Source organism: Kitasatospora sp. NPDC085895 (genome assembly GCF_040702125.1).
In the GTDB taxonomy this organism is placed as follows: domain Bacteria; phylum Actinomycetota; class Actinomycetes; order Streptomycetales; family Streptomycetaceae; genus Kitasatospora; species Kitasatospora arboriphila.
This window is the reverse complement of the sequence record NZ_JBFBJY010000001.1, coordinates 151,296-263,842: the sequence shown is the minus strand read 5'-3', so window position 1 is coordinate 263,842 and position 112,547 is coordinate 151,296. Positions and strand designations below refer to the sequence as shown.

Annotated in this window: 104 protein-coding genes and 1 pseudogene (2 of these 105 cut by a window edge); 57 read left to right on the top strand and 48 right to left on the bottom strand. The window is 74.2% G+C overall.

Translation table 11 applies throughout. The annotated features are described in order from the left end of the window. Window positions 1–820, top strand: partial view of a family 2B encapsulin nanocompartment shell protein gene (locus tag AB0442_RS01245; protein WP_366159869.1) — the 3' portion only. 605 nt of this gene lie to the left of the window's left edge; 820 of the gene's 1,425 nt are visible here — the last part of the coding sequence; the start codon falls outside the window, past its left edge; it ends in the stop codon at window positions 818–820. 136 nt (window positions 821–956) lie between these two features. Continuing rightward, window positions 957–2,006 carry a family 2 encapsulin nanocompartment cargo protein polyprenyl transferase gene (locus AB0442_RS01240; protein ID WP_366159868.1) on the top strand — a complete coding sequence of 350 codons (1,050 nt, stop codon included), beginning with the start codon at window positions 957–959 and terminating at the stop codon, window positions 2,004–2,006. 37 nt (window positions 2,007–2,043) lie between these two features. Here AB0442_RS01240 and AB0442_RS01235 read toward each other — a convergent pair whose 3' ends face one another. Further along, the gene (locus AB0442_RS01235) at window positions 2,044–3,063 is read right to left on the bottom strand and encodes an NAD-dependent epimerase/dehydratase family protein (RefSeq protein WP_366159867.1); all 1,020 of its coding nucleotides are present in this window, start codon (window positions 3,061–3,063) and stop codon (window positions 2,044–2,046) included. Between the two features lie 140 nt (window positions 3,064–3,203). Between AB0442_RS01235 and AB0442_RS01230 the strand changes: the two genes are divergently transcribed. The 3 genes from AB0442_RS01230 to AB0442_RS01220 all read left to right on the top strand — a co-directional run bounded on the left by AB0442_RS01230 (window position 3,204) and on the right by AB0442_RS01220 (window position 6,160). After that, window positions 3,204–4,580 (top strand): DUF1254 domain-containing protein, encoded by a 1,377-nt coding sequence (locus tag AB0442_RS01230; protein ID WP_366159866.1) that lies wholly within the window; start codon window positions 3,204–3,206, stop codon window positions 4,578–4,580. 158 nt (window positions 4,581–4,738) lie between these two features. Further along, window positions 4,739–5,281: a SigE family RNA polymerase sigma factor gene (locus tag AB0442_RS01225; protein ID WP_344625274.1), complete on the top strand. Its 543-nt coding sequence runs from the start codon at window positions 4,739–4,741 to the stop codon at window positions 5,279–5,281. A 102-nt stretch (window positions 5,282–5,383) separates the two neighbouring features. Further along, the gene (locus AB0442_RS01220) at window positions 5,384–6,160 is read left to right on the top strand and encodes a hypothetical protein (RefSeq protein ID WP_366159865.1); all 777 of its coding nucleotides are present in this window, start codon (window positions 5,384–5,386) and stop codon (window positions 6,158–6,160) included. A gap of 65 nt (window positions 6,161–6,225) precedes the next feature. On the opposite strand, the gene AB0442_RS01215 is transcribed toward AB0442_RS01220, so the two are convergent. Next, window positions 6,226–8,379, bottom strand: coding sequence for a sigma-70 family RNA polymerase sigma factor (locus AB0442_RS01215; protein WP_366159864.1), 2,154 nt, complete (start codon window positions 8,377–8,379; stop codon window positions 6,226–6,228). A gap of 215 nt (window positions 8,380–8,594) precedes the next feature. Between AB0442_RS01215 and radA the strand changes: the two genes are divergently transcribed. Continuing rightward, window positions 8,595–10,127, top strand: coding sequence for a DNA repair protein RadA (gene radA, locus AB0442_RS01210; protein WP_363543410.1), 1,533 nt, complete (start codon window positions 8,595–8,597; stop codon window positions 10,125–10,127). Window positions 10,128–10,305: 178 nt separating this feature from the next. Continuing rightward, entirely contained in the window at window positions 10,306–11,364 is a 1,059-nt protein-coding gene (gene disA, locus AB0442_RS01205; protein WP_363543521.1) for a DNA integrity scanning diadenylate cyclase DisA, read from the top strand. Window positions 11,365–11,711: 347 nt separating this feature from the next. Here the strand turns inward: disA and AB0442_RS01200 are convergent, their stop codons facing one another. Next, a complete protein-coding gene (locus AB0442_RS01200; RefSeq protein ID WP_366159863.1) occupies window positions 11,712–12,563 on the bottom strand; it encodes a hypothetical protein in 852 nt (283 codons plus the stop codon). 158 nt (window positions 12,564–12,721) lie between these two features. Between AB0442_RS01200 and AB0442_RS01195 the strand changes: the two genes are divergently transcribed. Both AB0442_RS01195 and AB0442_RS01190 read left to right on the top strand, forming a co-directional pair. Further along, complete coding sequence (locus AB0442_RS01195) at window positions 12,722–13,474, top strand: rhomboid family intramembrane serine protease (RefSeq protein WP_366159862.1); 753 nt, start codon at window positions 12,722–12,724, stop codon at window positions 13,472–13,474. Window positions 13,475–13,561: 87 nt separating this feature from the next. Beyond that, on the top strand, window positions 13,562–14,452 hold the full coding sequence (locus AB0442_RS01190; RefSeq protein WP_366159861.1) for an A/G-specific adenine glycosylase: 891 nt from the start codon (window positions 13,562–13,564) through the stop codon (window positions 14,450–14,452). A gap of 61 nt (window positions 14,453–14,513) precedes the next feature. Here the strand turns inward: AB0442_RS01190 and AB0442_RS01185 are convergent, their stop codons facing one another. Further along, entirely contained in the window at window positions 14,514–16,103 is a 1,590-nt protein-coding gene (locus tag AB0442_RS01185) for an MDR family MFS transporter (protein WP_366159860.1), read from the bottom strand. A 218-nt stretch (window positions 16,104–16,321) separates the two neighbouring features. On the opposite strand from AB0442_RS01185, the gene AB0442_RS01180 reads away from it, so the two are divergent. Continuing rightward, window positions 16,322–16,966, top strand: a complete 645-nt coding sequence (locus AB0442_RS01180; protein ID WP_366159859.1) for a TetR family transcriptional regulator — start codon at window positions 16,322–16,324, stop codon at window positions 16,964–16,966. A gap of 39 nt (window positions 16,967–17,005) precedes the next feature. Here AB0442_RS01180 and AB0442_RS01175 read toward each other — a convergent pair whose 3' ends face one another. Next, entirely contained in the window at window positions 17,006–17,983 is a 978-nt protein-coding gene (locus tag AB0442_RS01175) for a M23 family metallopeptidase (RefSeq protein WP_366159858.1), read from the bottom strand. 443 nt (window positions 17,984–18,426) lie between these two features. Here AB0442_RS01175 and AB0442_RS01170 point away from each other — a divergent pair, with 443 nt between their 5' ends. Further along, on the top strand, window positions 18,427–19,536 hold the full coding sequence (locus tag AB0442_RS01170) for a beta-eliminating lyase-related protein (RefSeq protein ID WP_366159920.1): 1,110 nt from the start codon (window positions 18,427–18,429) through the stop codon (window positions 19,534–19,536). Window positions 19,537–19,627: 91 nt separating this feature from the next. On the opposite strand, the gene AB0442_RS01165 is transcribed toward AB0442_RS01170, so the two are convergent. The 15 genes and pseudogenes from AB0442_RS01165 to AB0442_RS01095 form a co-directional block, all read right to left on the bottom strand. Further along, complete coding sequence (locus tag AB0442_RS01165; RefSeq protein WP_366159857.1) at window positions 19,628–21,979, bottom strand: immune inhibitor A domain-containing protein; 2,352 nt, start codon at window positions 21,977–21,979, stop codon at window positions 19,628–19,630. A 342-nt stretch (window positions 21,980–22,321) separates the two neighbouring features. After that, a complete protein-coding gene (locus tag AB0442_RS01160) occupies window positions 22,322–24,841 on the bottom strand; it encodes an ATP-dependent Clp protease ATP-binding subunit (RefSeq protein WP_363543398.1) in 2,520 nt (839 codons plus the stop codon). Between the two features lie 656 nt (window positions 24,842–25,497). Then, on the bottom strand, window positions 25,498–25,854 hold the full coding sequence (locus AB0442_RS01155) for an Lsr2 family protein (RefSeq protein ID WP_344625297.1): 357 nt from the start codon (window positions 25,852–25,854) through the stop codon (window positions 25,498–25,500). 116 nt (window positions 25,855–25,970) lie between these two features. Next, a complete protein-coding gene (locus AB0442_RS01150; protein ID WP_344625296.1) occupies window positions 25,971–26,498 on the bottom strand; it encodes an amino-acid N-acetyltransferase in 528 nt (175 codons plus the stop codon). Between the two features lie 9 nt (window positions 26,499–26,507). Continuing rightward, window positions 26,508–26,936: a BlaI/MecI/CopY family transcriptional regulator gene (locus AB0442_RS01145; RefSeq protein WP_030267802.1), complete on the bottom strand. Its 429-nt coding sequence runs from the start codon at window positions 26,934–26,936 to the stop codon at window positions 26,508–26,510. A 124-nt stretch (window positions 26,937–27,060) separates the two neighbouring features. Then, entirely contained in the window at window positions 27,061–27,219 is a 159-nt protein-coding gene (locus AB0442_RS01140; protein ID WP_030267803.1) for a hypothetical protein, read from the bottom strand. 4 nt (window positions 27,220–27,223) lie between these two features. Further along, window positions 27,224–28,810, bottom strand: a pseudogene (gene lysX / locus AB0442_RS01135) (bifunctional lysylphosphatidylglycerol synthetase/lysine--tRNA ligase LysX); the annotation flags it as partial. A gap of 103 nt (window positions 28,811–28,913) precedes the next feature. Further along, window positions 28,914–30,611, bottom strand: a complete 1,698-nt coding sequence (locus tag AB0442_RS01130) for a hypothetical protein (protein ID WP_366159856.1) — start codon at window positions 30,609–30,611, stop codon at window positions 28,914–28,916. A gap of 223 nt (window positions 30,612–30,834) precedes the next feature. Then, window positions 30,835–31,509, bottom strand: a complete 675-nt coding sequence (locus tag AB0442_RS01125; RefSeq protein ID WP_366159855.1) for a hypothetical protein — start codon at window positions 31,507–31,509, stop codon at window positions 30,835–30,837. A gap of 175 nt (window positions 31,510–31,684) precedes the next feature. Then, window positions 31,685–32,470, bottom strand: coding sequence for a type III pantothenate kinase (locus tag AB0442_RS01120; protein ID WP_344625293.1), 786 nt, complete (start codon window positions 32,468–32,470; stop codon window positions 31,685–31,687). Between the two features lie 25 nt (window positions 32,471–32,495). Continuing rightward, window positions 32,496–33,455 (bottom strand): carboxylating nicotinate-nucleotide diphosphorylase, encoded by a 960-nt coding sequence (gene nadC, locus AB0442_RS01115; RefSeq protein WP_366159854.1) that lies wholly within the window; start codon window positions 33,453–33,455, stop codon window positions 32,496–32,498. A gap of 43 nt (window positions 33,456–33,498) precedes the next feature. Then, on the bottom strand, window positions 33,499–35,157 hold the full coding sequence (locus tag AB0442_RS01110; protein ID WP_366159853.1) for an L-aspartate oxidase: 1,659 nt from the start codon (window positions 35,155–35,157) through the stop codon (window positions 33,499–33,501). Between the two features lie 16 nt (window positions 35,158–35,173). Then, window positions 35,174–35,623, bottom strand: coding sequence for an aspartate 1-decarboxylase (gene panD / locus AB0442_RS01105; RefSeq protein WP_344625290.1), 450 nt, complete (start codon window positions 35,621–35,623; stop codon window positions 35,174–35,176). 100 nt (window positions 35,624–35,723) lie between these two features. Then, window positions 35,724–36,620 carry a pantoate--beta-alanine ligase gene (panC, locus tag AB0442_RS01100; protein WP_366159852.1) on the bottom strand — a complete coding sequence of 299 codons (897 nt, stop codon included), beginning with the start codon at window positions 36,618–36,620 and terminating at the stop codon, window positions 35,724–35,726. Continuing rightward, a complete protein-coding gene (locus AB0442_RS01095) occupies window positions 36,620–37,567 on the bottom strand; it encodes a DUF2520 domain-containing protein (protein ID WP_366159851.1) in 948 nt (315 codons plus the stop codon). Before AB0442_RS01095 ends, panC begins: the two co-directional genes overlap by 1 nt. 203 nt (window positions 37,568–37,770) lie before the next feature. Here AB0442_RS01095 and AB0442_RS01090 point away from each other — a divergent pair, with 203 nt between their 5' ends. From AB0442_RS01090 to AB0442_RS01080, 3 genes are read left to right on the top strand one after another with little or no spacing between them, the layout of a single operon-like run. After that, entirely contained in the window at window positions 37,771–40,014 is a 2,244-nt protein-coding gene (locus tag AB0442_RS01090; RefSeq protein WP_366159850.1) for an ATP-binding protein, read from the top strand. Next, a complete protein-coding gene (locus tag AB0442_RS01085; RefSeq protein WP_366159849.1) occupies window positions 40,011–40,454 on the top strand; it encodes a roadblock/LC7 domain-containing protein in 444 nt (147 codons plus the stop codon). The genes AB0442_RS01090 and AB0442_RS01085 overlap by 4 nt, the downstream gene beginning before the upstream one ends. Then, window positions 40,451–40,819: a DUF742 domain-containing protein gene (locus AB0442_RS01080; RefSeq protein ID WP_366159848.1), complete on the top strand. Its 369-nt coding sequence runs from the start codon at window positions 40,451–40,453 to the stop codon at window positions 40,817–40,819. The genes AB0442_RS01085 and AB0442_RS01080 overlap by 4 nt, the downstream gene beginning before the upstream one ends. Before the next feature lie 69 nt (window positions 40,820–40,888). On the opposite strand, the gene AB0442_RS01075 is transcribed toward AB0442_RS01080, so the two are convergent. Both AB0442_RS01075 and AB0442_RS01070 read right to left on the bottom strand, forming a co-directional pair. Further along, complete coding sequence (locus tag AB0442_RS01075) at window positions 40,889–41,578, bottom strand: response regulator transcription factor (RefSeq protein ID WP_344625284.1); 690 nt, start codon at window positions 41,576–41,578, stop codon at window positions 40,889–40,891. A gap of 49 nt (window positions 41,579–41,627) precedes the next feature. After that, the gene (locus tag AB0442_RS01070) at window positions 41,628–42,845 is read right to left on the bottom strand and encodes a sensor histidine kinase (protein WP_366159847.1); all 1,218 of its coding nucleotides are present in this window, start codon (window positions 42,843–42,845) and stop codon (window positions 41,628–41,630) included. Between the two features lie 130 nt (window positions 42,846–42,975). Here AB0442_RS01070 and AB0442_RS01065 point away from each other — a divergent pair, with 130 nt between their 5' ends. Both AB0442_RS01065 and AB0442_RS01060 read left to right on the top strand, forming a co-directional pair. Then, complete coding sequence (locus AB0442_RS01065; protein WP_366159919.1) at window positions 42,976–43,995, top strand: SAM-dependent methyltransferase; 1,020 nt, start codon at window positions 42,976–42,978, stop codon at window positions 43,993–43,995. Window positions 43,996–43,997: 2 nt separating this feature from the next. After that, complete coding sequence (locus AB0442_RS01060; RefSeq protein WP_366159846.1) at window positions 43,998–45,161, top strand: NADH-quinone oxidoreductase subunit D; 1,164 nt, start codon at window positions 43,998–44,000, stop codon at window positions 45,159–45,161. A 250-nt stretch (window positions 45,162–45,411) separates the two neighbouring features. Here the strand turns inward: AB0442_RS01060 and AB0442_RS01055 are convergent, their stop codons facing one another. After that, window positions 45,412–46,197 carry a hypothetical protein gene (locus AB0442_RS01055; protein ID WP_363540578.1) on the bottom strand — a complete coding sequence of 262 codons (786 nt, stop codon included), beginning with the start codon at window positions 46,195–46,197 and terminating at the stop codon, window positions 45,412–45,414. A gap of 321 nt (window positions 46,198–46,518) precedes the next feature. On the opposite strand from AB0442_RS01055, the gene AB0442_RS01050 reads away from it, so the two are divergent. From AB0442_RS01050 to AB0442_RS01015, 8 genes are all read left to right on the top strand, one after another. Further along, window positions 46,519–46,863: a hypothetical protein gene (locus AB0442_RS01050; protein WP_366159845.1), complete on the top strand. Its 345-nt coding sequence runs from the start codon at window positions 46,519–46,521 to the stop codon at window positions 46,861–46,863. Window positions 46,864–46,903: 40 nt separating this feature from the next. Next, a complete protein-coding gene (locus tag AB0442_RS01045; protein ID WP_366159844.1) occupies window positions 46,904–50,053 on the top strand; it encodes a toxin glutamine deamidase domain-containing protein in 3,150 nt (1,049 codons plus the stop codon). Next, window positions 50,050–51,333, top strand: coding sequence for an SUKH-4 family immunity protein (locus AB0442_RS01040; RefSeq protein WP_366159843.1), 1,284 nt, complete (start codon window positions 50,050–50,052; stop codon window positions 51,331–51,333). Before AB0442_RS01045 ends, AB0442_RS01040 begins: the two co-directional genes overlap by 4 nt. 113 nt (window positions 51,334–51,446) lie before the next feature. Then, entirely contained in the window at window positions 51,447–52,403 is a 957-nt protein-coding gene (locus AB0442_RS01035) for a Ppx/GppA phosphatase family protein (RefSeq protein WP_344628531.1), read from the top strand. A 465-nt stretch (window positions 52,404–52,868) separates the two neighbouring features. Beyond that, on the top strand, window positions 52,869–53,678 hold the full coding sequence (locus AB0442_RS01030) for a sugar phosphate isomerase/epimerase (protein ID WP_366159918.1): 810 nt from the start codon (window positions 52,869–52,871) through the stop codon (window positions 53,676–53,678). Between the two features lie 28 nt (window positions 53,679–53,706). After that, entirely contained in the window at window positions 53,707–54,474 is a 768-nt protein-coding gene (locus AB0442_RS01025) for a methyltransferase domain-containing protein (RefSeq protein WP_366159842.1), read from the top strand. 135 nt (window positions 54,475–54,609) lie between these two features. Next, the gene (ilvD, locus tag AB0442_RS01020; RefSeq protein WP_363540566.1) at window positions 54,610–56,454 is read left to right on the top strand and encodes a dihydroxy-acid dehydratase; all 1,845 of its coding nucleotides are present in this window, start codon (window positions 54,610–54,612) and stop codon (window positions 56,452–56,454) included. Between the two features lie 106 nt (window positions 56,455–56,560). Then, entirely contained in the window at window positions 56,561–57,019 is a 459-nt protein-coding gene (locus tag AB0442_RS01015) for an EamA/RhaT family transporter (RefSeq protein WP_366159841.1), read from the top strand. Window positions 57,020–57,200: 181 nt separating this feature from the next. Here AB0442_RS01015 and AB0442_RS01010 read toward each other — a convergent pair whose 3' ends face one another. Beyond that, a complete protein-coding gene (locus AB0442_RS01010; protein WP_366159840.1) occupies window positions 57,201–58,361 on the bottom strand; it encodes an aminotransferase class I/II-fold pyridoxal phosphate-dependent enzyme in 1,161 nt (386 codons plus the stop codon). A gap of 138 nt (window positions 58,362–58,499) precedes the next feature. Between AB0442_RS01010 and AB0442_RS01005 the strand changes: the two genes are divergently transcribed. After that, window positions 58,500–58,982 (top strand): Lrp/AsnC family transcriptional regulator, encoded by a 483-nt coding sequence (locus AB0442_RS01005; protein WP_344621341.1) that lies wholly within the window; start codon window positions 58,500–58,502, stop codon window positions 58,980–58,982. A 14-nt stretch (window positions 58,983–58,996) separates the two neighbouring features. Here AB0442_RS01005 and AB0442_RS01000 read toward each other — a convergent pair whose 3' ends face one another. Then, window positions 58,997–60,205, bottom strand: a complete 1,209-nt coding sequence (locus AB0442_RS01000; RefSeq protein ID WP_366159839.1) for a hypothetical protein — start codon at window positions 60,203–60,205, stop codon at window positions 58,997–58,999. A 154-nt stretch (window positions 60,206–60,359) separates the two neighbouring features. Beyond that, window positions 60,360–60,809 carry a hypothetical protein gene (locus AB0442_RS00995; RefSeq protein ID WP_366159838.1) on the bottom strand — a complete coding sequence of 150 codons (450 nt, stop codon included), beginning with the start codon at window positions 60,807–60,809 and terminating at the stop codon, window positions 60,360–60,362. Between the two features lie 237 nt (window positions 60,810–61,046). Between AB0442_RS00995 and AB0442_RS00990 the strand changes: the two genes are divergently transcribed. Next, window positions 61,047–61,934, top strand: a complete 888-nt coding sequence (locus tag AB0442_RS00990; RefSeq protein WP_366159837.1) for a prohibitin family protein — start codon at window positions 61,047–61,049, stop codon at window positions 61,932–61,934. A gap of 54 nt (window positions 61,935–61,988) precedes the next feature. On the opposite strand, the gene AB0442_RS00985 is transcribed toward AB0442_RS00990, so the two are convergent. Next, entirely contained in the window at window positions 61,989–63,569 is a 1,581-nt protein-coding gene (locus tag AB0442_RS00985; RefSeq protein WP_366159836.1) for a PHB depolymerase family esterase, read from the bottom strand. A 227-nt stretch (window positions 63,570–63,796) separates the two neighbouring features. Here AB0442_RS00985 and proC point away from each other — a divergent pair, with 227 nt between their 5' ends. The 8 genes from proC to AB0442_RS00945 all read left to right on the top strand — a co-directional run bounded on the left by proC (window position 63,797) and on the right by AB0442_RS00945 (window position 70,851). Then, a complete protein-coding gene (proC, locus tag AB0442_RS00980) occupies window positions 63,797–64,621 on the top strand; it encodes a pyrroline-5-carboxylate reductase (protein ID WP_366159835.1) in 825 nt (274 codons plus the stop codon). A 53-nt stretch (window positions 64,622–64,674) separates the two neighbouring features. Beyond that, the gene (locus AB0442_RS00975) at window positions 64,675–65,334 is read left to right on the top strand and encodes an HAD family hydrolase (protein WP_366159834.1); all 660 of its coding nucleotides are present in this window, start codon (window positions 64,675–64,677) and stop codon (window positions 65,332–65,334) included. A gap of 103 nt (window positions 65,335–65,437) precedes the next feature. Continuing rightward, window positions 65,438–66,634 (top strand): MFS transporter, encoded by a 1,197-nt coding sequence (locus tag AB0442_RS00970; RefSeq protein WP_366159833.1) that lies wholly within the window; start codon window positions 65,438–65,440, stop codon window positions 66,632–66,634. Window positions 66,635–66,676: 42 nt separating this feature from the next. Next, complete coding sequence (locus AB0442_RS00965; protein ID WP_366159832.1) at window positions 66,677–67,876, top strand: acetoin utilization protein AcuC; 1,200 nt, start codon at window positions 66,677–66,679, stop codon at window positions 67,874–67,876. Window positions 67,877–68,145: 269 nt separating this feature from the next. Next, window positions 68,146–68,355, top strand: a complete 210-nt coding sequence (locus tag AB0442_RS00960) for a helix-turn-helix domain-containing protein (protein WP_052390398.1) — start codon at window positions 68,146–68,148, stop codon at window positions 68,353–68,355. 119 nt (window positions 68,356–68,474) lie between these two features. Then, entirely contained in the window at window positions 68,475–68,573 is a 99-nt protein-coding gene (locus AB0442_RS00955; RefSeq protein WP_003948845.1) for an AURKAIP1/COX24 domain-containing protein, read from the top strand. Between the two features lie 209 nt (window positions 68,574–68,782). Further along, window positions 68,783–69,841: an NAD-dependent epimerase/dehydratase family protein gene (locus tag AB0442_RS00950; RefSeq protein WP_366159831.1), complete on the top strand. Its 1,059-nt coding sequence runs from the start codon at window positions 68,783–68,785 to the stop codon at window positions 69,839–69,841. Continuing rightward, on the top strand, window positions 69,838–70,851 hold the full coding sequence (locus AB0442_RS00945; protein ID WP_363540555.1) for a lysophospholipid acyltransferase family protein: 1,014 nt from the start codon (window positions 69,838–69,840) through the stop codon (window positions 70,849–70,851). The genes AB0442_RS00950 and AB0442_RS00945 overlap by 4 nt, the downstream gene beginning before the upstream one ends. A gap of 69 nt (window positions 70,852–70,920) precedes the next feature. Here the strand turns inward: AB0442_RS00945 and AB0442_RS00940 are convergent, their stop codons facing one another. The 3 genes from AB0442_RS00940 to AB0442_RS00930 form a co-directional block, all read right to left on the bottom strand. Next, a complete protein-coding gene (locus tag AB0442_RS00940; protein WP_366159830.1) occupies window positions 70,921–72,126 on the bottom strand; it encodes a DUF5667 domain-containing protein in 1,206 nt (401 codons plus the stop codon). 255 nt (window positions 72,127–72,381) lie between these two features. Then, on the bottom strand, window positions 72,382–73,254 hold the full coding sequence (locus tag AB0442_RS00935) for an ECF subfamily RNA polymerase sigma factor, BldN family (protein ID WP_366159829.1): 873 nt from the start codon (window positions 73,252–73,254) through the stop codon (window positions 72,382–72,384). A 475-nt stretch (window positions 73,255–73,729) separates the two neighbouring features. Next, on the bottom strand, window positions 73,730–74,770 hold the full coding sequence (locus tag AB0442_RS00930; RefSeq protein WP_366159828.1) for an HAD-IB family hydrolase: 1,041 nt from the start codon (window positions 74,768–74,770) through the stop codon (window positions 73,730–73,732). A gap of 108 nt (window positions 74,771–74,878) precedes the next feature. On the opposite strand from AB0442_RS00930, the gene AB0442_RS00925 reads away from it, so the two are divergent. The 7 genes from AB0442_RS00925 (at window position 74,879) to hemB (ending at window position 82,165) form a co-directional block, all read left to right on the top strand. After that, the gene (locus AB0442_RS00925; RefSeq protein ID WP_366159827.1) at window positions 74,879–75,154 is read left to right on the top strand and encodes a glutaredoxin family protein; all 276 of its coding nucleotides are present in this window, start codon (window positions 74,879–74,881) and stop codon (window positions 75,152–75,154) included. Window positions 75,155–75,361: 207 nt separating this feature from the next. Next, complete coding sequence (locus AB0442_RS00920) at window positions 75,362–76,075, top strand: 3'-5' exonuclease (RefSeq protein ID WP_366159826.1); 714 nt, start codon at window positions 75,362–75,364, stop codon at window positions 76,073–76,075. 101 nt (window positions 76,076–76,176) lie between these two features. Next, window positions 76,177–77,094: a redox-sensing transcriptional repressor Rex gene (locus AB0442_RS00915; protein ID WP_366159825.1), complete on the top strand. Its 918-nt coding sequence runs from the start codon at window positions 76,177–76,179 to the stop codon at window positions 77,092–77,094. Continuing rightward, window positions 77,091–78,437, top strand: a complete 1,347-nt coding sequence (locus AB0442_RS00910) for a glutamyl-tRNA reductase (protein WP_366159824.1) — start codon at window positions 77,091–77,093, stop codon at window positions 78,435–78,437. Before AB0442_RS00915 ends, AB0442_RS00910 begins: the two co-directional genes overlap by 4 nt. Window positions 78,438–78,478: 41 nt before the next feature. Further along, on the top strand, window positions 78,479–79,477 hold the full coding sequence (gene hemC, locus AB0442_RS00905) for a hydroxymethylbilane synthase (RefSeq protein ID WP_363540575.1): 999 nt from the start codon (window positions 78,479–78,481) through the stop codon (window positions 79,475–79,477). Further along, window positions 79,474–81,120 (top strand): bifunctional uroporphyrinogen-III C-methyltransferase/uroporphyrinogen-III synthase, encoded by a 1,647-nt coding sequence (locus tag AB0442_RS00900; RefSeq protein WP_366159823.1) that lies wholly within the window; start codon window positions 79,474–79,476, stop codon window positions 81,118–81,120. The genes hemC and AB0442_RS00900 overlap by 4 nt, the downstream gene beginning before the upstream one ends. Before the next feature lie 46 nt (window positions 81,121–81,166). Then, window positions 81,167–82,165 (top strand): porphobilinogen synthase, encoded by a 999-nt coding sequence (gene hemB / locus AB0442_RS00895; RefSeq protein ID WP_359978109.1) that lies wholly within the window; start codon window positions 81,167–81,169, stop codon window positions 82,163–82,165. A gap of 90 nt (window positions 82,166–82,255) precedes the next feature. Here hemB and AB0442_RS00890 read toward each other — a convergent pair whose 3' ends face one another. The 3 genes from AB0442_RS00890 to AB0442_RS00880 all read right to left on the bottom strand — a co-directional run bounded on the left by AB0442_RS00890 (window position 82,256) and on the right by AB0442_RS00880 (window position 83,617). Continuing rightward, window positions 82,256–82,513 carry a hypothetical protein gene (locus AB0442_RS00890; RefSeq protein ID WP_344621361.1) on the bottom strand — a complete coding sequence of 86 codons (258 nt, stop codon included), beginning with the start codon at window positions 82,511–82,513 and terminating at the stop codon, window positions 82,256–82,258. 256 nt (window positions 82,514–82,769) lie between these two features. Continuing rightward, window positions 82,770–83,117 (bottom strand): hypothetical protein, encoded by a 348-nt coding sequence (locus AB0442_RS00885; protein ID WP_030267856.1) that lies wholly within the window; start codon window positions 83,115–83,117, stop codon window positions 82,770–82,772. A gap of 155 nt (window positions 83,118–83,272) precedes the next feature. Next, window positions 83,273–83,617: a rodlet layer protein gene (locus AB0442_RS00880; protein WP_263104826.1), complete on the bottom strand. Its 345-nt coding sequence runs from the start codon at window positions 83,615–83,617 to the stop codon at window positions 83,273–83,275. A gap of 309 nt (window positions 83,618–83,926) precedes the next feature. Here AB0442_RS00880 and AB0442_RS00875 point away from each other — a divergent pair, with 309 nt between their 5' ends. Further along, complete coding sequence (locus AB0442_RS00875; protein ID WP_366159822.1) at window positions 83,927–84,577, top strand: hypothetical protein; 651 nt, start codon at window positions 83,927–83,929, stop codon at window positions 84,575–84,577. 85 nt (window positions 84,578–84,662) lie between these two features. On the opposite strand, the gene AB0442_RS00870 is transcribed toward AB0442_RS00875, so the two are convergent. The 4 genes from AB0442_RS00870 to AB0442_RS00855 all read right to left on the bottom strand — a co-directional run bounded on the left by AB0442_RS00870 (window position 84,663) and on the right by AB0442_RS00855 (window position 86,316). After that, window positions 84,663–85,052, bottom strand: coding sequence for a hypothetical protein (locus AB0442_RS00870; protein WP_366159821.1), 390 nt, complete (start codon window positions 85,050–85,052; stop codon window positions 84,663–84,665). A 115-nt stretch (window positions 85,053–85,167) separates the two neighbouring features. Further along, entirely contained in the window at window positions 85,168–85,437 is a 270-nt protein-coding gene (locus AB0442_RS00865) for a chaplin (RefSeq protein WP_344621364.1), read from the bottom strand. 91 nt (window positions 85,438–85,528) lie between these two features. After that, on the bottom strand, window positions 85,529–85,771 hold the full coding sequence (locus tag AB0442_RS00860; RefSeq protein WP_366159820.1) for a chaplin: 243 nt from the start codon (window positions 85,769–85,771) through the stop codon (window positions 85,529–85,531). A gap of 302 nt (window positions 85,772–86,073) precedes the next feature. Then, complete coding sequence (locus AB0442_RS00855; protein WP_363540545.1) at window positions 86,074–86,316, bottom strand: chaplin; 243 nt, start codon at window positions 86,314–86,316, stop codon at window positions 86,074–86,076. A 343-nt stretch (window positions 86,317–86,659) separates the two neighbouring features. Here AB0442_RS00855 and AB0442_RS00850 point away from each other — a divergent pair, with 343 nt between their 5' ends. Next, window positions 86,660–86,899 (top strand): chaplin, encoded by a 240-nt coding sequence (locus tag AB0442_RS00850; protein WP_263108057.1) that lies wholly within the window; start codon window positions 86,660–86,662, stop codon window positions 86,897–86,899. A gap of 320 nt (window positions 86,900–87,219) precedes the next feature. Continuing rightward, the gene (locus tag AB0442_RS00845; protein ID WP_366159819.1) at window positions 87,220–88,875 is read left to right on the top strand and encodes an RICIN domain-containing protein; all 1,656 of its coding nucleotides are present in this window, start codon (window positions 87,220–87,222) and stop codon (window positions 88,873–88,875) included. A 50-nt stretch (window positions 88,876–88,925) separates the two neighbouring features. Here the strand turns inward: AB0442_RS00845 and AB0442_RS00840 are convergent, their stop codons facing one another. Continuing rightward, entirely contained in the window at window positions 88,926–89,438 is a 513-nt protein-coding gene (locus AB0442_RS00840) for a hypothetical protein (protein ID WP_366159818.1), read from the bottom strand. A 110-nt stretch (window positions 89,439–89,548) separates the two neighbouring features. Between AB0442_RS00840 and AB0442_RS00835 the strand changes: the two genes are divergently transcribed. From AB0442_RS00835 to AB0442_RS00825, 3 genes are all read left to right on the top strand, one after another. Next, on the top strand, window positions 89,549–90,781 hold the full coding sequence (locus tag AB0442_RS00835) for a serpin family protein (RefSeq protein WP_366159817.1): 1,233 nt from the start codon (window positions 89,549–89,551) through the stop codon (window positions 90,779–90,781). Continuing rightward, window positions 90,778–90,972, top strand: coding sequence for a hypothetical protein (locus AB0442_RS00830; protein ID WP_366159816.1), 195 nt, complete (start codon window positions 90,778–90,780; stop codon window positions 90,970–90,972). The genes AB0442_RS00835 and AB0442_RS00830 overlap by 4 nt, the downstream gene beginning before the upstream one ends. A gap of 71 nt (window positions 90,973–91,043) precedes the next feature. Beyond that, entirely contained in the window at window positions 91,044–91,790 is a 747-nt protein-coding gene (locus AB0442_RS00825; protein ID WP_366159815.1) for a Clp protease N-terminal domain-containing protein, read from the top strand. A gap of 175 nt (window positions 91,791–91,965) precedes the next feature. Here AB0442_RS00825 and AB0442_RS00820 read toward each other — a convergent pair whose 3' ends face one another. Continuing rightward, a complete protein-coding gene (locus AB0442_RS00820; protein WP_030267869.1) occupies window positions 91,966–92,454 on the bottom strand; it encodes a hypothetical protein in 489 nt (162 codons plus the stop codon). A 493-nt stretch (window positions 92,455–92,947) separates the two neighbouring features. Here AB0442_RS00820 and hemL point away from each other — a divergent pair, with 493 nt between their 5' ends. The 7 genes from hemL (at window position 92,948) to AB0442_RS00785 (ending at window position 99,973) form a co-directional block, all read left to right on the top strand. Next, window positions 92,948–94,324: a glutamate-1-semialdehyde 2,1-aminomutase gene (gene hemL, locus AB0442_RS00815; RefSeq protein ID WP_366159917.1), complete on the top strand. Its 1,377-nt coding sequence runs from the start codon at window positions 92,948–92,950 to the stop codon at window positions 94,322–94,324. A gap of 23 nt (window positions 94,325–94,347) precedes the next feature. Beyond that, a complete protein-coding gene (locus tag AB0442_RS00810; protein WP_344621516.1) occupies window positions 94,348–94,995 on the top strand; it encodes a histidine phosphatase family protein in 648 nt (215 codons plus the stop codon). 199 nt (window positions 94,996–95,194) lie between these two features. Then, window positions 95,195–95,791 (top strand): TlpA disulfide reductase family protein, encoded by a 597-nt coding sequence (locus AB0442_RS00805; RefSeq protein ID WP_366159814.1) that lies wholly within the window; start codon window positions 95,195–95,197, stop codon window positions 95,789–95,791. Beyond that, window positions 95,788–96,558 (top strand): cytochrome c biogenesis protein CcdA, encoded by a 771-nt coding sequence (locus AB0442_RS00800; protein WP_366159813.1) that lies wholly within the window; start codon window positions 95,788–95,790, stop codon window positions 96,556–96,558. Before AB0442_RS00805 ends, AB0442_RS00800 begins: the two co-directional genes overlap by 4 nt. A gap of 2 nt (window positions 96,559–96,560) precedes the next feature. After that, the gene (locus AB0442_RS00795) at window positions 96,561–98,300 is read left to right on the top strand and encodes a cytochrome c biogenesis protein ResB (RefSeq protein ID WP_366159812.1); all 1,740 of its coding nucleotides are present in this window, start codon (window positions 96,561–96,563) and stop codon (window positions 98,298–98,300) included. A 3-nt stretch (window positions 98,301–98,303) separates the two neighbouring features. Then, window positions 98,304–99,437, top strand: a complete 1,134-nt coding sequence (gene ccsB / locus AB0442_RS00790) for a c-type cytochrome biogenesis protein CcsB (RefSeq protein WP_363540537.1) — start codon at window positions 98,304–98,306, stop codon at window positions 99,435–99,437. Window positions 99,438–99,568: 131 nt separating this feature from the next. Continuing rightward, window positions 99,569–99,973, top strand: coding sequence for a hypothetical protein (locus tag AB0442_RS00785; protein ID WP_366159811.1), 405 nt, complete (start codon window positions 99,569–99,571; stop codon window positions 99,971–99,973). A gap of 56 nt (window positions 99,974–100,029) precedes the next feature. Here AB0442_RS00785 and AB0442_RS00780 read toward each other — a convergent pair whose 3' ends face one another. From AB0442_RS00780 to AB0442_RS00770, 3 genes are all read right to left on the bottom strand, one after another. Next, window positions 100,030–100,236 carry an acyl-CoA carboxylase epsilon subunit gene (locus AB0442_RS00780; RefSeq protein ID WP_363540536.1) on the bottom strand — a complete coding sequence of 69 codons (207 nt, stop codon included), beginning with the start codon at window positions 100,234–100,236 and terminating at the stop codon, window positions 100,030–100,032. 58 nt (window positions 100,237–100,294) lie between these two features. Next, window positions 100,295–101,896: an acyl-CoA carboxylase subunit beta gene (locus tag AB0442_RS00775; protein ID WP_366159810.1), complete on the bottom strand. Its 1,602-nt coding sequence runs from the start codon at window positions 101,894–101,896 to the stop codon at window positions 100,295–100,297. Between the two features lie 388 nt (window positions 101,897–102,284). After that, window positions 102,285–102,698 (bottom strand): PLD nuclease N-terminal domain-containing protein, encoded by a 414-nt coding sequence (locus AB0442_RS00770; RefSeq protein WP_344621379.1) that lies wholly within the window; start codon window positions 102,696–102,698, stop codon window positions 102,285–102,287. A 78-nt stretch (window positions 102,699–102,776) separates the two neighbouring features. On the opposite strand from AB0442_RS00770, the gene AB0442_RS00765 reads away from it, so the two are divergent. Next, window positions 102,777–104,234 carry a menaquinone biosynthesis decarboxylase gene (locus AB0442_RS00765; RefSeq protein WP_366159809.1) on the top strand — a complete coding sequence of 486 codons (1,458 nt, stop codon included), beginning with the start codon at window positions 102,777–102,779 and terminating at the stop codon, window positions 104,232–104,234. After that, complete coding sequence (mqnP, locus tag AB0442_RS00760) at window positions 104,231–105,130, top strand: menaquinone biosynthesis prenyltransferase MqnP (RefSeq protein ID WP_363540532.1); 900 nt, start codon at window positions 104,231–104,233, stop codon at window positions 105,128–105,130. Before AB0442_RS00765 ends, mqnP begins: the two co-directional genes overlap by 4 nt. Before the next feature lie 45 nt (window positions 105,131–105,175). On the opposite strand, the gene AB0442_RS00755 is transcribed toward mqnP, so the two are convergent. The 6 genes from AB0442_RS00755 to AB0442_RS00730 form a co-directional block, all read right to left on the bottom strand. Beyond that, window positions 105,176–107,857, bottom strand: coding sequence for a fumarate reductase/succinate dehydrogenase flavoprotein subunit (locus tag AB0442_RS00755; protein WP_366159808.1), 2,682 nt, complete (start codon window positions 107,855–107,857; stop codon window positions 105,176–105,178). A gap of 66 nt (window positions 107,858–107,923) precedes the next feature. Beyond that, window positions 107,924–108,649 carry an ABC transporter ATP-binding protein gene (locus AB0442_RS00750; RefSeq protein ID WP_366159807.1) on the bottom strand — a complete coding sequence of 242 codons (726 nt, stop codon included), beginning with the start codon at window positions 108,647–108,649 and terminating at the stop codon, window positions 107,924–107,926. Beyond that, window positions 108,646–109,497 (bottom strand): ABC transporter permease, encoded by an 852-nt coding sequence (locus AB0442_RS00745; protein WP_366159916.1) that lies wholly within the window; start codon window positions 109,495–109,497, stop codon window positions 108,646–108,648. Before AB0442_RS00745 ends, AB0442_RS00750 begins: the two co-directional genes overlap by 4 nt. Before the next feature lie 8 nt (window positions 109,498–109,505). After that, window positions 109,506–110,897 carry an ABC transporter substrate-binding protein gene (locus tag AB0442_RS00740; RefSeq protein ID WP_366159806.1) on the bottom strand — a complete coding sequence of 464 codons (1,392 nt, stop codon included), beginning with the start codon at window positions 110,895–110,897 and terminating at the stop codon, window positions 109,506–109,508. Between the two features lie 14 nt (window positions 110,898–110,911). Next, window positions 110,912–111,139, bottom strand: a complete 228-nt coding sequence (locus tag AB0442_RS00735; RefSeq protein ID WP_363540528.1) for a ferredoxin family protein — start codon at window positions 111,137–111,139, stop codon at window positions 110,912–110,914. 11 nt (window positions 111,140–111,150) lie between these two features. Next, window positions 111,151–111,903 (bottom strand): GntR family transcriptional regulator, encoded by a 753-nt coding sequence (locus AB0442_RS00730; protein ID WP_366159805.1) that lies wholly within the window; start codon window positions 111,901–111,903, stop codon window positions 111,151–111,153. Window positions 111,904–112,164: 261 nt separating this feature from the next. Here AB0442_RS00730 and AB0442_RS00725 point away from each other — a divergent pair, with 261 nt between their 5' ends. Then, a protein-coding gene (locus AB0442_RS00725; protein ID WP_366159804.1) for a VOC family protein crosses the window boundary here: on the top strand, window positions 112,165–112,547 show its 5' portion. It continues 1 nt past the right edge of the window; only the first 383 of its 384 coding nucleotides appear in the window; the start codon lies at window positions 112,165–112,167; only part of the stop codon is in view: it crosses the right edge, with 2 bases visible at window positions 112,546–112,547.

Here is a 112,547-nt window from a genome sequence, read left to right as displayed (position 1 = left end):
GCAGGTCGCGGCCACCGCACCGGAGCTGCGTGAGCGCGCCAGGGCCCTCGCCGAGGGCGACCGGCGCCCGCGGAACAAGTACGGCGAGGCCGCGATCGAGATGTCCGCCGGCCACACCGGCGAGCACCGGCTGCCCACGACCTTCGTCGACTACGAACTCGCCCCCCGCGAGTACGAGCTGAGCGTCGCCCAGACGGTGCTGCGGGTGCACACCCGGGTCGCCGACCTCTACAACGAGCCGATGGACCAGACCGAGCAGCAGCTGCGGCTCACCGTCGAGGCGCTGCGCGAGCGCCAGGAGCACGAGCTGGTCAACAACCCCGACTTCGGCCTGCTCGCCAACGCGGACCACAGCCAGCGCATCCAGACCCACTCCGGCCCGCCCACCCCCGACGACATGGACAACCTGCTCAGCCGCCGCCGTGGCACCAAGTTCTACCTGGCCCACCCGCGGGCGATCGCCGCCTTCGGCCGCGAGTGCAACCGCCGCGGCCTGTACCCCGCCCCGGTGGAGGTCCACGGCCGCCGGGTGCCGGCCTGGCGCGGGGTGCCGATCCTCAGCTGCAACAAGATCCCGATCACCGACGGCACCAGCCCGATCCTCGCCATGCGCACCGGCGAGGACAAGCAGGGGGCGATCGGCCTGCACCAGACCGGCATCCCGGACGAGTACGAGCCGAGCCTCTCGGTGCGGTTCGCCGGCATCGACGAGAAGGCGGTCATCTCCTACCTGGTCACCGCGTACTACTCCGCCGCGATCCTCGTCCCGGACGCGGTGGGCGTCCTGGAGAACGTCGTCCTGGACGGCCCGCGCGGCTGATCCGGGACACCCGCCGCGGCCGGGGCGGCACACCTGCACGACGGGCACGCGAGCACGACAGCAGCAGGAGACAGCACCACGGCACGGGCGGCGCCGCACGGCCGCCCGCGCCGCCACACCGAGGGGGAGGACCACCATGGGGATCTTCGCGCCGGAACGCGACCAGACCGACGGGAACGAGGCCGCCGACGTGCTGGCCCGTGCCCGCAGCGCCGTCGACCCGGGCCTGCGCGCCGCCGTCGACACCCTGCCGGGCTCGATGCGCCGCATCGCCGGCTACCACTTCGGCTGGTGGGAGGCGGACGGCACGCCCGGCACGACCGGCTCCGGCAAGGCGATCCGTCCGGCGCTGGTGCTCGCCGCCACCCAGGCGGCCGGCGGCCTCCCCGGCTCCGCCGTCCGGGCCGCCGCCGCGGTGGAGCTGGTGCACAACTTCACGCTCCTCCACGACGACGTCATCGACCGCGACCGCACCCGCCGCCACCGCCCCACCGCCTGGCGGGTGTTCGGCACCACCGAGGCGATCCTGGCCGGCGACGCCATGCACTCCCTGGCCCTGCGCGTCCTCGCCGAGGACACCCACCCCGCCGCCCCGGCGGCCGTCCGCCGGCTCGCGGACTGCGTGGTCGAACTCTGCGCCGGCCAGCAGGCCGACTGCTCCTTCGAGCAGCGCAGCGACGTCACCCTGGCGGAGTGCCTGGCCATGGCCGAGGGCAAGACGGGGGCCCTGCTCGGCTGCGCCTGCGCCGTGGGCGCGCTCTACGCCGGGGCGGGCGAGGCGGTCGCCGACGTGATGGACGCCTTCGGCCGGGAGATCGGCCTGGCCTTCCAGCTGATCGACGACCTCATCGGCATCTGGGGTGACCCGGCCGTCACCGGCAAGCCCGTCGGTGCCGACCTCGCCGCCCGGAAGAAGTCGCTGCCGGTGGTGTACGCGCTGAGCAGCGGCACCGCCGCCGCGACCGAGCTCGCCGCGCTCTACGCACTGGACCGTCCGCTCAACGTCGCCGAACTGCAGCGGGCCGCCGCCGCGGTCGACCGGGCCGGGGGCCGCAGCTGGGCCCAGGGCGAGTCCTGCGAACGGATGGCCTCGGCCATCGCCCACCTCGCCGAGGCCATCCCCGATCCCTCCGAGGCGGACGACCTGCTCGCCCTCGCCGAACTCGTCACCCGGCGCTCCCACTGACGAGCGGACCGTCGGCACCGGGCCGCGGCCGCGGCCGTCAGGCGCCCCCGGCCGCCCCCGCGGCGGCGAGGAGCTCCTTCTCCTTCTCCTCGGCGATGCCCAGCGGCGTCCCGCCCTGGGTGTAGGGGGCGTCGCGGGGGCCGCGCCGCCCGATCCAGGCCCAGGTGTCGCGGACGGTCTCCTCGACGGTCCGGTTGCGCAGGCCGGCCTCCCGGGCCCGGGAGGTGTCGGCCCGCCAGATGCCGGCCCAGTCGGGCTCGTCGGGCGTCCACAGTGGCAGCTCCGTCCAGGGTGCGACCCCGGCGGCGAGCAGCGCCCCGTCGGTGACGGGCACGAACTCGGCGTCGGCACCGGTGGCCTCGGCGCAGGCGCGCAGCATCGCGCCCATGGTGGTCCCGCCGGCCGGCCCGGTGGTGACGTACCGGCCGGTCCGGCCCTGCTCCAGCAGGCCGAGTCCGAAGGCGGCGAAGTCGCGGGCGTCGATCAGCTGCATGGCGCGCTCCGGATCGCCGGGGAGGATGACCTGCCCGCCGCGGGCGATCCGTTCCAGCCACCAGAGCAGTCGGCCGACGTTCTCGTGCGGACCGATCAGCAGACCGCAGTTGAGCAGCGTGGAGTCCTCGCCGAAGTGCTCCGTCACGGCCCGCTCGCAGCCGGCCTTCAGCGCGTTGGCGGGGGGCTGGTCCGGCGGGGTGTCGGCCGGGCAGTCGAAGGTGGCGGAGGTCTCGTCCACCGGCCGGGCGGGCCAGTCGGCGAAGGCGTGGATCGAGGAGACGAAGCTGTAGTGGCCGGCGCGGCCGCGCAGCAGCCGGGCGGCCTGCGCGACGGCGTGCGGCTGCTGGCCGGAGGTGTCGACGACGGCGTCCCAGCTGCGGCCGTCGACGAGCCGGGCGAGGTCCTCCGCTCTGGTGCGGTCGCCGTGGACGGCTTCGACGCCGGTCCGGTCGGGCCCGGTGACGCCGCGGTTGAAGGTGGTGACCCGGTGACCGCGGGCGAGGGCGTCGGAGACGTAGGCACGGCCGAGGAAGGACGAGCCGCCGAGGATGAGGATGTTCATACCGGTGACCCTCTCCGGCGCGGTCCGTCCGCACACGGGCGTTCACTCCTGGCGGACCGGGCGGCGGCGTCGGCCACCGGCCGGGCCGACGGGTCATTGGTCTCACTTCGTACCGATTCGTCCGAGGGGAGTGTGGCGGCATGGGTAATCCGGTCCTGGTGGATGAGGCCACGGTGCGGGGCACGGCGGCGGAGGCCTGGATCTGGGGGCTGCCGATGCTGGAGAACTACCGGACGCTCCACGCGCAGGCCGTCGACGAGGCGGACCCCCGCTACGTCGGCGGCTTCGGCGTCTTCCGCCACTACCCGCACCCCTTCACACCGGCCAACACCGACGTCGTCACCCCCAACAACGACACCCCGTACTCGCTGGCCCGGCTCGACCTGCGGGCCGAGCCGTGGGTGCTGGAGGTCCCGGCCACCGACCGCTACCACGTGCTGCCGCTGCACGACCTCGACACCTGCTACGTGGGCTTCGTCGGCTCCCGCACCACCGGCAACGGCGCCGGCCGCCACCTCGTCCTCGGCCCGGACCACCGCGACACTCCGGGCGAGGGCTTCGAGGGCGTCCTACACGCCGACACCCGGCTGGTCGGCATCGTCGGACGGACCCACCTGGCGGGGCCCGAGGACGTCCCCGCCCTGGAGCGGGTCCAGGCCGGCTACCGGCTGCGCCCGCTCAGCGCCCACCTGGGCACCGAACCGCCGCCGTCCGCGCCCGACCCGGTCTGGCCGGCCTGGCGCGAGGAGGTCCTCGACGGCCTGGAGTTCTTCTCCTTCCTGGACTTCCTGCTGGGCTTCTTCCCGGTGCTGCCGGCCGACGCCGACCTGCGCCGCCGCCTCGCCGAACTCGGCGTCGGAACCGGGGACTTCGAACCCGCCGCGCTGCCCCTGGAGATCCGCGGGGCGATGGTCCGGGGAATCGCCGACGCCCGGACCAGGCTGGGCGCGGCGGTGGCCGGGAGCCACGACTCCACCGCCCTGTTCGGGACGAGGGTCCAGCTCGGCACCGACCACCTCGGCCGGGCGATCGGTGTGCTGCGCGGCCTGTACGGACTGCCGGTCGAGGAGGCCTGGTACACCGCCTGGACCACCGAGGACGACCCGGACGGCCCGGACGGCCCGGACGGCCCGGGCAGCGCGGACGGCCCGGGCAGCGCGGGCGGCCGCCCGATAGACGGCTCGGTCCGCTCCTACCTCCTCCGCTTCCCTCCCGGGGGCCGCCCGCCCACCCGGTACTTCTGGTCCGTCACCGTCTACGGACTGCCCGACCAACTGCTCGTCGACCACCCCGTCGACCGGTACTCGATCGGCGACCGCACCCCCGGCCTCACCGCCGACGAGGACGGCGGCCTGACCCTCCGGCTCCGCCACGAACGCCCCGAGGACCCGCGGGAGCAGGCCAACTGGCTGGCCGTCCCGGCCGGGCCCTTCATGGCCGTGCTGCGGGTGTACGGCCCCGAGCCCACCGTCCTCGACGGCCGTTGGCAGCGGCCGCCGCTGCTCCCCGGCCCCTGAGCCCCGCCCCGGCCCTGCCCCGCACCCGCCCGCCCCGTCGCACCCGAACGGGCGTCCGGAGAATGGGCGGCCCGGGCTGTAACGCCGTGCCGTCCCCGGCGCGTCCTACAGGAGGAAGCGCACAGCAGGGAGCGCACAGCGGGGAGGTGGGGACGGGCATGGCCGGGGGAGGACCGGGACGCGGCGCCAGGGACGACGAGTTCCTGGAGTTCGCGGCGACCCGATCGAGCCATCTCTACCGTTCCGCCTGCCTGCTGACGGGCGGCGACACCCACCTCGCCGAGGACCTCGTCCAGGAGACGCTCGGCCGGATGTACGCGGTCTGGCGCACCGGCGGCTGGCGTCCCGGAACCAAGCGGATCGACAACCCCGCGGCCTACGCCCAGGGCGTGCTCTACCGCCTGTTCCTCTCGCACGTCCGGCGTCGCAGCAGCACCGAGCGCCCGGTCGGGGACCTGCCGGACCGGGCCGCCCCGGCCGGCGACTCCTCGCTGCGGGTCACCCTGATCGAGGCGCTCGCCCGGCTCTCGCCGCGGGACCGCGCCGTCCTGGTCCTCCGCTACTGGGAGGACGTCAGCGTCGAGGAGACCGCGGAACTGCTGGGGGCCAGTCCGGGCGCCGTCCGGACGCAGACCTCACGGGCGCTCACCCGGCTGCGGGCGCTGATCGGCGACGCCCTCCCCGACCTCGCCCTGCGCTGACCGTGCCCACCCGAGCGCCGCGCCGCCCGACCGTTCCCGTCCGACCACCCCGTCCGACCATCGAGAACCACCCGATCCGACCGCAGAGACGGTGAACCAGCCATGTCCGACGCACCCGAGCCACTCCCCGAGGAGGAGCTCGTCCAGCTCTTCCGGGAGGCCGGTGACGGCTTCCTGGCCGACCGTCCGCAGATCGTGCTCGGCGCCGTGGAGCGCGGCCGGGCCCTGCGCCGCCGCCGGGTCGCCTCCGTGATCGGCGGGACGGCCGCACTGGCCGTGATCGCGGGCGGCGGAGCCCTGCTGGCGACCGTCCCCGGCGGCCCCGGCCGGTCCTACCGGACGGCGGCGGACTCCGCCGCCGGCTCGGGGATGACCGACCAGGAGATGGTGGCGGCCCTCAGACCGCACCTGGACGGCTGGCGGATCGTCGACGTCCGCGGCACCGGGACGGCCGGCTCCGCCGAGGCCGGAACGGCGCCGCTGGTGGAGATCACCGTGGACGACGGCCACGGCCGGGCCGGCGTCCGGACGGCGGTCTGGCGCGACACCGTGCGGACGGTGCTGCAGTCCACCGCGTGCCCCGAACCGAAGCACCCCGAGGTGACCTGCAGCCGGGCGGAGCTGCCGGACGGCTCCGCCCTGATGACCTGGAAGTCCGGTTACGCCGACACCGGGGCCAAGTCCTGGTGGTGCCTGCTCGCCACCGCCTCCGGCAAGCGGGTCTCGGTCACCGAGTGGAACTCCTCCGAGGTCGGCGAGACCGCCAGCCGCACCGACCCTCCGCTGACCGTCGACCAGCTCCGGGTGATCGCCGTCGACCCGGTCTGGGACCGCGCGGTGGACGACACCGGACGGCGGACCGGGGCCGCGCAGCCCTGACCGGACGGCGGGCCGGGGCCGTCCGGGGCCGGGGCCGTCCGGTCAGGGCCGGGGCCGGGCTGGGATCAGGGGGTGGCGCCGCCGGAGGGCGGCGGAGAGGCGGCGTCCCGACCCGGTGCGGGATCGCTGCCGTGCGCCGGACCGGAGCCCTCGGCGGCCGGCGGAGAGGGGTCACCGGCAGGACCGGACGCACCGCCCGACCCACCCCCGGTCCCGCCCGACCCGCCTGTCCCACCACTGCCGCTCGTGCCGCCGTTACCGCCCGTGCCGCCGGGCTCGGGACTCCGGCTGCCGCCGGGCTCCGAGGAGCTGCCGCCCGAGCCGGTGCCGCCGGACGGGGTGCCCCCGGAGCCGGTGCCGCCCGAACCCGTGCCGGGTGTGCCGGTGGGTGTGGCGGGGGCGGGCGAGCCGCTGTCCGACGGGCCGTCGGGCTGCCCGCCGCGCTGGACGGGCCCACCCTCCAGGGTCACCACGGCCTCCGACGGCGGCAGCGCGATCCTCGCCGTCCAGTGCCCGACCGGGACGCGCTCCTCGTCCACCGTCACCGTCACGGTGATCCGCTGACCGGGCTCCAGGGTGCCTTCGTCCCGGCTGAGCCGCAGCCAGCCCACCTCGACCACGGCGTGCCAGTGGATGCCGGTACCGCCGGAGTTGGTGAGGGTGATCACCGTGCGGTTGCCCCACTCGCTGGCCTCCACGGAGAGCTGCCCCGGCCGGGCGGGCGGCGTCGGTGCCGCGGGAGCGACCTCGGCCGCGGCCAGCTTGCGGGAGCCGTGCGAGGGCACCGGGACGGCGGCACCCTCGACCACGGGCAGCAACGTTTCTGCAGTCGACGCCCCCGCCAGTCGCAGGCCCTCGCCCTGCTCCGCACCGTTCCCGTCGGCGACGGCGTCCGGCACGGTCGGCTGCTCCTCCCCGGACGCGTCCGGGGAGAGCCCCGGTGAGTCCACCCGGACGGAGGAGACCGGCGAGGCCGACCCGACACCCTCGCCGCCACCGCGGTACGCCGCCCACAGCGCCACCACCGGCGCCGTCAGGACGGCCGCCAGGACACCGGTGGTCACCACCCGCTGCCGGACCACCGCCAGCCTCGCGGAGGGGGCCCGGTGCCGGGGGAAGCCCCGCTGGTCGAAGCGGATCGCCGCGGGCCCCTGGCCGGGTGCGGCGGCCAGCCGCCGGCCGGCCGCGGCGCCCGCCAGGAAGGCCGCGCCCGCGGCCCCGCCCGGGACCTGGGCCGCGGTGGTCGCCACCCGCACCGTCACCGGCGCCGGCAGCAGCGGCAGCCCCGCCGTGTCCGCCAGGCCGGCCGGACCGGGCTGCGGTTCGGCCGCCACCCGCTCCGTGGTGCCGCGGCAGGTCGGGCAGTCCACCACGTGCTGCACCAGCTCGCGGCGGAGTGCCGGGCCGAGCACCCAGCCGCTGCGGCCCTCCGCGCCCGCCCCGCCGAGCTGGGCGAGCTCCGGGCAGCCGCCCGCGGCGAGCACCAGCAGGGCCGCGCGGGTGCGCCCGACCTCGGCGGCGGCCGTCTCCAGCAGCTCCTCGGCGGCCGGCAGCGGTACGGCCAGCACGGCCGCCACCTCCTCCGGCGCCAGCCCGTGACGGACCGCCAGCTCCAGCGCCTCGCGCTGCTCGGGGCCGGTGCCGGCCGCCTCGGGCCAGGCCAGCCGGGCCAGCTCCTCGCGGCGCTGGGCGAGCACGGCGGCCCCGGCCGCGCGGGCCGGGCCGATCCCGCCCGCGCCGGTCGTGCCCGTGCCGGTGGCGGTGCCGGTTCCCGTGGCCGTCGTGCGCGCGCCGCCCGCGGCGCGCGGGGCTTTCGCCGCGCCCGCGGTCCGTCCGCCCGCCCCGGCCCGTCCGGCGCGCACCTTCCCGGCAGGGACAGCGACAGGGGCGGGGGCGGGCGGACCGGACCGGGTGCCGGTCGGCGGCGCGGGCTCGCGCACGGGGGCGCCGGTGAAGGCGGCCTCGGCCCCGGACTCCAGGCGGCGCAGGCAGCAGTGCCGGGCCAGGGCGTACAGCCAGGCCCGGCGGAGCGCCGGCTCGGCGAGCCGGCCGCCGTGCCGCAGCGCCAGGTCGCGGACCTCGGCGACGGCGGCCACGGCGGCGTCGTGCTCGCACAGGACGGAGAGGCAGTAGGTGAACAGGCCGTCCACGTGCTGCCCGTAGGCGTGCAGGACCGGTGCCCCGGCGGAGGCCACCGGGCTCTCAAGCAAGCTCGTCACGGATCCGACGGTAGGGACGGGATTCGCCCGGTCCGGTGGTTTCCCGGCGCTTGTACTTCTTTCGGGTAACAGCACCGGCCCACCCGTGACCCCGCGCGCATCCGGCCCGCGCACGCCGTCCGGATGCCCCGTGCCCCCCCGCGCATCGGGGCCGGCCGGGCCGCCGCGGACCGGCCCGGCCCGCGTTGTCGGACCCACCGGCTACGGTTGGCCGCATGGCAGCCCGCACCAAGACCACCGCCAAGCCGCGCCCGGCGTACCGCTGCACCGAGTGCGGCAACCAGCTCCCCAAGTGGGTGGGCCGCTGCCCGGAGTGCAACTCCTGGGGCACCGTCGAGGAGTACGGCGCCGTCCCGCTGCGGACGACCGCGGCCGGCCCGGTCAGCTCCCCGGCGAAGCCGATCGGCCAGGTCGACGGCCAGGTGGCGACGGCCCGCACCACCGGCGTGCCGGAGCTGGACCGGGTGCTCGGCGGCGGCCTGGTGCCCGGTGCCGTGGTGCTGCTCGCGGGCGAGCCCGGCGTCGGCAAGTCCACCCTGCTGCTGGACGTGGCCGCCAAGGCCGCGAGCGACCGGCACCGCACGCTGTACGTCACCGGCGAGGAGTCGGCCGGCCAGGTCCGGCTGCGTGCCGACCGGATCAACGCGCTCTCCGAGCACCTCTACCTGGCCGCCGAGTCGGACCTCGGGGCGGTGCTCGGCCACATCGAGGCGGTGAACCCGGGGCTGCTGATCCTCGACTCGGTGCAGACCATCGCCTCCGCCGAGCTGGACGGCGCGCCCGGCGGCCCGGCCCAGGTCCGCGAGGTGGCGAACGCGCTGATCAGGGCCTCCAAGGAGCGCGGCATGGCGACCCTGCTGGTCGGCCACGTCACCAAGGACGGCCAGATCGCCGGCCCCCGCCTGCTGGAGCACCTGGTCGACGTGGTGCTGTCCTTCGAGGGCGACCGGCACGCCCGGCTACGGATCATCCGCGGGGTCAAGAACCGCTACGGGGCGACCGACGAGGTCGGCTGCTTCGAGCTGCACGACGAGGGGATCGCGGGCCTCGCCGATCCGTCCGGGCTGTTCCTGACCAGGCGTGACAAGCCGGTGCCGGGCACCTGCCTGACCGTCACCCTGGAGGGCCGGCGCCCGCTGGTCGCCGAGGTGCAGGCGCTGATGGTGGATTCGCAGATCCCCTCGCCGCGCCGGACGACCTCCGGCCTGGAGTCGCCGCGCATCGCGATGATCCTGGCGGTCGTCGAGCGCCACGGCGGGGTGAAGTTGGGCAAGCAGGACATCTACACCGCGACGGTCGGCGGCGTGAAGCTCACCGAGCCCTCCGCGGACCTCGCCATCGCCCTGGCGGTGGCCAGCTCCTCCTCCGACACCCCGCTGCCGAGCAACCTGGTCGCCATCGGCGAGGTCGGCCTGGCGGGCGAGGTGCGCCGGGTGACGGGCGTGCAGCGCCGGCTCGCCGAGGCGCACCGGCTGGGCTTCACCCACGCGCTCGTCCCGCCGGACCCGGGCAAGGTGCCGCCGGGGATGAAGGTGGTGGAGGTGTCGGACATCGGTGAGGCGCTGCGGGCGATCCCGGGCCGCCGCCGGCCCGCGCGGCCCCGCCAGGAGCCGTCCGCCCCGCCGGTCGCCGCCCCCCGCGGCGGTGCCGGCGACCCGGCCCGGGCGGCCCTGCAGGCCTACGTCCCGGCCCACCCGGAGGAGCTGATGGACGGCTGGGAGCCGGTCGGGGCGGACGAACTCGACTGACTCCGGCCCCGCTATTGCCGCACGCAGTTAGACTTTGCCCTGTCTAATGGGCAATCGGTAATCGGTGCAGTAATAAGCGAGAGACCGTCGGGTGCCGCGCCACGCGGTCCGGCTCGACCGGAGGAGTCACGTGGCAGCCAGCGACCGGGCGGACAGGTCCCCCCGCGAGGAGGCCCTGCTGCGGGCCTCCCTCAGTGCGATCGCGCCCGGCACGGCGCTGCGGGACGGCCTGGAGCGCGTGCTGCGGGCCAACACCGGCGGGCTCATCGTGCTCGGCTTCGACAAGAGCGTGGAGTCGCTCTGCACCGGCGGTTTCGTGCTGGACGTCGAGTTCACCGCCACCCGGCTGCGCGAGCTCTGCAAGCTCGACGGCGCGGTGATCCTGGACAAGGACATCACCAAGATCGTCCGGGCCGGCGTGCACCTGATGCCCGACTCCGCCATCCCGACCGACGAGACGGGCACCCGCCACCGCACCGCCGAGCGGGTGAACCGGCAGACCGGGTTCCCGGTGGTCGCCGTCTCGCACTCGATGCGGCTGATCGCGATGTACGTCAACGGCAGCCGCCGGGTGCTGGAGGACTCCACCACCGTCCTCTCCCGCGCCAACCAGGCGCTGGCCACCCTGGAGCGGTACAAGCTCCGGTTGGACGAGGTCGCCGGCACGCTCTCCGCGCTGGAGATCGAGGACCTGGTGACCGTCCGCGACGTGGCCGCGGTCGTCCAGCGGCTGGAGATGGTCCGGCTGATCGCCGCCGAGATCGCCGGCTACGTGCTGGAGCTCGGCACCGACGGCCGGCTGCTCTCGCTGCAACTGGACGAGCTGATCGCCGGCGTGGAGCCGGAGCGCGAGCTCGTCGCCCGGGACTACTTCCCCGAGCGGGCCGCGAAGAGGGGCCGGACGGTCACCGAGGTGCTCGCCGACCTGGAGGCGCTCACCCACGCCGAGCTGCTCGACCTGCAGACGGTGGTCAAGGCGCTCGGCTACTCGGGCTCGCTGGAGTCGCTGGACTCGGCGGTCTCGCCGCGCGGCTACCGGCTGCTCGCCAAGGTGCCCCGCCTGCCGAACACCGTGATCGAGCGGCTGGTCGAGCACTTCGGCGGGCTGCAGAAGCTGCTGGCGGCCAGCATCGACGACCTGCAGACGGTCGAGGGCGTCGGCGAGACCAGGGCCCGCTCGGTGCGCGAGGGGCTCTCCCGGCTGGCCGAGTCGTCGATCCTCGAACGCTACGTCTGACGCCCCCGGCCCCGCCGCGGGGCGGGAGCACCACCGGCCCGTCCGGTGGGGCGGACGGGCCGGCTGCTGCCACCACTCTGCCGTCCGGCAGGTCCGCGTCAAAGAGGCTTTCCCGACACCGCACAGGCTTCACACAGGCGTGCAGCATTCGGGCCTGCGAACCGGGACGTACCGGGGCGCACCGCCGCCGCCGACACCCGCCGGTGACGCCGCGTCGGACGGCCGACACACGCCCGTCACACCGCGCGGTGCCGGGCCGGCCGAAAACTGCCGCACCGGGTGCCCGCGACCGTGCGCAACGGCCCGCCCCCGAGGTGTCGGGGACGGGCCGTTGCGGTACCGGTGGTTCAGTCCTCCAGGCGGATGGAGGTCCGGGCCGAGACCGGGCCGCCGGCCGGGCCGGCCAGGGCCGCCTGGACGAGGTAGTTGCCGGCGCCGGCCGCGGTGCCGTCGGCGGAGGCGCACTGCGGCTTGCTGCGGTTGCGGCTCCAGGTGAAGTTCTCGGTCAGCCCCGCCCCGGCGGCCAGTTGCACCCAGGTGGCCTGCCGGTTCGCCGGGCAGTCGCCCGAGGACCAGACCCGCTCGCCGTTGCTGGCGGTGACGGTCAGCGTCGACGCCGTGCGGCCGAGGTCCACCCGGCAGCCGGTGTCCGAGGTGTTGCGGACGGTCAGCGAGAACCTCGGCTTGACCTGGACGGTGTACGAGTTGAGGCCGCTCGCCAGCTCCAGCGAGACCTGGGAGGCCGCGCAGGCCGGCAGGGCCATCACGTCGGGGGTGTTGGTCGGTGGCTGGCCGCCGCCCGTGCCGCTGCCGGTGCCGCCCGCCGCGGAGCCGTCCGTGCCGCCCGCGGTGCTGCCGGCGCCGTCCGAACTGCCGCCGCCCGTACCGCCGGTGGAGAGACTGACGTCTCCGCCGGAGGCGCCGGTGCCACCGGCCGCCGCGGCACCGCCGCCCGTACCACCGGTGCCGCCGGGGCGCGAGGTGATGGCCGAGCCGGAGGGGCTGGCGCCGGGCGTGATCGACTGGACCGGGGCGGCCTGCGAGGTCTTCTTCTGCCCCTGGCCGCCGCCGTCGCCCGATCCGGTGAGGAGCCAGATCACCAGCGCCGCGACGACGGCCAGCGCGACGAGCACGACAAGACGCCGTCGCCAGTAGATCGAGGCGGGCAACGGTCCCACGGGTTGACGCAGAGAGGGCACGCGCAAACTCTACGAGACTGTGTGCACCCGTTGATGCATCAACACTGTACGGGGATCACTTCCTTCACATGATCCGCCATTTGCTCCGGACGGGCGAGGGCCTTTCCGGCCGCTCCGGAGGCCTGTCCCGGCCCCTGGCCGCCCCCTATAGTCGCGTCATGGCGACCGTGCAGCGCACCGAATCCGACCCGGCCCGAACCGTCGCCGAGGCGCGGCGGGCGTTCTTCGTGATGTTCGCCTTCCTCTGCACGGTGTGGGCCCTGCAACTGGCCAACTGGCTCGGCGACTACGCGCTCACCCTCGACTTCGGCATCCGCTCGCACCGGCCCGAGCGGCTCCCGGACGTCCTCGCGGCCCCGCTGCTGCACGTGAACTGGCAGCACGTGGAGAGCAATTCGGGCCCGCTGTTCGTCTTCGGCTTCCTCGCCGCCTACCGCGGGGTGAAGAAGTTCCTCGGCCTGACCCTGCTGGTGGCGCTCACCAGCGGGGCCGCCGTCTGGCTCTTCGAGAGCGAGCAGATGGTGACGGTCGGGGCGAGCGGCCTGATCTACGGCTACTTCGGCTACGTGGTGCTGCGCGGCGTGATCGACCGGAACCTCATCGACAGCCTGGTCGGCCTGGTGATGGCGGCCTCGTTCGCCTACATCCTCACCACCGCGGTGCCGGGCACCCCGGGCGTGAGCTGGCTGGGGCACCTCGGCGGACTGGTCGGCGGCCTGCTCGGCGCCTGGCTGCTGCGCGACCGCGGCGCCCGGACGGTTCGCGCCGGTGCCACCGACGCCGGGCCTGCGGCGGACACCGGGCCGGGGTCCGCCGCCGCCGTGGCCGCCCGGGGCGCGGCCGCGCCCGGCACGCCGCCGGAGAGCCCGCGGGCCGCGCTGCTCAAGGAACTGGACGACCTCGGCCTCTGAGCCCGGGCGGCCCCGGCCCCGGCGGCCCCGGCGGCCCGGGCGATCCGGTCGGGCCGCCGCCGGCGGCGTGGGAGGATCGGCAGTGCCATGGTTGCCATCAATGCCACTCCCTCCCGGCTGCACTCCGCCGTCATCGGCTGGTACGAGGCCAACGCCCGCGACCTGCCCTGGCGGGACTCGACCGCCACGCCCTGGGCGGTGATGGTCAGCGAGTTCATGCTCCAGCAGACCCCGGTGAAGCGGGTGCTGCCCGCCTACGCGGCCTGGATGGAGCGCTGGCCCACCCCGGCCGAGCTGGCCGCCGACGCCCCCGGCGAGGCCGTCCGGATGTGGGGCCGGCTCGGCTACCCGCGGCGCGCGCTGCGGCTGCACGGCGCCGCGGTGGCCATCACCGAGCAGCACGGCGGGCGGGTGCCGGAGGACCACGCGGCGCTGCTGGCGCTGCCCGGCGTCGGCGAGTACACCGCGGCCGCCGTCGCCTCCTTCGCCTTCCGCCAGCGCCACGTGGTGCTGGACACCAACGTCCGCCGGGTGTTCGCCCGGGCGGTGACCGGCGTGGAGTACCCGGCGCAGGCGACCACCGCCGCCGAGCGCCGTACCGCCGCCGCGTACCTGCCCGAGGGCGACGACCGGGCGGCGACCTGGGCGGTCGCCGTGATGGAGCTCGGCGCGCTGGTCTGCACCGCGCGCGGACCCGCGTGCGCCGACTGCCCGCTGTTCGCCGACTGCGCCTGGCAGAAGGCCGGCCGCCCGCCCTACGAGGGCCCGGCCCGCCGTGGGCAGACCTACGAGGGCACCGACCGCCAGGTCCGCGGCAAGCTGCTGGCCGTGCTGCGCGAGGCGCACGGCGAGGTGCCGCAGGCCCGGCTGGACGCCGTCTGGCCGGACGCCGTGCAGCGGGCCCGGGCCCTGGACGGGCTGGTCGCCGACGGCCTGGTCGAGCCGGTGGCCCAGGGGGTCTACCGGCTGCCGGGCTGACCGGAGCAACGGACGGGGCCCGCCCGGCACGTGCCGGGCGGGCCCCGTCGTCGTAGGGGGATCAGACCGCTTCGAGCTGCGTCTCCGGCTTCTGCGCCGCGCCGCTGCGCAGCGGCACCTCGCGCAGGAAGACCGCCGCGGCGACCGCGACCAGGCTGATCACGGCACCCCAGAGGAAGACGGTGTGCATGCCGTTGGCGACGGCGTGGTGGTAGGCGTCCTGGACGGGCGCGGGCAGCTTGCGCAGCGCCTCGGGGCCCATCTGGCCGAGGTTGGCGCTCCTCGCGCCGCCGGCGCCGCCGAGCCGCTCCTTCATGGTCGCGGTGACCTGGTGGGTGAAGAGCGCGCCGAAGAGCGCCACACCGATCGAACCGCCGATGGTGCGGAACAGCGTGGCGGTGGAGGAGGCCACGCCCATGTCCTTGAGCTCGACGCTGTTCTGCGCGACCAGCATGGTCACCTGCATCAGGAAGCCCATGCCGGCGCCCAGCACGACCATCCAGCAGGCCGAGGTGAACCGGCTGGTCTCGGTGCCGAGGGTGGAGAGCAGCAGCGAGCCGCCCGCCATCACCGCGGTGCCGATGATCGGGTAGATCCGGTACTTGCCGGTCTTGGTGATGGCCTGACCGACCACCAGCGAGATCACCAGCATGCCGAACATCATCGGCATCAGCAGCAGGCCGGAGTTGGTCGCCGAGGCGCCCTGCACCGTCTGCTGGTAGAGCGGCAGGAAGGTCACCGCGCCGAACATCGCGAAACCGACGATGAAGCCGATCACCGAGACCAGGGCGAAGTTGCGGTTCTTGAAGAGCGTCAGCGGGAGCATCGGCTCCTCGACCCGCTGCTCGACGTAGCAGAAGCCGATCAGCGAGGCGACGCCGAGCGCGCCGAGGCCCAGGATCTGCTTGGAGCCCCAGGCGTACTCCGAGCCGCCCCAGGTGGTGACCAGGACGAGCGAGGTGATGCCGACGGTCAGCAGCAGCGCGCCCAGGTAGTCGATCCGCGCGGTGGAGCGGACGGTGGGCAGCTTCAGGGTGATCACGATGAAGGCCAACGCGAGCACGCCGAGCGGCAGGTTGATGTAGAACGTCCAGCGCCAGCTCAGGTGGTCGGTGATGAAGCCGCCGATCAGCGGGCCGCCGATGGTGGCGAGCGCCATCACCGCGGCGAACATGCCCTGGTACTTGCCGCGGTCGCGCGGCGGGACGAGCGCACCCATGATCGACATCACGCCGACCATCAGGCCACCGGCGCCGAGGCCCTGCACGGCGCGGAAGGCGATCAGCTGGCCCATCGAGCCGGACAGGCCGGACAGCGCCGAACCCGCGAGGAAGATCGCGATCGACAGGACGAAGGTGCCCTTGCGGCCGAACATGTCGCCGAGCTTGCCCCAGACGGGGGTCGAGGCCGCGGTCGCCAGCGTGTAGGCGGTGACCACCCACGACAGGTGCTCGGCGCCGCCGAGCTCACCGACGATGGTCGGCATCGCGGTGCCGACGATCAGGTTGTCGAGCATGGCGAGCAGCATCGCGACGACGAGGCCGATCATCACCAGCCGGATCTCGCGCGGCGAGCGGGGGAGGGCGTCGACCGCCCCCGCGGCGTCGGCTGCGGGACCGTCCGCAGCTTTTTCTACCTGCTGGTGTGACATCGAGAATCTCCCCGGGAGCGGCTCGGCCGCGTGGTCCGCGGCTTACTTACTTGTCGACCGGCTAGTTATCGGTCGGGTCGCACGGTAAGTTGTCCCCCAGCCGGACGTCAAGCCGGTTTCGGCGGACCGCCCCCGGGCAGGGAGAATGGACCCTGGAGGTGCGCCGGAGCCGGAGCGCCACCGCCACCCACCGCAGCCACGAGGCAGGCAACCCAGCGATGAGTACGACCCAGAGCCCCCGCAGCGACACCCGAGCGCGCATCATCGAGGTGGCCCTGGAACTCTTCGCCTCACAGGGGTACGAGAAGACCTCGCTGCGCGAGATCGCCGACCGCCTCGGCGTCACCAAGGCCGCGCTGTACTACCACTTCAAGACCAAGGACGACATCGTCCACGGCATCGTCGAATCCATGGCCGCGCCGATAGACGAGGCGATCGCCTGGGGCCGCGACCGGCCCTGGTCGCCGGAGGTCCGCGACGAGCTGGTCCGGCGCTTCGCCGCCGGCATGGCCGACCGCGCGCCGCTGCTCCGCTTCTTCCACGAGAACCAGCCCGCCCTGCGGGACTCCGCGGCCGGCTCCGAGTTCAAGGACCGGATGCTGGCGATGATCGGGCTCATCCAGGGCCCGGGCGCGACCTTCCGGGAGCGGCTGCGCGCCACCGTGGCGCTCTTCTCGATCAACTCGGCGTTCTTCCTGCTCAAGCAGGACCACGGCGAGCCCGGCGAGCACACCGGTGCCTGCGCCGAGGCCCCGCCGGCCACCCTCCCGGAGGCGATGGCGGCGGCCGTCGAACTCGCCCTGGAGATAGCGTCCGGCATCTCGGCCGGCGAAACGGCGGCCGCCGGGGCGGCCGCCTCCTGACGGCGGCCCCGGCGGCCGGTCCTCCCGCGAGGGGTGCGATCAGAAGTTCGTCGCGCCGTGCGCCGAGAGGTACTTGATCGGGTCGATCACCGCGCCGTACCGGTTCGCGGTGCGGATCTCGAAGTGCAGGTGCGGGCCGGTCGAGTTGCCGGTGTTGCCGGACAGGCCGACCCGGTCACCGGCGTGCACCTTCTGGCCCGCGTGCACGCCGAGCTTCGACATGTGCGCGTACTGGGCGAAGTGGCCGTCCGACAGCTTCAGCACGACCTGGTTGCCGTACGCGCCGGCCCAGCCGGCCGACACCACGGTGGCGTCACCCACCGAGACCAGCGGGGTGCCCGGGCGGACGGCGAAGTCCACACCGGTGTGGAAGCCGGCCGCGTAGCTGTGGTTGGTCTTGTGGTACGGGTTGCTGGTCGGCGCGCCGGGCGCGGGGGAGGACCAGGAGGGCTGCGCCGGGGCCGGCGCCGGGGCGGGCTGGGCAGGCTGCGCCTGCTGCTGCTGCTGCGGCTGCGCCTGCTGGGCGGGCTGCGCCTGCGCCTGCTCCGGCTGCGGCTGGGCGGCGGGCTGCGGCTGCTCGGCCGGCGGCTGGGCGAGGTTGTGCGCCACCGCGACGGAGTCCTGCGAGGAGACCGAGCGCGGCTGCTTGTAGGTGCTCGGCGCGGCCACCTGCACGGCCCGGTTCTCCTGCTGCGGCGCGGCGGACGCGGTGAACACCGAGCTGCCCGGCACCGTCGGGTGGACGGTCGTCTGCGCCGCGGCGTGGCCCGGCAGCAGCAGGGCGCCCAGCGCCAGCGCGGCGACGCCGCCCGAGGCCACCTTCGCCCGGTTCCCCAGCACCGGCGAGGCCGCCGCCCGGACACCCGAGAGCGAGCCCGCTGAGGTGCCCGGCAGCTTCCCGTTCAGCCCGCCGTTCAGGGCGCGGGCGGACAGCGAACGGGCGTTGAGCAGGGCCGCGGCGGTGCCGGCGGAGGCCGTGCGGACGATGCGACGGGTGGCGTCGGAGAACGAAGGCATGGTGGCTGGACCTCGCGGAAGGGGGCGGTGCGCAGCGGAGCCGCACGGCTCCCTGGCGGGGACCACTCCGGTGTAGTCGCATCTCCGGACGTACCCAAACGGTGTGACCTACGACGGCCCGTCGTGGTGGACACCGGGCCTTCGACGATCGGCCCGCCCCACCCGGCCGCACCGGCCCCGCCCGCTACTACCCGCGCTCGTACCGGGCCCCTGCCCTGTGACCACTGCCACCCGCGGTACCCCGCCCCGCGGCCGCCAATCGTGACGCCCCTCACGGCCCGCGCCGGCCGCGCGTCCGGGCGGTCACGCACGGTCCCGAGCGGTCGCGGGCGGTCGCGGGCGGTCGCGGGCGGTCGCGGGCGGAGCGGCACGGCACATTTCCGTCGTTCTCGTGCCGACCGGTCGCGCCGACCGGGACGGCGGGCACGGGTCCGGGCGAAGATCTGACCGTGAACGAGGAACTCCAGCAGCGGCGGTACGCCGCATTCCGGTCCTGCGGCCGGCTGCTCTCGGGCAGCCGACCGGTCAGCCTGCGCGAGCGGATGGCGTCGCTCGCCGCCGACGCGGAAGGGGTCCACGACCTCGACGAGCGGCCCGACGTGTACGGGGACGGGGTGGTCCGCGCCCTGGAGCGGCGGGTGGCGGCCCTGCTGGGCCGGGAGGCCGCCGTCTACTTCCCGACCGGCACCATGGCGCAGCAGGTGGCCCTGCGGTACTGGGCGGAGCGCACCGGCAGCCCGATGGTGGCGATGCACCCGCTCGCCCACCCGGAGCTGCACGAGCGGCGGGCCCTCACCCGGCTCACCGGTCTGCACACCGTCTGGCCGACCACCGCGCCGCGGCTGCCCACCCCGGCCGAACTCCACACCTGTGAGGAGCGGTTCGGCACCCTGATGGTGGAACTCCCGCTGCGCGACGCCGGGTTCGTGCTGCCCGCCTGGGAGCAGCTGGTGGAGACGGTCGCCGCCGCCCGCGAACTCGGCGCCCGGGTGCACCTCGACGGCGCCCGGCTCTGGGAGTCCACCGTCCACCTCGGGCGCCCGCTGCCGGAGATCGCCGCGCTGGCGGACTCGGTGTACGTCTCCTGCTACAAGTCGCTGGGCGGCCTCAGCGGCGCCCTGCTGGCCGGTGACGAGGCCTTCGCCCGGGAGGCCCGGGTGTGGCAGCACCGGTACGGCGGGAAGCTCTTCCAGCAGTGGCCCGCGGCGCTCTCCGCGCTCGTCGGGCTGGAGCGCGAACTCCCGCGCCTGCCGCGGTACGTGGCGCACGCCAGGACGGTCGCCGCGGCCCTGGCCGAGGTGCCCGGCGCCCGGATCGACCCGTCGCCGCCGCACACCCACCAGTTCCGGCTCTGGCTGCCGCACACCGCGGACGCCCTCACCGAGGCCACCCTGCGGCTCGCGGAGGAGCAGGGCATCGCGCTGTTCCACTACTGGGACGAGCCGGGGGCCCCCGGCCTCGCGATGACCGAGGTGACGGTGGGCGCCGCCGCCCTGGAGTGGACGTCCGAGGACGTGGGCAAGGCGATGGCGGCCCTGCTGGCACTGCTCTGACGCCACGGGCCGGAACGCACGTCGGCCCGGTTCCTCCCGCCGGAGGAACCGGGCCGACGCAGTGTCAACCGTCAGTACCCGAAGGTGCCGATCAGAAGGCCGGGCGGACCATCAGGATGGTCTCCAGCTTGTTGGAGCTGTTCCACAGCACGTCGATCGCGGTGTGGGTGTCCGGCACCTTCACGCTGGAGTACGGGGTCTTCTCGTCCCAGTACTTCTTGGTGTGGTCGTTGAAGGTGGTGACGCCGGCCGCGCTCGGGATCGTGGTGAGCACGTCGGCACGGTGCAGCTGCAGGCCGTCGGTGCGCTCGAACCCGAAGGGCGAGTCGTAACCCTGGATGCGCGGGCGCATCAGGGTGCCGTCGGCCCAGGAGATCGGGGTCGGGTGCGAGTCGACCGGCAGGATCAGGCCGGAGCCCGGGTGGTCGGTCACGTTGTTGTCGGACTGCGAGGTGTCCCACAGCCAGATCAGGATGCCGTTCTGGTTCTGGTAGTGGTCCACCCAGTCCGGGCGGGCCGCGGAACCGAACACGTACGGACCGGTCTTCAGCGTGGTGTCGTAGGACACGTACTGACGGTTCTCGACGATGTAGTGCTGGGCGTAATCCTTGGAGAACTTGCCCGTGATCCGCGAGAAGCCGGTGGCGGTCCAGCCGTTGTCACCCTGCTCCGCGTCGTCGCTGAACAGCGCGGCACCGTCGGCGTTGATCGCGATGTTGTCCAGCGCGAGGCCCTTCATGTGCAGGCCGCCGTCGGTGGTGTAGTGGAAGCGGACCTTGACGGCCTTGCCGGCGTAGGCGTTCAGCGAGTAGGACAGGTCGCCCCACTTGCCGCCCGAGTTGCCGGTGAGGCCCGGCGCGTCGGCGCCGTCCTTCTGCAGCGGGGTGCCGTTGAAGGTGCCGTCGACGGCCGTCCAGTGGGCGCCGCCGTCGGTGGAGACCTCGGCGTAGCCGTAGTCGTAGTCCTGCTCGATGTCGTACCAGGCCTTGGCGGTCAGCGTCGCCGAGGTCTTGCCGGTCAGGTCGACGTCACGCACCAGCGAGACGTTCAGGTCGTCCGCGCTGCCGCTCCACCACTCGTTCGCACCCGCGAACGGGGTGTTGATCTCGGTGGTGACCGTCTTGTTCGGAAGGTCGACCACGACGGCCTGCGGGCGCTTGCTGTTGTACTCCGCCGGACCGGTCCAGTGGAAGGACAGCTTGTTGGCGCTGGCCTTGTCGTAGTTCAGCCAGCCGAGCTGCAGCTTGCTCCAGGCGTCGAGGTCGCCCGGCTTGTCGCCGATCGACGACTTGCCGTCGCCCAGCCAGGAACCGGAGGACATCAGCGACCAGAAGCCGACCGAGTTGTCGTCCTTGCCCGTGGTGTCGTAGAGGTCCGGCAGACCGAGGTCGTGGCCGTACTCGTGGGCGAAGACACCGAGGCCGCCGTTCTCGGGCTGCATGGTGTAGTCGCCGACCCAGAGGCCGCTGGTGCCGACCGGGGTGCCACCGAGCTTGTTGTTGTCCGGGCCGGTCTTGCCGGCCTGGGCGCCGTAGACGTAGCTGCGGTGGGCCCAGAGCGCGTCGGTGCCCTGGACGCCGCCGCCGGCGGACTGGTCCTCACCGGCGTGCACGATCTGGAAGTGGTCGATGTAACCGTCGGGCTCGTTGAAGTTGCCGTCGTGGTCGTAGTCGTACCGGTCCCACTGGTCGTACTGCGCGATGGTGGCCTTGATCTGCTCGTCCGTCTGGCCCTTGGCCTTCTGGTCGGCGACCCAGGCGTTGATGCCGTCGCGGATCAGGTCCTGCGCGTTGTTGCAGACGTGTGCGCCGCAGTAGTCCGAGCCGTAACGGGCCTCGTTCCACGGCACCTTCACCCAGTCGGTGACCTGGCCGTCGACCGAGTAGCGGCCCGAGGACTGCTTCTCGTAGAAGGTCTTCAGCGAGTCGCCGGTCTTGGAGAAGTACATGTCCTGGTAGTGGGCCTGGTTGTAATCGGCCTGCCAGGCAGTGGAGTTGTCCTTGCTGCGGTCCGGCTGGGCGATCAGGTTGTGCGCCGGGCCGGGCTGGCCGCCGTACTTGACCTTGCCGTCCGGGGTGGTGGTGGTGTTGTCCACCTGGTCGCCGAAGTCGACGAGGATGGTGAAGATCTTGTCCGTGCGCTCACGGGCCAGCTCGACGTACTTGTCGCGGCCCAGCTTCACGGAGGTGCTGCTGCCGTGCTTCTCGATCTTGGCGGTGCCCGCCAGGAGCTGCTCGGTGGCGGCCTTCTGCTCGGCCTCGACCTTGGCGGTCAGCGGGCCCGGCAGGTCGTGGTCGACCTTGAGCGCCTGCGCATCGGCAGGGTCGTGCGAGACAGGGGCCGGCGTGGCGGCGGTGGCCGTCCCGGGCAGCAGGCCCGTGCCGAGCGCGGCCGTGACCGCGATGGCAGCAGTGGCCGCAGCGGCCCTCTTGGATATCTTCAACGTGGTGACGTCCTCCCCTTGCCGGCTCGGCTCTTGGCCCGCCGGCGAACCAATGAAAGACAGGTGGACGACATTTGATCCAAGCCCCGGTCAAAAAGAAAGACCTTGACCATGCATGATCACAACGCTATCCTCCGGCAGCTGTGATCAACTGACGAGCAGTCAAGAGTAAAGCAGGGCCCGCAGTTGGGGCATCCATCGCACCCGCACGAGCGGCACGACGCCCCGCCGGGGGCTCTGACGGGGCGAAATCACAGGTTATGGATGTCTAAACAGTTTTAAAACTGAAAAGGACTCGGCCCCGACGTTCCGTCGGGGCCGAGTCCTTTTACGTACGACCGGTTACTTGGTCAGGTCCGGTCCGGAGGTCGAGACCGCGGCCGCCGGGGTGTCGGCCACCGGCGACTTCTCCTCGCCGCGGAAGGTGAACTTCGCGTCCTTGCCCTCGCCCTCGGTGCCGACGACCACGATGTGGCCGGCGCGCAGCTCGCCGAAGAGGATCTTCTCGGACAGGTGGTCCTCGATCTCGCGCTGGATCGTCCGGCGCAGCGGGCGGGCGCCCAGGATCGGGTCGTAGCCCTTCTTCGCCAGCAGCTTCTTGGCCTCGACGCTGAGTTCGAGACCCATGTCGCGGTCCTTCAGACGCTGGTCCACCTTGGCGATCATGAGGTCGACGATCTGGATGATGTCGTCCTCGGACAGCTGGTGGAAGACGACGATGTCGTCGACGCGGTTCAGGAACTCCGGCCGGAAGTGCTGCTTGAGCTCCTCGCTGACCTTGGCCTTCATCCGCTCGTACCCGCTCTGGGCGTCACCCGTGGCCGCGAAGCCCAGGTTGAAGCCCTTGGAGATGTCCCGGGTGCCGAGGTTGGTGGTCATGATGATGACCGTGTTCTTGAAGTCGACCACGCGGCCCTGGGAGTCGGTCAGGCGGCCGTCCTCCAGGATCTGCAGCAGCGAGTTGAAGATGTCCGGGTGGGCCTTCTCCACCTCGTCGAAGAGGACGACGGAGAAGGGCTTGCGGCGCACCTTCTCGGTCAGCTGGCCGCCCTCCTCGTAGCCCACGTAGCCGGGCGGGGAGCCGAACAGCCGGGAGACCGTGTGCTTCTCCGAGAACTCCGACATGTCGAGCGCGATCAGCGCGTCCTCGTCGCCGAAGAGGAACTCCGCCAGCGTCTTGGACAGCTCCGTCTTACCGACACCGGACGGACCGGCGAAGATGAACGAGCCGCCGGGGCGCTTCGGGTCCTTGAGGCCCGCACGGGTGCGCCGGATGGCCTGGGAGAGCGCCTTGATGGCGTCCTTCTGGCCGATGACGCGCTTGTGCAGCTCGTCCTCCATGCGCAGCAGGCGGGAGGACTCCTCCTCGGTCAGCTTGAAGACCGGGATGCCGGTGGCGGTGGCCAGGACCTCGGCGATGAGCTCCTCGTCCACCTCGGCGACGACGTCCATGTCGCCGGCCTTCCACTCCTTCTCCCGCTTGGCCTTCGCGGTGAGCAGCTGCTTCTCGTCGTCGCGCAGCGAGGCGGCCTTCTCGAAGTCCTGCGCGTCGATCGCGCTCTCCTTCTCGCGGCGGACCTCGGCGATCTTCTCGTCGAACTCGCGCAGGTCCGGCGGCGCGGTCATCCGGCGGATGCGCATCCGGGAGCCGGCCTCGTCGATCAGGTCGATCGCCTTGTCCGGCAGGAAGCGGTCCGAGATGTACCGGTCGGCCAGGGTGGCGGCGGCGACCAGGGCGGCGTCGGTGATCGAGACGCGGTGGTGCGCCTCGTACCGGTCGCGCAGGCCCTTGAGGATCTCGATGGTGTGCGGCAGCGACGGCTCGGCGACCTGGATCGGCTGGAAGCGGCGCTCCAGCGCGGCGTCCTTCTCCAGGTGCTTGCGGTACTCGTCGAGCGTGGTGGCACCGATGGTCTGCAGCTCGCCGCGGGCCAGCATCGGCTTGAGGATGCTGGCGGCGTCGATCGCGCCCTCGGCGGCGCCCGCGCCGACCAGGGTGTGCAGCTCGTCGATGAACAGGATGATGTCGCCGCGGGTGCGGATCTCCTTGAGCACCTTCTTCAGGCGCTCCTCGAAGTCACCGCGGTACCGGGAGCCGGCGACCAGGGCGCCGAGGTCCAGGGTGTAGAGCTGCTTGTCCTTGAGGGTCTCCGGGACCTCGCCCTTGACGATCGCCTGGGCCAGGCCCTCGACGACGGCGGTCTTGCCGACGCCGGGCTCGCCGATCAGCACGGGGTTGTTCTTGGTGCGGCGGGACAGCACCTGCATGACCCGCTCGATCTCCTTCTCGCGCCCGATCACCGGGTCGAGCTTGGCCTCGCGGGCGGCCTGCGTCAGGTTGCGGCCGAACTGGTCGAGGACCAGCGAGGTGGAGGGAGTGCCCTCGGCGGGGCCGCCGGCGGCCGCCGACTCCTTGCCGCCGCCGGAGTAGCCGGAGAGCAGCTGGATGACCTGCTGCCGGACCCGGTTCAGATCGGCGCCCAGCTTCACCAGGACCTGGGCGGCGACGCCCTCGCCCTCGCGGATCAGGCCGAGCAGGATGTGCTCGGTGCCGATGTAGTTGTGGCCGAGCTGAAGGGCCTCGCGGAGCGACAGCTCCAGGACCTTCTTCGCCCGGGGGGTGAAGGGGATGTGGCCGGACGGGGCCTGCTGCCCCTGGCCGATGATCTCCTCGACCTGCTGCCGGACCGCCTCGAGCGAGATCCCGAGGCTCTCCAGGGCCTTGGCGGCGACACCCTCACCCTCGTGGATCAGACCCAGGAGGATGTGCTCGGTGCCGATGTAGTTGTGGTTGAGCATCCGGGCTTCTTCCTGAGCCAGGACGACAACCCGCCGCGCGCGGTCGGTGAACCTTTCGAACATCGTTTTCGCTCCTCAGAGCGGTCGGCCAGTTCGGGGTCCGTCCCCGCCCTGTCCTTCCGCATGCTAGTCCCGCTCAGCGGCGCGGCCCACGGACAACCCCACTCGCGTGGGGACATCATGCTGCGCGACCAGCCGACACCATTCCCAACCTGATGCTGGGAGACGGTGTTCCCACAGAGGGCCCCGATGCACCTGATGGCCGCTACGCCATCGGCGAACAGAGGCTCCGGCTGAGGGGACGGCCGGCCGCGCGAACTGCCCGGTCGGGGCCCTGCGACCCCGCCCACCTGCATTCATACCCGGTCTCGGGGTGAGATTCGCGCTGTTTCCCCGGTGGCGCTGTTCGCCTGGCGAGAAGTCCGGCCCCCGGAGCGCCGGTCGGCGCGGCGGGAATGACGGCGCATCAACGGTCCGGCGCCGGCGCCACCGTCCGGCGTCGGCCGATCGGCCCGGGGGTGCGCCGGTCGGACGCTTCCCGCAGGGCCGTTCCGCTTCCTCCAGCGTTGCACAGCCCGGTGCCGTCCCGCTGCCCGTCATCGGACCGGCCGATCATGCACCTGCCATGACAACGGGCGGACGGCCGCGGCGCGACCCCGGTCGACCCGGCCCGGCCGGCTCCGGGGCGCGAGCCCCGGGCCCGGCCGCACGGCCACCGGTCAGGACGCGTGCGCCTTGTCGTACTTCGCCTTGATGTCGCTCGGCACGCGACCGCGGTCGTTGATCTCCAGGCCCTGCTCCTTGGCCCAGCTGCGGATCTTCGCGGTGTCCGGGCCGGCGGCGGACGAACGGCCCGCGCCGCGACCGGCACCGCTGCTGCGGCGCGCCCCCGCGATGCGGCCGCTCTGCTTGCGGCCCTTGTCCACGTACGGCGCCAGCAGATCGCGGAGCTTCTCCGCGTTGGCGCTCTTCAGGTCGATCTCGTAGGCAACGCCGTCCAGCGCGAACATCACCGTCTCGTCCGCGGAGCCGCCGTCGAGATCGTCTTCAAGAATGACCTGCACCCTCTGTGCCACGGGCTTCCCTTTCCGAGTAAACGAGCCATTGCCTAGGCAAAGGAAACCGCCTTTTCCCGGAAAACTCAAACCCCTACCCGATCGGGATGCGTCCCGCAAGGCTCACAAGGGCGCGCTCAGAGGCGCAGGAGCATGCGCGAGTTGCCCAGGGTGTTGGGCTTCACCCGCTCCAGGTCCAGGAACTCCGCGACTCCTTCGTCGTACGAGCGCAGGAGTTCTTCATAGACTTCCGTGGCCACGGCCGCCGGGTCTGACGTACGATCGTCGGTTTCCCCGATCTCGACGAAACCGTGTTTCGCGAAGAACGCCACCTCGAACGTCAAGCAGAAAATCCGACGGACGCCGAGCCAGCGCGCGGTCTGCAGCAGCTTCTCCAGCAGGAGGTGTCCGAGGCCCAGGCCCTTGCAGGAGGGGTGCACCGCCAGCGTGCGGACCTCCGCCAGGTCCTCCCACATGACGTGCAGCGCACCGCAGGCGACCACCGTGCCGGTGTCGTCGCGCTCGGCCACCCAGAACTCCTGAACGGATTCGAACAGGGTGACCGTGGGCTTGTCGAGCAGAATGCCGTCGCGCGAGTAGGCGTCGATGAGTGCCCGTACTGCCCGCACATCGGTGGTCCGCGCCCGGCGGATGGTGACCTCCATGCCGGGACGTTATCGTGCCGCGCCGCCGCCGGTCTCCCCGGTGCCCCGTTCCGTCCCGGGCCGCGGCGGTTCCGCGGGAAGGACGGCGGCCACCCGCAGGGCGTCCCGCAGCGCCTCGCGCTGCTCCGGCGACATCAGTCCGAAGAAGTGCACCAGCGCCGCCGCCGGATTGTCGCTCGTCGCCCAGGCGTCGTTCATCAGCGCCGCGGTGTACGCCTCGCGCGAGGAGACCGGCTCATATCGATACGCCCGGCCGACCTGTTCCCGCCGGAGCCAGCCCTTTCTGTACAGCTTGTCGAGCACCGTCATCACGGTGGTGTACGCGATATCGCGTTCCGTCCGCAGATCCTGCAGAACCTCGCGAACCGTGACCGGGCGGTTCCACTGCCAGACCCTGGTCATGATGTCGTTCTCGAGTTCTCCGAGTTGCCGCACCATAGTCCGGCCAGGATAGGAACTGATTCGGACAAAATCGGCGATTCGGCAAGCAGACCGGCGCGCCGCCACCCCCTCGGCGGGGGCGGCGGCGCGCCGGTCTGCGTGTCCGACGGGCCCGCCGAGGCTATTCCGCGGCGCGAGGGGCCGCGGCGGCCATCGCGTCGGCGGCGGCGTCCTCCTTGGCCTTCTGGGCGCCGCCCTGGCTGCGGATGATCGCCCGCACCAGGAAGCCGAAGCCGATCGCCATGACCAGCGGCGGCACGATCGCGCTGACGTAGTCCATCAGGTCACTCCTCTTCTGCTTCTGCGTCGTCAGCAGCGGCGGCGCCGCTGCTGCTCCTGGTCTCCGCCCCACTTCGCTGATCGGGCCGCACCAGCGGGAAGAGCACCGTCTCGCGGATGTTCTTGCCGGTGAGCAGCATGATCAGACGGTCCACGCCGAGGCCGAGGCCGCCGGTGGGCGGCATCGCGTACTCCAGGGCGCGCAGGAAGTCCTCGTCCAGCTGCATCGCCTCGACGTCGCCGCCGGCCGCCAGCAGCGACTGGGCGGTCAGACGGGCGCGCTGCTCGACGGGGTCGATCAGCTCGGAGTAGGCGGTGCCGATCTCGGTGCCGAAGATCACCAGGTCCCACTTCTCCGCGACGCCGGCGACCGAGCGGTGCTGGCGGGTCAGCGGGGAGACCTCGGTCGGGTAGTCCCGGATGAAGGTCGGCCGGATCGCGTGGTGCTCCAGCAGCCGCTCGATCATCTCCAGGACGATCTGGCCGTGGCCCCACTCCTTCTCCCACGGCACGCCGGCGCCGTCGGCGAGCGCGCGGAGCTCCTCGACGGAGGTCTCCGGGGTGATCTCGGTGCCGAGGCGGGCGGAGATGCCCGGGTACACCGAGACCTCCTCCCACGGCTCGGCCAGGTCGATCTCGTGCTCCTCGCCGTCCGGGCCGAGGCCGCGGACCACGGTGGTGCCGAGGGCGTCCCGGGCGGCGTTGACGACGATCGCGCGGATCAGCTCGGCCTGGGTGTCGTAGTCGCCGTACGCCTCGTACGACTCCAGGGCGGTGAACTCCGGGTTGTGGGTCGCGTCGGCGCCCTCGTTGCGGAAGTTCCGGTTGATCTCGAAGACCTTCTCGGCGCCGCCGACCACCAGGCGCTTGAGGTAGAGCTCGGTCGCGATGCGCAGGTAGAGCTCGATGTCGTACGCGTTGATGTGGGTCTTGAACGGACGCGCGTTGGCGCCGCCGTGGATCGGCTGCAGCATCGGCGTCTCGACCTCGAGGTAGCCGCGGTCCTCGTAGGTGCGGCGGATCGAGCGGATCACCTTGGTGCGCAGCTGGAGCATCTCGCGCGCCTCGGGGTTCACGATGAGGTCCACGTACCGCTGGCGGACCCGGGCCTCCGGGTCGGTCAGGCCCTTGTGCTTGTCCGGCAGCGGGCGCAGGCACTTGGCGGTGAGCTCCCACCGGTCGACCATGACGCTCAGCTCGCCGCGGCGGGAGGTGATGACCTCGCCCTCCACGCCGACCTGGTCGCCGAGGTCGATGTCGGACTTCCAGGCCGCCAGCCGCTCCTCGCCCAGCTTGTCCAGCGAGAGCATCACCTGCAGGTCGCCCGAGCCGTCGCGCAGGGTGGCGAAGCAGAGCTTGCCGCCGGTGCGGGCCAGGATGACGCGGCCGGTGATGCCGACCCGCTCGCCGGTCGCGGTGTCCGCGGCCAGGTCGGGGTGCTTGGCACGGAGGTCGGCGATGGTCGTGGTGCGGGGGAAGCCGACCGGGTAGGGGTCGATTCCGGCCGCCCGGAGCCGGTCCAGCTTCTCGCGCCGGATGCGCATCTGCTCGGGGAGGTCGTCGGCCTGGGGCACGGTGGTCTGATCGCTCACCCCACAAGGGTAGCCACCGCCGGGCCGCGCTCCCGCACGGGTTTCGCGCGGCGGCCCCGGAGCGCCGCGGAGGCGCTCCGGGGCCGCCGGCACGGAGGAGGTGTTACCGGTGGGCGCCCTTGCGGCGGCGCGTGGCCAGGAACACCGCGCCGCCGATCAGCACCGCGCCGGTGCCGGCCGCGGTGATGGTGCCGAGCCCGGACGCGCCGGTGAACGCGAGGGCGCCTCCGCCGGTGGACGCCGACGGGCTCGGCGAGGCCGTGACGGGCGCGGCGCTCGCCGAGGCCGAACCGGTGGGCCGGACGACGACCGGCGGGGTGCTCGCCGTGCTGCCGGAGGTCGGGGTGGCGGCGCCGGTCGGGATGGAGCCGCTCGGCTCGGAGCCGAGGACGACCGACAGGGCCTCGTTGGCGTGGTTCGGGTCGAAGGTGAGGTTGCCCGCGGTTGCACCGCCGCCGTAGAGGCTGGTCTCGTCCTGGAGCGTCACCGGCACGGTGGCCCGGGTGGTGCCGGCGTCCAGCGAGATGCCGAAGTCGAAGGTCTTCCGGGTGCCGCTGCTGATCCACATGGAGGTGTCGCAGAGGTACTTGTCGGGGTGCTCGACCTGTCGGCCGTTCTCCCAGGTCTTCGGCGTGCAGCCGGTGGGGACCTTGATCACGGTCACACCCTTGGGGAACTGCACCTGGACCTTCACCACGTCGTTGCCGGAGCGGTAGAAGATCGACGCCGGACCGGCGTTGCGGTACCCGACCGTCAGCGTGCCGCGCTTGCCGCCGTCGGCCGGGTTCCAGGCGCCCAGCGCGGAGAAGTCGGCGGTGTTGGCGGCCGCGACCTCCAGCTCCACGCGGTTGTCGTAGCTGTGGCGCGGGGCGGCGAGCAGTGCCGGGTCCTCCGTAGCCCTGACGGTCAGCGGGGCGTCGGTGCCGCGCTGGAAGCGGTGGTCGGCACGCCAGCGCGGGATGCTCGAGTACTGCGCGTCCTCGGTGGCGTACAGGCTGATGTCGGTGAAGGTGTACCAGGCGCTGCCGGTGACTCCGAACTGGAGCGGGTCCAGCGTGTGGACGGTGCCGGGGGCCAGGGCGACGTCGAGGGTGCAGACGGCCATGGTCTCGCCGGGCCAGGACTTCTGGTTCCAGGCCCCCTCGCCCACGGCGGCGAACTCGCAGTTGGAGGGGCGCTTCTTGAAGTCGAGGCCGGAGACGGCGTCGATCGCGACCACGAGCCTGGTGGCGGCGACGTCGCCCGCATTGGCGAACTCGACCGCCGGCGCCACGACGGTGCCGGGCTTCACGCCCTTCTGCGGGGCGAGGTCCTTGGTCTTGAAGTCCGGCCCGCCGACGTCGACCCTGATGTCCTTCTCGGCCGGTTCGGCGTTCGAGGCGGTCAGCGTGACGTGCAGCTTGCCGCTGCTGCCCGGCTTGGCGCCGGCGACGGCGCTCAGCCACGGGTTCTGGGTGATGTTGATCGAGTCGTAGTCGATGGTGTGGGCGTCGCAGGTGACGACCGTGCCGGACGTCGTGCAGTTCGGGACGGTGAGCTGGGCCACGCCGGCCAGTCCGGCCGTGTCGAAGGCGACCTTGACGTCCTTGGCCGCGACGGTGCCCGTCCGGCCGATGCGCAGGTGGAGATTCTCGTCGAACTGGCCGGGCGTCACGGGCTTGGCCGAGATCTGGACGGAGTCGGCGACGTCGAACGTCAGCTTCGTGCCCGCCGCGTGGGCCGGTACGGCGGTGGCGGCGGTGACGGCGGCCGCGGCGACGGCCGTCGACAGGCCGAACGCCCTGATGCGCTTGGCGCGCATGGTCCCCCCATGGGTCGTGATCGGTGCTGTGCGATCGCAGACCCTAGACGCCGCACCCCGTCCGCCGGGACGAGATCAATCGGGCACATCGGGACGGGACTGTTCGTACCTCTCTCAAATTTTGCCGAGGTGTTATGTGCGAGTCGGTCCCGCATTCCTGCGATGTCGACACATCGATCGACCGGTGTGGGGGAAGCCCGGCCGGAAGCCTCCCCCGTCCGCCTCAGCCGGTGCCGGTGGCGAGCTCGGTCTCCTCGTCGTCCGGGGCGGGCGGCTGGGACTGCGGCCTGGACTTGGGGCGGCGGCCGAAGAGCTCGGCGGGGGTGGGCATCCTGCGGGGCTGCGGCTGCTCGCCGTGGGCCGGGGGCCTGGGGGTGCTGCTCATCGGAACGCGTCCTCCAAGGGTCGGGGCGGGCAGGGGTTCGCATGCCGGGCTCGGTACGGCCGTCAGATGGCGCTGGCCGGAGACGAACGACAGCCGCTCGCGGACCTCGGCCTCCGCCATCGCGTGGCAGCGGCCGGCCAGCCGGGAGCGCCGGGCGTGCTCGGCGGGGCCGCACGGCTGCCGGGAGAGCGAGCGGAGCGCCGACAGGTCCTCGGGGGTGGGGAGGTAGCCGTCCGACACGGCCTCCTCCAGCCGTTCCAGGTAGCCGCGGGCGCCGCCGGGCAGCGCGGACCGGTAGCGGGCCAGGTCGGCCAGCAGGAAGCTGCGCAGCCGGCCGCCCTCCCGGACGGCCTCGTCGATGGACTCGGTCAGTCGCAGCGCGTCCTGGACGTCCTCCGCCCGCAGCGCGCCGGACGGTCCGGGTAGGTGCAGCCGGTCGTCGGGGAGGGCCGGGTAGAGGGCTTGGGCGAGGGCGCGGCGCAGCACGCGGACTTCGTCGGCGCTGAAAGCCATGCCGCCCCGCGATCCGTGTGGCGTAGGCATGAGGTGACATTACGTGGCGTACGTCCGATTTCGGGCGATTGGCGCCGTAGTTGTCCCGATTGGCGTATCTGCCGCTGATCCGACGTGACGACGGCCGGCCCCGTGGGGCCGACCGACCGTCAGCAGACTTTTCGAGAAGGCCCGCTCACGCCTTGTTGCGCTCCCAGACCAGCCGCAGGCCGATCAGGGTGAGCCAGGGCTCGTGCACGTCGACGGTCTCGGCCTCGCCGAGGACCAGCGGGGCCAGGCCGCCGGTGGCGATCACCTGGACGTCGTCCGGGTCCTTGGAGAGCTCCCGGGCCATCCGGTTGACCAGGCCGTCGACCTGCCCGGCGAAGCCGTACAGGATGCCGGACTGCATCCCCTCAACGGTGTTCTTGCCGATGACGTTGCGGGGGCGGGCCAACTCGATCTTGCGCAGCTGCGCACCGCGCAGGCCCAGCGCCTCCACCGAGATCTCGATGCCGGGCGCGATCGCGCCGCCCACGTAGTCGCCGCGGGCGTTCACCGCGTCGAAGGTGGTGGCGGTGCCGAAGTCCACCACGATGCACGGGCCGCCGTAGAGGTGGTTGGCGGCCAGCGCGTTCACGATCCGGTCGGCACCGACCTCCTTGGGGTTGTCCATCAGGACGTGCACCCCGGTCTTCACCCCCGGCTCCACGATCACCGCGGGCACGTCGCCGTAGTAACGGCGCGTCACCTCGCGGAGCTCGTGGAGCACGGCGGGCACGGACGAGCAGATCGACAACCCCGCCACCTTGTCCTCGGCGGACACGATGGGGTGGGCACCCATCAGGCCCTGCATCAGCACCGCCAGCTCGTCCGCGGTGCGCCGCGGGTCGGTGGAGATCCGCCAGTGTTCGACGATGTCCTCACCGTCGAACAGGCCGAGCGTGGTCTGGGTGTTGCCGACGTCGATGGTGAGGAGCACGGGATGGCTTTCTGTTGAGGCGGGGTCAGGCGCGGAGGTCCAGGCCGATGTCGAGGATCGGCGAGGAGTGCGTCAGGGCCCCGACGGCCAGGTAGTCGACACCAGTCTCGGCGACCTCGCGCGCGGTGGCCAGGGTCAGTCCGCCGGACGCCTCCAGCTTCGCCCGGCCGGCCACCAGGGCGACGGCCTCCTTGAGCTGCGGCACGGTGAAGTTGTCGAGCAGGATCAGGTCCGCCCCGGCCTCCAGCACCGGCGCGATCTGCTCCAGGGTGTCCACCTCCACCTCGACGGGGAGGTCCGGGTACGCCGCCCGCACCGCGCGGAACGCCTCCGCGACGCCGCCGGCCGCCACCACGTGGTTGTCCTTCACCAGCGCGGCGTCGGACAGCGTCATCCGGTGGTTGGCGCCGCCGCCGCAGCGGACGGCGAACTTCTCCAGCGCCCGCAGGCCCGGGGTGGTCTTGCGGGTGTCGCGGACGACCGCGCCGGTGCCCTCCAGGGCGTCCGCCCAGGCCCGGGTCGCGGTGGCGATGCCGGACAGGTGGCAGAGCAGGTTCAGCGCGCTGCGCTCGGCGGTCAGCAGGTCGCGGGTGCGGCTGCGCACCGAGAGCAGCACCTGGCCGGCCTCGACCCGGGCGCCGTCCTCGACGTGCCGCTCGACCTCGAACTCCTCCTCGCAGACCAGCGAGACGACGGCCTCGGCCACCCGCAGGCCGGCGACCACGCCGGCCGAGCGGGCGGTGAAGTCGGCGGTGGCGACGGCGTCCGCGGGGACGGTCGCCACCGAGGTGACGTCCTCGCCGCCGGCCAGGTCCTCGCCGAGCGCGAGCATCGCGACGTCCTCGACCTCGACCGGGTCCAGGCCGGCCTCCTCCAGCAGCGCCGCCAGCGCCGGGTCCAGCCCGGTCTCGTACGCCTCGCCCTCGCCGCAGGCGCAGCCGTCGCCGCAGCCGCCGGAGGCGAGCGGAAGTTCGTCGTGGGTCATCGTGGTGCTCCTAGGTGATCGGCCGGGTGCGTCGGGGACGGTGTCACGCCCGGACGCTCGGGTGTCCGTCGGCGTCGAGGGTGGTGACCAGGTGGTGCTGCCAGCGGGCGTCGTCGCGGTCGGGGAAGTCCTCGCGCCAGTGGCAGCCGCGGGTCTCCTCGCGGCGGGCCGCGGCGGCGACCAGCGCGGTGGCGACCAGGTGCAGGTTGGCGGCCTCCCAGGTCTCCACCCGGGGGTCGGCCGGCTTGCCCTCGTCCAGGTATGCGGAGGCCTCCCGGGCGAGGACGGTGAGGCCCTCCGCGGTGGCGGCCATCGAGTGGGCCGAGCGCAGCACGCCGGCCCCGCGGGACATCAGCCGCTGGATCTCGGCGCGCGCCTCGGGGGCGAGCAGCGGCACGGTGCGGGCCTCCAGGGCGGCGGCGACGTCGACGGCCCGCTCGGGCAGGTCGCCGGCGGCGTGCCGGGCGGCCAGGTCGGCGGCGATCCGCTCGGCGAAGACCAGGCCCTCCAGCAGGGAGTTGGAGGCGAGCCGGTTGGCGCCGTGCACACCGGTGCAGGCGACCTCGCCGCAGGCGTACAGGCCGGGCACCGTGGTGCGGCCGGCCGGGTCGGTGCGCACGCCGCCGGAGGCGTAGTGGGCGGCGGGGGCGACCGGGATCAGGTCGGTGACCGGGTCGATGCCGTGGGCCCGGCAGGAGGCGAGGATGGTCGGGAAGCGGTGCTCCCACATCTCTGCGCCGAAGTGCCGGCCGTCCAGGTACATGCGGTCGGTGCCGCGCAGCTGCATCTGCCGGGTGATCGCCTTGGCGACGATGTCGCGCGGGGCGAGCTCGGCGAGTTCGTGCTGCCCGAGCATGAAGCGCTCGCCGGAGGCGTCGACCAGGTGCGCGCCCTCGCCGCGGACGGCCTCGGAGACCAGCGGCTGCTGGCCCTCGGCGTCGGCCCCGAGCCAGAGCACGGTCGGGTGGAACTGGACGAACTCCAGGTCGGCGACCTCGGCCCCGGCTCGCAGCGCGAGGGCGACGCCGTCGCCGGTGGAGACCGCCGGGTTGGTGGTCGCGGAGAAGACCTGGCCCATGCCGCCGGTGGCGAGCACCACGGCGCGGGCGCGGATGGCGCCGACGCCGTCCCGCTGGCCCTCGCCCATGACGTGCAGGGTGAGGCCGGCCGCGTGCCCGTCGGCGTCGGTGAGCAGGTCGAGGACGAGCGCGTGCTCGATCAGCTCGATGCCGGGGTCGTTGCGGACGGCGGCGACCAGGGCGCGGGATATCTCCGCGCCGGTGGCGTCGCCGCCGGCGTGCGCGATCCGGCGGCGGTGGTGCCCGCCCTCGCGGGTGAGCAGGATCGTGCCGTCCTCGTCCTGGTCGAAGGCGGCTCCGACGGCGATGAGCCGGCGCACGGCGTCCGGGCCCTCGGTGACGAGGGTGCGCACCGCGTCCTCGTCGCACAGGCCGGCGCCGGCGACCAGGGTGTCGTCGAGGTGCTGCTCGGGGGTGTCGCCCTCGCCCAGGGCGGCGGCGATGCCGCCCTGGGCCCAGCGGGTGGAGCCGTCGTCCAGCATCGCCTTGGTGACCACCGTGGCCCGCAGGCCGGCCCGGCGGACGTTGAGCGCGACGGTCAGGCCCGCGACGCCGGAGCCGACCACGACGACGTCGGTGGTCGCGGTCCAGCCCGGGGCGGGGGCGGTCAGGCGGTACGGCATGGCTTCACTGGCTCCTTCAGCGCGCGGCGTCGGCACTCGCGCCGTCCGCATCACGGTACGCCCGGTCGCCGCGGAGCAGGCCACTGCCCTCGGGCGCCTCGGCCGGGTCTCCGCCCATGCCGGTGATCCGGTTGTCCCCGTCGACGAAGACGACCTTGGGCAGGTACGCCTTGGCCTCGGCGGTGTCCATCTGGCCGTACGCGATGAGGATCACGAGGTCGCCCGGGTGCACCAGGCGCGCGGCGGCACCGTTGATGCCGATCACGCCGGAGCCGCGCGGGCCCGCGATGGTGTAGGTCTCCAGGCGGGCGCCGTTGTTGATGTCGACGATGTGGACGAGCTCGCCGGGGAGCAGGTCCGCGGCGTCGAGCAGGTCCTCGTCGACGGTGACGGAGCCGACGTAGTGCAGGTCGGCCTGGGTCACCGTGGCGCGGTGGATCTTGGACTTGAGCATGGTGCGGAGCATCTGGTCACGCCTCCTGGTGGGACCCCCGGCGGGGCCGGGGGAGAGTGCATGCCTACGGGGGGTCGAACGGGGGTCGAGCGGGGTCGAGCAGGGTGGTGCGCTACCGGACGATGACGCCGACGTTGTCGATCAGGCGGGCGGGGCCCACCTTGGCGGCCAGGGCCAGCAGGGCCTCGCCGGTGAAGTCGTCCGGCACCTCGGTGAAGGAGTCCGGGTCGATCAGGGCGAGGTAGTCGGGGGTGACACCGTCGGCGCCGTCCAGGACGGCCGCGGCGGCCTCGCGGACCGCCTGCGCGCCCTGCGCGCCCGCGTCGCGGCCGGCGAACAGCGCCCGGGACAGCGCCAGGGCCTGCCCGCGCTCGGTGTCGGAGAGGAAGCGGTTGCGGGAGGAGAGCGCCAGCCCGTCCTCCTCGCGGACGGTCGGGACGCCGACGATCTCCACGTCGAAGTCCAGGTCGGCGACCATACGGCGGACGATCGCCAGCTGCTGGGCGTCCTTCTCGCCGAAGAACGCGTAGTCCGGGTCGGTGATGTGCAGCAGCTTGGCGACGACGGTCAGCATGCCGTCGAAGTGGCCGGGGCGGGACGCGCCCTCGAAGCCGTCGCCCATCGGCCCGGCGGACAGCCGGACGAGCGGCTCGCCGTTGGGGTACATCTCCTCGACGGTCGGGGCGAAGACCACGTCGGCGCCGGCCTCGCGGGCGACCTCCAGGTCGGCGTCCAGGGTGCGCGGGTAGCGGTCCAGGTCCTCGCCGGCGCCGAACTGCAGCGGGTTGACGAAGACCGTCACGGCCACCCGGCCGTCCCGGCCGACCTGGCGGCGGGCCGCCCGGATCAGCGCGGCGTGGCCGGCGTGCAGCGCACCCATGGTCATCACCACGGCGTTGTCCACCGGCTGGTCGTCGGGCCAGAACGCGGCCTCGAACTCCTCCACCGTGCGGGTGAGCTCGGTGGTGCGGGGGGCCTTCGCCTTCGCCGGCTGCTTGCCGCGTGCCATCAGGGGGTCTCCTCGTCGAGTACGTCCAGCAGCGCAGCCGCCGCCTCTTCCTTGAGCGGTCCGCCGCGGACCGCCCGCTGTGCGGTGGCCCGGGCCATCGCACGGTACGCCTGCCCGATGTCCGGGGACGCCGTCCGCAACTGCTGCAGGTGCCGGCGGAGCGTCCCGGCGTCGCCGCGGGCGACCGGGCCGGTCAGCGCGGCGTCGCCGGAGCGCAGCGCGTTGTCCAGGGCCGCGCCGAGCAGCGGGCCGAGCAGCTGCCCCGGCTCGGCGACCCCGGCCCCGCGCAGCAGCTCCATCGCCTGCGCGACCAGGGTGACCAGGTGGTTCGCGCCGTGCGCGAGCGCCGTGTGGTAGAGCGGGCGGACCTCCTCGGGCACCCATTCGGGCTCGCCGCCCATCTCCACGACCAGCGCCTCGGCGACCGGGCGCAGCTCGTCGGGGGCGGTCACCCCGAACGGGCAGCCGGCCAGCCGGGCCAGGTCCACCGAGGTGCCGGTGAAGGTCATCGCCGGGTGCAGCGCCAGCGGCAGCGCGCCGGCCCGGGCGGCGGGCTCCAGCACCGCCACGCCGTGCGCGCCGGAGGTGTGCACCACGATCTGGCCCGGACGGATCGCGCCGGTCGCGGCCAGCCCGGCGGCTAGGTCGGCGAGCGCGTCGTCGGGCACCGTCAGCAGCACCAGGTCGGCGGCGGCCAGCACCTGCGGCGGTGTCACCAGCCGCACGCCGGGCAGCAGCGCCTCGGCACGGCGCCGGGAGGCCGCGGACACCCCGGAGGCGGCGACCACCCGATGCCCGGCCAGCTGCAGCGCGGCGCCCAGCGCCGGACCGACCCGGCCGGTGCCGACCACGCCGACGGCGAGCCGGGCGGGCCGGTTCTCCGGGTCCAGCGGATCCCCGAAGGGGTCGGTCGGCCCGAGGGCCGGGGCATTGTCGGACGCGCTCACGGCTCGGCCCTCGTCATTGCTTCCCGTTCCAGTCCTGTGCAGGTACCAGACGTACCGCTCCATCGTACGGGGCGGCCGGTGCGCCCCCGCCGCGCGGGGCCGGGCCCCCGGATCTCCACGGAAGCTTCACGACCCTCCCGGCGACCCGAACGCTACGGCCGGGTAACTTGGCGCAGTCCGAGCCCCGGGACACGAGGGAGACCATGCCCAGACGCCTCGGCCTTGCCCGCCCGCACCGACCCCGCACCATCCGTACCCGCATCATCGCGCTGGTGCTGATCCCCGTCGTCGCCCTGGTCGGACTGTGGACCTTCGCCATGGTCTCGATGACCGGCGACCTGCGCGCCCTCGTCCGCCTCAAGGACGCCTACGAGTACTTCGGCAGCCCGGTGGACACCGCCGTCGGCCAGATCCAGATCGAGCGCCGGCTGGCCGCCGAGTACCTGGGCTCCGGCGGCGACCCGGCCGCCCTCGCCGCCTACACCGCGCAGGAGCGGGCCACCGACGAGAAGGTCCGCGCCGTGCGGGCCGCCGCCGAGAACCCCGACCGGCAGGACGAGCTCACCGCCGAACAGCGGGGCACCCTCACCGCGATGATCACCGCCAGCGACGGCCTCGCCCCGCTCCGCCAGGCCGTCATCACCCGCGCCCTGAGCTGGGACGCCGCGGTCGAGCGGTACACCGCCGCCGTCGAGCCGTCCTTCGCCGTCGAGTCCGCGCTCACCGCCCTGCAGGCCGGCCGGCTCGCCCGCGAGGCCCAGGTGGTCGTCGAACTCGTCCGGGTGCGCGAGTTCGTCTCCCGCGAGGACGCCCTCGGCTCCGGCGCCCGGGCCGCAGGCTCCTTCACCCCCGCCCAGTTCCGCGCCTTCGCCGCCGTCGTCGAGGACCGCCGGGTCTTCCAGCGCACCTACGTCGCCGCGCTGCCCGCGGACTCCCGGGCCGGCTTCGAGACCTTCGCCGTCGACCCCCGCTACACCGCGCTCACCGCCGCCGAGGACGGCGTCCTGGACGCCGGCGCCGACGCCGCCGGCCGCGCCGTCGACCGCAACGGCTGGCGCACCACCATGGACCCGGTCGTCCACCGCTACATGGAGCTGTGCAAGGACGCCGCGCTCAACTCCGCCGCCCGCGGCCGCGCCTACGCCGGCGACCAGCTGCTGAAGGCCGGCCTCGCCGGCGGCGCCGGCCTGCTCGCCGTGGTGTTCTCCGTCTGGTACTCGGTGCGCACCGGCCGGCGGATCACCCGCCGCCTGACCCGGCTGCGGGTCGCCGCCGACCGGCTGGCCAACCGCCAGCTGCCCGACGTCGTCCGCCGCCTGGCCGCCGGCGAGACCGTCGACGTCGAGCGGGCCGCACCGCGGCTCGCCTTCGCCGCGGGCGAGCACGACGACGAGATCGGCGACCTCGGCCGCGCCCTCAACCACGCCCGCCGCGCCGCCGTCGAGGCCGCCGTCGAACAGGCCCGCCTGCGGGCCGGCATCTCCGGCGTCTTCGTCAACATCGCCCGCCGCAGCCAGGCCCTGATCCACCGCCAGCTCAAGCAGCTCGACGCCATGGAGCGCCGCGCCACCGACCCCGACGAGCTCGCCGACCTCTTCCGGGTCGACCACCTCGCCACCCGGATGCGCCGCCACGCCGAGGGACTGATCATCCTCTCCGGCGCCGCCCCCGGCCGGCGCTGGCGCAAGCCCGTCCCGCTGGTCGAGGTGGTCGGCTCCGCGGTCGGCGCCGTCGAGGAGTACGAGCGGGTGGTCGTCCCGCCGATGCCGCAGGTCTTCGTCTCCGGCGCGGCCGTCGGCGACCTCGCCCACCTGGTCGCCGAACTCATCGAGAACGCCACCGCCTTCTCGCCCCCGCACACCCAGGTCACCATGCGGGCCGGCGAGGCCGCCCACGGCTGCGTGCTGGAGATCGACGACCGCGGCCTCGGCATGGACGAGGACGAACTCGCCGCCGCCAACCGCACCCTCGCCGAACCGCAGGAGTTCGACCCCACCCGCACCGAACGGCTCGGCCTCTTCGTCACCGGCCGGCTCGCCCGCCGCCACGGCATCGAGGTGGCGCTGCGCCGCTCCCCGTACGGCGGCACCACCGCCGTGGTGCTGCTGCCGAAGGCCGTCCTCGCGGAGCCGCCCGAGCCCGCGCCGCGGCCCGTCCAGGTGCCCGAGGCGCCGATCGGGGCCGAGCCCGGACCCGTGGCCGAGGCACCCGCCGCGGCCGTGCTGCCGATGCGGCGCGCCCTGCCCACCCGGACCCGCCAGGCGTCCCTGTCGCCCCGGCTGCAGACCCCGCCGCCCGCGGAGAACGTCCCCGCCGACCCGCCCGCCGGGACCCCCGAGATCTCGGCCGAGCAGATGGGCGCCGTCTTCGGCGCGTTCCAGCGCGGGCTGGACCGCGGCCGCGGCACCGAGGCCCGCACCCCGCACGACCCGGAGGACGAACGATGAGCACGCCCGAGACCACCGAGCAGGCCGCCGGCGGCCTGGACTGGCTCCTGGAGGACCTGGTCGACCGCACCGAGCACGTCCGCCAGGCCGTGCTGCTCTCCTCCGACGGCCTGCCCACCGCGGCCTCCGCCGGGCTGAGCACCGAGGACGCCGACCACCTCGCCGCCGTCTGCTCCGGCTTCCACAGCCTCGCCCGCGGCGTCGGCAGCCGCTTCGAGGCCGGCTCGGTCCGGCAGACCATGGTGATGCTGGAGGACGCCTTCCTCTTCGTCTCCCCGGCCGGCGAGGGCAGCTGCCTGGCCGTGCTCTGCGGGCCGCAGGCGGACGTCGGCCAGATCGCGTACGAGATGCAGATGCTCGTCCGCCGGGTCGGCCGCCACCTGTCCACCCCCGCCCGGGCCGGCGCCGAGCCGGCCGCCGGCGGAGGGGCGGCCACATGAGCGGGCACTGGTACGACGACGAGGCCGGCCCGATGGTCCGGCCGTTCACCCTGACCGGCGGGCGCACCCGCTCCGCCGAGGGCGAGCGATACGACCTGCTGGCCGCGGTCTCGGCGGTGCCGGACGTCGAACCGGCCGGTCACCTGGACCACGCCCGCAGCGCCCTGCTGGACCGGATCCGGGACCGCCCCTGCCCGCTGGCCGAACTGGCCGCCGACGCCGACCTGCCGATCGGGGCCCTGCGGGTGCTGCTCGGCGACCTCGTCCAGGCCGGACTCGTCCGGGTCGGCCAGGGCGCCGCCGAGGCCGGCCGCCCGGACGTCCGCCTGCTCCGCGAGGTGATCCAGGGCCTGCGGCGGCTCTGACCGGGGACACCCGAGGGGGCGCCGGGGCCACCCGCCGGGGGCGGCCGCGTGCCGCGGTACGAACCCCGGTCAGTCCGTGGCGCCGGCGCGGACCAGGCCGTTCTCGTAGGCCAGCACCACGGCCTGGACGCGGTCGCGCAGGCCGAGCTTGGCCAGGATCCGGCCGACGTGGGTCTTCACGGTGGCCTCCGACAGGGTCAGCCGGGCGGCGATCTCGCCGTTCGACAGGCCCTGCGCCACCAGAAGGAACACCTCCCGCTCGCGGTCGGTGAGCGGCTCCAGCACCGGCGAGCCGGGCGCCGTCGACGGCGTCGGCAGCACCTGCGCGAAGCGGTCGATCATGCGGCGGGTGGTGGTCGGCGCGACCACCGCGTCACCGCCGTGCACCGCGCGGATCGCCGCGACCAGCTCCGTCGGCGGGACGTCCTTCAGCAGGAAGCCGCTCGCCCCGGCCTTCAGTGCGGCGAAGGCGTACTCGTCCAGGTCGAAGGTGGTCAGGATGAGCACGTGCGGCGCCCCCGGCAGCGGCGCGCCGGACTCGTCCAGGCAGATCCGCCGGGTGGCCTGCACGCCGTCCAGCCGCGGCATGCGGACGTCCATCAGCACCACGTCGACCTCCGTCCCGGCGAGCAGCTCCAGCGCCTGCGCGCCGTCGCCCGCCTCGGCGGCGATCTCGATGTCGCCCTGCGACTGCAGGACCATCCGGAAGCCCGTACGCAGCAGCTCCTGGTCGTCCACGAGCATCACGCGGATGGTCACGGTCGGTTCTCCTTCACCTGGGGTTCACCTGAGCGGCCGGCCCCCGGACTCAGCCGGCGGCCTTGAGGGGGAGGACGGCCCGGATCCGGAAGCCGCCGCCCGGCCGCGGGCCGACGTCGAGGCTGCCGCTCACCATGCCGACCCGCTCGCGCATGCCGATCAGACCATGGCCGGGCCCGTCGCCACCACCGTCCATCTGCTCGGCGGTGCTGCCGCGGCCGTCGTCCTCGACCAGCACCTCCAGGTCGCGGTCGCCGAAGTCCACCGCGACCCGGGCCCGGGCGCCCGGACCGCCGTGCTTGCGCACGTTGGTCAGCGCCTCCTGGACGATCCGGTACACCGTCAGCTCCAGGCCGCGCGGCAGCTCCCGCGGCTCGCCCGAGGTGGCGAAGTCCACCGGCAGGCCGGCCGTGCGGACCTGCTCCAGCAGCTCCGGCAGCTCCTCCACACCGGGCTGCGGGACGTACTCCTCGGCCGTCTCCGACGTCCGCAGCACGCCGAGCAGCCGGCGCATCTCCACCAGCGCCTGGCGGCCGGTCGCGGCGATCGTGCCGAGCGCCTCCTTCGCCTGCTGCGGCGAGTTGTCCAGCACGTAGGCGGCGCCGTCGGCCTGAACGATCATCACCGAGACGTTGTGCGCGACCACGTCGTGCAGCTCCCGGGCGATCCGGGCGCGCTCGGCGGCCACCGCCACCTTCGCCTGCGCGTCCCGCTCGCGCTCCAGCCGGGCCGCCCGGTCCTCCAGCTCGACCAGGTAGGCCCCGCGGACCCGGGTCAGCCGGCCCCACGCCCAGCAGAGCACGAACGGCGTCGACATCAGCACCGCCACGAACACCAGCTGCCAGGTGCTCGGCCCCGGCGGCGGCGACGGGTCGTCCGGCACCGGGTCGCCGCTGTTGTCGAACCGCCACAGCGTCAGCGGACCGGCCACCAGACCCACCGCGAGCACCAGCCGGGACGCCCACCGCGAGCCGAAGGCCGCCCCCGTGTACGCGAACACCAGGTAGCCGATGGCCGAGGCGCCCGGAGTCACGTCCAGCACGAGCTGGCCCAGCCCGAGCGCGGTGCCCCCGGCCGCGGCCAGGTCCGGGTACCGGCGCCGGACCACCATCAGCGCGGCGATCGCCAGCGAGAAGGCCAGACCGCCGTAGAGCTGCAGGTCCGACTCCGAGAAGTCGGACAGCACGCCGAGCAGGAGGACCACCAGCGCCCAGGCGGAGTCCACCACCATCGGGTGACGGCGGAGCCAGGCGTTGAGTCGATGCACGCTCCAAGCCTAGGCAGTCGCACACCGCCCCCAGGTCCGCCGCGAGGGCGATCCGCCATCCGCCGCAGGGTGGAGACGGCCCCCGCCGGGACACCCCCGCCGACCGGTAGCGTCGACCCACGTGACCTGGATGCGGTGGCGGCCCGCCATGGAGGAGGCGCTGTACGGCGCGGACGGCTTCTACCGGGGCCCGGAGGGACCGGCCGGGCACTTCCGCACCTCCGTGCACGCCTCGCCGCTGTTCGCCGGAGCCGTCGCCCGGCTGCTCGCCGAGACCGACGAGGCCCTCGGCCGCCCGGACGAGCTCGCCCTGGTCGACGTGGGCGCCGGTCGCGGCGAACTCGTCACCGGAGTCCTCGCCGCCCTCGACCCCGAACTCGCCGCCCGGGTCCGCCCCCACGCCGTCGAGCTCGCCGCCCGCCCGGCCGGCCTGCCCCCGTCCGTGGTGTGGACGGACACCCCGCCGACCGGGCTGACCGGGCTGCTCTTCGCCAACGAGTGGCTCGACAACGTGCCGCTCGACCTCGCCGAACCCGGCGAGGACGGCGTGCTGCGCTACGTCGAGGTCGGGCCCGACGGCGAGGAACGCCCCGGCGGCCCGCTGGACGCCGCCGACGCCGCCTGGGCCGCCCGCTGGTGGCCGGACGGCGACCGGATCGAACTCGGCCGCACCCGCGACGAGGCCTGGGCCGCGGCCGTCTCCGCCCTCGACCGCGGCCTCGCCGTCGCCGTCGACTACGCCCACACCGCCGCCGACCGGCCGCCGTTCGGCACCCTCGCCGGATTCCGCGGCGGCCGCGAGGTCCGGCCCGTGCCCGACGGCAGCTGCGACGTCACCGCGCACGTCGCCCTGGACTCGGCCGCATCGGCCGCATCGGCCGCATCGGCCGCCCCGGCCGTCCACAGCCTGTGGACGACGCAGCGGAGCGCACTGCGCGCCCTCGGCGTGCACGGCGGACGGCCGCCGCTCGCCCTCGCCTCCACCGACCCGGCCGGCTACCTGCGGGCCCTCGGCGGGGCCGGCGAGGCCGCCGAACTGACCGACCCGGCCGGCCTCGGCGGCTTCGGCTGGCTGGCCCAGGCCGTCCGCATGCCGGTACCGCGGAGCCTGGAGGGACTCCCCGCACCCGCGGGGTGGCAGACTCTGTAGCCATGAGGGAGACCACGGTCGGCATCGGCGCGGGTGCGCAGCAGCTCACGGGCGAGCTGGGCACCAGCGACATGGTGCTCAACATCGGCCCGCAGCACCCGTCCACGCACGGCGTGCTCCGGCTGAAGCTGGTGCTGGACGGCGAGCGGATCGTCACCGCGGAGCCGGTCATCGGCTACATGCACCGCGGCGCCGAGAAGCTCTTCGAGGCCCGCGACTACCGCCAGATCGTCATGCTGGCGAACCGGCACGACTGGCTCTCCGCCTTCTCCAACGAACTCGGCGTCGTCCTCGCCGTCGAGCGGATGCTCGGCATGGAGGTCCCCGAGCGGGCGGTGTGGATCCGCACCCTGCTCGCCGAGCTCAACCGGGTGCTCAACCACCTGATGTTCCTCGGCTCCTACCCGCTGGAGCTCGGCGGCATCACCCCGATCTTCCACGCCTTCCACGGCCGCGAGGAGCTCCAGCACGTCCTGGAGGAGGCCTCCGGCGGGCGCATGCACTACATGTTCAACCGGGTCGGCGGCCTCAAGGAGGACCTCCCGGCCGGCTGGCTCGGCCGCGTCCGGCAGGCCGTCGCCGCCGTCCGGGGGCAGCTCCCGGTCTACGAGGACCTCGTCCTCGGCAACGAGATCTTCCGCGGCCGCACCGCCGGGGTCGGCACCCTCACCCGCGAGCAGGTGCACGCCTACGGCGTCAGCGGCCCGATCGCCCGGGCCAGCGGGGTCGACTTCGACCTCCGCCGCGACGAGCCCTACCTCGCGTACGGGGAGCTCGCCGACCTGCTGACCGTCGTCGTGCGGGAGGAGGGCGACTGCCTGGCCCGCTTCGAGTGCCTGCTGGAGCAGACCGCCAACTCGCTCGACCTCGCCGACGCCTGCCTCGACCGGCTCGCCGGGCTCGCCCCGGGGCCGGTCAACCTGCGGCTGCCCAAGGTCCTCAAGGCGCCGGAGGGCACCACCTACGCCTGGACCGAGAACCCGCTCGGCATCAACGGCTACTACCTGGTGTCCCGCGGCGACAAGACGCCCTGGCGGCTCAAGCTCCGCTCCGCCTCGTACAACAACATCCAGGCCCTCACCGAACTCCTGCCGGGCACCCTGGTCGCCGACATGGTCGCCATCCTCGGCTCGATGTTCTTCGTCGTCGGCGACATCGACAAGTAGGGAACCCGCCCGGCAGGTGCCCCCACGCGCCCCCGTGGGTGCACCATCCCGCCCAGGCCGTTTCTTTCGGATCTCGCCGGGCGCGCGACGCCGGGCATCTCCCCCAGCCCCGAGGGGGCCGGGAGGTGCCCCCAGCCTGGACGCACCGGGGAATCGTCCACGTACGGTCCAGTACGAGGCCGATCCGCCGGCACGCCCAGCCGGGCGCCCACCACCGCGCGCTGATCCGACAAGACCCGGAAGAAACGGCCTAGTCGTCCGCGGGGTGCGGGGCGAGCTTCTTGTGGCCCTTGGTGGCGATGCGCTGCTCGCAGAGGGAGGCCAGGACGGCGTACGCCTCGGGCCCCATCAGTTCGGTGAGCTCCGCGCGGTAGCTGACGTACACCGGGTCCGGCGCGCCGTGCGCCTCCGGGCTGCCGGTGCACCACCAGTGCAGGTCGTGGCCGCCCGGCCCCCACCCGCGGCGGTCGTACTCGCCGATGCTCACCTGCAGGTAGCGGGTGTCGTCCGGCCGGTCGATCCAGTCGTAGGTGCGGCGGACGGGGAGCTGCCAGCAGACGTCCGGCTTGGTCTCCAGCGGCTCGCGGCCCTCCTGCAGGGCCAGGATGTGCAGCGCGCAGCCCGCGCCGCCGGGGAAGTCCGGGCTGTTGCGGAAGAGGCAGGCGCCGTCGATCCGCCGGGTCTGCCGGTCGCCGTCCTCGTCGAGCATGGTGATGCCGCCGTCGAGGCGGATCCGGCCCTTGGCGTCGGTGCCGTGCGGGTGGTTCTCCCAGATCTCCGGGGTGAGCCGGGCGGCGTGGCCGGCGACCCGCTGCTCGTCCTCCTCGTCCGAGTAGTGGGCGCCGAGGGTGCAGCAGCCGTCGGAGGCGCCGCGGCCCTCCTGGATGCCGTGGCACCCCCGGCCGAAGATGCAGCCCCAGTTGGAGGTGAGCCAGGTGAGGTCGCAGCGGAACACCTGCTCCTCGTCGGCCGGGTCGGTGAACTCCGCCCAGGCGCGGGGGAAGTCCAGCGGGACCTCGGGCCGCACGGTCGGCATCGCGAGGTCGACCACCGTCGAGGCCGGCTTCGTGCCGTTCTTCTTCGGCTTCTTGTGCTGTGCGGTGTCTGCTGCTGCCACGCTGCAAGGGTATGGCCTCGGCTGCCGTTTCCCGATGCCGCCGGAGCCGTGCACCGGCGGCGCACCTGCCCCGCACCCCGCCCGCACGGGCCGCGCACCGACCGTGCGCACCCGTCCGCCGGGTCGTGAAGGCAGGGTGAAGAGGCTCACCGCGGCACGGGCCGCCCCGCGCCCGGGGCCTAGGATGGCGGGCTGCAGACGGCTGCGTGCGGGGACGGGACGCGACGACGGGGGACGGGGATGGCCGACAGGGTTCTGCTGAAGCCTTGGGAACTGCACGGCGAGGGGCGGGAGTTCGAGACCGTCTCGAACGACTTCGCGCGGGCTGCGCTCGACCTGGAGAACGGACTGGCCGCGCTCGGCACCCCCTGGGGGCGGGACGAGCCGGGCCAGGGCTTCGGCCAGGTGTACGAGGGTGCCCGGGAGGGCGTGCTGGCCGGGCTGCAGGGCCTGGCCGACCGGCTCGGCGGCGTCGGAACCGGCCTGCACACCATGGCCGACAACGCGGAGCAGAACGAGCAGGGCAACCGCGACGCGTTCCGGGCGGTCGGCCGGGGAACCGACGCCGCTCCCACCGCGCTCTGAGTCGACGGACCGTCAAGCCGCACCACCGAAGGGGGACCACATGCCCAGGAACCTGCCCGAGGAGCTGGCTCCGGTCATGGCCCGGCTCGGCCGCCACTGGCCGGAGGCCGACGAGGACGCACTGCGCCGCGCGGGCGGTCTGTGGCGCGAGTTCGGCGCCGAGGCCGAACGGCTGGGCCGGCGCGGCGTCTCGGCCGCCGAGCGCGTCACCGGCGAGAACTCCGGCCCGGCCGTCGAGGCCTTCGCCGAGCACTGGCGCGGCTTCAGCGGCGGCGGCCGCGGCCACCTCGACGACGCGCACGGCGCCGCCGAGTCGCTGGCCGGCGCCTTCGACAGGGCCGCGGCGGCCGTCGACGACTGCAAGGCCCGGCTGATCGCCGTCCTCACCGAGCTCGCCGAGGAGATCGCGGAGGCGGACAAGGCGGAGGCCGCGGCCGCCGCCCAGGTGAAGGCCGCGCAAGGGGAGGGCCTCTCCGGTCTGGTCGGGCAGGTCGTCGGCACGGTGAAGGGCGCGGCCGCCGAGGCCGGCGAGGCGATCGCGGTCGAGGCCGCGAAGATCAAGGTCAGCGCGCTGCTGGCGGAGCTCGGCCGGGAGATGAAGGACGGCCTGCAGGCGGCCCTGAAGGAGCCCGCCGTGACGGCCCTGGAGCGCATCGCGCAGGCCGACGGCGCCGGGAAGCACGGGCAGTTCCGCACCCTCAGCGCCGCCCGTTCCGGCGGGGAGATGACCGGCAAGCTGCTCGGCACCGCCGTCGGCGGTGCCGCCGCGGTGGCCGGGGTCAGCGGGGTCTCCGCCGCGCTCAACCCGGACGGCACGGTCGCCACCGACGCGCAGGGGCACCCGGTGCTGGTCGGCGCGGACGGCAAGCGGCTGCCCGCGGTGGACGGGGTCAGCGTGCAGGTCGGCGCGGACGGCCGCCCGGTGCTCGGCACCGACGGCAAGCCCGTGCTGCTCGACGCCGCGGGCGCCCCGGTGGCGGGCCTCGCGCTGGGCGCCGACGGCAAGCCGCTGACCGACGCCCAGGGCAAGCCGCTGACCGTCGGCGTCGACGGGGCGGTCGGCGACACCGGTCTCTCCCTGGCCGTCGGCAAGGACGGCCGGCCCGTCCTCGACGCGCACGGCCGCCCGGTCATGCTGGACGCGGAGGGCAACCCGGCCGCCGGCCTCGCCGTGGGCAGGGACGGCAAGCTGCTCACCGACGCCGACGGCAGGCCGCTGGTCGCCGGGACGGGCCGGGACGGCCGCCCGCTGGTGGACGCGGCCGTCGGCCCGGACGGCGTCCGGCTCGGCGCGGACGGCCTCCCGGTGGCCGCCGCCGACCTGGGCACCGGCCCGGGCGGGCACGGCGTCCCCGGTACCTCCGGCGATCCGGACGGTCCGGGCGGCCCCGGCGACCGGACGGCCGACGGGCCGACGGGCACGACGAGGAACGGCCCCGGCCGGACCGCACCGGTCCTGGACGTGGACCTGCAGGCCGCCCCGGCCGCGGGCGTCCAGGTGACGGCCGCCCCGCAGCAGGCCGTCCAGGCCCCGCCCGTCGACACCGGCGGCCACCGCGGCGGGTACGGCAGCGGGTACGGCGGCCACAGCACCCCCTCCGGCGGCCACGCCACGCCCGCTCCGCCGGTGTACGAGCCGGACGGCTACGACCCGCCGGCCGCGGGTCCGCGGCCCGGCCCGATCTCCGTGCACACCGACTCGGTGGTGGTCGCCCCGCCGTCCCCGCAGACCTACGGCCCGCCCGCCGAGGCGCCGACCGGTGGCATCCGGCACGGCGGCGACTACGCCGTCCCGGCCGCGCCGGTGGCGCCCGCGGCCGGCTCCGGCTTCCCGCTCGGCCCGGTCGGCGGCGGTCCGGCCGCCGGTGCGGGCCCGGTCGCGGGCGCCGCGGTGCCGCCGGTCGGCGGCCCGGTGGGCGGTGCGGCCGGTGCGGCCGGTGCGCCCGGCGTCCCGGCCGGCACCCCGGTCGCCGGTGCCCCCGGTGCGGGTGGTACCGGTGCCTCCGGTCCCGGCGCCCCTGGTGCGGCGGCGCCCGGCGCGGCCGGCCAGCCCGGTGCCCAGGGCGCCGCCAACGGCGTGGTCGGCGCGGTCGTCGGCACGCCCGGTGCGGTGCCGCGCACCCCGGCCGGTGCCCCCGGCGGTGGCGCCCCGGGCGCCGGTGCCCCGGGCGCGGGCGGCAGCACCCCGGCCCCGCTGCCGTTCCGGCTCGGCGAGAGCGGCGACCTCCGCCGCCGTCCCGAGGTCCTCGGCCTGGAGCCGCACACCGGCCCGACCGTCGTCCCGGTGCTGCACCCCGGCCAGGTCGCCGCCGCCTACCTGGCGGCCCGCTCCGGACGCTCCGCGCAGGACGCGCCCGCCGCACCCGTTCCCGTCCGCGGGATCGCCGACGGCCGCCCCTACGGTCTGCCCGGCGGGCTCGGCCCGGTCGACCCGGCCCACCAGGCCGAGGTCGAGCGGCTGGTGCCGCGCCGCCCCGACGGCACGCCCGAGCTGCACCCCGACCCGGCCGGCGGCTGGACGCAGGCGCTCAACGGCGGCGGCCCGCGCGAGGCGGGCCGCGCCAACAACACCGTCGACGTCGCGCTCTCCTCGGTCGACACCTTCTCCGGCCTGCCGGTCTGCTCCGCTCCGCGGCTGCCCGACGGCCCGGCCGGTGAGTACGGCGGCCGCGACCGCGCGGAGCGCGAGCTCGGCCGGGAGTTCCACGACGTCGGCGCGGGCGAGGGCGCCCTCGCCCGGGTCGCCGAGACGCTGCTGCGTTCCGGCCCCGGCGCCCAGGCGCTGCTGGTCACCCTGGACGGCTTCCGGCGCTCGCACGCCTGGAACGTGGTCAACCACGGCGAGCGGCTCACCTGGCTCGACCACCAGACCGCCCGCAGCGGCCCCGAGCCGCTCCACAGTGCCGAGCACGGCCTGTGGGCGATCGCCCTGGACGCCGAGTGCCGGCCGCTGGACATCGTGCCCCCGGCCGCCGCGAACGCCGGGTCCGGACCGGCGAAGGCCGATCCCGCCGCAGCCGGTCCCGCGGAGCCCGGCCCCGCGGCGGCGCCCACCGCCGCGGCCCCGCCGGAGTCCGGGCCGGAGCCCGCCCCGGCACCGGCCGCCGAACCCGCCCGTCCCGCCGAGCCCGCCCCGCCGCGGTCCCGGCTCCACGTCCACCGCACCACCGCCGGGAGCGCCCGCCGATGACCACCCGCGAGCAGGCCCTGGAGGCCGCCCACCGCTGGATCAACGGCGCGCTCCCCGCGGAGGGCGCCCGCCCGGTGCACAGCCACGAGTTCGAGCACGGCTGGGTGGTGTGGCCCGAACCGCCGCCCGTCCACGTCAACCCGTTCACCGCCGTCCGGCGCGCCCCGGAGGAGATCGGCGCCGCCTGCGCGGTCGTCGACCGGCTCACCGGCGCGCTCACCGTCTGGCCGTCCGTGCCGGTGCCGGACGTCGTCCGGATGTACCGCGACTTCCTCGGCGCCGGCGACTACGACCCGGGGCTGCCGCCCGCCACCGGCGCCGGCGCCCGGGCCGCGCTCCGCTACCGGGACGCCCTCGGCGAGGTGCGGACCCTGGTCGTGCGGTCCGCGACCGGACTGCCGCACCCGGCGCTGCGCGCCGCCGAGCAGCTCCGCGAGCAGGGCGTGCCCGCCGAGGACGTCCTCGGCCTGCACACCGACCTGCGGCCGGCCGCCCTGCCCGGCGGCTACGCCCGGCACGCGCTGGCCGCCGCCCTGCCCGGCGTCCGGATCACCCACGACCTGGCGTACGGGCCGTGGTTCGACGGGCGCGCGGAAGCCGTCCGGGCGGTGCCCGCGCCGGAGGGCGTACGGCCCAACCGGGTGCCGTTCCCGCGTTCCGTGCCGCCGGCCCAGCCGGAGAGCGGCCGCCCGCTGGCGGAGCGGCTGGCGGCCCGGTTCGGCCCGGAGGGCGTCCGCCGGTTCGACGCCGCGGCGGTGGAGCACGCCGACCTGCCGGAGGCGGTCGCCCGGCCGCTGCTGGAGGTCGGCCTGCCGGTCGCCGTCGAGGGCTTCTTCGCGGTGCACCACCCGGAGCCGGACGGCGTCCACGACGGCACCCGCACCGACCGGGTGCTGCCCGACGCCGCCGCCCGCCTCGCCGAGGCCGGCCGCGGCACCCGGGCCACCGCCGACGCCCGGCAGGCCCTGCTCGGCCAGGTGGTGCTGGGCACCGACGGCTGGGCGCTGATCACCGTCGACACGCTGCAGGGCCGCGTCCGGGCGATCGACCCGGACACCGCCGCCGCCCGCTACTGCAACGCCGACGTGACCGCCTTCGCCCGCTGCCTGGTGCTGCTCGCCGAGCGCCTCCCGGCGCTGCGCGGCCTCCACCCGTACGCGGCCGGCCCCGCCGTCGCCGAGCTGCAGTGGGCCCTGGCCGCCGTCGACCGCACGGTGTTCACCGACCCGGAGAACTGGTGGGCGGTGATCGTCGAGCAGCTCTGGCACGGGCTGCTGTGATCGCGCCGGGCCGCTGACGGCGGCCGCCGACCGGGTCGCCGCCGGCGGCCCCCGGACGCCGGAACGGGGGATCCGGGCAGGTGGGCGGACCGGATCGCGTAGCGTGTTCCGCTATGCGACTCGGTGTTCTCGACGTGGGTTCCAACACCGTCCACTTCCTCGTGGTGGACGCGCACCCCGGTGCTGCCCCCCTCCCGGCGTACTCGCACAAGGCCGAACTGCGGTTGGCCGAGCTGCTCGACGAGGACGGGGCGATCACCCCGACCGGCGTCGACCGGCTGGTCTCGATGGTGGCCTCCTCGATCGCGGTCGCCGAGGACAAGGGCGTCGTCGAGATACTGCCGTTCGCCACCTCGGCCGTCCGGGAGGCCGCCAACGGCGAGGCCGTGCTGCAGCGGGTCAGCGACGAGACCGGCATCGAACTGCGGGTGCTCTCCGGGCAGGACGAGGCCCGGCTCACCTTCCTGGCCGTCCGCCGCTGGTTCGGCTGGTCCTCCGGCCGACTGCTCAACCTCGACATCGGCGGCGGCTCGCTGGAGATCGCCTGCGGCCTCGACGAGCAGCCCGACATCGCCGCCTCGCTGCCGCTCGGCGCCGGCCGGCTCACCGCCCGGCTGCCCGGCGACGTCGCCGACCCGGCGGACGTCCGGGAGCTGCGCCGCCACATCCGCGCCGAGATCGCCAACGTGGTCGGCGAGTTCACCAGACAGAACGCGCCCGACCACGCCGTCGCCACCTCCAAGACCTTCAAGCAGCTGGCCCGGATGGCCGGCGCCGCCCCCACCGACGCCGGACCGCGGGTGCCCCGTCGGCTCACCCGCAGCGGCCTCTCCGCCTGGCTGCCGCGGCTCGCCACCATGACCGTCGCCGAACGGGCCCGCATCCCCGGCGTCTCCGAGGGCCGCGCCCGGCAGCTGCTCGCCGGGGCGCTCGTCGCCGACGCGGCGATGGACCTCTTCGGCCTCGACGAACTGGACATCTGCCCGTGGGCGCTGCGCGAGGGCATCATCCTGCGCCGCCTCGACGCCCTCGACACCCCGGCCGACCGGAGGCCCGCCCTCACCCCCTGACGGCCCGCCGCAGGCGGCCCGCCGGGTGAGACGTGGCCCACGCTTCCTCCGGCTCTGCCCCATTCGTCCGCGCCGCCGCATACCCTGTGTCCCGTGGCGGAAGCACCGGACGACGACGCATCGCCGGCCGGCCGCGCGGCCGAGGACGGCGCGCGGCGGGCCTCCGGGCCGCGCCGGGCCGCGGCCGGCACCCCGCCGCGGCGCCGCAGCGACGACGGGGCCGGCACGCTCGGCGAACGGGCCGCCGCCGCCTCCCGCACCGCCAAGGGCGCCGCCTCGCGGACGGCCAAGGGCGCCGCGACCCGCACCGCCCGCTCCGCGAAGTCCGTGCAGACCGCCACCGCGGCCCGCACCGCCGCCGTCGCCAAGGTCGCCCGCGCGGTGAAGGAGGCCCGCCGCAAGGAGCCGCAGCGGGCGCCCCTGCTGCGCACCACCGACCGCCTGGTGCTGCCCCCGCACCCCGCCGTGCACGTCCCGGACACCAAGGTCGCGCTGTCCACCGCCTCGGTGTACCCGTCGACCACCGAGACCGCCTTCGAGCTGGCCGCCCGGCTCGGCTACGACGGCGTCGAGGTCATGGTCTGGAACGACCCGGTCAGCCAGGACGTCGAGGCGCTGCGCCGGCTCTCCGACGCCCACGCCATGCCGATCCTCGCGGTGCACGCCCCCTGCCTGCTGATCACCCAGCGGGTGTGGACCACCGACCCGTGGACCAAGCTGGTCCGCGCCCGCGCCGCCGCCGAGCGGCTCGGCGCGGACACCGTCGTCGTCCACCCGCCGTTCCGCTGGCAGCGGCAGTACGCCCGGGAGTTCGTCGCCGGGATCGGCCGGATGGCCGGCGAGACGGACGTCCGCTTCGCGGTGGAGAACATGTACCCGTGGCGGTACAAGGACCGCGAGATGCTGGCCTACGCACCGGGCTGGGACGTCACCGACGAGGAGTACCGGCACTTCACCATCGACCTCTCGCACGCGGCGACCTCCCGGATCGACGCCCTGGAGATGGCCGACCGGATGGGGGACCGCCTCGCCCACATCCACCTCGCCGACGGCTCCGGCTCCGGCAAGGACGAGCACCTGATCCCGGGCCGCGGCAAGCAGCCCTGCGCCGCGCTGCTGGAACGCCTCGCCCGTAACGGCTTCGACGGGCACGTGGTCCTGGAGGTCAACACCCGCCGCTCCGCCTCGGCCGCCGAGCGGGAGGCCGACCTCGCCGAGGCCCTCGCCTTCACCCGGCTGCACCTCGCCACCCCCGCCCGGACGCGCCGGGGTTAGCCTGTCCCCGTACCGAGGGAGGCAGGACATGACAGACCTTCAGCAGCAGGCCCACGCACTCTCGTTCGGACCGGTCGCGGAGCAGTACGCCGCAGCGCGGCCCACCTACCCGGCCGAGCTCTTCGACGAGCTGGAGCGCTTCGCCGGCCGCCCGCTCGCCGGGGCCGACGTGGTCGACGTCGGCGCCGGGACGGGCATCGCCACCCGGCTGCTCGCCGCCCGCGGCGCCCGGGTGATCGCCGTCGAGCCCAGCGGCGGCATGGCGGCCCGGCTGCGGGCCGTCTCGCCGGAGATCCCGGTGGTGAAGGGCGTCGGCGACGACCTGCCCTGCCACGACGGCTCCGCCGACCTGGTCACCTACGCCCAGGCCTTCCACTGGACGGACCCGGGGCGCTCGGTGCCCGAGGCGCTGCGGGTGCTGCGTCCCGGCGGCGCGCTCGCGCTCTGGTGGAACGTCAAGGACGACACCGAGGGCTGGATCGCCGACCAGCAGCGGCGGCTCGGCCGGGCGCTGCCCTCGTACCACGCCCACCGCTCCACGCCGCAGGACCTCGCCGGCCCGCTGGGTGCCCACGGGCTGCGGGTGGAGACCGCCCGGCTGCACTGGGCCCGGCGGGTGACCGTGGAGAGCCACCTGGCCGACCTGGAGTCGCGCTCCTACGTCGCGGTGCTCCCGCCCGAGCAGCGGGCGCCGGTGCTGGCCGCCGAGCGGGACGCCCTGCTGGCCGCCCACCCCGACGGCGTGCTGGACGAGCCGTACCTGCTCGACCTCTTCGTGGCCCGGACGGCGGCCTGATCCGTGGACGCGCTGACCGCATCGCGGACAGCGCGTCCACCGCCCGGACCGGGGGCGTAACCTCGGTAGGACAGCGGTCCTGCACCCTCTTCCACCAGCGCAGCGGCCGCCGCAGGTCCCGAAGGAGTGGAGCGCATGCCCGAGCTGAGGTCCCGTACCGTCACCCACGGCCGCAACATGGCGGGCGCCCGCGCCCTTCTCCGGGCCGCCGGCGTAGCCCGGGAGGACTTCGGCAAGCCGATCATCGCGGTGGCCAACTCCTTCACCGAGTTCGTGCCGGGCCACACCCACCTGCAGCCGGTGGGCCGGATCGTCTCCGAGGCGATCAAGGAGGCCGGCGGCATCCCGCGCGAGTTCAACACCATCGCCGTCGACGACGGCATCGCGATGGGCCACGGCGGCATGCTCTACTCGCTGCCCTCGCGCGACCTGATCGCCGACTCGGTCGAGTACATGGTCAACGCGCACTGCGCGGACGCCCTGATCTGCATCTCCAACTGCGACAAGATCACCCCCGGCATGCTGATGGCCGCGCTGCGCCTCGACATCCCGACGGTCTTCGTCTCCGGCGGCCCGATGGAGGCCGGCAAGGCCACCCTGGTCGACGGCACCGTCCGCAAGCTCGACCTGGTCGACGCGATCTCCCAGGCGGTCAACGAGAACGTCTCCGACGAGGACATCGCCATCATCGAGGAGAACGCCTGTCCGACCTGCGGGTCGTGCTCGGGCATGTTCACCGCCAACTCGATGAACTGCCTCACCGAGGCGATCGGCCTCTCGCTGCCCGGCAACGGCTCCGTGCTGGCCACCCACACCGCCCGCCGCGCCCTCTACGAGCGGGCCGGGCGGACGGTCGTCGAGATCACGAAGCGGCACTACCACCAGGACGACGAGTCCGTGCTGCCGCGCAACATCGCCACCCGGGCCGCGTTCGAGAACGCCATGGCCCTGGACATCGCGATGGGCGGCTCCACCAACACGATCCTGCACCTGCTCGCCGCCGCCCAGGAGGCCGAGCTCGACTTCGACATGCGGGCCATCGACGCGATCTCCCGCAAGGTCCCCTGCCTCTCCAAGGTCGCGCCGAACGGCTCGTACTACATGGAGGACGTGCACCGGGCCGGCGGCATCCCCGCCATCCTCGGCGAGCTGTACCGCGGCGGCCTGCTCAACGAGGACGTGCACACCGTGCACTCCGACTCGCTCGCCGAGTGGCTGAAGACCTGGGACGTCCGCGGCGGCTCGCCCTCCGCCGAGGCCGTCGAACTGTGGCACGCCGCCCCCGGTTGCAAGCGCACCTCCGAGGCCTTCGCCCAGTCCGAGCGCTGGGAGTCCCTGGACACCGACGCCGCCAAGGGCTGCATCCGCAGCGTCGAGCACGCCTACTCCGTCGAGGGCGGCCTGGCCGTGCTGTACGGCAACCTCGCCGAGGACGGCTGCATCGTGAAGACCGCCGGCGTCGACGAGTCGATCTGGACCTTCAGCGGCCCGGCCGTCGTCGTCGAGTCGCAGGAGGACGCCGTCGAGGCGATCCTCGCCAAGCGGGTCAAGGAGGGCGACGTCGTCGTCATCCGCTACGAGGGCCCCAAGGGCGGCCCCGGCATGCAGGAGATGCTCTACCCGACCTCCTTCCTCAAGGGCCGCGGCCTCGGCAAGGCCTGCGCGCTGATCACCGACGGCCGCTTCTCCGGCGGCACCTCCGGCCTGTCGATCGGCCACGCCTCCCCGGAGGCCGCGTCCGGCGGCACCATCGCCCTGGTCGAGGACGGCGACACCATCTCCATCGACATCCCCGGCCGGAAGATCAACCTGGAGGTCTCCTTCGAGGAGCTCCACGAGCGCCGGCTCAAGCTGGAGGCCGAGGGCGGCTACCGGCCGAAGAACCGTCAGCGTCAGGTCAGCCAGGCCCTGAAGGCGTACGCGGCGATGGCCACCTCCGCCGACAAGGGCGCCGTCCGCGACATCAGCAAGCTGGGCTGAGGCCGCACCGACGGACCGGAAGGGCGCCGTACCCGCGGCCCTGTTGCCGTCGGGTCCGCGGCGCCCTTCCGCCGTCCGGCTCCCCGGCCGGGCGACAATGGGTGCCGTGAACCAGCGCACCCCGGGCAGGAAGCCCGCCCCCGGCCCCGAGCCCGAGCCGATCCGGTTCTTCGGCACCACCTGGGTCGACCGCGGCGGCGACTACTGGCTGCGCCGGGTGCTCGTCTCGCTCGGCGCCCTGGTCTGCACGGCCGCCGCCGCCCTGGTGCTGCGGTTCGCCGTCGCCGGGGTGACGCTCTCCGACGCCGGCCGCCTCGTCGACGTGCTGCTGATCGGGGCGGTCGCGACCTGCTCCTGCCTCGCGGCGATCCGCACCTGGAAGTCCCTCACCGAGGGCCGCCACACCCTCGACGGCTGGATGGCCGAGGACCGCTCGCTGGGCGCGGTCTGGCTGATCGGCGGGGTCGGCGCCCTCGCCGCGTACTTCTTCCGCAGCCTGGTCGAGGCCCCGGGGGAGGCGGTGCACCGCGCCGCCTACGAGAAGGCCCGCCGCGGGCGCCGCTGAAGCGGCCGTGCAGCTCGGGGCAGCACCCCGGGGGCGCGGGGAACCGCGCAGTCCGGGAGCGGTGCTCCTGGCGAATCCGGCGCACCCCTGGTCCGGACGGTGGGCCGCATCCGACCCGCGCAGTTCCCCGCGCCCCTGAATCGACCATCCGAGCACCGTTTGAAGACAGCTCCTGGGCCTCCTACTCGGAGAAGGCCCGGGCGAGGTCGTCGAAGAGGTCCTCGGGCTCTTCCAGGCCGACCGAGAGGCGGAGCAGGGAGGGGTGCGGGCGGGCCTCGGGGGCGACCGGGCGGTGGGTGAGCGAGGCGGGGTGCTGGATCAGGGTGTCCACGCCGCCGAGCGACACCGCGTGGGTGATCAGGTCACAGCCGGCCGCGGTGCGGGCCGCCGCCTCGTAGCCGCCGCGCAGCGAGAAGGCGAGCACCGAGCCGGCGCCGGCCATCTGCCGTCCGACCAGGCCCTGCGGGTCGCACTCGGGCAGGCCCGGGTAGTAGACCTGCTCGACCTCGGGGCGGGCGGCCAGCCAGGCCGCCACCTTGGCGGCGTTCGCGGCCTGGTGCCGCACCCGCAGCGGGAGCGTCTGCAGGCCGCGGTGGAGCAGGTAGGCGGCGAGCGGGTGCAGGATGCCGCCGGTGACGGCGCGGACGCGGCGCAGTCGGGCCGCCCACTCGGCGTCGGTGGCGACGGCGCCGGCCAGGACGTCGCCGTGGCCGCCGAGGTACTTGGTGGCGCTGTGCAGGACGAGGGTGGCGCCGTGGTGCACCGGCTGCTGCAGCACGGGCGTGGCGAAGGTGTTGTCGACCAGCAGCGGCACGTCCCCGCACAGGGCGGCGACGGCGGACAGGTCGACCAGGTCCAGGGTGGGGTTGGCCGGGGTCTCGACGATCACCAGGCCGGTGTCCGGGCGGATCGCCGCGGCGACCTCGCCGGCGGTCGCCCAGGTCACCTCGGTGCCGAGCAGGCCGGTGGCCAGTACGTGGTCGGTGCCGCCGTACAGCGGGCGGACCGCGACGACGTGTCCCTTGCCCTCGGCGCGGGCGGCCAGCAGGCAGGCGGCGAGTGCGGCCATGCCGGAGGCGAAGGCCACCGCCTGCTCGCAGTCCTCGAGTTCGGCGAGGGCCTGCTCGAAGCGGGCGGTGGTGGGGTTCCACAGCCGCTGGTAGACGGCGCTGCCCCCGTCCGGGACGAGTCCGCCGGTGGCCAGTGCCTCGTAGCTGTCGCCGCCGGTCTCCACGCCGGGCAGGGGGTTGGTGGTGGAGAGGTCGATCGGCGGGACGTGGGTCCCGAGGCCGCGCAGGTCGGTTCTGCCGGCGTGGACGGCCCGGGTGTCGGCGTGGGGCATGGGTGGCCTCCTCGGCGGGGTGTGGGGTGGGCCCCATGGTGAAGAGTCCGCGGTGCGACGGCCACAGTTCGGCAGAAGATTCGAATACCGGCCGGTAGGTCTTGCGGATGTTCGGGCGGCCGGACGATCGTGGGCCCCGTGCCGAAGAATCCGCAGCGCGAACTCGCCCCCGTCGACCGGGCCATCCTGCGGCTGCTGGTCGCCGACGCCCGGATGCCCAACAACGCGATCGCGGAGGCGGTGGGCATCGCCCCGTCCACCTGTCTGGGCCGGATCCGAGCCCTGCGGGAGCGCGGGGTGATCCGCGGTTTCCACGCCGAGGTGGAGCCGGCCGCGGTCGGTCTCGGCATCCAGGCGATGATCGCGGTGCGGCTGCACGCGCACACCAAGGAGCAGATCGGCAGCTTCGCGGGCGGCATCCCCCGGCTGCCGGGGGTGGTGGCCGCGTACCACCTGTCCGGGGCGGACGACTACCTGCTGCACGTCGCGGTCGCGGACACCGACGCGCTGCGCGACTTCGTACTGGACCACCTCACCGCGCACCCCGCGGTGCAGCACACCGAGACCAGCCTGATCTTCGGCCACGTCCGGGGCGCCGCCCCCACGGAGGGCGACGACTGACCCCGGACGGTGCGTCAGCTCCGCGTCAGCGTGCCGCAGCCCTCGTGGTCGTCCAGCTTGCGGTTCGGGTCGTACGGGTCGACGGTCGGGCCGGTGTGCGGCTCCTCGGTGCCGAGGCCGAAGTCGACGGTGAAGTCCGTCTCCAGGTAGCCGCTGCCCATCCCGCACACGTTGTTGCCGAAGTCGGCCGTCCACTTGTCCAGCAGCAGCTTGCCGCGCTGCACCTTGTACCGGGCGGGGTCGTAGAAGCGGAAGTCCTGCTGGCGCCGGACGATCTCCCGCTCCACCCGCGGGGCGACGTCGGCCTTCAGGGCCACCGGCTTGGCCGTGCCGCCGCTGCCGGTGCTCTGCCCGGGCCGCGGCACGCCGGCGTCCGGGCCGGGCCGCAGGGCGTACACGAATATGTAGTCGGTGTGCACCAGCAGGCCGCGGTCGCCGTCGCCCTCGAAGGTCATGGTGCCCCGGGCCTTCACCGCGTCCGTGACGGGCACGGCCCGGCGCGGGTCGAAGCGGCTCAGCCAGTTGGCGGCGTCCGAGTCGACGGTGGGGTGGGCGAGCGCCTTCTCCAGGTCCTCGCGCGACGAGCGGTCCAGCATGGCGAGGGCGGCGGCCGGGGTCTCGCCGTGGACGGTCTTCGGGTCGAGGTTGGTGAGGACGAGGTACTGCCGGACCTTGTCGAGCAGCCCGGCCACCTCCTCCTTGCCGAAGACGCCTTCGGCCTTCGCCTGCGGCAGGACCAGGGCGTCCGCCCCGGCCTTCCAGGCGTCGGCGGGCGAGCCGGCCCAGGGACGCTCGACGGTCGGGGTCTGCGGATCGGTGGTCGGCGGCGCGGCCGCCGGGGCGGTGGGGTCGGCGGCGACCGTCGAGGAGTCCTCGCCCCGGTGGTACCAGCCGTTCAGGCGGTCCACGTCGAGCGCGGCCAGGGTGACGGCGGCGGCGAGCACCACGAACACCGGGGTCTGCCAGTTGCGCCTGCGGCGCCGGCCCCACGGGTCGACCGGCTTCGGCCGCCGCCCGAAGCGCCGGCGGGCGGGTGCCGGAGCCGGGTCGGCGGGGGCCCGCCACGGCTCGGGCTGCGGCGGCTGCTGCTGCCACTTCGCGGCGAGCATCCGGGCCCGCCCGGACTGCTCCTTCACCGTGGCGGCGCGTACGAAGTCCTCGTCGAGGACGACGTCCTCGAACGGGTCGTCGGGGCGCGGGGCGGGGTCGTCGACTGTCGGCACGCCGGACAGTATGCAGACGGTGGCCGACACGCCCGACAGCGGGGGGCGTCGTGGCCGTGCACGGCTCCGCCGCCGAACTCGACGCGGGTGGCTGCGCCGAGGCGCTCCGTCAGCTCGGCCGGGGCGGAGTCGCCACGTGCCGGCCCACGGCCCGTCAGCCGCGTCGGCGGGCCTGCTTGACCGAGCCGACCACGCCCGCGACCGCCAGCAGCAGCCCGGCGGGCAGCAGCGAGGTGAACAGCGCGGCGAACAGCCCGGAGCTGCCGAGCAGGGTCATCGCCAGGGTGTTCAGCACCCACAGCGCGCCGGCCGCGGGCAGCGCCGACTGCCAGGGGTGTTCCTCGGCCCAGCGCTGGAGCCGCCGGTCGCCGGTGTCCCGACGGAGCCGGCCGCCGACCGTGCCGACGAGGAAGAAGAAGAACAGGCCGAGGCCGACCGGCCCGGCGAGGATGTCCATGGACCAGTTGCCGGTGACGATGTCCACCCCGAGGGCGGCACCGCCGACCACCGTCCCGACGGCCGCAGCCGTCCGCCACGGGCCGAGGGTCGCCGCGGCGACGGCGACCTGACGGCTCTCACTTCGCGACAAATCTCCGTTTCCCATGCCTCAACCGTGCTCCCGGCGGTCCCTGGAAATCCATAGGGGTGATCCCCGAGTTTCCCCCGAGGGCGGGCCGTCGGGTCCGCGCCGGACGTGCGGGAGGGGCGCCGTCCGTGAGCGGACGCTGACGCACCGTCGGCGGGTCACGGACTTCATATGAACATCATTTGAATCCGGCCTCCGGAAGGCGTCCGGCTCCCTATGCTGCGGCCGTCCCGTCCGTCCACCGAGAGACCCCAGATGCTGATCATCGCCGTCCTGCTCCTCCTCGTCGGCACCGTCCTGCTCGTCCTGAGGTGGCGCGGGGTCACCGACTCCGGGGCGGTCACGGCGTCCGGCCTGGTGTCCGTCGGCCTCGGCCTGCTCGCGGGCCTCGCCACCGTCGTCCACGTGGTCGCGCCCTACGAGGTGGGCGTGCCCACCACCCTGGGCAAGGTCGGCGGCACCTGGCAGCCGGGACTGCACCTGAAGTCGCCGCTGACCGACGTCTCCACCTTCTCGACCCGGCCGGTCGACCTCGACCTCACCGGCAAGGACACCGTCGAGGTCCGCTCCTCCGAGGGCGGCGTGCTCTACGCGGACATCACCGTGAAGTGGTCGGTCGACCCCAAGCACACCCAGAGCCTGTTCAAGCTGGCCGGCGACACCGACGCCGTCCAGAAGCGCCTGGTCTATCCCGACAGCCGGGAGATCGTCCGCAACGTCTTCGCCAAGCACACCGGCGTCGAGGGCTACAGCTCCGAGCGCGAGGCGATCAGCGCCGAGATCGAACGGCTGATCACCGCCCGACTCGCGCCGCGCGGCATCCTGGTCAACGGCGTCAACCTGCGCAACGTGAAGCCCAGCGACAGCCTGCAGCACGCGATCGACCAGAAGATCCAGCAGGACCAGGCCACCGCCCAGGCCGAGGCCGCCGTCCGCACCGCCAAGGCCGAGGCCGAGAAGCGGAAGATCGAGTCCGAGAGCACCGCCGCGGCCAACACCGCCATCGCCAACTCGCTCACCGACAAGATCCTGATGAGCCAGTGCATCGAGGCCTTCAAGGCCGCCGCCGAGAAGAACCCGGTCTACGCCAGCCCCTGCGGCACCGGCGGCTCGCCGGTCATCGTCGACGGCACCAAGCGCTGACGCCCGGGTGCCCGGGGGCCACCGTCCCCGGGCACCCGGAGGAGCGGGTCCGGCTCAGCGCGTCCAGTCGACGGTCAGCACCGCGCCCGCACCGCGCTGCAGGAAGACGTACGCGGTGGAGGCGAGCGCCTGGTCGAACTGCAGCCGCAGCTGCACCGTCGACCCGGGCCGGATCGCGGCCAGCCCGGACGCGGAGAACGCGCCCGAGGTCCCGCTGCCCGAGGTGAACCGGGCCACCGTCGCCGCCGCACCCGCACCCGCCGGGGCCGCCCAGTCGTCCGTGCCGGTGGTGCAGGCCGCGCCGAAGCAGCCGTCCCGCACGTCGACGGTCAGCTGCGCCGCGGCCCACGGGTCCCCGCTGCCGCTGCCGTACCCCAGGGTGAGCCGGGCGCCGGTGACCGTGGCGCCGGCCGGCAGGGCCGAGGTGTCGAAGGAGAGCAGCGCCCGGTTCTGCTTGCCGTCGGTGCCGCGGCCCACCGCCAGGCCCAGGCTGCCGGCGAGGGTGCCCACCGCCGGCGAACCGCCGTCCGCCGCGGCCTTCACGTAGCCGTCCCGGGCGGTGTCGTCGGTCAGCTGCGTGCTGCCCGGACCGCCCGAGGGAGACGGGGAGGGCGAGGGCGAAGGGCTGGGGGAGGGCGACGGCGCCGAGCCGTCCAGGCCCCAGAACCGGCCGATCCGGTAGGAGGCGCAGAGGTTCACGTCCAGCACGTACGCCCCGGCGGTGCCGCACTGCTCGGCGCCGCTGCCCGGGTCGACCGGCTGGCCGTGGTCCATGCCGGTGATCGAGTACACCTCGACCCGGTCGGCGCCGGACGCGTCCCGGTACACCTGGTGCGGGTGGCCCGCGACGGTGTCGCTCACCGCGGGCGTCTGGCCGGTGCCGGCCACGTCCGTCCACTGCTTCATCAGCTCGGTGAGGTTCACCGGCTTCACCACCGAGTCCGAGGACCCCTGCCAGAGCGAGACCTTCGGCCGTGCCCCGGTCCACGACGGGTACGCCTGCCGGACGAGGTCGCCCCACTGCTGCGGGGTCTTCGAGGTGCCCGTGGTCATGCAGTTCACCGAGGCCTCCACGGCCGTGGTGGCGCAGTGGTACGGGAGCCCGGCGACCACGCCGCCGCCCGCGAACACGTCCGGGTAGTCCGCCAGCAGGGCGGCCGTCATCGCGCCGCCCGCCGACAGGCCCGTCACGTACACCCGGGCCGGGTCGCTGCCCAGGTCGGCGACGGTCTTCGCGACCATCTGACGGATCGACAGCGCCTCGCCCGCGTCCCGCCCGAAGTCGCCCGGCTGGAACCAGTTGAAGCACTGCGAGGAGTTGTTGGCGGACTGCTGCTGCGGCATCACCACGGCGAAGCCCCAGGCGTCCGCCCAGTGCGTCCAGCCGGCCGCCTCGCCGTACGACGCCGACTGGGTGCAGCCGTGCAGCGCCACCACCACCGGCCGCCCGGCGGCCAGCCCGGCGGGCGCGTAGCGGTACATCAGCAGATCGCCCGGGTTCGAACCGAACCCGGTGACCTGGACGGTGCCGGCGGCCCGGGCCTCGCCGTGGCCGAGCCCGAGCACCGCCGCCGCGGCGACGGCGAGCAGCGCGAGCGCCGCCCACCACCGTCTCACGGGCGTGTCGTACGTCATGGGGGAAGCTCCTCGGGGTGGTGGAGAGCAGGGGAGAGCCGACCGTACGGGCGGGGCCGTGCCGCCCGGCACGGTGCGGACGGACACCCCCGGCGCCGCCGGATGGCGGCGCACCCCATTGCCGGCCCCGTCCGTGCGCGACCGCACTGCCCACGGTTCGGACATCCCGGCCCGCGGCACCACGCCGGTGCGAGGATGGCCGCAGCACCGTACGAAGGAGCGGCCCCATGCCCAGCAGCGCATCCGGACGGAAGATCGCCTTCCTCGGCACCGGCAAGATCGGCGAGGCCCTGCTCTCCGGCCTGCTGCGGGCGGGCACGGACCCGGCCGACGTCCTGGTCACCGCCCGCCGCCCGGAGCGCGCCGCCGAACTCGCCGAGCGCCACGGCGTCACCGCCGTCACCAACGCCGAGGCGGCGAAGCTCGCCGACACCCTGATCCTCGCGGTGAAGCCGCAGGACATGGGCACCCTGCTGGAGGAGCTGGCACCGCACGTCGCCCCCGACCGGCTGGTCGTCTCGGCCGCCGCCGGCATCCCGACCGCCTGGTTCGAGGAGCGGCTCGCCGCCGGCACCCCGGTCGTCCGCGTCATGCCCAACACCCCCGTCCTGGTGGACGAGGGCATGAGCGTCATCTCTGGCGGCTCGCACGCCTCCGAGGCCCACCTGGAGCGCACCGAGGCGATCTTCCGCTCGGTCGGCAAGGCGATCCGCCTGCCCGAGGCCCAGCAGGACGCGGCCACCGCCCTCTCCGGCTCCGGCCCCGCCTACTTCTACTTCCTGGTCGAGGCGATGACCGACGCCGGCATCCTGCTCGGCCTGCCCCGGCAGGTCGCCCACGACCTCATCGTGCAGTCCGCGATCGGCGCCTCGATCATGCTGCGCGACTCCGGCGAACACCCCGTCAAGCTCCGCGAGGCGGTCACCTCCCCGGCCGGCACCACCATCGCGGCCATCCGCGAACTGGAGAACCACGGCGTCCGCGCCGCGCTGCTCGGTGCCCTGGAGGCCGCCCGCGACCGCTCCCGCGAGCTGGCCGCCGGCGGCAAGTAGCCCGCCGCGGCCCGGCACCGGGCCCCCGGTGCCGGGCCGGTAGGCTCGACCGGGTGAGCTACGACCTGGTGATCTTCGACAACGACGGGGTGCTCGTCGACAGCGAGCCCATCTCCAACCGGGTGCTGGCCGAGTACCTCACCGAACTCGGCTACCCGACCACCGTCGAGGACTCCTACCGGGACTACATGGGCACCGCCGCGCACCGGGTCCACGACGTGATCCTGGAACGGCACGGCGACCGGCTGCCCGAGGGCTTCGACGACCTCTTCCACGGCCGGGTGTTCGCCGCCTTCGAGGCCGGACTCGGCCCGGTCGCCGGGGCGGAGACCCTGCTCAAGACCCTGCAGCGGTCCGGCGTCCGGTACTGCCTGGCCTCCTCCGCGCACCACTCCTGGATCCGCACCGCGCTCGACCTCACCGGCCTGCGCGGGCACCTCGCCGAGGAGCTCATCTTCAGCGCCCAGGACGTCGGCGTCGGCAAGCCCGCCCCCGACCTCTTCCTGCACGCCGCCCGCACCATGGGCGTGCCGCCCGAGCGCTGCCTCGTCCTGGAGGACAGCCCCAACGGCGTGCTCGCCGCCCGCGCCGCCGGCATGGACGTGTACGGCTACGCCGCGCTCACCGACCCCGCCAAGCTCACCGCCGCCGGCGCCACCGGCCTCATCACCGGCCTCACCGAGGTCCCCGCCCTCCTGGGCACGCGCGCCTGAACGAGCCGCCCGCGCACCGTGTGACGCCGTCCCCCTCCCGGAACGGCCCGCCAGGGCCTACGCTCGGCCACCACACGTCGGTACCCACCAGTAGCGGGGGCCCATGGCCGAGACCACCGGACGGCTGCGGCAGGCGCGCGCCGCACTGGCAGCGAGCTTCCTGCTGCAGGGCGCCACCTTCGCCCTGCTGGTCAGCTGCATCCCGGAGATCCAGCGGCGGTACGGGCTCGACGACTCCCTGCTGCCGGTCTTCCTCGCCGCGGTGCCGATCCTCGCCGGCGTGGGCTCGATCGCCTCCGAGGCCCTGGTCCGCCGCAGCAGCCCGCGCGCCGTGCTGCGGGCCGTGCAGCCCGCCGTCTGCCTGGCGCTCGCCGCCGTCGGCGTCGGCACCGCCCTGTGGCAGCTCGCCCTCGCCCTGGCCGCCTTCGGCCTGCTGGTCGGCGCGCTGGACGCGTCGATGAACATGCTCGGCGTCGGCCTCCAGCACCGGTACGGCCGCAGCATCATGCTCGGCTTCCACGCCGCGTTCAGCCTCGGCGGGATCGCCGGCGCCGCCGTCGCCGGGCTCGGCGCGCACCGCGGGACACCGCTGAGCGTGCTGTTCGCCGGCTCCGCCGCGGTGCTGATCCCGGCGGCGCTGCTGGTCGGCACCCGCTTCGCCGGCCCGGCGGAACTCGGCGACGCCGTCGAGCAGGCCGCCCGCGCGGCCGGCCGCGCCGTCCCGTGGCGGCCGCTGCTGCCGCTCTGCCTCGCCATGGCGGTCGCCTACATCGCGGACGCCTCGGTCTCCAACTACAGCGTCAAGTACCTCACCGACACCCTGCACAGCCCCGACGACCTCGCCAAGCTGTCCTACCTGGGCTACATGCTGGCGATGCTGGCCGGCCGCGCGCTCGGCGACCGCGGGGTGCAGCGCTTCGGCGCGGTCGCGGTCGTCCGGGTCGGTGCGGCGACCGCCGCCCTCGGCTTCGCCGCCGCCGCGGTCTCGCCCGCGCCCTGGGCCGGGATCGCCGCCTTCACCCTGCTCGGCCTCGGCATCTGCGCGATCATCCCGCAGGTCTTCGCGGCCGGCGGCCGCCTGATGCCCGCAGACTCGGACGCCGCCGTCGCCCGGCTCAACCTCTTCAACTACGTCGGCTTCCTGGTCGGCTCCCCGCTGGTCGGGGCGATCGGCGACGCCGGCTCCTACCGGGCCGCGCTGCTCGCCCCGATGCTGCTGGTGCTGGTGATCCTGCCGCTCGCCGGCCACTTCGCCCCCGCACCGGCCCGGGAGGCCAAGGAGCCCGCCCAGGCGCACTGAACCCCCTGCGTCCCGGCCCCGGCCACCCACTACGGTGGAGGCATGCCCGACGCCGAGCGCGACGACAACCCCTGCGGCCTGCACCTCTTCTGGGACGACGCGGTGACCGCGTACGACTTCGGCCCCGGCCATCCGATGGACCCGACCAGGCTCGCCCTCACCAAGCACCTGGTCGACGCCTTCGGGCTCGACCGCGGCCCCGGCGTCACCGTCCGCTCGGCCCCGGCCGCCGGGGACTCCACCCTGCGCCTGGTGCACACCGGCGAGTACATCGCCGCCGTCCGCAAGGTCGCGGCCGACCCGGACCTCGCCGATCTGCGGCACGGCCTCGGCACCGACGACAACTGGGCCTTCCCCGGCCTGCACACCGCCTCCGCGCTGATCGCCGGGCAGTCCGTCGCCGCCGCGGAGTCGGTCTGGCGCGGCGAGGCCCGGCACGCCGTCAACTTCGCCGGCGGGCTGCACCACGCGATGCCCGACCGGGCGTCCGGCTTCTGCGTCTACAACGACCCCGCGCTCGCCGTCGCCCGGCTGCTGGAGCTCGGCGCCGAGCGGGTCGCCTACGTCGACGTCGACGTGCACCACGGGGACGGCGTCCAGCAGGCGTTCTGGAACGACCCCCGGGTGCTCACCGTCTCGCTGCACGAGCACCCCGCGACGCTCTTCCCGGAGACCGGCTGGTCCACCGAGTCCGGCGGGCCGGACGCCCCCGGCAGCGCCGCCAACCTGCCGCTGCCGGCCGGCACCGGCGACGCCGGCTGGCTGCGCGCCTTCCACGCCCTGGTCCCCGAACTGCTCGCGGCCTTCCGCCCGCAGGTGCTCGTCACCCAGCACGGCGCCGACACCCACGTCGAGGACCCGCTCGCGCACCTCGCGGTCAGCCTCGACGCCCAGCGCCTCGTCGCCGAGGCGCTGCACGGCCTCGCCCACGAGCACGCCGACGGCCGCTGGATCGCCCTCGGCGGGGGCGGCTACGCGGTGGTCGACGTGGTGCCCAGAACCTGGACCCACCTGGTCGCCACCGCGGCCGGCCGCCCGCTCGACCCGGCCGCCGAGACCCCCGAGGAGTGGCGCGCCGAGGTCTACCGCCGCACCCGGCAGCAGGCACCGCTGCGGATGACCGACGGCGCCGCCCCCGACTGGCGGGACTTCCACGACGGCTACGACCCCGCCTCCCGCCTCGACCAGGCGATCCTCGCCGCCCGCCGCGCCGTCTACCCGCACCACGGCCTGCTGCCCTGACCTGCGGCCCGTCCCCGGCCGCGGCGCCCGCGCCGCGCGCGCCGGTCCGGTGCTCCCGAGCGCCCCGCCGGCGCCGACCGGCCGGTCCGCCTGCGCCATACGCCGATCGGCTACGTACTGCAATCGGGGGATGCCTCACCGTACAAGGACTGGGCATCCCCCTCTTCCCACTGGTACCACCCATAACTACTCTGGGCATACACGTGTGCCGGTGGAGTCACCGGAGGGGAAGCCGGTGCCTTGCACACGGGTAAGGGTCGGTGATGGTCATGAGTTCAGGCGAACGCCCCCTGCAGGAAGTCGTCTTCCTGACCGTGGCCGAGGTGGCCTCGGTCATGAGGGTGTCCAAGATGACGGTGTACCGCCTGGTGCACAGCGGTGAACTGCCGGCGATCCGGGTCGGGCGCTCCTTCCGCGTCCCGGAGCAGGCGGTCCACGCGTACCTGAAGGAGTCCTACGTGCGGCTCGAGAGCGCGTAGGCCTGACACGGCAGGGCACGATTACTGGTTACCCCGGGCGGACGGTAGGCTAGGCCCTCCGTCAGTCGTATGGACACCCGTCTCCCATGGACGGGGTCCGAGTGAGCGAGGGTTGTTCCGTGGGCTCTGTCATCAAGAAGCGTCGCAAGCGTATGGCCAAGAAGAAGCACCGCAAGCTTCTGAAGCGCACTCGCGTGCAGCGTCGCAACAAGAAGTAACCCGCGGCCGGACTACTTCCCGCTCACGCGGGGGGGCCAGCCGCTGCACCGACGGCCGCCTCGCGCGCACCAGGTGTCCGAACTGCCCGCCCGGGCGCTGCCCGGGCGGGCAGTGGTGTCTCCGCAGCCCGCGGGTGTGGCGCCGGTACGGTCCGGAAACATCCGCACGGTACGGTGCACTCAGGGCGACACGAGGAGGCCGCAGCAGCGTGGGCAGGACCGTACTCGTCACCGGTGTGGCCCGGCACCTCGGTGCCCGGTTCGCCGCCGGGATCGCCCGTTCCCGCGGGGTCGACAAGGTCGTCGGGGTCGACGTCCAACCCCCTGCCGAGGACCTGCCGCCCGGGGTCGACTTCGCCCGGGTCGACCTGCGCCGCCCGGCCGTCGCCCGGGTGATCGCGGAGCACGGCGTCGACACCGTCGTCCACCTCAACGTCTCCGCCATGGGCCCGGGCGGCCGCTCCACGGTCAAGGAGACCAACGTCATCGGCACCATGCAGCTGCTCGGTGCCTGCCAGAAGGCCCCCGGGGTGCGCCGCCTGGTGGTGAAGTCCACCACCGGCGTGTACGGCTCCGCCCCGCGCGACCCGGCCGTCTTCCACGAGCGGATGCAGCCCAAGGAGCTGCCCGCCGGGGGCTTCGCCCGGGACGCCGCCGAGGTCGAGGGCTACGTCCGCGGCTTCGCCCGCCGCCGGCCCGACGTCGCCGTCACCGTGCTGCGCTTCGCCAACATCGTCGGCCCGGTCGGGGACACCCCGCTCTGCGCCTGGTTCACCCTGCCCGTGCTGCCCACCGTGCTCGGCCGTGACCCGCGCCTGCAGTTCGTCCACGAGGACGACGCCGTCGAGGTGCTCCGGCTCGCCGCCCTCGACCCCCGTCCGGGCACCACCAACACCGGTACCTTCAACGTGGCCGGCGACGGCGTCCTGCTGCTCTCGCAGTGCGCCCGCCGACTCGGCCGGCCCACCGTGCCGCTGCTCAGGCCCGCGCTCGGCGCGGTCGCCGGGCTCGTCCGGCAGACCCGGCTGGCTGACATCTCGCCCGAGCTGATCCAACTGCTCACCCACGGCCGGGTCGTGGACACCACCCAGCTCCGCGAGACCTTCGGCCACACCCCCCGCTTCACCACCGCCGAGGCGTTCGCCGACTTCGTCGCCGCCCAGCGGGCCGGCCTGCTGCCCCCGGAGCGGCTCGCCGCCGTCACCGACCGGCTGGCCGCCCTGCTCGGCCAGGACGACCGCCCCATCCAGGAGCCGATGCCACGATGACCGCAGCCCGCAAGACCGAGCCGGCCGACGCCAAGGTCATCCCGATCGAGTCCGCGCCCAGCTGGCACGCCGGCAGCCCGGAGGGCGGCGGCTTCGCGGACCGGCTGGCCGACGCCGTCGGCGGCGCGCTCGCCGGACAGCTCGGCGCCACCGCCACCAAGGTCCTCGGCAAGGGCTGGGAGGACCGCGCCGCCAGCGGCCTGGCCTTCCTGCGCCGCCGGATCACCGGCGACTACGAGGTCGACGAGTTCGGCTTCGACCGGGAGCTCACCGAGGAGGTGCTGCTCTCGCTGCTCCGCCCGGTCGCCGAGAAGTACTTCCGGGTCGAGGTCCTCGGCGTCGAGAACATCCCCGCCGAGGGCGGCGCGCTGATCGTCGCCAACCACTCCGGCACCATCCCGCTCGACGCGCTGATGACCCAGGTCGCGATCCACGACCACCACCCGCACCGGCGCCACCTGCGGATGCTCGCCGCAGACCTGGTCTTCCTGCTGCCGGTCGCCGGCGAGCTGGCCCGCAAGGCCGGCCACACCCTCGCCTGCAACGAGGACGCCCAGGCGCTGCTGGAGCGCGGCGAGGTGGTCGGGGTCTGGCCGGAGGGCTTCAAGGGGATCGGCAAGCCGTTCTCCGAGCGGTACAAGCTCCAGCGCTTCGGCCGCGGCGGCTTCGTCTCCTCCGCACTGCGCGCGGGTGTCCCGATCGTGCCCTGCTCGATCGTCGGCGCCGAGGAGACCTACCCGATGATCGGCAACTTCCGCTCGCTGGCCCGGCTGCTCGGCCTGCCGTACGTGCCGATCACGCCGACCTTCCCCTGGCTGGGGCCGCTCGGCGCGATCCCGCTGCCGACCAAGTGGACGATCCAGTTCGGCGAGCCGATCCCGACCGACGGGTACCCGCGGGAGGCCGCGGACGACCCGATGCTGGTCTTCAACCTCGCCGACCAGGTCCGCGAGACCATCCAGCACACCCTGTACAAGCTGCTGGTGCAGCGGCGATCGGTCTTCTTCTGACCGGTGCACCGACGCCGGAGCGGCCGTGGGAGCTCGGGAATCCCACGGCCGCTCGGGACGGAGCCGGCCTCAGCCCAGCGTGAGACCGGGCAGCAGGCCGGGGATCAGCGGCGGGATGGTGATCCCCTGACCCTCCGACGACCCGGTGGCCGAACCGCTCGGGGCGGGGGAGGCACCCGATCCGGTCGTGCCGCCGGTGGCCGGTGCGCCGCTCTGCCCGCCGCCCAGGCCGTCGGTGAGGCCGTCGACCAGACCGCCGACGCCCTGCGGGGCCGTGCTCGGCGCGGCGCCGTTCGGGGCGGTGCCGGTGCCGTGCGCCGCCGGCGCACCCGAACCGCCCTGCGTGGCGCCCTGGACGGCGCCGCCGGACGCCTGCCCCGAGGTCTGACCGTCGCCCGCCCCCGTGCCCTGCTGGTCGCCCGGACCGGGCTTCTCCAGGTGCAGGGGTGCGACGTCCTCGCTTATGTCGTCGAACAGCTCGTCGACCTTGTCGGCCTGCGGGCCGAGCTGGCCGGGCAGCCGGTCGTGCAGGCGCGTCCAGCGGTCGTCCTGGCCCGAGGCGAAGGTGGCGAGCTGGCGCATCGGCGCCAGCGAGCCGTTGCTCCGGTACACCGAACGCAGCAGGTCGCGACCGCGGAGGGCTTCGGCGTGCATGTCGTCCAGCGCCTGCCGGACCTGCTCGACCGTGCCGGGGCTCAGCGTGTCCGGCGAGCCGGACCGCTGGAGCAGGCTCTGCGCCTCGTCCAGCCGGGTGGTCGCCTGCTCCAGCAGCAGCGCGCCGCGCTCGGAGTCGGACCCGGCCCAGTCCAGCCGGAGGCCCTCCAGGCCGCGCTTCATGCCGTACAGGGCGTCGCCCGGCAGGGCACCGCCGCTGGCGGCCGCGGCGCCGGCGAAACCGCCGACCGCGACGCCCGCGACCAGCCCGCCGATCGCGAGCCGGCGGCCCCAGCGCCCGCGGGCCGCCCGGGCGGCCCGGTGCCCGCGCTGCCGCGGCACCGCCGGGGTGCCGCCCCCGGCGAAGGCCTGCTCGAACGCGGCCATCAGCTGGGCCCGTTGGATCGCCTTGGCCTCCGCGGAGAACTCCGGTACGGGCAGTTCCCCGAGGGTGTCCGCCACGGCCAGCAGCTCGGCCATCGCGGTCGATCCGGCGCGGTGGGCACCGCCCGGCGTGCTCCCGTCGGGTCCGTCCCCGCCGGGTGGGTTGTCCGTCCGGTGGGCCTCCAATGCCTCGGCGAAGGCCTTCGCCCGCCGGTGCTCCAGCACGTTTGCCGTCACGGGCCACACCTCCCTTCGTCGTTGTCGACACCGTGGCCTGCCGGAGGGTTGTCTCGGCGGGCCGAAACCACACCATCGGGTGATGCGGTCCGAACCTGCTTGACCGCACGCCCGTTGAGGGTTTCCAGGCTGGCCAACGAGCGGTGCCGGGAGTCGGTTACGCACGACTGATCATGTGACCGCGCATTCACCCGCCCGTGTCGGAGCACGGGCCCGGGTGACGGTCCGTCGGTTGGGGGCGTCACGGCAGCAGGCTCACCGCGCGTCCGGGGGCAGCAGGCGGGCCAGCGTCCGCACCGCGCGGTACTGCAGGGTCTTGATGGCGCCCTCGTTCTTGCCCATGATCCGCGCCGTCTCGGCGACCGAGAGCCCCTGCAGGAACCTGAGGTTGACGCACTCCTGCTGCTGGGGGTTGAGCCGCCGCACGGCGTCCCGCAGGGCCGCGTTGGCCAGCGACTCCAGGACGGACTCCTCCGGGCTGCGCTCGCACTCGTTGGAGTCCAGCATCTCGCCGGTGGTGACCTCCAGCCGGAACCGGCTGGACTTGAAGTGGTCGGCCACCAGGTTGCGGGCGATGGTCACCAGCCAGGCGCCGAAGTCCCGGCCCTGCCAGGTGAAGGTGCCGATCCGGCGCAGCGCCCGCAGGAAGGTCTCGCTGGTGAGGTCCTCGGCGGTGGCCCGGCTGCCGACCCGGTAGTAGATGTACCGGTAGACGGTGTCCGAGTACTGGTCGTAGAGCCGGCCGAAGGCCTCGCTCTCGCCGGCCTGGGCGCGCTCGACCAGCTCCATCACCGGGTTGTGCTCGGTCTCGGTGCCGCGGTCGGTGCGCGGGCGGCTGCGGGCCGGGGCGCCGACGCCGCGGCGGGTGCCGGTCGTGGTGCCGCCCGCGGCGGTGCCGCTGGTGGCGGTGGAGCGCAGCAGGGTGCCGGCGGCGGCCGGGCGGGCGGCGGGGAGGGCGCGCGGGCCGGGTGCGACGGGGGCGCCGGCACCGGCGAGGGCGGGCTGGGGGACGAGCACCTGGAACTCGCGGATGGCGGCCCACAGCCGGTCCAGTCGGGCGCCGGTGCGCAGGGTGGCGGTCGACGGGCTGGAGGTGGTGGGCGCGTCGTTCCGGACGGGTGGGTACACGGGACTCCCAGAGGCAGAACTGTGGACGGGTCACCTCCGCCTGTGCGGAGAGCACGCCCCCATGCCCCCGCCGGGGGACACGCAGGTGCCGTGCATCCAGGAGAGGATAACGCTTTGTGCAATGACGGCTACACCCTGTGGCGGAACTGGTCGTTTGGGATCCGGATGGCACGTATATTCAGCCGGTACTGATCGCCGGTGGCCGGTCGGGACGCGCTCCGCGTGATCGAACGGCAACCCGGTGTGACCGATTCGAGTGAAGGGCGGGCGCTTTCCCTGCCTCGCGGCCCGGTAACCCACAACTTTCCCGAGGCGCCGAACGATCGGATCCGGTCAAGAGTGAAGCGGGCGCGAACCGCAGCCGTCCGCCCGATGTCGCCCGCACGTGTGAGGAGTTGACGGGCCGCGGGTGGACGCCCCGGCAACCGCCCCGGACCAAGGCGCATGTGACGAGGGGTCGGTTCCGGCCGCGGTCTCAGGCGGTACGGCGGCGCCGGTGGGCGGCCAGGGCCGCGGCCGTGGCACCCGCCGCGACGCCGAGCCCGGCGGCGGCCGGCAGCCCGACCCTGGCGGCCTTGCGGCCCGTCCGGAAGTCGCGGACCCGCCAGCCGTGCGTCCGCGCGTGTCGGCGCAGCGAGGCGTCCGGGTTCACCACGTAGGGGTGGCCGACCAGGCTGAGCATCGGGATGTCGTTGGCGGAGTCGCTGAACGCCGCGCAGCGGGAGAGGTCCAGCTGCTCGCGGCGGGCCAGCGCCTGCACCGCGGCCGCCTTCGCCGGCCCGTGCAGCAGGCCGCCCACCAGTCGGCCGGTGTACTCGCCGTTCGAGGTCTCGGCGACGGTGGCCAGGGCGCCGGTCATGCCCAGCCGGCGGGCGATGATCCGGGCGATCTCCTGCGGGGCCGCGGTGACCAGCCAGACCCGCTGCCCGGCGTCGAGGTGCATCTGGACGAGCGCCCGGGTGCCGGGCCAGACCTTGTCCGCGATGACCTCCTCGAAGATCTCCTCGCAGATCTGCTCCAGCTCGGCCGTCCGCTTGCCGGCGACCAGGCCGAGCGCGGTGTCCTGGGCGTCCGCGATGTGCGCCGGGTCCTCCGAGCCGTGCAGCCGGAACCAGGTCTGCTGCCAGACGAAGCGGGCCACGTCGCGGCGGGTGAAGAACCGCCGCCGGTACAGTCCCACGCCGAGGTAGAACATCGCGGCGCCGCGCAGGATCGTGTTGTCGCAGTCGAAGAAGGCGGCCGCCCGGGGGTCGTCGGGCGTCGGGGTGTGGTCCTCGGCGGGGGCCTTCCTGCCGCGTCCGGCCTTCTCCGTCTTCTCGGCCTTCTCGGCCTTGTCCGACTTCTCGGCCTTCTCCGCGCTCTTCTCCGTGACCGCGGCCGTCCCGGCTCCGTCCGTGCGCCGCGCGGTGGCGGCGATCAGGCCGGCCTCGGCCGCGTCGGCGGCGGCCTCGCCCGCCAGCGCGGTCCGCTCGTCGGGGGAACGCCTTGCGAGGTGGAGCCTTCGTAGCGCGGCCATGGACCGAGCATAGCCAGCCGGGAAGGGGTTCCCGTGACGCCCGCGTGCAGGAGCCGTTAACGGTGCACATCGGCGCAGTGGCCCGCGCCACGGGCGCACAATGGCCGGGTGAGCCTGCTGCGACGCGACAAGAACAAGAAGCCCGCCGACCGGGTGGTGACCCTGATCGGCAAGCCCGGCTGCCACCTGTGCGACGACGCCCGCGCGATCCTCGTCCGGGTCACCGGCGAACTCGACGCCGCCTTCGAGGAGAAGGACATCACCCAGGACGAGGCGCTGTACCACCAGTACGCCGAACAGATCCCGGTGACCCTGATCGACGGCCGCCAGCACGACTTCTGGCGGGTGGACGAACGCCGTCTGCGCGCCGCCCTCGGCGCCTGATCCGGCCGGCGTCCGCGCACCGTCCGCACCCCCGTCCGCCACCGCCGCCCGCCGTCGCGCCCGCCCGCACCCCCGCCGATCGGCGGGGGTGCGGAGCCGAATCGTTGCCGACCCGATAGAGATCACCCGCCGAATCGGTGAATTCGTCGGCTTACGATCGAGCCTGTTTCGTGTCCGCCGGGGGCCGCAGGCGAAGGAGAGAGCGCGATGGGCGGCTATGCCGTCGTCGACGTCGAGGCCACCGGCCGCAGCCCCTGGCGGCACCGGGTCGTCGAGGTCGCCGTCGTCCTGCTGGACGACGGTCTCCGCACCGAGGAGACCTTCTCCACCCTGATCGACCCCGGCGGGCCGGTCGGGCCCACCCACGTGCACCGGATCACCCAGGACGACGTGGTCGGCGCCCCGCGCTTCCGCGAGGTCGCCCCCTACCTGCTCGACCTGCTCGCGGACCGGGTCATGGTCGGCCACCACGTCACCTGCGACCACGCCTTCCTGGAGCGCGAGTACGCCCGGATCGGGGTGCCGCTGCCGCCCGTCCCGCTGCTGTGCACCATGCGCACGGCCCGTACCCGGCTGCCCGCCGCCGCCGGCTGGGGCCTCACCGCCTGCGTCCGGGAGGCCGGCCTCGGCTGGTACCCGGCGCACACCGCGATGGGGGACGCCCGCGCCTGTGCCGACCTGCTCCGCCACTACGCCCGGGCCGGGGCGCTGCCGCCCGCCGACCGCCCGGAGCCGCCCCGGGGCGCCGCGCCGGTGCCCTGGCCGCGGCTCGGCCGGGCCCGTTCGCTGGCGGGCGGCGAGCTCGTCCCGCTGCTGCGCCGGGAGGCCGCGCCCGGCCCGTGGCCGCAGGGTGCGGCCGGTCACGGGGCAGGCGCTCCGGTGGCCCCCGGATCGGCGGCGGCCCCGCAGGGAGGTGAGTGATGCGCATCACTGTGCAGGGACAAATCGGGCACCATCTTTGTGCACACGTTCACAAACGCATAGCCTGGCTGCCTAAGCCCAGCTTCACCCTCGGGAGCACCGTGGCAATCGGCCGACCCACCCAGAGCAGTTCGCAGGCGCCCGACACCGGCGCCGCGCGCCGACCCTCGCGTGCCCGGGGCATCCCGGAGGCGACCGTCGCCCGCCTCCCCCTCTACCTGCGGGCCCTGACCGCGCTCTCCGAGCGGTCCGTCCCCACCGTCTCCTCCGAGGAGCTGGCCGCCGCCGCCGGCGTGAACTCCGCCAAGCTCCGCAAGGACTTCTCCTACCTCGGCAGCTACGGCACCCGAGGGGTCGGCTACGACGTCGAGTACCTGGTCTACCAGATCTCCCGTGAGCTGGGTCTCACCCAGGACTGGCCGGTCGTCATCGTCGGCATCGGAAACCTCGGCCACGCCCTCGCCAACTACGGCGGCTTCGCCTCCCGCGGCTTCCGGGTCGCCGCCCTGCTCGACGCCGACCCCGGCGTCGTCGGCACCACCGCCGCGGGCCTGCCCGTGCGGCACATGGACGAGCTGGAGTCCATCGTCGAGAACCAGCAGGTCTCCATCGGCGTGATCACCACGCCGCCCGGCGCCGCCCAGCAGGTCTGCGACCGGCTCGTCGAGGCCGGCGTCACCAGCATCCTCAACTTCGCCCCCACCGTGCTGACCGTCCCGGACGGCGTGGACGTGCGCAAGGTCGACCTCTCCATAGAGCTCCAGATCCTCGCCTTCCACGAGCAGCGCAAGGCCGGTGAGGAGCCCGGCGGCGGCGACTCCGTCCTCGACCGGGCCCCCGGCCCGGTCCGCGCCGCGGCCGCCAAGCTGCGCCGCGCCGCGGGCGGCGCCACCAAGGCGGAGCCCGCCAAGGGCACCGACCGGTCCGCCCAGGGCCGGGCCGCCAAGACCGCCGCCCAGGCCGGCGGCGCCACCCCCGCCGGCGGCGAGGGCGACCTCTCGGCGGTGATGCCGGCATGAGCCTGCTCGTCGTCGGACTGAGCCACCGCACCGCCCCGGTCGGCGTGCTGGAGCGCGCCGCCCTCACCGGCGAGGTCCCCACCCGCCTGCTGCACGACGCCGCCGCCTCGGCCACCGTCGCCGAGGCCGCCCTGGTCAACACCTGCAACCGGATCGAGCTCTACGCGGACGTGGACAAGTTCCACGCCGGCGTCGCCGAGCTCTCCCTGCTGCTCGCCCACCACAGCGGCGTCGACCTGGAGGAGCTCACCGCCCACCTCTACGTCCACTACGAGGACCGCGCCGTCCACCACCTCTTCTCGGTGGCCTGCGGCCTGGACTCGATGGTCGTCGGCGAGGGCCAGATCCTCGGCCAGCTGCGCGACGCCCTGGCCCGCGCCCAGGACGAGCACACCGCCGGCCGCGGCCTCAACGAGCTCTTCCAGCAGGCCCTGCGGGTCGGCAAGCGGGCCCACAGCGAGACCGGCATCGACAAGGCCGGGCAGTCCCTGGTGACCTTCGGCCTGGAGCAGGTCGCCGCCGGCGCCGGCGCCATCGCCGGCAAGCGCGTCCTGGTCGTCGGCGCCGGCTCGATGAGCTCGCTCGCCGCCGCCACCCTGGTGCGCTCCGGCGTCACCGACCTGCTGATCGCCAACCGCACCGCCGAACGCGCCGAGCGGCTGGTCACCATCCTCGGCACCGGCCGCACCGTCGACTTCGCCAAGGTCCCCGAGGCGCTCGCCGACGTCGACCTGGTGGTCTCCTGCACCGGCGCGGCCGGCGTGGTCGTCACCGCCGAGCAGGTCGCCGCCGCGGTCGGCGCCCGCACCGGCGACGGCCCGCTCGCCTTCCTCGACCTGGCGATGCCGCGCGACGTCCACCACGACGTCCACGAGTTGCCCGGCGCCCTGCTGGTCGACATCGAGAGCCTCTCGCACGCGCACTCGGCCGACGGCCCCGGCGCCGCCGACGTCGACGCCGTCACCGGCATCGTCGCCGACGAGGTGGCCGCCTTCGGCGCCGCCCAGCGCGCCGCCCGGATCGCCCCCACCGTGGTCGCGCTCCGCTCGATGGCCTCCGACGTCGTCAGCGGCGAACTCGCCCGGCTGGAGTCCCGGCTGCCCGACCTCGACGAGCGCTCCCGCGCCGAGATCGGCCAGGCCGTCCGCCGCGTCGTCGACAAGCTGCTGCACGCCCCCACCGTGCGGGTCAAGCAGCTCGCCGCGGAGCCCGGCGGCGCCTCCTACGCGGACGCGCTGCGCGAGCTCTTCGACCTGGACCCGGCGGCCGTGCACGCCGTCTCCGGCACCCCGGCAGCCTCGCCGGGCACCGGCCACGCCCCCCGCGGCGGAGCGGCCGGATGAACCCCGTCAACCCCCACCGGCACGACCTGGACGAGCACCCCATGAATGGTCAACTGAGCAGCCCCCCGGGCGCCCCCGAGCAGCCGCTGCGCCTCGGCACCAGGCGCAGCGCCCTCGCCATGGCGCAGTCCGGCATGGTCGCGCGCGAGGTGAGCCGGGTCACCGGCCGCCCGGTGGAACTGGTGGAGATCACCACCTACGGCGACACCTCCCGCGAGGCGCTGGCGCAGATCGGCGGCACCGGCGTCTTCGTCTCGGCGCTGCGCGACGCCCTCCTGGAGGGCCGCATCGACCTCGCCGTGCACTCCCTGAAGGACCTCCCCACCGCCGCCCCGGCCGGCCTGCTGCTCGCGGCCGTGCCGGAGCGCGAGGACTCCCGCGACGCCCTCGTCGCCCGGGACGGCCTGACGCTCGGCGAACTCGTCGAGAAGCTCGCCGGCAGCGGCCGCACCGCCCGCGTCGGCACCGGCTCCCCGCGCCGGACGGCCCAGCTCAACGCCTGGGCCGCCGCCCGCGGCACCGCCCTGGAGACGGTCGCGATACGCGGCAACGTCGACACCCGGATCGGCTACGTCGCCTCCGGTGAGCTGGACGCGGTGGTCCTCGCCACCGCCGGCCTCAACCGGCTCGGCCGCGGCGCCGAGATCACCGAGCACCTCGACGCCGAGCTGATGGTCCCGGCCCCCGGCCAGGGCGCCCTCGCCGTCGAGTGCACGGACGCCGCGCTCGCCGCACAGCTCGCCGAGCTCGACCACCGGCCCACCCGGGCCGCGGTCGTCGCCGAACGCGCCCTGCTCGCCGCCCTGGAGGCCGGCTGCTCGGCGCCCGTCGCCGCGCTGGCCACCTGGGCCGGCACCGAACTGCGGCTGGAGGGCGTGGTCGGCACCACCGACGGCGCCACCCTGCTGAGAATGACCGCCACCGGCCCGCTCGTCCTGGACGGGACGGCCGAGGAGCAGGCGGCGGCCCTCGGCCGCGCGCTCGCTGCCCGGCTGCTCGACCAGGGGGCGGCCGGCCTGATGGGGGAGCGAAACCGATGAGCCCCACCGCCGCCACCAGCCCCTCCAACGGCCCGGCCCAGCCGTCCGGCCGCTGCACCTTCCTGGGAGCCGGCCCGGGCGACCCCGGTCTGCTCACCCTCCGCGCGGTCGACGTGCTGGCCTCCGCCGACGTGCTGATCGCCGACCCGCTCACCGCCGCCGCCGTCCGCGCGCACTGCCCGGCCGGCGTCCAGGTGCACAACCCCGCCGAGGAGGCGGGCCTCGACGTCGCCAAGCTCGTCGCGGACGCCGTCCGCGCCGGCAAGCACGTGGTGCGCACCGTCGACGGCGACCCCGGCCTGGACGGCTGCGCCGCCGAGGAGATGCTCGGCTGCGCGGGTGCGGCGATCGCCTTCGAGGTGATCCCGGGCGTCGCCCAGTCGGTCGGTGTCCCCGCCTACGCCGGTGTGCCGCTGCGCAGCAGCCAGGGCGCGGACGTGCGCTTCGTCGACGCGGCGGCGCTGCTCGGCGGCGCCGGTGTCGACCTGGGCGCGCTGGAGACCACCCTGGTCGTCCGCACCACCCTCGGCCAGCTGCCGGCGACCGCCAACGCGCTGGTCGCCAACGGCCGCAAGCCGGAGGCCGCGCTCTCCGCGACCCTGTCGGGCACCACCACCCGCCAGCGCACCTTCACCTCCACGCTGGCCGGCATCGCCGCCGACCTGAAGGCGGCCCGGGTGCTGCCCTCCCCGGTGTCGGCCCCGGTCGACCCGGCGACGCCGGTGATAGCCGTGGTGGGCGAGCAGGTCGCCCACCGCGCCTCGCACTCCTGGTTCGAGACCAAGCCGCTGTTCGGCTGGAACGTCCTCGTCCCGCGGACGAAGGAGCAGGCGCACGGCCTCTCCGACCAGCTGCGCGGCTACGGCGCCGTCCCGCAGGAGGTGCCGACCATCGCGGTGGAGCCCCCGCGCACCCCGCAGCAGATGGAGCGGGCGATCAAGGGCCTGGTGACCGGCCGCTACGAGTGGATCGCCTTCACCTCGGTCAACGCCGTCAAGGCCGTCCGGGAGAAGTTCGAGGAGTACGGCCTGGACGCCCGCGCCTTCGCCGGCATCAAGGTCGCGGCGGTCGGCGAGACCACCGCCCAGGCGCTGGTCGACTTCGGCGTGAAGCCCGACCTGGTGCCCTCCGGCGAGCAGTCCGCCGCCGGCCTGCTGGAGGACTGGCCGCCGTACGACCCGGTCTTCGACCCGATCGACCGGGTGCTGCTGCCGCGCGCCGACATCGCCACCGAGACGCTCGTGGCCGGCCTGGTCGAGCTCGGCTGGGAGGTCGACGACGTCACGGCGTACCGCACCGTGCGCGCCTCGCCGCCGCCGGCCGAGACCCGTGAGGCGATCAAGGGCGGTGGCTTCGACGCGGTCCTCTTCACCTCGTCGTCCACCGTGCGGAACCTGGTCGGCATCGCCGGCAAGCCGCACAACGTGACGGTGATCGCCTGCATCGGCCCGGCCACCGCCAAGACCGCCGAGGAGCACGGCCTGCGGGTCGACGTGATGGCGCCCGCGCCGTCCGCCGCCGCGCTGGCCCAGGCCCTCGCCGAATTCGGCGCCCGCCGCCGGGACACCGCGGTCGCCGCCGGCGAACCGGTCTACCGGCCGAGCGAGCGCCGCCCCGGGTCGCGCCGCAAGGCCGCCCGCTGAACCCCGCCGCCGGGGAGGCCCCGAGCCTCCCCGGCGGTTTCGTGTCGTGAGAGAGAAGCAGCAGTTGTCCGCCGAATTCCCGACCGTACGCCCGCGCCGCCTCCGCTCGACCCCGGCGATGCGCCGGCTGGTCGCCGAGACCCGCCTGCACCCGGCCGAACTGATCCTGCCCGCCTTCGTCCGCGAGGGCATCACCGAGCCGAAGCCGATCACCTCGATGCCGGGCGTCGTCCAGCACACCCGGGACACCCTGCGCCGGGCCGCCGTGGAGGCCGCCGAGGCCGGCCTCGGCGGCATCATGCTGTTCGGCGTCCCCGAGGTGCAGGACGCCGTCGGCAGCGAGGGCACCAACCCGGACGGCATCCTGCAGCAGGCCATCCGCGACGTGGTCGCCGAGGTCGGCGACCAGCTGATCGTGATGTCCGACCTCTGCCTGGACGAGTACACCGACCACGGCCACTGCGGCGTGCTCGCCGCGGACGGCTCGGTCGACAACGACGCCACCCTGGAGCGCTACGCCGAGATGGCCGTGGTGCAGGCCGACGCCGGCGTCCACCTGGTCGGGCCGTCCGGGATGATGGACGGTCAGATCGGCGTGGTCCGGCGGGCCCTGGACGAGGCCGGCCACCAGGACACCGGCATCCTCGCCTACACCGCCAAGTACGCCTCGGCCTTCTTCGGGCCGTTCCGCGAGGCGGTCGGCTCCTCGCTCAAGGGCGACCGCAAGGCGTACCAGCAGGACCCGGCGAACGCCCGCGAGTCGCTGCGCGAGCTGGAGCTGGACGTCGCCGAGGGCGCCGACCTGGTCATGGTGAAGCCGGCCATGGCCTACCTGGACGTGCTGCGGCAGATCGCCGACGCCTCCCCGGTGCCGGTCTCCGCGTACCAGGTCTCCGGCGAGTACGCGATGGTCGAGGCCGCAGCCGCCAACGGCTGGGTCGACCGCGAGCGGATGATCATGGAGACCCTCACCTCGATCCGCCGGGCCGGCGCCGAGCAGATCCTCACCTACTGGGCGGTCGAGGCCGCGGGGATGCTGCGCTAGGAGCTGCCCCCACGCGCCCCTTGCGGTGCACCCGAAGAGGCCGGGCCGAGGGATCTCCGCAGCCCGGCTTCCGGTGCCCGTACGGCCGGGTCAGCCGATGTGGGCCTCGCCGTCGGCGCCGCCGCCGATGGCCGTGCTGGTGGCCCAGCCCCACTCCTGGCCGATCACGGAGATGTTGCTGGTCTCGGCCCAGCCGTGGCCCTCGCCCGCGACGAACGGGTCGTCGGCGGTGGCGACCAGGTGGGCGCCGCCGCCCGCGTCCACGTGCGCCTGGGCGGGCGCCGCGACACCGGCCACGGCCAGGGCGCCGACGGCGGTCAGCAGGGCCTTGCCGAGCATGCTCTTCATGATGGAGGGGTCCTCTCTACGACGGTGATGCGGACTCAACTGATCACAACAAGCCGCCCCGGCCCGGCAACCACGCGCCCGGTACGACACACCGTCACCCGGACGCCCCGCCGGGACCGCCGTGCGGAGCGGTCCCGGCGGACGGCCGGGGAGGGGTGACCGCGGCCCGGCCGGTGGACGCCCGGCCGGGGAACGGCAACCGCCGGACCCGGAGGAGCGGCTCCCCCGGGCCCGGCGGCAGATCGGACCGGCAGGATCAGCCGATCAGGTGGGACACGCCGCCGTCGCCGCTGCCCACGGTGTTCTGGCCCACCACGCAGGTCTGCTGCGGCTGGTTGTTGAGGACCGGGACCTCGATCGGCACGGCGAGGCCGACGACCGCGCCGACCGCGATGTTGTGGACCTCGGGCAGGCAGAGGTTCGGGTTGTCCAGCGTGTGGTAGTTCGGGCTGTGGTCACCGGTGGTGCCGGTGGCGTTGGTGCCGCCGTTGCCCTGGATGGAGGTGGCAGCGCCGTCGGCGTCGCCGATCGCCATCGCGGGGGCGGCGGCCATGGCGACACCGGCGGCGGCGACGCCGGCGGCGGCGAGAGCCTTCTTGATCATTTCTGCGTTCCTTCGTGGGATCTTCGGTAGGGAGTGGAGCCTCGGTCCGGCGGGTGGCTCACGCCGTCCGTTCTGCGCCGGTGCGACCGGGGGAGCGGCCGTACCGGGAGGTGCGGGGGCGGGGCGCACGGCCCCGCGGGCGCAGCGGGCGGGCGTCAGCCGATCAGGTGGGAGACGCCGCCGTCGCCGCTGCCGAGGGTGCCCTGGCCGACCACGCAGGTCTGCTTGGGCTGGTTGTTGAGGGCGTCGACCTCGACCGGGACCGCCACGCCGAGCACGGCCACGCCGATGTTGTGGATCTCGGGGAGGCAGACGTTCGGGTTGTCGGCGAAGTGGAAGTTGGGGCTGTGGTTGCCCCAGGTGCCGGTGGCGTTGGTGCCGCCGTTGCCCTGGATCGAGCCGGCGGAGCCGTCCGCGTTGCCGATCGCGCCGGCCGGGGCCGCGGCGGTGGCGAGGGCGGCGGCCGCCAGGCCGAGGCCAGCGAAGGTCTTCTTCAGCATGGGAGATACCTCTCTGAAATGCTCGGGTGCGGCGGCTCAACGGCCGTGCCCGGTGTCGATGGGATCCGGTCGCGTCGCCGTCGAGCTGCGACATCCCATTCAAAGAATGACCGGCGGGAAAGTTACGCAGATTCTTCGCAGGCGTCTGATCGATCATCAGGCCGGCGGTATTCCGGTCCGACTATTAGCCCGTACCGGTTAACCGACGCAATCCCGCCGGTGGTCGGTCGTTGCGCAGATTGCTTTTCCGCAGGGCTCTTCCCGCGGAACCGCCCCGGTAGAACGCACTCGGACAGAACGGTGAATTGCATGAAGCTCTCCAAGCGGGCCACCGGCGCCCTGCTGCTCGCGGTCGGTGCCGGCGTCGTCTCCGCGCAGGGCGCGGCCGAGGCCCGGCCGATGACCCCCGGCGAGGTGGCGGCCGTCGAGAACGGCCTGGCGGGCCAGGAGGTGCCGTTCAACGTGCCGCTGCCGCTGCTCACCCAGACCGGAACGCTCTCCGGCGGGCTGCCCGCCTCGCCGCTGCAGCCGCCGGTGCCCGAGGAGCACCCGGGCGCCCAGCTCGTCCCGGACCGGATCGTCCCCGCGATCAACGCCGGCCGGGTCGGCCCGGCCGTCGACGCGGTGGTGCCGCTGCCCGCCGCCGACCGGAGCACCGAGCTCGGCCAGGCCGTCCTCAACGTGCCCGCCGCCCCGATCCGGACGGCCGGCCCGGCCCTGGAGCTCGGCCAGCCGCTGCGCTACGCGACCGACCACAGCGGCGAGTTCGCGGACGGCGCGCTCTCCTTCGGCGAGCTGGACCCGCAGCTGGTCACCGCGCCGGTGCAGGCGGTGCCCGGCGCCAAGGCCTCGCTCGGCGGCGACGACCAGCGGGTCTCGGTCACCGACACCGCCGGCAACCTGACCGCGGCCGCCACCGGGGCGCTCTCCTCCGACGTGCTGGCGCAGCCCGCGTTCTGATCCGCGCGCCGGAACGCCGGGAGCCCGGCACCCCCCGAGGGTGCCGGGCTCCCGCCGTGCCGCCGTGTCCGCGGACGGCCGCCGCTCAGCCGGGCAGCAGGCCGAGCGCCGGGCCGACCACCGGCAGGCTCTGCGGGCCGCCGCCCGCGCTCAGCGGCGAGGTCAGCGGCGCGGTGCCCACCGCCGGCACCCCGTTGTCGGGCTGGACGGCCACGCCGTTGTTCAGCACGTCCGCGGAGGACTGCGCCCACGGGTCGAGCCGCAGGTTCTTCACCGGGGCCACCGCGTAGCCGAGCGCACCGGTCGTGCCGCCGACCACCTGCCCGGTGTCGGGGGACTGCAACTGGGCGGTGGGCCGGGGCAGTCCGGCCGGGGCGGTCTGCTCGGCGGCAGCGGACGGGCCGGCCGCCGCGCCCACCGCGGCGGCCGCGCCGAGCGCGGCCAGCAGTCCGGTTCGGGCCGTCTTCAGCACCATGGGGATCCTTCTGTCGGTGGGATGGGTGGCCGCCGGCCGGTCCGCCGCGGCTACGCGAACTGCCCCCCGGCCGACGACCGGGGGGCAGACGCACGAGTCGTGCCGATCGCGGTGATCAGCAGTCCTCCTCCTTGACCTCCGGCGGCGCGTCCACGTTGGCGCAGGTGTTGCCGAACGCCGGGTTCAGCAGGCCGACCACGTTGACCGAGTTGCCGCAAACGTTCACCGGCACGTGCACCGGCACCTGGAGCAGGTTGCCGGACAGCACACCGGGCGAGCCCGCCGCGACGCCCTGAGCGCCGGAGCTGGCGCTGGCGGCGCCCGCGCCGCCGAGCACGATGCCGGCCGCGGCGGTGAGAACGGCGGCCTTCTTCACGTTCTGCATGGGAGTCGATCTCCTAATCACACACGGGGGAGGGTGCGCCGCACCCGGCGGGGCCGGGTGCGGCGCGGACACGGCGTCAGCCGACGGCTGGTCAGCCGGCGTTGGCGCAGGAGTTGCCGAACGCCGGGTTCAGGGCGCCGATCACGTTGACGGTGTTGCCGCACAGGTTGACCGGGACGTGCACCGGGACCTGGAGCAGGTTGCCGGACAGCACACCGGGGGAGCCGGTGGCGACGCCCTCGGCGCCGGAGCTGGCGGCGGCGACGCCGGCGCCGGAGGCGACCAGGCCGACGGCGGCGACGGTGAGGACGGTGGCCTTCTTGAACGTGCGCATGGGATTGTCCTTAGGTTCGTGCCCGGATTTCCTGATGGAGGCCGGGCGCCAGGCGAATCGGAATCATCGCCCGACATTTCCTGGATGCTCCGTGATTGTCACCCCCGCGGCTCAACTGGCGCGTGTCGCCCGTGGCTTGGGCGAGCCGTCGGCCGCATGCGGTCGTGTGCGCCGCCACCGGTTCCCGCACGGCCGGGAATCCGGTGGCACCGCGGCGCCGCCAGGAGGCGCCTCGCGGCTGCTCCTGGGAGTCCTGGGGCCGGCCCGCGGGCCGGCGGGGGCCGGCCGGAGGCGGCCCGGGGTCAGATGTTGGCGCAGGCGTTGCCGAACGCGGGGTTCAGCAGGCCGATCACGTTGACGGTGTTGCCGCAGACGTTGACCGGGACGTGCACCGGGACCTGGAGCAGGTTGCCGGACAGCACACCGGGGGAGCCGGTGGCGACGCCCTCGGCCGTCGCGCCCGAGGCGGACGCGGTGGCCGCGCCGCCGAACAGCATGGCGGCCGCGGCCGCGGTGCCGAGCGCGCCGTAGGCGATCTTGCGCATGGTGCAGTCTCTTTCTGTTCGCGAGTCCCGCGCCTGGCGTGCCGCGGGCCGTGGGGCGCCGCGGGCCCGCCCGGGCGGGAGGGGCCGGCCGGACCGGGATCCCCGGGCCGGACCGGTCGAGCCGGTACGCAGGGAAGAACGACCGCGGCCGCCGGGGGAAACGGGCTGATCCCACGATCACCCGAATGCCTTCACTACTACGTCCGGGTGAATGTGCCGGTCTGTTCGGTACCGCGCCGATCAGGCCTCGTTGGGCCCGGTGCACGCCCCGTGCCCTTCCGTGCGGAGCCCGAGCGGTCCACCCGAGCGGCCCATGGAAGACCTGAACTACGAGGAGACTCATATGAGCGTCAAGAAGGCCGCCGCTGTCGGCGCCGCCGTTGTGGGCATCGTCGCTGCCGGTGCCGGCACCGCCATGGCGAGCGCCGGCGCCGAGGGCGTCGCGGCCGGTTCCCCGGGTGTCGCCTCGGGCAACAACATCCAGGTTCCGGTGCACGTGCCGGTCAACCTGTGCGGCAACTCGATCGACGTCATCGGCCTGCTGAACCCGGCGTTCGGCAACTCCTGCGCGAACGTCGGCTGACCGGGTCCCACGCCCGACGGCCGGTCCGCCGGCCGGGTCCGCACGCACCGGGCCGCCGCCCGCGCCCCTTCCTCCTGGGGCCGGGCGGCGGCCCGTTCCGTCGTGCGCCGAGGCTTGTTGGACGAGGTGTCAGTTCCTAATATATGAGCCAGGCTCATATTCTCGACCCCGTACCGGAGTTCCGCGCCCGGCCCCCCACGGCCGCGCCGCGGGACCGCGCACCGCCAGCACGCACCAGCGTCAGCACGCACCATCGGCACCACGCACCGCTCCACCGCCCGGCCCCCGCCGTGCGGCCCCCACCCCCACAGGAGTCACGCGTGAGAAGCTCACCCCTGCCCGGCCTCCGCAGACACCGCACCACCGGACTTCCGGCCGCCGCCCTGCTCGCCGCCGTCCTCTGCCTCGCCGGCCTGCCGGCCGCCGCCCCCGCCCGGGCCGCCGACGGCACCGGCGCCCGCCCCGCCGCGATCGTCGCCCTCGGCGACAGCGCCATCTCCGGCGAGGGCGCCGGCACCGACACCGGCGACGACTACGTGCCCGGCACCGACACCCCCGGCGACTACTGCCACCGCTCCAGCAGGTCGGAGATCTTCCTCACCGGACTCCCCGACCTCGTCCCGCTCGACCTCGCCTGCTCCGGCGCACAGACCGGCGACCTGGTCAGCGACCCCGAGCTGGCGAAGATCACCGGACCGGGCAGCGGCGACTTCGGCGAGCCCAAGCAGGACGTCCAACTCGCCGACGCCGCCGCCGAGTACGACGTGAAGATGGTGGTCGTCACGATCGGCGCCAACGACGACTTCGACTTCAGCGGCATCATGCTCGCCTGCCTCGGCCAGTACTTCCCGGTGCCCAAGTCGCAGGGCTGCCGGGACACCATCGGCACCGCCGAGATCGCCGCCCGCGCCGAGCGGGTCAAGCCCAAGGTCGCCGCCGCGCTGACGAACGTCCGGGCCACCATGCGCCGGGCCGGCTACGCCGACTCCTCCTACCAGCTGGTCTACCAGTCGTACTTCACGCCGATCACGCCCGACATCCGGCGCAACGACTACCTCGGCAAGATCGCGGACGGCTGCCCGGCCTTCCCCGAGGACCTCGCCTGGGGCCACAACCTGGTCGTCCCGGCCTTCAGCGACGCGCTGCGCGAGGCGGCCGGCCGGGTGCCCGGCGTGCGCTACCTCGACCAGCGGCGGGTCAGCTACGGCCACGAGGTCTGCGCCCGCTGGACGAGCTCGCCGTACGAGTACACCAACGGCGACGTCATCGACGTCTCCGAGCGCACCCGCAACGGCTGCGACCAGGAGATCGGGATCCCCGGGGTGTGCATGAACATGGTCCGGCAGTCGTACCACCTGCGGGTGGCCGGCTACCGCGGCGAGGCCGCCTGCCTCGCCCAGTTCTACCGCCGGCCCGCGCTCGACCAGGCCTACTGCTCGCTCGACCGGACGAACACCACCTCGATCGCCCCGCTGACCGCCGGACAGCCCTTCCCGGACACCCCCGAGGACGGCTCCTGGTACCGGCTCACCGACGCGGCCACCGGCCAGGCCCTCGACATCGCCGGCGGCGGCACCTACGGCGACGCCACCGACGGGCGGGCCGCCATCACCTACCGGCCGACCGGTGGCCTCAACCAGTCCTTCCTGCTGCGCGCGGCGGCCGGCGGCAGCTTCGAACTCGCCTCCACCGCCAACACGTCCATGTGTCTGGACGCCACCGGCGGCTCCACCGCCCCCGGCACCCGGCTCGTCCAGTGGCACTGCCACGGCGGCGGCAACCAGCACTGGCTGCTGCTGCCCACCGCGGACGGCCGCTACCGGATCGCCGACTCCCAGGACCGCACCGAGCTCGTCACCGCCACCACCACCCTCGACCCCCAGGGCAACCGCATCCTCGCCCTCGCCCAGGACACCGGCACCCCCGACCAACTCTGGCGCCTCGACAAGCTCGGCATCTCCTACCTGCCCAACTGACCACCCCCGGCGGGCGGGGCACCGCGGTGTCCCGCCCGCCGGAGCCCGGTTCAACCTTCGTCCGCGTTCCACGCGAGCGGTAGCGGAGAACCGCACGGCGCACAGTGGAAGTCGTCCTCGCGCACCACGTTGAGCTCCCGGCAGGACGGGCGGCGGCGGAACACGAACACCGGGTCGAAGCGGTCCGGCGGCGTCAGCCCCAGCGCCGCCACGGCCGCCGCCACCGCGGGGAAGCACCTGCCACCAGGGGCGTAGCCGGTGGACTGGTTGGTGAGCGAGGAGACCTCCCAACCGCCGCCCGGGCCACGGACGAAGGCGATCTCGCCCGCCGCCAGGACGGGTCGGCCGCCCGCGCAGGCCACGTGCTCGCTGCGCCGCGGTGCGAGCAGCAGCACGCCCCGCTCGTCCACCACGAAGGTGACGGGCTCGCGCAACTCGTCCGGTTCGCGGCCGCCCAGCCAGTCGGCGAGGTCCTCCGTCGTCCGGACGGGCACCCCGGGCGGTGCGGTCCGGGCCTTCAGCGCGATGTCCGGCGGTCCGACGTACCGGTAGGGCCTGGTCATGCCCGGCACGGTAGGCGCGGCCGGGGCGTCGTGCACGCGGAAATCCGGTGGTCGGGTTCGTGCGGGGTGCCTAGGCTGCGGCGCACCACCGGTGCGGCAGGGCGGGGAGCATGCTTTCGACCACGACGGTACGGGCCGTCAATTCGTTGACCGAGCGCTGGGCGCGGGGCGTTCCGACGGCCGGGGGCACGGTGTTCACCGCGGCCGGGCTGTGGCCGCTGCTGGCCGCGCTCGCCTCCGGGGCGGACGGGGCCGCGGGCAAGGAGCTGGCCGACGCGCTCGGGGTGCCGGCCGCGTCGGCTGCCGAGCGGGCCCGTGAACTGCTGGACGCTCTGGGCCGGTTGCCCGGGGTGGCTGCAGCGGTCGGGCTGTGGACGGCGCCCGCGCTGCGGGTCTCCCCGGAGTGGACGGCCGGCCTCCCGGCCCACCTCCACCAGCCGCTCACCGGCCCGGAGACCCAGCCGCAGCTGGACGCCTGGGCGGCCCGCCACACGAACGGGCAGATCGAGGAGTTCCCGCTCCGGGTCCAGCCGGACACGATCCTCCTGCTGGCCTCGGCGCTCGCCGTCCGCACCGACTGGATCCGCCCGTTCAAGGCGGGCGTGCTGTGCCCCGGGACGGGCCCGTGGGCCGACCGGGAGTTCGAAGGCCTCTACCGCCGTACCTCGTTGCTGGACCGGGTCGCCGTGGTCGGGACGCCCGCCGGGCCGGTCTCCGAGCTGCGGGTCCTGGGGGCCGGCGGGATCGACGTCCACCTGCTCGTCGGCGAGGAGAACGCCCGCCCGGGCGAGGTGCTCGGCGGTGGGCTCGGCATCCTCGCGGGCCGGCACCGCCGGGTGACGGGGGATCTGTTGCCGTACGGCGAGGCGGGTCCCGGGGTCCGGGTCCGCGCCGTCCGCAGCGAGGTTCCGCGGCATCAACTGATGGCGGAGGTCGCCCGGTTCACGGTGTCGGCCGAGCACGATCTGCTGGCGGACGCCGACCGCTTCGGGCTCGGCACGGTCTCCCGGCACGAGCCGGACGGCAGCGGCCATCTCCCGGGGATCTGTGCGGATCCGCCGCTCGAAGTCCGGGCGGCCGCGCAGTCGGCGACGGCGACCTTCGGCGCGCTGGGCTTCCGCGCCGCGGCGGTCACCGCACTGGGGGTGGCCGTGGGCAGTGCGCCGGCGCCACCGCCGTACCGGGTCCGCCGGGTGGAGTTCACCACGGACCGTCCCTTCGGCTTCCTCGCCGTGCACCGCACCTCCCGGCTGGTGCTGGCGGCGGGCTGGGTGGAGCAGCCGGACCCGTACGAGCCCGAGGAGGAGGAGTGGGACGAGGAGGAGGACGAGGAGGCGTGGTGACCTGGGCGGACCTCAGCGCCGGGGCCAGGGCGGAGGTGGACGCCCGACTGGCCCGCAGGCAGGTCATCCATGCGATCAAGGCCGTCCGCGACGACTTCGACAACAGCCCCGGCCGGGAGCGCCCCGGGCTCCGCGCCGCCGTGGACCTGGTCGAGGCCCGTCGGCAGCTGCTCGGCATCCCGGTGTCCTGAGAGGGCCGGACATGCGACAGGGGTGTCAACCGGCGGTTGACACCCCTGGACTGTCAACCTAAGGTTGACGCATGGTGAATCCGGTCCAGTTGACGCATCCCGTCCGCCTCGACGACCTCATCGAGGCCATCAAGCAGGTCCACACCGGCGCGCTCGACCAGCTCGCCGACGCCGTCCTCGCCGCCGAGCACCTCGGCGAGATCGCGGACCACCTCATCGGCCACTTCGTGGACCAGGCCCGGCGCTCCGGCGCCTCCTGGACCGACATCGGCACGAGCATGGGCGTCACCCGGCAGGCCGCGCAGAAGCGCTTCGTGCCGAAGGATCCGGGCGGGCCCTCCGACCTGGACCCGAGCCAGGGCTTCGGCCGCTTCACCCCGCGGGCCCGCAACACCGTGGCGGCCGCCCACGACGAGGCCCGCGCCGCCGGCAACGCCGAGGTCACCCCGGAGCACCTGGTGCTCGGCCTGCTCGCCGAGCCGGACGGTCTCGCCGTCCGGGCGCTCGCCGCCCAGGGGGTCACTCCGGAGGCCGTCCGCGAGGCGGCCGTGGCGGCCCTCCCGCCGGCGGCGGACGAGCGGCCCGAGCTCGTCCCGTACGACGCGCGGGCGCGCAAGGCGCTGGAGTTGACCTTCCGTCAGGCCCTGCGGCTGGGCCACAACTACATCGGCACCGAGCACATCCTCTTCGCCCTGCTGGAGCTGGAGGACGGCGAGGGCCCGCTCTCCGGGCTCGGCGTCGACCGCGCGGCCGCGGAGTCGCTGATCGCCGAGGCGCTCGCCGCCTTCACCGCCGCCCGGCCGCCGGCCGAGGAGTAGGACCGGCCACGCAGTACCGGCCGCCCGCAGGGGGCGTGCGGAGGCGTCACCCGGCTGCCGGGAGCCTTCGCGCGCCCCCTCTGTCGCGTGCCGACGCACTGCGGGTGCTCACGGGGCGGCACGCCGAGGGACGCCCGGACCCGCCCGGGCCGGGCTCCGGCCCCGGATCCGGGGCCTACGGCCAGACCAGGCAGTACAGCTGGTGGCCGGCGTCGTGCAGGCGGTTGGCGAAGTCCTGCCACTCGTGCAGCATCTGGTAGATCACGAAGGCGTCGCGCGGGCCGCGCCGGTCCGGCACGGTCGACCAGATGAAGGCGGCGGCGCCGAGCTGGGTCTCGTCCGCCTTGCGCAGCGGCTCGACCACGTTGTGCGGCAGCTGCACGACCGCGTAGTCGGGGTGCAGCACGACCAGCTCCAGCGGCGGGACCTGGTGCAGCGGAACGCCCTGGATGCCGGTGAGCACCATCGCGCTCATCGTCTCGGGCTTGATCTTGGTGGAGAGGTGGCCGTTGAGCGAGCCGCTCGTCTCCATCAGGTCGCCGAGCCGGCCCAGCGCGCCGAGCTCCCCGGCGTCCAGGCCGAGACCGCCGGGGCCCAGCGCGGTGGGGACCCTCGCCGCGGTGGCACGGTCGGGTGCGCCGAAGTACTTGTAGGTGACTCCCACGCGTCCCTCGCCCCGCCTTCCCCTGCCGCCTGTACCCGTACCCCCGCCGTGCGCGGCCTCCGCGGAGGGACGGGTGCCACCCGCGGCCTCCTCGAAGCCGTCCTGCGCCTCGGACACTCGGACCATCCTCACCGGAATTCGCCGGAATCGACAGACCCCCACACGCCCGGTGTCCCTCCGAACGTGCCACTTACCCGTCTCGTGCCGCCGTACACACCGCGAACCGCAGCGTCCGTGACCGCGTCGCCGCGGTCCGCCGGGCCGGTTCGAACGGTCGCCCCCGGCGTCCGTCGGCCCGATCCGGGACGTGCGCCCCGCTGTGCCCAGGACTCCCGGCCCGCCGGCCGGACTCCTTCGCGACGGTCGCACGGACAACCGTACAGTCCGAACCCCCTGCCGAGGCAGCAGCACACGGATCATCGTTCCAGATGATCGGGTCCGGCATGCGGAGAGCAAGGACACGATTTGAGAGCATGTTCAGGTGACCAACCCCGTGAGCAACCCCGAGAGCGGGTCCGATGGCGACCCGCGGACCAGTCCCCCGAGCTATCCGTACGAGGCTCCGCAGTCCCGGTCGCTGTTCGAGCGCGCCTCCGTCGTCACCCCGGGTGGCGTGAACTCGCCAGTCCGGGCCTTCCGGGCGGTCGGCGGAACCCCCCGCTTCATGGTGTCCGGCAGCGGCCCCTACCTGACCGACGCCGACGGCCGCGAGTACGTCGACCTGGTCTGCTCCTGGGGCCCGATGATCCTCGGCCACGCGCACCCGGCGGTGATCGAGGCGGTGCAGCGGGCGGTCGTCCGCGGCACCTCCTTCGGCACCCCCGGCGAGGGCGAGGTCGAGCTGGCCGAGGAGATCACCGCGCGGGTGGCACCGGTCGAGCAGGTCCGCCTGGTCTCCAGCGGCACCGAGGCGACCATGTCGGCGATCCGGCTCGCGCGCGGCTTCACCGGCCGTTCGAAGGTCGTGAAGTTCGCCGGCTGCTACCACGGCCACGTGGACGCGCTGCTGGCCGCCGCCGGCTCCGGCGTGGCCACCTTCGCCCTGCCGGACACCCCCGGTGTCACCGGCGCCCAGGCCGGCGACACCATCGTGCTGCCGTACAACGACCTGGAGGCCGTCCGGCAGGCCTTCGCCGCGCACCCCGGCGAGATCGCCTGCGTGATCACCGAGGCCTCGCCCGGCAACATGGGCGTCGTCCCGCCGCTGCCCGGCTTCAACCGGGGCCTGGCCGAGCTCTGCCGGGCCGACGGCGCGCTGTTCGTCTCGGACGAGGTGATGACCGGCTTCCGCGTCTCCAAGGCCGGCTGGTACGGCCTGGAGGCCGCGCACGAGGGCTGGGCGCCGGACCTGCTGACCTTCGGCAAGGTCATGGGCGGCGGCTTCCCGGCCGCGGCCTTCGGCGGCCGCGCCGACGTCATGGCGCACCTGGCCCCGGCCGGCCCGGTCTACCAGGCCGGCACGCTCTCCGGGAACCCGGTCGCCACCGCGGCGGGCCTCGCCCAGCTGCGCAACTGCACCGACGAGGTGTACGCCGCCGTCGACCGGGTCGCCGAGCAGGTCTCCGGCCTGGTCGCCGAGGCGCTCGCCAAGGAGGGCGTGGCGCACCGGCTGCAGAAGGCCGGGAGCATGTTCTCGGTGTTCTTCACCGAGGAGCAGGTCACCGACTACGACGCGGCCCGCCGCCAGCAGGCGTTCCGCTTCAACTCCTTCTTCCACTCGATGCTGTCCCAGGGCGTCTACCTGCCGCCCTCGGCCTTCGAGTCCTGGTTCGTCTCGTCGTCCCACGACGAGCGGGCGATCGAGCGGATCGCCGCCGCCCTGCCCGCGGCCGCCCGGGCCGCCGCCGAGGCCACCGAGGAGGCCGCGTGAGCGAGACCACCGTCGTCCACCTGATGCGCCACGGAGAGGTGCACAACCCGGAGGGCATCCTCTACGGGCGCCTCCCCGGCTACCACCTCTCCGAGCTCGGCCGGCAGATGGCCGACCGGGTCGCCGAGCACCTCGCGGACCGGGACATCACCCACGTGGTGGCCTCGCCGCTGGAGCGCGCCCAGGAGACGGCCGAGCCGATCGGCAAGGCGCACGGCCTGGAGGTGGCCGTCGACGAGCGGCTGATCGAGGCGGACAACATCTTCCAGGGCAAGACCTTCGGCGTCGGCGACGGCTCGCTGAAGAACCCCGGCCACTGGAAGTACCTGACCAACCCGTTCAAGCCGTCCTGGGGCGAGCCGTACATCGAGCAGGTCGTGCGGATGATGGGCGCGCTCGCCGCGGCCCGGGACGCCGCGCGCGGGCACGAGGCGGTCTGCGTCAGCCACCAGCTGCCGATCTGGATCGTCCGCTCGTTCGCCGAGCGCCGGCGGCTGTGGCACGACCCGCGCAACCGGCAGTGCTCGCTGGCATCGCTGACCAGCTTCACCTACGAGGGCGACCGGATCGTCTCGATCGGCTACCGCGAGCCGGCCCGGGACCTGCTGCCGGCCCACCTGGTGGGCAAGGGCGGCAAGTCCAAGCCGGTCGGCAAGAGCTTCGGCGCCTGACGCGCAGGCGCTCTCCCGGAGGCCCTCTCGCGGAGGCCTTCCGCAGGGGCGCCCGCGCATTCCCGAGTGACCGCCGACACAGCGGTGAAATGCCTGGGATAAGCGGATCATAAGTGCAGAAAGTGCAGGTCAGAGGGGGTTCGACCCGTAACGTCGGACCCCCTCAAACCTGCCCAAAGTCCCATGCGAAACTTTTCACATGTCTGGGACGACCCGCCGCCGCACCCGCCTGGCCGCCACGCTCGGTGCCGCCGCCGCGCTCGCACTGACCGCCTGCAGCTCCGGCACCTCCGACGGCGGGGGGCAGGCCGGCTTCATCACCGGCAAGGCCGGCATCGCCACCGCCGCCCCCGGCTCCCGGACGCCCGCGCCCGCGATCGACGGCAAGACCCTGGACGGCAAGCCGGTCGCGCTCGCCGACTACAGGGGCAAGGTCGTCGTCCTCAACGTCTGGGGCTCCTGGTGCGGCCCGTGCCGCGCCGAGGGCAAGAACCTCCAGGAGGTCGCCCAGAAGTACCGGGACAAGGGCGTCCAGTTCCTCGGCATCAACACCCGGGACGTCGACCCGGCCAACGCGATCCGGTTCGAGCAGCAGACCGGCATCACCTACCCGAGCCTGTACGACCCGGACGGCACCCAGATCCTGCGCTTCCCCAAGGGCAGCCTGAACCCGCAGTCCATCCCGACCACCATCGTGGTCGACCGGGAGGGCGGGCTCGCCGCCCGCGCGATGCGCGCCCTGTCCACCGAGGACCTGGAGAAGATGATCACCCCGGTCCTCGCGGAGCAGAAGTGAACGCGCTCGCGGCCTTCGGCACCAACGAGACGGTCTTCAGCGGGGCCCTCGTCCTCGCCCTGCCGATCGCCCTCGCCGCCGGGCTGCTCTCCTTCTTCTCACCCTGCGTGCTGCCGCTCGTCCCCGGCTACCTCAGCTACGTCACCGGCTTCTCCGCCGTCGACCTCGCCGACGCCAAGGGGGCGCGCCGCGGGCGCATGCTGCTCGGCGCACTGCTGTTCGTGCTCGGCTTCACCGCCGTGTTCGTCTCCACCGGCGCGCTCTTCGGCTTCTTCGGCAACACCCTCCAGCAGTACCAGCGCACCATCAACATCGTGCTGGGCGCGCTGACCGTCCTCATGGGCCTCGCCTTCATGGGGCTGCTGCCCGGCTTCACCAACCGCGAGGTGCGCACCCACCGCCGCCCGGCGATCGGGCTGGCCGGCGCCCCGCTGCTGGGCCTGGTCTTCGGCGTGGGCTGGACGCCCTGCATCGGCCCGACGCTCTCGTCGATCCTCAACCTCTCGGCCGCCCAGGCCAGCGCCGGGCGCGGCGCGCTGCTGATGACGGTGTACTGCGCCGGGCTCGGCGTACCGTTCATCCTTGCCGCGCTCGCCTTCCGCAAGGCGCTCGGGGCGTTCGGCTGGGTCAAGCAGCACTACCAGTGGGTGATGCGGATCGGCGGCGGCATGCTCGTCGCGGTCGGCCTGCTCCTGGTCACCGGCGTGTGGGACGTCCTGATCGACCACATGCGGCAACTCAGCGGCGACACCACGATCGGAATCTGACCGTGAGCGACACCAGGACCGTGACCACCGACGGCGGCGAGGCCGACGTCGAGCGCCTCAGCACCGCCCCCGAGGAGGCGGAGGCCCCGGTGGGCCTCGGCGTGCTCGGCTGGGTCCGCTGGACGTGGCGCCAGCTCACCTCGATGCGGGTCGCGCTGATCCTGCTCTTCCTGCTCTCGCTGGCGGCGATCCCCGGCTCGCTGATCCCGCAGAACAGCCAGAACGCCTTCAAGGTGCAGACCTGGAAGGCCGCCCACCGGGGCATCACCCCGCTCTACGAGAAGCTCCAGCTGTTCGACGTCTACAGCTCGGTCTGGTTCTCGGCGATCTACATCCTGCTGTTCGTCTCGCTGGCCGGCTGCATCGTCCCGCGCACCTGGCAGTTCGTCGGCGTGCTGCGCGCCCGGCCGCCGGCCGCCCCGCGCAACCTGACCCGGATGCCGGTCTACGCCGCCTGGCGGACCGACGCCGATCCCGAGGCGGTCAACGCGGCCGCGCACCGGCTGCTGCGCAGGCGCCGCTTCCGGGCCACCTCCGCCGGCGGCGCGGTCGCCGCGGAGAAGGGCTACCTGCGGGAGGTCGGCAACCTGCTCTTCCACTTCTCGCTGTTCGCCCTGCTGGCGGGCTTCGCCTGGGCCAGCCTGGGCAGCGGCCAGGGCGGCAAGCTGATGATCGAGGGCCAGGGGTTCGCCAACACCACCACCCAGTACGACGACTTCACCGGCTCCGCCTTCTACACCGTCGACGACCTGGACGCCTTCGGCTTCAAGCTGGACGGCTTCACCGCCCGCTACCAGACCTCCGGCGAGCAGATCGGCAGCGCCCGCCAGTTCACCGCGCACATCCGGTACTGGACGGGCACCGACGACAAGAAGCTGACCAAGGGCGACATCGAGGTCAACCACCCGCTGGAGATCGGCAGCTCCAAGGTCTTCCTGATCGGCCACGGCTACGCGCCGGTCGTCACCGTGAAGAACGCCGAGGGCGAGGTCGTCTACAAGGGCCCCACGCCCTTCCTGCCGCAGGACAGCAACCTCACCTCCACCGGCGTGATCAAGGTCAGCGACTACGGCAAGAAGGACGGCAAGGACGTCGACCTGGGCTTCAACGGGTACTTCCTGCCGACCGCGCCGGTGAACTTCGAGAAGACCGGCCCGATCTCGCTCTTCCCGGACGCCGCCGAGCCGATGCTGGTGCTCACCGCCTTCGCCGGTGACCTCGGCACCGACTCCGGCCTGCCGCAGAACGTCTACCAGCTCGACACCGGCCACATGACCCAGCTGAAGCAGGACGGCGACATCGCCCGCGTCAAGCTCAAGCCCGGCCAGGGCTGGGAGCTGCCGGACGGCTACGGCACCGTCACCTTCGACGGCTACCAGCAGTGGGCCAGCTTCAACGTCTCCCACCGCCCGGGCAACGCGGTCGCGCTCGCCGGCGCGGTCTGCGCGATCCTCGGCCTGATCGGCTCGCTGTTCGTGCAGCGCCGCCGGATCTGGGTCCGCGCCACCGCATCCCCGGACGGCAGCACGCTGGTCGAGCTGGCCGGCCTCGCCCGCAGCGAGTCCGCCCGCACGGCCGAGGAGCTCGCCGAGTTCGCCGTCGACCTCCAGGACGACGCCCCGGCCCTCGACGAGCCCGACCCGGACACCGCGACGGACGGGCCCGACCCCGCGACGGACGGGCCGGAGCCCGCCGCCGTCCCCGCACCGGCAACCCCCGCAGACCCGGACTCCAAGGAGTAGACGGTGAATCTCGCCTCGGTCGACCCTCATCTGGCCGACCTCTCCAACAAGCTGATCTACTCGGCGATGGCCGTGTACACCCTGGCGATGTTCGCCCACCTCTTCGAGTGGACGTTCGGCAGCAAGGGCGCGATCGCCGTCCGCTCCGCCGAGCAGTCCGGCGGACTGGCCGCGACCCTGGCCGCCGAGGAGTCCAAGTCCGCCGCCCGCAAGGTCACCGTCACGGTGGCCACCGCGGACGGGGGCACCACCACGCTCACCCGCACCGCCCTCGCCGACGCCGGCGCCACCGTGGTCACCAGCGGCCGCGGCGACGGCTCGGCGGCCGACGGCCCCGGCGCCGCGGGCACCAGCGAGCGGGGCGACCTGGCGGGCCGGATCGCCGTCTCGCTGACCGTCCTCGGCGTCCTGCTGCACGCCGGCGGCGTGCTCACCCGCGGCCTGTCGGTGATGCGCTGGCCGTGGGGCAACATGTACGAGTTCTCCTGCGCCTTCGGGCTCACCATGATGCTCGCCTACCTGGGCCTGCTGGTGGCGGGCAAGAAGGTCCGCTGGCTGGGCCTGCCGGTGGTGCTGGCCGTGCTGCTGACCCTGGGCGTCGCCGTCTCGGTGCTCTACACCGACTCCGAGCAGCTCGTGCCGGCGCTGCACTCGTACTGGCTGGGCATCCACGTCTCCACCGCGATCATCTGCGGCGGCGCGCTGTACGCGGCCTTCGTGGCCACCGTGCTGTACCTCGGCAAGGACTCGTACGAGCGCCGGGTCGAGGCCGGCCTGCCCGGCGGCCCGCTGCGCATCCCGGTCTCGGTCTGGGAGCGGCTGCCCGCCGCGTCGACCCTCGACAAGCTCTCGTACCGGATCAACGCCCTGGTCTTCCCGCTCTGGACGTTCACCATCATCGCCGGCGCGATCTGGGCCGAGGCGGCCTGGGGCAAGTACTGGGAGTGGGACCCGAAGGAGACCTGGTCCTTCATCACCTGGGTCGCCTACGCCGCGTACCTGCACGCCCGGGCCACCGCGGGGTGGAGGGGCCGAAAGGCGGCCTATCTGGCCCTGTTGGCGTTCGCCTGCTGGCTGTTCAACTACTACGGCGTCAACATCTTCGTCACCGGCAAGCACTCGTACGCCGGCGTCTGAGAGGCCGCCCGCGGGCGGCGGCCGGCCACCGGCCGCCGCCCCGGGTGGTGCCGTTCCACCGAAGAAACCGTGAGGGATCGCCCGTCCGGTCGTTGACCAGGACGTCCAGTCAGCCGCGAGGAGGGGCCGCCATGGAGAGCGACGAGGTCATGCTGACCGTCCGGATCACCGCTGCGGAGAGAGCACTGCTCCGCCGGCTGGCCCAGGGCCATCGCAGCGACGTCTCCGAGGTCGTCGCGGACGGTCTGCTGGACATCCTGCCGACCCTGCACTGCGCCCAGGACGCCTACCGCCTGGTGGCCGCCCTGCGGGCGCCCGCGCCGTGCGCGCAGACCGTCTGGCTGCCGACCGACCTGGCCGACCTGCTCGGCCCGGCGGCGGGCCGGATCGCCCAGACCACCGGGGTGCGCCTCGGCTCCTCGTGCGTCGTGCTCGGGGCCGCCGTCCGGCTCTGGCTGGGCCAGGACCCGCAGCTGCTCGCCGAGCACCTGTCGACCATGCACGAGGGCCGTCCGGCCGCCCTCGCGGCCGCGTAGCGCGTCGGTGAACGACCCGGGCCCCGCACGGTGACCGTGCGGGGCCCGGGTGCGTGTCAGGCGGCCTGCTGCCAGCTGACCGGCGAGTAGTACGCCGGGCGGCGCTCCAGGCGCTGCCAGCTGGCGATCGGCTCGACCGTCGGGGCGGCGGCCTGCTGGGCGGTGGCGGCCCGGGCGAGCAGCACCGCGGTCAGGGCGGCCAGCTCCTCGGCGTTCAGCGAGCCGCGGACGATGCGGACAAGGGGTTCGGCGGAAGCGCTCATGGTCCTTGTTTCTCCCCCATGGTGAAGTCTGACGGGTTCCGATCGGCGTAAGAACCGGTTACATCGGAGGGTTGCCGTGCTTGCGGCTCGGCAGGTCGGCGTGCTTGGTGCGGAGCATGGCGAGCGAGGCGGCGAGCACCTGGCGGGTCTCCGCGGGGTCGATGACGTCGTCCACGAGGCCGCGCTCGGCCGCGTAGTACGGGTGCATCAGCTCGCTCTTGTACTCCTTGATCTTCTGGGCCCGCATCGCCTCCGGGTCCTCGGCCGCGGCGATGTCGCGGCGGAAGATCACGTTGGCGGCGCCCTCGGCGCCCATCACGGCGATCTCGTTGGTCGGCCAGGCGAACGACAGGTCCGCGCCGATGGAGCGGGAGTCCATGACGATGTAGGCGCCGCCGTAGGCCTTGCGCAGGATCAGCGAGATCCGCGGCACGGTGGCGTTGCAGTAGGCGTAGAGCAGCTTCGCGCCGTGCCGGATGATGCCGCCGTGCTCCTGGTCGACACCGGGCAGGAAGCCGGGGACGTCGAGCAGGGTGACGATCGGGATGTTGAAGGCGTCGCACATCTGGACGAAGCGCGCGGCCTTCTCGGAGGCGTTGATGTCGAGCACGCCGGCCAGCGACTGCGGCTGGTTGGCGATCAGGCCGACCACGTGCCCGTCGATCCGGGCCAGGGCCACGATGACGTTGGTCGCCCAGCGCTCGTGGACCTCCAGGTACTCGCCGTGGTCGACGACCTCCTCGATGACCTTGCGCATGTCGTACGGGCGGTTGCCGTCCGCGGGCACCAGGTCGAGCAGGCTCTCGTTGCGGCGCTCCACCGGGTCGTCGGTGGAGCTGGCCGGCGGCATCTCGCGGTTGTTCTGCGGCAGCAGCGAGAGGAGGTAGCGGACCTCCTCGATGCAGGACTGCTCGTCGTCGTAGACGAAGTGCGAGACGCCGGAGACCGAGGAGTGCACGTCGGCGCCGCCGAGGCCGTTCTGGGTGATCTTCTCGCCGGTCACGGCCTGGACGACGTCCGGGCCGGTGATGAACATCTGCGAGGTCTCCCGGACCATGAACACGAAGTCCGTGAGTGCGGGGGAGTAGGCGGCGCCGCCGGCGCAGGGGCCGAGCATGACCGAGATCTGCGGGATCACGCCCGAGGCCTTGGTGTTGCGCTGGAAGATGCCGCCGTAGCCGGCGAGGGCGGTGACGCCCTCCTGGATGCGGGCGCCGGCGCCGTCGTTCAGCGACACCAGCGGCGCACCGGCCGCGATGGCCATGTCCATGATCTTGTGGATCTTCTGCGCGTGGGCCTCGCCCAGCGCGCCGCCGAAGATCCGGAAGTCGTGCGCGTAGACGAAGACCGTCCGGCCGTGCACGGTGCCCCAGCCGACCACCACACCGTCGGTGTGCGGCTTCTTCGCCTCCAGGCCGAAGCCCTGGGCGCGGTGCCGGCGCAGCGGCTCCACCTCGCGGAAGGAGCCCTCGTCGAGCAGCAGGTCGATCCGCTCGCGGGCGGTCAGCTTGCCCTTGGCGTGCTGGGCCTCGGTGGCCTTCTCGCTGGGACCCCGCCGGACCTGCTCCCGGAGCTCGTGCAGCTCGGCCACCCGCCCGCGCGCGTCGGCCGGGATCGCGGGGACCTCTCCGCCGACCGGCGCATCGTGCAGAACCGTCATCTCGAACCACTCCAAGTGTGAGGGAACTGTCCCGGCAGGCGGCCTGCGGTACGCGGCTGCTGCTCCGGCGAACACTTCTTCACCTACGACACTACGAGGGAGGGCCGCCGCCGCTCGGCGTCGATTCCGTACAAGGTCGGGCCCCAGAAGCTGTACAGGGCACACAGTGGGTCACACCGCGCCGACCGTTCCGGGGGGTGCGGCCGGGGGGTCCGCAGGGCCCGTCACAGGGGGTGGCCGGACCCTCGATCGTCCAGGTCAGGACGGGTGCCGGGGAGCGTTCGCGCACGGCTCGCCCCCGGTCCGCGGGGCGGGCCGGGGGCGTGCGGTTCCTACGGCGCGCGGCGGCCGTCGGGCTCCCGGATGGTAGGGAAGCGCCAAATTCGGTTCAGCCGCGCGGATCGTCCTCCGGCTCGTCCTTTCGGCGCAGTTCCTCCTCGCGCCGGCGGAGGTCGGACTCCCACTGCTTGAGCATGTCCTCGTGCCGCGCGTTGTCCTTCTTCAACGAGGCCAGGAACTCCGGGTTGTCGTCCGGGGCCACGTAGCGCTCCGCGGGCCGCTCGTACTCGGGGAAGCCCGCCGTGGGGCCGGCCGGCCAGGGCACGGCCCGGCCGCGGGACCGCGCGCGGTTGCGCCCGGCCACCAGCCAGGCGATCGACCCGACCAGCGGGAAGAGCAGCACGATGATCACCCAGGCGACCTTGGGGAGGTAGCGGACCTCCTCCTCCGGCGTGGTCAGGCAGTCGATGAACGCCCACACCCAGAGCGCGAGCAGAAGCAGCGGCGGCACAACTCTCAACACGGCGTCGGTCTCCCCCGGAACGGCGAACAGGGCCCCTCTTGGCGGGGCCAGGTTAACCGGTGTCGGATACTGACAGGCATGGCATACGACGATCTCCGCTCCTTCCTCCGCGCCCTGGAGCGCGAGGGCGACCTCAAGCGGATCAAGACCGAAGTGGACCCGTACCTGGAGATCGGGGAGATCGTCGACCGGGTGCAGAAGGCCAAGGGCCCGGCGCTGCTCTTCGAGAACGTCAAGGGCGCGTCCATGCCGCTGGCGATGAACGTCTTCGGCACCGAGCGCCGGCTCGCCAAGGCCCTCGGCCTGAAGTCCCCCGACGACATCTCGGAGAAGATCGCAGGCCTGCTCCGTCCCGAGCTGCCGCAGGGCTTCACCGGCTTCCGGGACGCCTTCGGCAAGCTCGCCTCGATGGCCCACGTGCCGCCGAAGAACGTGAAGACCGGCGACGCGCCCGTCCACGAGGTCGTCCTCACCGGCGACGACGTCGACCTGGAGCAGCTGCCCGCCCTCTTCACCTGGCCGCTGGACGGCGGCTCCTTCTTCAACCTGGGCCTCACCCACACCAAGGACCCGGACACCGGCGTCCGCAACCTCGGCCTGTACCGCCTGCAGCGGCACGACCGGCGCACCATCGGCATGCACTGGCAGATCCACAAGGACAGCCGCAACCACGCCGCCGTCGCCGCGAAGCGCGGCGAGCGGCTGCCGGTCGCGATCGCCTTCGGCTGCCCGCCCGCCGTCACCTACGCCGCGACCGCGCCGCTGCCCGGCGACATCGACGAGTACCTGTTCGCCGGCTTCGTGCAGGGCGAGCGGGTGAAGATGGTCGACTGCAAGACCGTCCCGCTGCAGGTGCCCGCCGACGCCGAGGTGGTGCTGGAGGGCTGGCTGGAGCCCGGCGAGATGCTCCCCGAGGGCCCGTTCGGCGACCACACCGGCTTCTACACGCCGCAGGAGCCCTTCCCGGCGCTCACCATCGACTGCGTCACGATGCGCCGCCGCCCGCTGCTGCAGTCCATCGTGGTCGGCCGGCCGCCGACCGAGGACGGGCCGCTCGGCAAGTTCACCGAGCGCTTCTTCCTGCCGCTGCTGAAGATCATCATCCCGGACATCGTCGACTACGACCTGCCCGAGGCCGGCGGCTTCCACAACTGCGTGATCGTCTCGATCGACAAGAAGTACCCGAAGCACGCCCAGAAGGTCATGCACGCCATCTGGGGCGCCCACATGATGTCGCTCACCAAGCTGATCGTCGTGGTGGACGCCGACTGCGACGTGCACGACTACCAGGAGGTCGCCTGGCGGGCGCTCGGCAACGTCGACTACAGCCGCGACCTGACCGTCGTCGAGGGCCCGGTCGACCACCTCGACCACGCCTCCTACCAGCAGTTCTGGGGCGGCAAGGCCGGCATCGACGCCACCCGCAAGCTGCCCGAGGAGGGCTACACCCGCGACGGCGGCTGGCCCGAGATGGTCGCCTCGGACCCGGAGACCGCCGCCCTCGTCACCAAGCGCTGGAAGGAGTACGGACTGTGACCACGGCCGCCTTCGAGGTCCCGCCCGGCAAGGTCAAGTCCTTCCTGCGGCTGGTGATGATCGAGCACTCGGTGTTCGCGCTGCCCTTCGCGTACATCGCCGCGCTCACGGCGATGTTCCTCGCCGACGGCCGGGTGCACTGGGGCGAACTCTTCGTCGTCACCGTCTGCATGGTCGGCCTGCGGACCTTCGCGATGGCCGCCAACCGGATCATCGACCGCGAGATCGACGCCCGGAACCCGCGCACCGCCGGCCGCGAACTCGTCACCGGCGCGGTGTCGCTGCGCACCGCCTACGTCGGCTCCGCCGTCGCCCTCGTCGTCTTCCTCGGCGCGGCCGCCCTGCTCAACCCGCTCTGCCTGGCGCTCGCCCCCGTCGCCGTCGTGCCGATGGTCGTCTACCCGTACGGCAAGCGGTTCACCGACTTCCCGCACGCCATCCTCGGCCTCGCCCAGGCCGCCGGCCCGATCGGCGCCTGGCTGGCCGTCACCGGCACCTGGTCCTGGGACGCCGTGGTGCTCGGCCTCGCCGTCGGCGTCTGGATCGGCGGCTTCGACCTGATCTTCGGATGCCAGGACGTCGCCGCGGACCGCGCCGAGGGCGTCCGCTCGGTGCCGGCCCGGTACGGGATCGCGGCGGCGCTGTACGGCGCCCGCGCCTGCCATGCCGTCACCGTCGCGCTGCTCGCCTGGTACGCCGTCCTCACCGACGCCGGTCCCGCCTTCTGGGTCGGTCTCGCGGTGGTCGTCGGTGCCTTCCTCTACGAGCACAGCATCGTCAAGCCCGGCGACCTCTCCCGCCTCAACCGGGCCTTCTTCACCACGAACGGCTTCGTCGGCATCTCCCTCTTCGGCTTCGCCCTGCTCGACCTGGTCCTCCGGGGCCTGACCGTCTGACGGGGCGGCCCCCGATGTCGCTTCGCCGTCCCGGTGAGGGCGCCCCTACGTGCCGGGAGCGTCCCGGAGGGCCAGGCGGGTGTAGGCGCGGACGTCGGCGTCCGGGTCGGCGAGGCGCTCGCGGAGGGCCGACCCGACGGCGGGTTCGGCGGCTGTCGGGGTGAGGGCGCGGACGGCCGCCTTGCGGACGTCCGCGTTCCCGTCGGCCAGCAGGACGAGCAGCGGTGCCGTCCGCCCGGCGGCGGCGAGGGCCCCGGCGGCGGCCTTGCGGACCTGCCAGGCCGGGTCGGCGGCGGCGGCCAGCCCGGCGAGGGCCGGCGGGCAGCCGATCCCGGCAGCTCCTTCGAGGGCCGCGGCCCGCACCAGCGGATCGCCGTCCCGGGCCAGCCGCAGCAGCGCCCCCTCGGCCATCGGGTCGCCGATCGTCCCCAGGCCCTCGCCGACGGCCACCCGGACCTCCCGGGCCGGGTCCGCAGCGACGCCCACCAGGGCCGACGCCGCGTTCAGCGAGACGAGTCCCCGGACGGCCTGCAGCCGCACGGGAACCTCCTCGTCGGCCGCCCCGGCGGCGAACAGGGCGCGCGAGCCCGTGCGCAGCACCCGGGAGAGCTCCAGCACCCCGGACCGGACGACGGGGTCCGCCGAGGCGGCCGCGGAGGCCAGGGCGGGGCCGAGCGCGGGGTCGAGCACGTCGGCGAGCTCCCGCAGGCCGGCCACGGCGGCGGCCCGGACGCGTCCGTCGGGGTCGTGGAGGGCAGCGGCCAGGGCCCGGCCCGTCCCTTCGCCGGCGTGCTCGGTGAGGACGGTGACGGCGGTGCGCCGCACATCGGCGGAGCCGTCCCGGAGGTAGGGCGCGAGGGCCGCGGGGTCGGGCCCGTCCTCGGCGAGCCGGAGCAGTTCGAGCAACCGGGGCGAGGCGGCGGCCGGGCCCGGGGAGGCCGGGGCCGCCGAGGCGCCGGCGGTGGTCCCGGTGCGGCCGACGACGAGCGGGTGGACCTCGCCGATCAGCTCGCTCTCGCCGCCCGGCGGCTCCAGCCCCTCCACCGGGACGAGGTAGGGCGCGACCGGCCGGGTGAGGAACTCCATCGCGCCGTCGGCGTTCTTCCGCAGGTCGAGGTGGCGGAACCAGCGCCGGTCGTCCCGCCCGGGGTGGTCGGTGCGTTCGTGGTAGAGCCCCCAGCGGCTCTCCTCGCGGGCGAGCGAGGAGCGGGCGGCCATCTCGGCGCAGTCCCGGATGAAGTCGACCTCGACCGCCCGCATCAGCTCGTGCGGGGTGCGGGCGCCCATGGCGGCGATCTCGCCGCGCATCCGCTCGAAGTGCTCCAGGGCGACGGAGAGCCGGGTGCCGGTCTTCGGCGGGGCGACGTAGTCGTTGACGAAGCGGCGCAGCTTGTACTCGACCTGGGGCTGCGGCGGGCCGTCCGGGTTCCGCAGCGGGCGGTAGACCAGCTCGTGGGCGGCCTTCAGCTGGTCCTCGGGGAGTTCGGCCCGTTCGGCCGGCAGGTGGGCGGCGGCGTGGGTGCCGGCGAGGTCGCCGAAGACGAAGGCGCCGATCATGTAGTTGTGCGGGACGCAGGCGAGGTCGCCGGCCGCGTACAGGCCGGGCACGGTGGTGGCGGCGTTCTCGTCCACCCGGACCCCGGCGGCCGAGTGCCCGCCGCACAGGCCGATCTCGGAGATGTGCATCTCCACGTCGTGGGTCCGGTAGTCGTGGCCGCGTCCGGCGTGGAAGGTGCCGCGGCTGGGCCGCTCGGTGGTGTGCAGGATGCCTTCCAGGGCCTGGACGGTCTCCTCCGGCAGATGGGTGGTGCGCAGGTAGACCGGGCCGCGGTCGGAGGCCAGTTCGGCGGCGAACTCGGACATCATCTGCCCGGACCAGTAGTCGGAGTCGACGAAGCGCTCGCCGTGCCGGTTGACCTGGTACCCGCCGAAGGGGTTGGCCACGTAGGCGCAGGCCGGGCCGTTGTAGTCCTTGATCAGCGGGTTGATCTGGAAGCACTCGATGCCGCTGAGTTCGGCGCCGGCGTGGTAGGCCATGGCGTAGCCGTCGCCCGCGTTGGTCGGGTTCTCGTAGGTGCCGTACAGGTAGCCGCTGGCGGGCAGGCCGAGCCGTCCGCAGGGCCCGGTGGCAAGGACGACCGCGCCCGCCCGGACGGCGACGAACCCCCCGCTGCGGGTGTCGAAGGCGGCGGCGCCGACCGCCCGGCCGCCGGAGGTGAGCACCCGGACGGGCATCACCCGGTTCTCGATCGTGATCCGCTCCCGCATGTGCTTCTGCCGCAGCACCCGGTAGAGCACCTTCTTGACGTCCTTGCCCTCCGGCATCGGCAGCACGTAGCTGCCGGAGCGGTGCACCCGGCGGACCTGGTACTCGCCGTACTCGTCCTTCTCGAACTTCACCCCGTACCGCTCCAGGCGCTGCACCATGGCGAAGCCGCGGGTCGCGGTCTGCCGGACGGTGCGCTGGTCGACGATGCCGTCGTTGGCCAGGGTGATCTCGGCGACGTAGTCGTCCGGGTCGGCGCGGCCGGGGACGACGGCGTTGTTGACGCCGTCCATGCCCATGGCGAGGGCGCCGGAGTGCCGGACGTGCGCCTTCTCCAGCAGCAGCACGTCCGCGCCGGCCTCGGCGGCACTGATCGCGGCCATGGTGCCGGCGGTCCCGCCGCCGACGACCAGCACGTCGCACTCCAGCAGCCGCGCGTCCGCGAGGTCGGGGATCTCCATCGGTTCTCCTTTCGATCGCCCCGGGTGGTCGGTCCGGGGCACCCGTGCGGTCGTGGCGGCCGCGTCCTACAGCGCGGCGAGGATCCGCTCGCGCAGGGCGAGCACCGCGGTGTCGGTGCGGCGCGCACCGTCCCGCGGGTACGGCACCTCGTGGACGGCGGCCACGGTGCCGCCGCCGAGGACGGCGATCCGGTCGCCGAGGAGCAGGGCCTCGTCGACGTCGTGGGTGACGAAGACGACGGTGCAGCGCTGCCGCTCCCACACGGCGAGCAGGAGCCGCTGCATGGCGGCGCGGGTCTGGGCGTCGAGCGCCCCGAACGGCTCGTCCATCAGGACGGCCCGCGGCTCGCCGACCAGGGCCCGGGCCAGCTGGACACGCTGCCGCTGCCCGCCGGAGAGCTCCCGCGGCAGCCGGTCGGCGAGGCCGTCCAGCCCGACGCGGCCGATCCATTCGGCGGCGGGCGCGTCGCGCAGGGACCGCGGCACCCTGCGGACGGCGAGCGGCAGTTCGACGTTGCGCCGCACCGTCCGCCAGGGCAGCAGGCCGTCGTCCTGGAAGACCAGGGCGCGGTCGGCGCCCGGGCCGAGGACGGGCTCGCCGTCGGCGAGCAGTTCGCCGGCGTCGGGCCGCAGCAGCCCGGCGAGCGCCCGCAGCAGGGTGGACTTGCCGCCGCCGGACGGGCCGACGACGGTGAGCACCTCGCCGGGGCCGACGTCGAGGTCGACGCCGTGCAGCACCGGGTGGCCCGGGTGGCCGAGGCCGAGGTTCCGGGCGGTCAGCCGGAGGGTCATCCCCGGCCTCCTCTCGGGTCGCCGCCGCCGGCACGCGGCGGCAGCCAGGCGGTCAGCCGGCGGCCGGTCAGCTCGACGGCACCGGAGGTGAGCCACCCGAGCAGGCCGATGGTGGCCATCCCGACGAAGACGCCGGGGTAGTCGAGCACCGTGTAGGCCTGCCAGGTGCGGTAGCCGACCCCGTACTGCCCGGAGACCATCTCGGCGGAGATCACGCAGATCCAGGACACCCCGATGCCGACCGACAGGCCGCCGACCACGCCCGGCAGGGCGCCCGGCAGCACCACCGAGGCCAGCACCCGGGCGCGGCCGCCGCCCATGGTCCGCACGGCCTCCTCCCAGCGCGGCGGAACGGCGCGCACGGCGTGCCGGGTGGACACCGTGATCGGGAAGAACGCGGCGGTGCAGGTGATGAAGACGATGCCCTGCTCGTTCTCCGGGAAGAGCATGATCGCGACCGGTACGAGGGCGATCGCCGGGATCGGCCGGATCAGTTCCAGCACCGGTCCGAGCAGGTCGGCGGCCCACCGCGAACGGGCGGTGAGCACGCCGACCGCGGTGCCGAGGACGGCGGCGAGCAGGAAGCCGAGGCCGATCCGCCGCAGGCTGTCCGCGAGGTCCTGCCAGTACTGGCCGGTGCCGAGCTGCCGGCCGAAGGCCTGCCCGACCTGCAGGGCCGTCGGCAGGTGGTCGAAGCGCACCCACAGCTGCACCTGGTGGGACGTCAACAGCTGCCACAGCCCGACGAAGCCGAGCAGGGCGGCCGCCCGCACGGCGCGGCGTCCGGCCTGCCGGGGGAGCGGCCGGGCGGCGCCCCCGCGGGCGGTCGCGGGCGGCGCGGGCCGCACCGCGGTGCTCACGCCGCCGCCAGGGCTTCGTCCCAGCCCACGGCGCGGGCGCCGGGGTGGGCGGCGAGGTAGGCGGCGGAGCCGTCCTCGGTGGTGAAGGGCAGCAGGGCGGCGCCGTCCTGCACCCAGTGGTCCCGGTCGGCGAACCAGCGGGTGCCGGTGGCGGCGTCCGGCACGTAGGCGGCGCGGAGCTTCTTCCCGGCGGCGGCCGCCGCCTTCACGGCGCGCAGCAGGCAGACCGGGTCGGCGGCCGGCCGGGTGGTCTCCTCGCCCTGGAGCCAGAGCTCGCCGGCCTGCCGCGGGTCGGTGACCGGCCGGCCGCAGACCTGGTCGGTGCCGGTGATCCGGGCGGGGGCGGTCTCCGGCAGGGCGGCGGCCGCCAGGTAGGACGGGTCGACGAACTTCTCGACGTCGAGGGCCTTGAGCACGCCCACCGACTTCAGGAAGGGCACGTCCTGGCGGAGCGCGTCGACCAGCTCGGGCCGCAGCGGGGTGGCGAAGGTCGCGATCCCGTTCGGGCCGTTGTAGAGGTGGACGACCTCGGCCGGCAGTCCGGTCGCCCCGGCGACGGTGCGGCTGGCCTCCAGCGGGTGCGCGTTGAGGTACGCGGTGGCGTCGGCCTGGGCGGTCAGGAAGGCCCGGACGACCTCCGGGTGCGCGGTGCCGTACTTCTGCCGGACCACCACGCCGTGCAGGGTGGGGCGGCCGAGCGCTGCGCCGTCGTACAGCAGGCGGCCGTCGCCGGCGAAGACCACCGCGCCGGGCCAGGCGACGAACTGGGCGAGCGCGTCCACGCTGCCGGCCTTCAGCGCGGAGGCGCCGACGGCGGGCTGCTGGTTCTGCTTCTGGATCGCACCGTCGGGGACGCCGGCCTTCCGCAGCGCCTGGACGAGGGTGCCGTCGGCGGCCGAGCCGACCGAGGTGGAGACCCGCTTGCCCCTGAGATCGGCCAGCGTGTGCGCCGGCGAGCCGTTCGGCACCACGACGCCGTTGAGCGCGCCGAGCGGGTTGTAGCCGGTGATCGAGACCAGCCGGGTGCCGGGACCGCCGGCCTCCTGCGCGCGGGAGCCGTTGATCAGCAGCGGGTAGTCGCCCATCGAACCGATGTCGATCTTGTCCGCGAGCATCTGCGCGGTGATCGGCGCGCCGGAGTCGTAGTCCTGCCAGACGACCTCGTAGCTCTTCCCGTCCTTCTTCCCCTGCTCGGCCAGCCGCTGCTCGAACCAGCCCCGGGCGCGCAGCAGGGTGCCCGCGGTGACGGTGTTGATGGTCTTCGACTGGTAGCCGACGACGACCTGCACGGTGCCGTCGCCGGTGGCGGAGGCGGAGGAACAGGCGGTCGCGGCGGCGAACAGGGCGGCGGCCAGCAGCGGCCGGGTGACGCGTCCTGGGCGGGGCATGGCGGGCTCTCTCCTCAGCGCAGCAGGTAGGGCATGTTGACGGTGACGGCCCCGGTGGGGCAGCGGGCGGCGCACGGGCCGCAGTACCAGCACTCGTCGACGTGCATGTAGGCCTTGTGGGTGTCCGGGTCGACGGCCAGCGAGTCCAGCGGGCACATCTCGACGCAGAGCGTGCAGCCGTCGATGCAGAGCGAGGCGTCGATCGTCACGGGCACGTCGGAACGGTGGTCGGCGAGCGCCATCGGCGGGCTCCCTACGGGATGTCGCGCAGCAGCCGGCCCTGCATGGTGATCCGGTCGCCGCGGAAGCGGACGTATTCGAGGTCGACGGGACGCCCGTCGGCGAGCGTGGTGAGCCGCTCCAGCATCAGCAGGGCGGCGCCGCGCGGGACTTCCAGGACGCTCGCGGAGTGCGCGTCGGCGCTGACCGCCTCCAGGGTGATCTCGGCGCTGCCGAGCGGCTGCCCGGCGGCCTCCTCGATCAGCCGGAAGACGTCGGTGTGCGCCAGGTCGGCGGCGTCCAGCCCGGCGCCGAGGTCCGGCACCAGATAGGTCAGGTCGAGCGAGAGCGGCAGCCCGTTCAGCCGGCGCAGCCGCTCGACGTAGACGACGTCGGCGCCCTCCGGCAGGCCGAGCCGCCGGGCGACCGGCCCCGGCGCCCGGACGGGGCCGAGGGAGCGGACCTCGTTCACCACCTCGCCGTGCTCGTGCAGCGTCTCGGCGAGGCCCTGCAGCCGGTTCAGGCCGTGCGGCACCTTGTCGGCGAGCACCAGCGTCCCCGACCCGGGCACCCGGCGGACGAGCCCCTCGGTGCGCAGCAGGTCCAGCGCCTCCCGGACGGTGTTCCGGGACTCGCCGAACTCCTCGGCCAGCCGTTCCTCGTGGGGCAGCGCACCGCCGGTGAACACACCGGCCAGCACCTGGCGCCGTAGCACGTCCGCGACCTGCCGGGCACGGTCGGCGCGCGGCCGCCGCACACCGGGGCGGGCGGTGTTCTCGCTGGTCATCGCTGCTGCTCCGGGGTCGGGGTGGCGGTACGGCCGGGGTCGGCCACGACCATAGGGCCGCCCCGATGGCGGCCGGGTTGCCGCAGCATTACGCCACCTGACGGACCGTCGGCGACCGCCGCGACCTGCGATGACGGTGCCGCGCCCGGGCGAAGTGCCACCGCGCGCGCCGCGCCCGCCGCGCGCTCCGGGCGCCGCGGGCAGTGGCGGGGGACCATGGAGGACGGCAGGAGCCGCCGCTATCCCGAGGAGTGGTCACCGATGATCGGCAAGCTGCAGTGCGTCGTCCTGGACTGCCACTACCCGGCCGGGCTGGCCCACTTCTACGCGGCCGTGCTCGGCGGCGAGATCGACCGCCCCGACCCGCGCTGGTCGCTGGACGCCGAGTGGTCGACCGTCCACACCCCCGACGGCATGGTGCTGGGCTTCCAGCGGGTCGACGACTACCGCCCGCCGATGTGGCCGGACCCGGCCCACCCGCAGCAGCTGCACCTGGACGTCGGCGTCGAGGACCTCGACGCCGCCGAGGAGAAGGTGCTGGCGCTCGGCGCGGTGCGCAAGGCCGCCGAGCCCGGCTGGCGGGTGTACGTGGACCCGGCGGGCCACCCGTTCTGCCTGGTCGGTCCGGGCGGCGGCGCGGCCTG

Bases quoted from the DNA above. Each gene is read 5' to 3' on its own strand.
- AB0442_RS00860 (WP_366159820.1), bottom strand. From the start codon at position 85,771: ATGCGCACGTTCAAGAAGGCCACCGTCCTCACCGTCGCCGCCGTCGGC.
- hemC (WP_363540575.1), top strand. From the start codon at position 78,479: ATGAATGGTCAACTGAGCAGCCCCCCGGGCGCCCCCGAGCAGCCGCTG.
- AB0442_RS00780 (WP_363540536.1), bottom strand. From the start codon at position 100,236: ATGAGCGCTTCCGCCGAACCCCTTGTCCGCATCGTCCGCGGCTCGCTG.
- proC (WP_366159835.1), top strand. From the start codon at position 63,797: ATGCCCAGCAGCGCATCCGGACGGAAGATCGCCTTCCTCGGCACCGGC.
- radA (WP_363543410.1), top strand. From the start codon at position 8,595: ATGGCAGCCCGCACCAAGACCACCGCCAAGCCGCGCCCGGCGTACCGC.
- AB0442_RS01230 (WP_366159866.1), top strand. From the start codon at position 3,204: ATGGGTAATCCGGTCCTGGTGGATGAGGCCACGGTGCGGGGCACGGCG.
- AB0442_RS01060 (WP_366159846.1), top strand. From the start codon at position 43,998: ATGAGGGAGACCACGGTCGGCATCGGCGCGGGTGCGCAGCAGCTCACG.
- AB0442_RS00960 (WP_052390398.1), top strand. From the start codon at position 68,146: ATGAGTTCAGGCGAACGCCCCCTGCAGGAAGTCGTCTTCCTGACCGTG.
- AB0442_RS01190 (WP_366159861.1), top strand. From the start codon at position 13,562: ATGGTTGCCATCAATGCCACTCCCTCCCGGCTGCACTCCGCCGTCATC.
- AB0442_RS01025 (WP_366159842.1), top strand. From the start codon at position 53,707: ATGACAGACCTTCAGCAGCAGGCCCACGCACTCTCGTTCGGACCGGTC.
- AB0442_RS00740 (WP_366159806.1), bottom strand. From the start codon at position 110,897: ATGCCCCGCCCAGGACGCGTCACCCGGCCGCTGCTGGCCGCCGCCCTG.
- AB0442_RS01010 (WP_366159840.1), bottom strand. From the start codon at position 58,361: ATGCCCCACGCCGACACCCGGGCCGTCCACGCCGGCAGAACCGACCTG.
- AB0442_RS00875 (WP_366159822.1), top strand. From the start codon at position 83,927: ATGAAGCTCTCCAAGCGGGCCACCGGCGCCCTGCTGCTCGCGGTCGGT.
- AB0442_RS01235 (WP_366159867.1), bottom strand. From the start codon at position 3,063: ATGAACATCCTCATCCTCGGCGGCTCGTCCTTCCTCGGCCGTGCCTAC.
- AB0442_RS00880 (WP_263104826.1), bottom strand. From the start codon at position 83,617: ATGCTGAAGAAGACCTTCGCTGGCCTCGGCCTGGCGGCCGCCGCCCTC.
- AB0442_RS00730 (WP_366159805.1), bottom strand. From the start codon at position 111,903: ATGACCAGCGAGAACACCGCCCGCCCCGGTGTGCGGCGGCCGCGCGCC.
- AB0442_RS00840 (WP_366159818.1), bottom strand. From the start codon at position 89,438: ATGACCAGGCCCTACCGGTACGTCGGACCGCCGGACATCGCGCTGAAG.
- AB0442_RS01085 (WP_366159849.1), top strand. From the start codon at position 40,011: ATGAGCACGCCCGAGACCACCGAGCAGGCCGCCGGCGGCCTGGACTGG.
- AB0442_RS00825 (WP_366159815.1), top strand. From the start codon at position 91,044: ATGGTGAATCCGGTCCAGTTGACGCATCCCGTCCGCCTCGACGACCTC.
- AB0442_RS01035 (WP_344628531.1), top strand. From the start codon at position 51,447: ATGCGACTCGGTGTTCTCGACGTGGGTTCCAACACCGTCCACTTCCTC.
- AB0442_RS01160 (WP_363543398.1), bottom strand. From the start codon at position 24,841: ATGTTCGAAAGGTTCACCGACCGCGCGCGGCGGGTTGTCGTCCTGGCT.
- AB0442_RS01220 (WP_366159865.1), top strand. From the start codon at position 5,384: ATGTCCGACGCACCCGAGCCACTCCCCGAGGAGGAGCTCGTCCAGCTC.
- AB0442_RS01145 (WP_030267802.1), bottom strand. From the start codon at position 26,936: ATGGTGCGGCAACTCGGAGAACTCGAGAACGACATCATGACCAGGGTC.
- panD (WP_344625290.1), bottom strand. From the start codon at position 35,623: ATGCTCCGCACCATGCTCAAGTCCAAGATCCACCGCGCCACGGTGACC.
- AB0442_RS00810 (WP_344621516.1), top strand. From the start codon at position 94,348: ATGCGCCACGGAGAGGTGCACAACCCGGAGGGCATCCTCTACGGGCGC.
- AB0442_RS01055 (WP_363540578.1), bottom strand. From the start codon at position 46,197: ATGCCGACCGTGCGGCCCGAGGTCCCGCTGGACTTCCCCCGCGCCTGG.
- AB0442_RS00885 (WP_030267856.1), bottom strand. From the start codon at position 83,117: ATGATCAAGAAGGCTCTCGCCGCCGCCGGCGTCGCCGCCGCCGGTGTC.
- AB0442_RS00920 (WP_366159826.1), top strand. From the start codon at position 75,362: ATGGGCGGCTATGCCGTCGTCGACGTCGAGGCCACCGGCCGCAGCCCC.
- AB0442_RS01175 (WP_366159858.1), bottom strand. From the start codon at position 17,983: ATGCCTTCGTTCTCCGACGCCACCCGTCGCATCGTCCGCACGGCCTCC.
- AB0442_RS00765 (WP_366159809.1), top strand. From the start codon at position 102,777: ATGGCATACGACGATCTCCGCTCCTTCCTCCGCGCCCTGGAGCGCGAG.
- AB0442_RS00930 (WP_366159828.1), bottom strand. From the start codon at position 74,770: ATGGCCGCGCTACGAAGGCTCCACCTCGCAAGGCGTTCCCCCGACGAG.
- AB0442_RS00910 (WP_366159824.1), top strand. From the start codon at position 77,091: ATGAGCCTGCTCGTCGTCGGACTGAGCCACCGCACCGCCCCGGTCGGC.
- AB0442_RS00735 (WP_363540528.1), bottom strand. From the start codon at position 111,139: ATGGCGCTCGCCGACCACCGTTCCGACGTGCCCGTGACGATCGACGCC.
- AB0442_RS00775 (WP_366159810.1), bottom strand. From the start codon at position 101,896: ATGACGGTTCTGCACGATGCGCCGGTCGGCGGAGAGGTCCCCGCGATC.
- AB0442_RS00900 (WP_366159823.1), top strand. From the start codon at position 79,474: ATGAGCCCCACCGCCGCCACCAGCCCCTCCAACGGCCCGGCCCAGCCG.
- AB0442_RS01040 (WP_366159843.1), top strand. From the start codon at position 50,050: ATGACCACCCGCGAGCAGGCCCTGGAGGCCGCCCACCGCTGGATCAAC.
- AB0442_RS00855 (WP_363540545.1), bottom strand. From the start codon at position 86,316: ATGCGCAAGATCGCCTACGGCGCGCTCGGCACCGCGGCCGCGGCCGCC.
- AB0442_RS00865 (WP_344621364.1), bottom strand. From the start codon at position 85,437: ATGCAGAACGTGAAGAAGGCCGCCGTTCTCACCGCCGCGGCCGGCATC.
- AB0442_RS01080 (WP_366159848.1), top strand. From the start codon at position 40,451: ATGAGCGGGCACTGGTACGACGACGAGGCCGGCCCGATGGTCCGGCCG.
- AB0442_RS01195 (WP_366159862.1), top strand. From the start codon at position 12,722: ATGGCGACCGTGCAGCGCACCGAATCCGACCCGGCCCGAACCGTCGCC.
- nadC (WP_366159854.1), bottom strand. From the start codon at position 33,455: ATGACCCACGACGAACTTCCGCTCGCCTCCGGCGGCTGCGGCGACGGC.
- AB0442_RS01125 (WP_366159855.1), bottom strand. From the start codon at position 31,509: ATGGCTTTCAGCGCCGACGAAGTCCGCGTGCTGCGCCGCGCCCTCGCC.
- AB0442_RS01045 (WP_366159844.1), top strand. From the start codon at position 46,904: ATGCCCAGGAACCTGCCCGAGGAGCTGGCTCCGGTCATGGCCCGGCTC.
- AB0442_RS01065 (WP_366159919.1), top strand. From the start codon at position 42,976: ATGCGGTGGCGGCCCGCCATGGAGGAGGCGCTGTACGGCGCGGACGGC.
- AB0442_RS01240 (WP_366159868.1), top strand. From the start codon at position 957: ATGGGGATCTTCGCGCCGGAACGCGACCAGACCGACGGGAACGAGGCC.
- panC (WP_366159852.1), bottom strand. From the start codon at position 36,620: ATGGCACGCGGCAAGCAGCCGGCGAAGGCGAAGGCCCCCCGCACCACC.
- AB0442_RS01130 (WP_366159856.1), bottom strand. From the start codon at position 30,611: ATGCGCGCCAAGCGCATCAGGGCGTTCGGCCTGTCGACGGCCGTCGCC.
- AB0442_RS00750 (WP_366159807.1), bottom strand. From the start codon at position 108,649: ATGACCCTCCGGCTGACCGCCCGGAACCTCGGCCTCGGCCACCCGGGC.
- AB0442_RS00965 (WP_366159832.1), top strand. From the start codon at position 66,677: ATGCCCGACGCCGAGCGCGACGACAACCCCTGCGGCCTGCACCTCTTC.
- AB0442_RS01140 (WP_030267803.1), bottom strand. From the start codon at position 27,219: ATGGACTACGTCAGCGCGATCGTGCCGCCGCTGGTCATGGCGATCGGC.
- AB0442_RS01050 (WP_366159845.1), top strand. From the start codon at position 46,519: ATGGCCGACAGGGTTCTGCTGAAGCCTTGGGAACTGCACGGCGAGGGG.
- AB0442_RS00995 (WP_366159838.1), bottom strand. From the start codon at position 60,809: ATGGGAAACGGAGATTTGTCGCGAAGTGAGAGCCGTCAGGTCGCCGTC.
- AB0442_RS00835 (WP_366159817.1), top strand. From the start codon at position 89,549: ATGCTTTCGACCACGACGGTACGGGCCGTCAATTCGTTGACCGAGCGC.
- AB0442_RS00785 (WP_366159811.1), top strand. From the start codon at position 99,569: ATGGAGAGCGACGAGGTCATGCTGACCGTCCGGATCACCGCTGCGGAG.
- AB0442_RS00990 (WP_366159837.1), top strand. From the start codon at position 61,047: ATGCTGATCATCGCCGTCCTGCTCCTCCTCGTCGGCACCGTCCTGCTC.
- AB0442_RS00850 (WP_263108057.1), top strand. From the start codon at position 86,660: ATGAGCGTCAAGAAGGCCGCCGCTGTCGGCGCCGCCGTTGTGGGCATC.
- AB0442_RS00970 (WP_366159833.1), top strand. From the start codon at position 65,438: ATGGCCGAGACCACCGGACGGCTGCGGCAGGCGCGCGCCGCACTGGCA.
- AB0442_RS00985 (WP_366159836.1), bottom strand. From the start codon at position 63,569: ATGACGTACGACACGCCCGTGAGACGGTGGTGGGCGGCGCTCGCGCTG.
- ilvD (WP_363540566.1), top strand. From the start codon at position 54,610: ATGCCCGAGCTGAGGTCCCGTACCGTCACCCACGGCCGCAACATGGCG.
- AB0442_RS01150 (WP_344625296.1), bottom strand. From the start codon at position 26,498: ATGGAGGTCACCATCCGCCGGGCGCGGACCACCGATGTGCGGGCAGTA.
- AB0442_RS00870 (WP_366159821.1), bottom strand. From the start codon at position 85,052: ATGGTGCTGAAGACGGCCCGAACCGGACTGCTGGCCGCGCTCGGCGCG.
- AB0442_RS01180 (WP_366159859.1), top strand. From the start codon at position 16,322: ATGAGTACGACCCAGAGCCCCCGCAGCGACACCCGAGCGCGCATCATC.
- AB0442_RS00890 (WP_344621361.1), bottom strand. From the start codon at position 82,513: ATGAAGAGCATGCTCGGCAAGGCCCTGCTGACCGCCGTCGGCGCCCTG.
- AB0442_RS00945 (WP_363540555.1), top strand. From the start codon at position 69,838: ATGACCGCAGCCCGCAAGACCGAGCCGGCCGACGCCAAGGTCATCCCG.
- AB0442_RS01225 (WP_344625274.1), top strand. From the start codon at position 4,739: ATGGCCGGGGGAGGACCGGGACGCGGCGCCAGGGACGACGAGTTCCTG.
- AB0442_RS00805 (WP_366159814.1), top strand. From the start codon at position 95,195: ATGTCTGGGACGACCCGCCGCCGCACCCGCCTGGCCGCCACGCTCGGT.
- AB0442_RS01185 (WP_366159860.1), bottom strand. From the start codon at position 16,103: ATGTCACACCAGCAGGTAGAAAAAGCTGCGGACGGTCCCGCAGCCGAC.
- AB0442_RS01090 (WP_366159850.1), top strand. From the start codon at position 37,771: ATGCCCAGACGCCTCGGCCTTGCCCGCCCGCACCGACCCCGCACCATC.
- AB0442_RS01110 (WP_366159853.1), bottom strand. From the start codon at position 35,157: ATGCCGTACCGCCTGACCGCCCCCGCCCCGGGCTGGACCGCGACCACC.
- AB0442_RS00755 (WP_366159808.1), bottom strand. From the start codon at position 107,857: ATGGAGATCCCCGACCTCGCGGACGCGCGGCTGCTGGAGTGCGACGTG.